Source organism: Paenibacillus sp. P4_E11, assembly GCF_056401635.1.
The window spans coordinates 1-91,108 of record NZ_JBFUIX010000013.1 but is presented as its reverse complement, the minus strand read 5'-3'; the positions used below and the strand labels follow the sequence as shown (position 1 = coordinate 91,108).

General features: G+C 51.3%; 83 protein-coding genes, 1 pseudogene and 1 other annotated feature. Of the genes and pseudogenes, 27 read left to right on the top strand and 57 right to left on the bottom strand.

The features are described 5' to 3' along the window. Window positions 1-319: 319 nt before the first annotated feature. The 7 genes from AC1DWB_RS08165 to AC1DWB_RS08135 all read right to left on the bottom strand — a co-directional run bounded on the left by AC1DWB_RS08165 (window position 320) and on the right by AC1DWB_RS08135 (window position 10,478). Window positions 320-715, bottom strand: a complete 396-nt coding sequence (locus AC1DWB_RS08165; protein ID WP_477540543.1) for an FxsA family protein — start codon at window positions 713-715, stop codon at window positions 320-322. Window positions 716-982: 267 nt separating this feature from the next. Further along, window positions 983-2,737, bottom strand: coding sequence for a pyruvate kinase (gene pyk / locus AC1DWB_RS08160; RefSeq protein ID WP_477540542.1), 1,755 nt, complete (start codon window positions 2,735-2,737; stop codon window positions 983-985). A gap of 143 nt (window positions 2,738-2,880) precedes the next feature. Beyond that, window positions 2,881-3,855, bottom strand: coding sequence for an acetyl-CoA carboxylase carboxyltransferase subunit alpha (locus AC1DWB_RS08155; protein WP_477540541.1), 975 nt, complete (start codon window positions 3,853-3,855; stop codon window positions 2,881-2,883). Continuing rightward, the gene (gene accD, locus AC1DWB_RS08150) at window positions 3,848-4,723 is read right to left on the bottom strand and encodes an acetyl-CoA carboxylase, carboxyltransferase subunit beta (RefSeq protein WP_477540540.1); all 876 of its coding nucleotides are present in this window, start codon (window positions 4,721-4,723) and stop codon (window positions 3,848-3,850) included. The genes AC1DWB_RS08155 and accD overlap by 8 nt, the downstream gene beginning before the upstream one ends. Window positions 4,724-4,771: 48 nt before the next feature. Then, on the bottom strand, window positions 4,772-4,960 hold the full coding sequence (locus tag AC1DWB_RS08145) for a glutamate decarboxylase (RefSeq protein ID WP_477540539.1): 189 nt from the start codon (window positions 4,958-4,960) through the stop codon (window positions 4,772-4,774). A gap of 248 nt (window positions 4,961-5,208) precedes the next feature. Further along, a complete protein-coding gene (locus AC1DWB_RS08140) occupies window positions 5,209-5,712 on the bottom strand; it encodes a phosphatidylglycerophosphatase A family protein (RefSeq protein ID WP_477540538.1) in 504 nt (167 codons plus the stop codon). Window positions 5,713-6,377: 665 nt separating this feature from the next. Further along, entirely contained in the window at window positions 6,378-10,478 is a 4,101-nt protein-coding gene (locus AC1DWB_RS08135; RefSeq protein ID WP_477540537.1) for a DNA polymerase III subunit alpha, read from the bottom strand. A 92-nt stretch (window positions 10,479-10,570) separates the two neighbouring features. On the opposite strand from AC1DWB_RS08135, the gene AC1DWB_RS08130 reads away from it, so the two are divergent. Beyond that, window positions 10,571-10,897 carry a YtpI family protein gene (locus AC1DWB_RS08130; RefSeq protein WP_477540536.1) on the top strand — a complete coding sequence of 109 codons (327 nt, stop codon included), beginning with the start codon at window positions 10,571-10,573 and terminating at the stop codon, window positions 10,895-10,897. Window positions 10,898-10,907: 10 nt separating this feature from the next. Here AC1DWB_RS08130 and AC1DWB_RS08125 read toward each other — a convergent pair whose 3' ends face one another. Next, a complete protein-coding gene (locus AC1DWB_RS08125; RefSeq protein WP_477540535.1) occupies window positions 10,908-12,239 on the bottom strand; it encodes a DRTGG domain-containing protein in 1,332 nt (443 codons plus the stop codon). A 258-nt stretch (window positions 12,240-12,497) separates the two neighbouring features. Here AC1DWB_RS08125 and AC1DWB_RS08120 point away from each other — a divergent pair, with 258 nt between their 5' ends. Further along, window positions 12,498-12,869: a LytTR family DNA-binding domain-containing protein gene (locus AC1DWB_RS08120; RefSeq protein WP_477540534.1), complete on the top strand. Its 372-nt coding sequence runs from the start codon at window positions 12,498-12,500 to the stop codon at window positions 12,867-12,869. A 116-nt stretch (window positions 12,870-12,985) separates the two neighbouring features. Continuing rightward, the gene (locus tag AC1DWB_RS08115) at window positions 12,986-13,228 is read left to right on the top strand and encodes a hypothetical protein (protein WP_477540533.1); all 243 of its coding nucleotides are present in this window, start codon (window positions 12,986-12,988) and stop codon (window positions 13,226-13,228) included. 265 nt (window positions 13,229-13,493) lie between these two features. On the opposite strand, the gene AC1DWB_RS08110 is transcribed toward AC1DWB_RS08115, so the two are convergent. Further along, complete coding sequence (locus tag AC1DWB_RS08110; protein WP_477540532.1) at window positions 13,494-13,772, bottom strand: hypothetical protein; 279 nt, start codon at window positions 13,770-13,772, stop codon at window positions 13,494-13,496. Window positions 13,773-13,987: 215 nt separating this feature from the next. On the opposite strand from AC1DWB_RS08110, the gene AC1DWB_RS08105 reads away from it, so the two are divergent. The 4 genes from AC1DWB_RS08105 to AC1DWB_RS08090 are packed head-to-tail and all read left to right on the top strand — an operon-like array spanning window position 13,988 to window position 19,029. Then, a complete protein-coding gene (locus tag AC1DWB_RS08105) occupies window positions 13,988-15,358 on the top strand; it encodes a YheC/YheD family endospore coat-associated protein (RefSeq protein WP_477540531.1) in 1,371 nt (456 codons plus the stop codon). A 9-nt stretch (window positions 15,359-15,367) separates the two neighbouring features. Further along, window positions 15,368-16,492: a YheC/YheD family endospore coat-associated protein gene (locus AC1DWB_RS08100; protein ID WP_477540530.1), complete on the top strand. Its 1,125-nt coding sequence runs from the start codon at window positions 15,368-15,370 to the stop codon at window positions 16,490-16,492. After that, window positions 16,489-17,856, top strand: coding sequence for a YheC/YheD family endospore coat-associated protein (locus AC1DWB_RS08095; RefSeq protein WP_477540529.1), 1,368 nt, complete (start codon window positions 16,489-16,491; stop codon window positions 17,854-17,856). The genes AC1DWB_RS08100 and AC1DWB_RS08095 overlap by 4 nt, the downstream gene beginning before the upstream one ends. Beyond that, window positions 17,857-19,029, top strand: a complete 1,173-nt coding sequence (locus AC1DWB_RS08090) for a YheC/YheD family endospore coat-associated protein (protein ID WP_477540528.1) — start codon at window positions 17,857-17,859, stop codon at window positions 19,027-19,029. Window positions 19,030-19,130: 101 nt separating this feature from the next. Here AC1DWB_RS08090 and AC1DWB_RS08085 read toward each other — a convergent pair whose 3' ends face one another. From AC1DWB_RS08085 to AC1DWB_RS08065, 5 genes are all read right to left on the bottom strand, one after another. Further along, window positions 19,131-20,039 (bottom strand): ATP-dependent DNA ligase, encoded by a 909-nt coding sequence (locus AC1DWB_RS08085; protein WP_477540552.1) that lies wholly within the window; start codon window positions 20,037-20,039, stop codon window positions 19,131-19,133. Window positions 20,040-20,159: 120 nt separating this feature from the next. Further along, entirely contained in the window at window positions 20,160-20,579 is a 420-nt protein-coding gene (locus tag AC1DWB_RS08080) for a VOC family protein (RefSeq protein ID WP_477540527.1), read from the bottom strand. Window positions 20,580-20,692: 113 nt separating this feature from the next. Further along, on the bottom strand, window positions 20,693-22,063 hold the full coding sequence (locus AC1DWB_RS08075; protein ID WP_477540526.1) for an ABC transporter permease: 1,371 nt from the start codon (window positions 22,061-22,063) through the stop codon (window positions 20,693-20,695). Next, window positions 22,060-22,770, bottom strand: coding sequence for an ABC transporter ATP-binding protein (locus AC1DWB_RS08070; protein WP_477540525.1), 711 nt, complete (start codon window positions 22,768-22,770; stop codon window positions 22,060-22,062). Before AC1DWB_RS08070 ends, AC1DWB_RS08075 begins: the two co-directional genes overlap by 4 nt. 108 nt (window positions 22,771-22,878) lie before the next feature. Continuing rightward, the gene (locus AC1DWB_RS08065; RefSeq protein WP_477540524.1) at window positions 22,879-23,595 is read right to left on the bottom strand and encodes a helix-turn-helix domain-containing protein; all 717 of its coding nucleotides are present in this window, start codon (window positions 23,593-23,595) and stop codon (window positions 22,879-22,881) included. Between the two features lie 221 nt (window positions 23,596-23,816). Between AC1DWB_RS08065 and AC1DWB_RS08060 the strand changes: the two genes are divergently transcribed. The 3 genes from AC1DWB_RS08060 to AC1DWB_RS08050 all read left to right on the top strand — a co-directional run bounded on the left by AC1DWB_RS08060 (window position 23,817) and on the right by AC1DWB_RS08050 (window position 26,072). Continuing rightward, window positions 23,817-24,587, top strand: coding sequence for a phytanoyl-CoA dioxygenase family protein (locus AC1DWB_RS08060; protein WP_477540523.1), 771 nt, complete (start codon window positions 23,817-23,819; stop codon window positions 24,585-24,587). Window positions 24,588-24,704: 117 nt separating this feature from the next. Continuing rightward, complete coding sequence (locus AC1DWB_RS08055) at window positions 24,705-25,133, top strand: NfeD family protein (protein ID WP_477540522.1); 429 nt, start codon at window positions 24,705-24,707, stop codon at window positions 25,131-25,133. Between the two features lie 12 nt (window positions 25,134-25,145). Then, complete coding sequence (locus tag AC1DWB_RS08050; RefSeq protein ID WP_477540551.1) at window positions 25,146-26,072, top strand: SPFH domain-containing protein; 927 nt, start codon at window positions 25,146-25,148, stop codon at window positions 26,070-26,072. Window positions 26,073-26,457: 385 nt separating this feature from the next. Here the strand turns inward: AC1DWB_RS08050 and AC1DWB_RS08045 are convergent, their stop codons facing one another. Together AC1DWB_RS08045 and AC1DWB_RS08040 are read right to left on the bottom strand one after the other, a co-directional pair. Further along, window positions 26,458-26,982 carry an ADP-heptose synthase gene (locus AC1DWB_RS08045; protein ID WP_477540521.1) on the bottom strand — a complete coding sequence of 175 codons (525 nt, stop codon included), beginning with the start codon at window positions 26,980-26,982 and terminating at the stop codon, window positions 26,458-26,460. After that, window positions 26,983-27,651 (bottom strand): HAD family hydrolase, encoded by a 669-nt coding sequence (locus tag AC1DWB_RS08040; RefSeq protein WP_477540520.1) that lies wholly within the window; start codon window positions 27,649-27,651, stop codon window positions 26,983-26,985. 210 nt (window positions 27,652-27,861) lie between these two features. On the opposite strand from AC1DWB_RS08040, the gene AC1DWB_RS08035 reads away from it, so the two are divergent. The 5 genes from AC1DWB_RS08035 (at window position 27,862) to AC1DWB_RS08015 (ending at window position 31,909) form a co-directional block, all read left to right on the top strand. Then, the gene (locus tag AC1DWB_RS08035; protein WP_477540519.1) at window positions 27,862-28,719 is read left to right on the top strand and encodes a MurR/RpiR family transcriptional regulator; all 858 of its coding nucleotides are present in this window, start codon (window positions 27,862-27,864) and stop codon (window positions 28,717-28,719) included. 6 nt (window positions 28,720-28,725) lie between these two features. After that, complete coding sequence (gene nagB / locus AC1DWB_RS08030) at window positions 28,726-29,454, top strand: glucosamine-6-phosphate deaminase (protein ID WP_477540518.1); 729 nt, start codon at window positions 28,726-28,728, stop codon at window positions 29,452-29,454. Then, on the top strand, window positions 29,451-30,626 hold the full coding sequence (gene nagA / locus AC1DWB_RS08025; RefSeq protein WP_477540517.1) for an N-acetylglucosamine-6-phosphate deacetylase: 1,176 nt from the start codon (window positions 29,451-29,453) through the stop codon (window positions 30,624-30,626). Before nagB ends, nagA begins: the two co-directional genes overlap by 4 nt. A 144-nt stretch (window positions 30,627-30,770) precedes the next feature. Next, a complete protein-coding gene (locus AC1DWB_RS08020; protein WP_477540516.1) occupies window positions 30,771-31,310 on the top strand; it encodes a hypothetical protein in 540 nt (179 codons plus the stop codon). A gap of 47 nt (window positions 31,311-31,357) precedes the next feature. Next, window positions 31,358-31,909, top strand: a complete 552-nt coding sequence (locus AC1DWB_RS08015; protein ID WP_477540515.1) for an MOSC domain-containing protein — start codon at window positions 31,358-31,360, stop codon at window positions 31,907-31,909. 33 nt (window positions 31,910-31,942) lie between these two features. On the opposite strand, the gene AC1DWB_RS08010 is transcribed toward AC1DWB_RS08015, so the two are convergent. Next, entirely contained in the window at window positions 31,943-32,716 is a 774-nt protein-coding gene (locus tag AC1DWB_RS08010) for a DUF975 family protein (protein ID WP_477540514.1), read from the bottom strand. 236 nt (window positions 32,717-32,952) lie between these two features. On the opposite strand from AC1DWB_RS08010, the gene AC1DWB_RS08005 reads away from it, so the two are divergent. From AC1DWB_RS08005 to ileS, 3 genes are all read left to right on the top strand, one after another. Next, the gene (locus AC1DWB_RS08005; protein WP_477540513.1) at window positions 32,953-34,395 is read left to right on the top strand and encodes an amidase family protein; all 1,443 of its coding nucleotides are present in this window, start codon (window positions 32,953-32,955) and stop codon (window positions 34,393-34,395) included. 14 nt (window positions 34,396-34,409) lie between these two features. Next, the gene (locus AC1DWB_RS08000; protein WP_477540512.1) at window positions 34,410-35,510 is read left to right on the top strand and encodes a P-loop NTPase family protein; all 1,101 of its coding nucleotides are present in this window, start codon (window positions 34,410-34,412) and stop codon (window positions 35,508-35,510) included. A 223-nt stretch (window positions 35,511-35,733) separates the two neighbouring features. Continuing rightward, window positions 35,734-36,020, top strand: a binding site (T-box leader). Between the two features lie 56 nt (window positions 36,021-36,076). Continuing rightward, window positions 36,077-39,193, top strand: coding sequence for an isoleucine--tRNA ligase (gene ileS / locus AC1DWB_RS07995; RefSeq protein WP_477540511.1), 3,117 nt, complete (start codon window positions 36,077-36,079; stop codon window positions 39,191-39,193). 59 nt (window positions 39,194-39,252) lie between these two features. On the opposite strand, the gene AC1DWB_RS07990 is transcribed toward ileS, so the two are convergent. The 4 genes from AC1DWB_RS07990 to AC1DWB_RS07975 all read right to left on the bottom strand — a co-directional run bounded on the left by AC1DWB_RS07990 (window position 39,253) and on the right by AC1DWB_RS07975 (window position 43,454). Then, window positions 39,253-40,497, bottom strand: coding sequence for a Gfo/Idh/MocA family protein (locus tag AC1DWB_RS07990; RefSeq protein WP_477540510.1), 1,245 nt, complete (start codon window positions 40,495-40,497; stop codon window positions 39,253-39,255). Window positions 40,498-41,151: 654 nt separating this feature from the next. Next, window positions 41,152-42,273, bottom strand: a complete 1,122-nt coding sequence (locus AC1DWB_RS07985; protein WP_477540509.1) for a PAS domain-containing sensor histidine kinase — start codon at window positions 42,271-42,273, stop codon at window positions 41,152-41,154. Beyond that, window positions 42,266-42,919 carry a response regulator transcription factor gene (locus tag AC1DWB_RS07980; RefSeq protein ID WP_477540508.1) on the bottom strand — a complete coding sequence of 218 codons (654 nt, stop codon included), beginning with the start codon at window positions 42,917-42,919 and terminating at the stop codon, window positions 42,266-42,268. The genes AC1DWB_RS07985 and AC1DWB_RS07980 overlap by 8 nt, the downstream gene beginning before the upstream one ends. A gap of 97 nt (window positions 42,920-43,016) precedes the next feature. Continuing rightward, complete coding sequence (locus AC1DWB_RS07975) at window positions 43,017-43,454, bottom strand: GAF domain-containing protein (protein ID WP_477540507.1); 438 nt, start codon at window positions 43,452-43,454, stop codon at window positions 43,017-43,019. A gap of 256 nt (window positions 43,455-43,710) precedes the next feature. On the opposite strand from AC1DWB_RS07975, the gene AC1DWB_RS07970 reads away from it, so the two are divergent. After that, window positions 43,711-44,472, top strand: coding sequence for a Crp/Fnr family transcriptional regulator (locus AC1DWB_RS07970; RefSeq protein ID WP_477540506.1), 762 nt, complete (start codon window positions 43,711-43,713; stop codon window positions 44,470-44,472). Between the two features lie 14 nt (window positions 44,473-44,486). Here the strand turns inward: AC1DWB_RS07970 and AC1DWB_RS07965 are convergent, their stop codons facing one another. The 10 genes from AC1DWB_RS07965 to AC1DWB_RS07920 are packed head-to-tail and all read right to left on the bottom strand — an operon-like array spanning window position 44,487 to window position 53,474. Beyond that, window positions 44,487-45,755 carry a molybdopterin molybdotransferase MoeA gene (locus AC1DWB_RS07965; RefSeq protein WP_477540505.1) on the bottom strand — a complete coding sequence of 423 codons (1,269 nt, stop codon included), beginning with the start codon at window positions 45,753-45,755 and terminating at the stop codon, window positions 44,487-44,489. 1 nt (window position 45,756) lies between these two features. After that, window positions 45,757-46,761, bottom strand: coding sequence for a GTP 3',8-cyclase MoaA (gene moaA, locus AC1DWB_RS07960; protein ID WP_477540550.1), 1,005 nt, complete (start codon window positions 46,759-46,761; stop codon window positions 45,757-45,759). 51 nt (window positions 46,762-46,812) lie between these two features. Beyond that, complete coding sequence (locus tag AC1DWB_RS07955; RefSeq protein ID WP_477540504.1) at window positions 46,813-47,106, bottom strand: hypothetical protein; 294 nt, start codon at window positions 47,104-47,106, stop codon at window positions 46,813-46,815. Then, window positions 47,106-47,453: a hypothetical protein gene (locus AC1DWB_RS07950; protein ID WP_477540503.1), complete on the bottom strand. Its 348-nt coding sequence runs from the start codon at window positions 47,451-47,453 to the stop codon at window positions 47,106-47,108. Before AC1DWB_RS07950 ends, AC1DWB_RS07955 begins: the two co-directional genes overlap by 1 nt. Then, on the bottom strand, window positions 47,454-48,968 hold the full coding sequence (locus AC1DWB_RS07945) for a nitrate/nitrite transporter (RefSeq protein WP_477540502.1): 1,515 nt from the start codon (window positions 48,966-48,968) through the stop codon (window positions 47,454-47,456). It lies immediately after the preceding gene. Beyond that, a complete protein-coding gene (locus tag AC1DWB_RS07940; protein WP_477540501.1) occupies window positions 48,958-49,152 on the bottom strand; it encodes a hypothetical protein in 195 nt (64 codons plus the stop codon). Before AC1DWB_RS07940 ends, AC1DWB_RS07945 begins: the two co-directional genes overlap by 11 nt. Continuing rightward, a complete protein-coding gene (locus AC1DWB_RS07935; RefSeq protein ID WP_477540500.1) occupies window positions 49,142-49,669 on the bottom strand; it encodes a Rieske 2Fe-2S domain-containing protein in 528 nt (175 codons plus the stop codon). Before AC1DWB_RS07935 ends, AC1DWB_RS07940 begins: the two co-directional genes overlap by 11 nt. A gap of 40 nt (window positions 49,670-49,709) precedes the next feature. Then, entirely contained in the window at window positions 49,710-50,273 is a 564-nt protein-coding gene (locus AC1DWB_RS07930; protein ID WP_477540499.1) for a 4Fe-4S dicluster domain-containing protein, read from the bottom strand. Next, window positions 50,270-52,447 (bottom strand): molybdopterin oxidoreductase family protein, encoded by a 2,178-nt coding sequence (locus AC1DWB_RS07925; RefSeq protein WP_477540498.1) that lies wholly within the window; start codon window positions 52,445-52,447, stop codon window positions 50,270-50,272. Before AC1DWB_RS07925 ends, AC1DWB_RS07930 begins: the two co-directional genes overlap by 4 nt. Beyond that, a complete protein-coding gene (locus tag AC1DWB_RS07920) occupies window positions 52,434-53,474 on the bottom strand; it encodes a hypothetical protein (RefSeq protein ID WP_477540497.1) in 1,041 nt (346 codons plus the stop codon). Before AC1DWB_RS07920 ends, AC1DWB_RS07925 begins: the two co-directional genes overlap by 14 nt. Before the next feature lie 237 nt (window positions 53,475-53,711). Here AC1DWB_RS07920 and AC1DWB_RS07915 point away from each other — a divergent pair. After that, window positions 53,712-54,298: pseudogene (locus tag AC1DWB_RS07915) on the top strand (Crp/Fnr family transcriptional regulator). Between the two features lie 104 nt (window positions 54,299-54,402). On the opposite strand, the gene ric reads toward AC1DWB_RS07915, so the two are convergent. From ric to AC1DWB_RS07895, 4 genes are all read right to left on the bottom strand, one after another. Then, window positions 54,403-55,047, bottom strand: coding sequence for an iron-sulfur cluster repair di-iron protein (gene ric, locus AC1DWB_RS07910; protein ID WP_477540549.1), 645 nt, complete (start codon window positions 55,045-55,047; stop codon window positions 54,403-54,405). 11 nt (window positions 55,048-55,058) lie between these two features. Further along, window positions 55,059-56,702, bottom strand: a complete 1,644-nt coding sequence (locus tag AC1DWB_RS07905) for an extracellular solute-binding protein (RefSeq protein ID WP_477540496.1) — start codon at window positions 56,700-56,702, stop codon at window positions 55,059-55,061. A 146-nt stretch (window positions 56,703-56,848) separates the two neighbouring features. Continuing rightward, a complete protein-coding gene (locus AC1DWB_RS07900) occupies window positions 56,849-58,423 on the bottom strand; it encodes a response regulator (RefSeq protein WP_477540495.1) in 1,575 nt (524 codons plus the stop codon). Beyond that, window positions 58,420-60,237, bottom strand: a complete 1,818-nt coding sequence (locus AC1DWB_RS07895; RefSeq protein ID WP_477540494.1) for a cache domain-containing sensor histidine kinase — start codon at window positions 60,235-60,237, stop codon at window positions 58,420-58,422. The genes AC1DWB_RS07900 and AC1DWB_RS07895 overlap by 4 nt, the downstream gene beginning before the upstream one ends. Before the next feature lie 273 nt (window positions 60,238-60,510). Here AC1DWB_RS07895 and AC1DWB_RS07890 point away from each other — a divergent pair, with 273 nt between their 5' ends. Genes AC1DWB_RS07890 through AC1DWB_RS07870 form a run of 5 tightly spaced genes read left to right on the top strand, consistent with a single transcriptional unit; the run spans window position 60,511 to window position 64,548 of the window. Next, window positions 60,511-61,041, top strand: a complete 531-nt coding sequence (locus AC1DWB_RS07890; RefSeq protein ID WP_477540493.1) for a DUF2179 domain-containing protein — start codon at window positions 60,511-60,513, stop codon at window positions 61,039-61,041. Window positions 61,042-61,071: 30 nt separating this feature from the next. After that, the gene (locus AC1DWB_RS07885; protein WP_477540492.1) at window positions 61,072-62,262 is read left to right on the top strand and encodes an ABC transporter ATP-binding protein; all 1,191 of its coding nucleotides are present in this window, start codon (window positions 61,072-61,074) and stop codon (window positions 62,260-62,262) included. Beyond that, window positions 62,259-62,933 carry an ABC transporter permease gene (locus tag AC1DWB_RS07880; protein ID WP_477540491.1) on the top strand — a complete coding sequence of 225 codons (675 nt, stop codon included), beginning with the start codon at window positions 62,259-62,261 and terminating at the stop codon, window positions 62,931-62,933. The genes AC1DWB_RS07885 and AC1DWB_RS07880 overlap by 4 nt, the downstream gene beginning before the upstream one ends. A gap of 54 nt (window positions 62,934-62,987) precedes the next feature. Next, window positions 62,988-63,899 carry a glycine betaine ABC transporter substrate-binding protein gene (locus AC1DWB_RS07875; RefSeq protein ID WP_477540548.1) on the top strand — a complete coding sequence of 304 codons (912 nt, stop codon included), beginning with the start codon at window positions 62,988-62,990 and terminating at the stop codon, window positions 63,897-63,899. A gap of 13 nt (window positions 63,900-63,912) precedes the next feature. Further along, a complete protein-coding gene (locus AC1DWB_RS07870) occupies window positions 63,913-64,548 on the top strand; it encodes an ABC transporter permease (protein WP_477540490.1) in 636 nt (211 codons plus the stop codon). A 120-nt stretch (window positions 64,549-64,668) separates the two neighbouring features. On the opposite strand, the gene AC1DWB_RS07865 is transcribed toward AC1DWB_RS07870, so the two are convergent. The 10 genes from AC1DWB_RS07865 to AC1DWB_RS07820 all read right to left on the bottom strand — a co-directional run bounded on the left by AC1DWB_RS07865 (window position 64,669) and on the right by AC1DWB_RS07820 (window position 76,367). Beyond that, window positions 64,669-65,382, bottom strand: coding sequence for a PIG-L deacetylase family protein (locus AC1DWB_RS07865; protein ID WP_477540489.1), 714 nt, complete (start codon window positions 65,380-65,382; stop codon window positions 64,669-64,671). A gap of 30 nt (window positions 65,383-65,412) precedes the next feature. Beyond that, window positions 65,413-66,363 carry a GNAT family N-acetyltransferase gene (locus AC1DWB_RS07860; RefSeq protein ID WP_477540488.1) on the bottom strand — a complete coding sequence of 317 codons (951 nt, stop codon included), beginning with the start codon at window positions 66,361-66,363 and terminating at the stop codon, window positions 65,413-65,415. Window positions 66,364-66,479: 116 nt separating this feature from the next. Further along, window positions 66,480-67,670 (bottom strand): anhydro-N-acetylmuramic acid kinase, encoded by a 1,191-nt coding sequence (locus tag AC1DWB_RS07855; RefSeq protein WP_477540487.1) that lies wholly within the window; start codon window positions 67,668-67,670, stop codon window positions 66,480-66,482. Between the two features lie 2 nt (window positions 67,671-67,672). After that, window positions 67,673-69,373, bottom strand: a complete 1,701-nt coding sequence (gene nagZ, locus AC1DWB_RS07850) for a beta-N-acetylhexosaminidase (protein ID WP_477540486.1) — start codon at window positions 69,371-69,373, stop codon at window positions 67,673-67,675. Continuing rightward, a complete protein-coding gene (locus AC1DWB_RS07845; protein ID WP_477540485.1) occupies window positions 69,370-70,578 on the bottom strand; it encodes an exo-beta-N-acetylmuramidase NamZ family protein in 1,209 nt (402 codons plus the stop codon). Before AC1DWB_RS07845 ends, nagZ begins: the two co-directional genes overlap by 4 nt. A 527-nt stretch (window positions 70,579-71,105) precedes the next feature. Continuing rightward, window positions 71,106-71,846: a DUF2189 domain-containing protein gene (locus AC1DWB_RS07840; RefSeq protein ID WP_477540484.1), complete on the bottom strand. Its 741-nt coding sequence runs from the start codon at window positions 71,844-71,846 to the stop codon at window positions 71,106-71,108. 51 nt (window positions 71,847-71,897) lie between these two features. Further along, window positions 71,898-73,007, bottom strand: coding sequence for an ABC transporter ATP-binding protein (locus tag AC1DWB_RS07835; RefSeq protein ID WP_477540483.1), 1,110 nt, complete (start codon window positions 73,005-73,007; stop codon window positions 71,898-71,900). 23 nt (window positions 73,008-73,030) lie between these two features. Continuing rightward, window positions 73,031-73,774, bottom strand: coding sequence for a carbohydrate ABC transporter permease (locus tag AC1DWB_RS07830; RefSeq protein ID WP_477540547.1), 744 nt, complete (start codon window positions 73,772-73,774; stop codon window positions 73,031-73,033). A 103-nt stretch (window positions 73,775-73,877) separates the two neighbouring features. After that, window positions 73,878-74,795 (bottom strand): carbohydrate ABC transporter permease, encoded by a 918-nt coding sequence (locus AC1DWB_RS07825; RefSeq protein ID WP_477540482.1) that lies wholly within the window; start codon window positions 74,793-74,795, stop codon window positions 73,878-73,880. A gap of 192 nt (window positions 74,796-74,987) precedes the next feature. Beyond that, a complete protein-coding gene (locus AC1DWB_RS07820; RefSeq protein WP_477540481.1) occupies window positions 74,988-76,367 on the bottom strand; it encodes an ABC transporter substrate-binding protein in 1,380 nt (459 codons plus the stop codon). 313 nt (window positions 76,368-76,680) lie between these two features. On the opposite strand from AC1DWB_RS07820, the gene AC1DWB_RS07815 reads away from it, so the two are divergent. After that, entirely contained in the window at window positions 76,681-77,625 is a 945-nt protein-coding gene (locus tag AC1DWB_RS07815) for a BadF/BadG/BcrA/BcrD ATPase family protein (RefSeq protein ID WP_477540480.1), read from the top strand. A gap of 34 nt (window positions 77,626-77,659) precedes the next feature. After that, on the top strand, window positions 77,660-78,565 hold the full coding sequence (gene murQ, locus AC1DWB_RS07810) for an N-acetylmuramic acid 6-phosphate etherase (protein ID WP_477540479.1): 906 nt from the start codon (window positions 77,660-77,662) through the stop codon (window positions 78,563-78,565). Window positions 78,566-78,846: 281 nt separating this feature from the next. Here murQ and AC1DWB_RS07805 read toward each other — a convergent pair whose 3' ends face one another. From AC1DWB_RS07805 to AC1DWB_RS07750, 12 genes are all read right to left on the bottom strand, one after another. After that, a complete protein-coding gene (locus AC1DWB_RS07805; protein WP_477540478.1) occupies window positions 78,847-79,797 on the bottom strand; it encodes an aldo/keto reductase in 951 nt (316 codons plus the stop codon). Further along, the gene (locus tag AC1DWB_RS07800) at window positions 79,791-80,591 is read right to left on the bottom strand and encodes an SDR family NAD(P)-dependent oxidoreductase (protein WP_477540477.1); all 801 of its coding nucleotides are present in this window, start codon (window positions 80,589-80,591) and stop codon (window positions 79,791-79,793) included. Before AC1DWB_RS07800 ends, AC1DWB_RS07805 begins: the two co-directional genes overlap by 7 nt. 614 nt (window positions 80,592-81,205) lie before the next feature. Then, window positions 81,206-82,870 carry a DUF4091 domain-containing protein gene (locus AC1DWB_RS07795; RefSeq protein WP_477540476.1) on the bottom strand — a complete coding sequence of 555 codons (1,665 nt, stop codon included), beginning with the start codon at window positions 82,868-82,870 and terminating at the stop codon, window positions 81,206-81,208. A 102-nt stretch (window positions 82,871-82,972) separates the two neighbouring features. After that, entirely contained in the window at window positions 82,973-83,773 is an 801-nt protein-coding gene (locus AC1DWB_RS07790) for an alpha/beta hydrolase (protein ID WP_477540475.1), read from the bottom strand. 224 nt (window positions 83,774-83,997) lie between these two features. Further along, on the bottom strand, window positions 83,998-84,567 hold the full coding sequence (locus tag AC1DWB_RS07785; RefSeq protein ID WP_477540474.1) for a manganese catalase family protein: 570 nt from the start codon (window positions 84,565-84,567) through the stop codon (window positions 83,998-84,000). 30 nt (window positions 84,568-84,597) lie between these two features. Beyond that, complete coding sequence (locus AC1DWB_RS07780) at window positions 84,598-84,867, bottom strand: spore coat protein CotJB (protein WP_477540473.1); 270 nt, start codon at window positions 84,865-84,867, stop codon at window positions 84,598-84,600. 23 nt (window positions 84,868-84,890) lie between these two features. Next, entirely contained in the window at window positions 84,891-85,139 is a 249-nt protein-coding gene (locus tag AC1DWB_RS07775; RefSeq protein ID WP_477540546.1) for a spore coat associated protein CotJA, read from the bottom strand. A 306-nt stretch (window positions 85,140-85,445) separates the two neighbouring features. Continuing rightward, window positions 85,446-86,498: a sporulation integral membrane protein YtvI gene (ytvI, locus tag AC1DWB_RS07770; RefSeq protein WP_477540472.1), complete on the bottom strand. Its 1,053-nt coding sequence runs from the start codon at window positions 86,496-86,498 to the stop codon at window positions 85,446-85,448. 9 nt (window positions 86,499-86,507) lie between these two features. Beyond that, entirely contained in the window at window positions 86,508-87,815 is a 1,308-nt protein-coding gene (locus AC1DWB_RS07765; protein ID WP_477540545.1) for a hemolysin family protein, read from the bottom strand. A 66-nt stretch (window positions 87,816-87,881) separates the two neighbouring features. Then, window positions 87,882-88,976 (bottom strand): radical SAM/CxCxxxxC motif protein YfkAB, encoded by a 1,095-nt coding sequence (gene yfkAB, locus AC1DWB_RS07760; protein ID WP_477540544.1) that lies wholly within the window; start codon window positions 88,974-88,976, stop codon window positions 87,882-87,884. 118 nt (window positions 88,977-89,094) lie between these two features. After that, on the bottom strand, window positions 89,095-90,189 hold the full coding sequence (locus tag AC1DWB_RS07755; RefSeq protein ID WP_477540471.1) for an HD-GYP domain-containing protein: 1,095 nt from the start codon (window positions 90,187-90,189) through the stop codon (window positions 89,095-89,097). 23 nt (window positions 90,190-90,212) lie between these two features. After that, entirely contained in the window at window positions 90,213-91,022 is an 810-nt protein-coding gene (locus AC1DWB_RS07750; protein WP_477540470.1) for an undecaprenyl-diphosphate phosphatase, read from the bottom strand. Window positions 91,023-91,108: the final 86 nt, after the last annotated feature.

Below are 91,108 nucleotides of genomic sequence, written 5' to 3'. Positions count from 1 at the left end.
CCATCTGGATTGTTGCTCCATAATCGGCTACCCCTTCCAAGGTTAATTTGGAGGCTGTCGATTAACTGTGAACAAGAGGAGTGGAAAGTGAAAAAGAGGACCCCAGCGAGTTTTGGCTTGAACCTCCATACCACTTAATCCCTTATACAATCAGGGAGGTTCAAACAAGATGTTTGAGCTCTTGGGGCCCCCACAAAGTAATCGGCGTTATCTTCAGAGCTAGACTTCACTTTGTGGGGTAAAGCGTAGGGGTCCTTTTTCACTTGGAACGGCCGTTTTTGTTTCTATCAACAGTTAATCGACAGCCTCATTTGTCGGCTTATCGCCTGTACAAGGTGAACGAGCCTCCCTTGGCAAGCTTGCGTCGCACCCACACCTCTAGCCCGTGGCGGAACAACGGGCGCGTGAAGGGGAACACGAGCAGCAACCCTAGCACATCGGACAGAAATCCCGGTGCCATCATCATTAAGCCTCCAGCAAATATGCAGACCCCATCCATAATAGCGTGTGTCGGAACTTGACCCGATGAGAGCTGCTGCTGTGCATTGATCCATACCTTCATGCCTTCCCGCTTGGCCAGATACGCGCCAACAAATCCCGATACCAGTAATAGGGCGAATGTCTCCCAACCACCGATCAACTTGCCAACTGTAAACAAACCCCAGATCTCCAGGGCGGGGACAACGATGAACAAGATCATTAGCAAACGGATCATACTTGTCACTCCCTTTACTCAGGCTTCCTGCCTCCATTGTACAAGGAAAGTCGTACAACAACAAATTACCCCACAAAGTGAGGTAGGCCTTCGGAGCTTAATCTTATTACTTTGCGGGGACCCCGGACTCTTACCCCACAAAGTGAAGCGGGCCTTCGAAGCTTATTCCTATTACTTTGCGGGGACCCCGGGTTTAATACAAATCAAAGTCCCTTATGCATCCGCAATCGGGAGGCATAAGGGACTTTGATTCCAACGCAGGACGGCTTATAGCACTTTAGCTTGTCCCGTATAAATAACACCAATCTCCGCGTAAACAGTCACTTCCATGCCGTCATGCATCAGATTGAGCGCATCGTTCACCCCAACGATAACCGGTATTCCTAGGCTGAGTCCAACGACTGCCGCATGGGACGTAATCCCGCCGATTTCCGTGATGACAGCAGAGGCTTGCTCGAAGGCCGAAATTCCAGCTTTGTCCGTCATTGTAGTAACGAGAATAGCTCCTGGAACCATCTTGGCGACAGCTTCCTCAGCAGTCCGGGCAACGACTACTTTCCCCGTAGCGGACTGACTGCCGATCCCTTGTCCTTTGGCGATCATCTCGCCGACATGATGTACCTTCATTAAGTTCGTGGAACCCGAACGACCTACTGGCACGCCAGCTGTAATAATGACCAGATCACCAAGACGGACTAACCCAGCCTTCATCGAATGGTCGACTGCCAGTTGGAACATCTCGTCCGTATTGCGCGCTTCTTCGCCCTTGATCGGCACGACGCCCCAGATCAAGCATAGACGGCGCATCACTTGGTCGTTCGGCGTGACCGCCAGAATCGGCGACTTCGGCCGATACTTGGATACCATCCGTGCTGTATAGCCGCTTTCTGTAGGGGTAATGATCGCTTTCGCTTCCAAGTCGAGCGCTGAGTTGGCTACAGATTGGCTGATCGCTTCTGTAATGGTGCGCTGTTGAGCCGAGCTCTGCTTCACGAACATCTCGCGATATTCAAGCGATTGCTCTGCTCGTTCGGCAATGCGCGACATGGTAAGCACCGATTCGATCGGGTACTTACCCGCAGCAGTCTCGCCAGACAGCATAATCGCGTCCGTACCGTCGAAGATCGCATTCGCTACATCACTTGCCTCAGCACGCGTAGGACGTGGGTTACGCTGCATCGAATCGAGCATCTGTGTAGCGGTGATGACTGGTTTGCCGACGTAGTTGCCTTTGCGAATCATGTTTTTCTGAACGAGCGGTACTTCTTCGGCTGGAATTTCTACGCCCAAGTCGCCGCGCGCAACCATCAATCCATCGGACACCTCAAGAATTTCATCCAGGTTAGCGACACCTTCCTGGTTCTCAATCTTGGAGATGATCTGAATGTGCTGCGCATTGTAGCGCTCCAGCAAATGGCGAATTTCCAACACATCGCTTRCTTTACGTACGAAGGAAGCGGCGATGAAATCGACACCCTGCTCAATCCCGAAGACGATGTCGTTCGCATCCTTCTCCGTAATGCCAGGCAGCGAGATGCTTACGCCTGGTACGTTAACACCCTTCTTGCTCTTGATCGTCCCGCCGTTCACGATACGGCACTCGATCTCGCCTCCGCGAATGTCTACTACCGTCAGTCCGATCAAGCCATCATCGATCAGGACCGTGGAGCCGATATGCAAATCGTTCGGCAAGTCCTTGTATGTGACGGATAGCCGCTTGTCGTCCCCGATGATCTCTTCCGTTGTCAGAACCAGATGCTCGTCCTGAACAAGCTCGTAAGAATCAGCTTGAAGCTTGCCTGTGCGAATCTCTGGACCTTTCGTATCCAGCAATATTGCAACTGTACGGCCCAGCTCCTGGCACGCTTGACGAATGTTGCGGATTCGATTGCCGTGTTCCTCGAAATCCCCATGAGAAAAATTCAACCGGGCTACATTCATGCCAGCGGTAATCAATTGTTTCAGCATAGGAAGCGATTCACTGGATGGCCCGATTGTACAAACGATTTTGGTTTTGCGCATGATTATGATTTCCTCCTAAGTAAACCCCACAAAGTGAAGTGGGGCGTTGTAGCTTATTCCTGTTACTTTGCGGGGGCCCCCGGATTATTACCCCACAAACAATTCCACACAAAGTGAAGTGGGGCGTTGTAGATTATTCCGAATTAGCGTTGTTCGACTAGTTCTTGAAGGAACGAGATTCTGCCCATCGCTCTAAACTTCTGGTACCGATCATCGCGTAGTTGCTGTTCGTTCATGGTCAGAAGCTGTTCCAGATGACGCCAGATCGCTTCCTTGATCACGACATACTGCTCTTCGCGATTCCGATGCGCGCCGCCCTTCGGCTCCTTGATAATCTCATCAATTACTTTGAGACCCATCAAATCGTCTGCGGTAATCCGCATCGCTTCGGCAGCTTTCAGTGACAGCGTGGCATCCTTGAACAGAATGGTCGCCGCCCCTTCCGGAGTTATCGCCGAATAGACGGAATGCTCCATCATGAGCACCCGATTGCCGACGCCGAGCGCAAGTGCACCTCCGCTGCCGCCTTCGCCGATGACGATACAGATGATCGGAACGCCGAAGCCAGCCATCTCCATCAAGCTGCGGGCAACCGCTTCTCCGGGACCGCGTTCTTCCGCTTCCTTACCGGGGTGAGCCCCCTTCGTATCCAGAAACGTAATGATCGGACGTTTGAATTTGTTCGCCTGTTGCATGAGGCGAAGTGCTTTGCGGAATCCTTCCGGATGCGGACTGCCGAAGTTGCGAGCGATGTTGTCCTTCGTGTCGATCCCCTTCTGATGGCCGACCACGGTGACTGGAATGCCGTTCAGCTTGGCAATCCCCGCAACGATAGCCAGATCGTCGCCATAGACGCGATCTCCATGAAGCTCGATGAAATCGGTAAAGACGCTCTGGATGTAATCCAGCGTCTTAGGCCGCATCGGGTGACGGGCAATCTGCAGCTTTTGCGAAGCGGTCATGCTGCCGTACATTTCATCTTCTAGCTTAGAATAACGCTCTTCGAGCTTGGCAATCTCGTCCGAGAAGTCGATCTGCTTCTCCACGCCGAACCGGCGCAGCTCTTCAATCTTAGCTTTCAGCTCCGCCAGCGGACGTTCAAAAGGCATCTCAGCCATGTACGCTTGCTCCCTTCGTCCCACCTACCGTATGCAAATCGATCAGCTTTGCTAAAGTGGCTTTCAATTCCTTGCGATGAACGACTTTATCCAACTGCCCATGCTCCAGGTTGAATTCTGCGGTTTGGAAATAATCCGGAAGCTTCTGACGGATCGTCTGCTCGACTACCATTCGTCCGGCAAACCCGAAACGAGCACCTGGCTCAGATAGTATGATGTCCCCTAACATAGCAAAACTGGCCGTTACGCCACCATATGTAGGATCGGTAATAACGGAGATATACAAACCTCCGCTTTCATGAAAACGTGAAATAGCTGCGCTTGTCTTCGCCATTTGCATCAGACTGAGAATACTTTCCTGCATTCTTGCCCCACCTGAGGTGGAGAAAATAAGCAGCGGATACCCTTTTTGAATGGCCGCTTCTATCGCTCTCGTAATCTTCTCACCTACAACCGAACCTAGCGTTCCCTGGAAGAAATCAAATGTAATGACGGCTATCACAACCGGAAAGCCGCCAATCGTTCCTTCACCCGTTATAACGGCATCTCGAAGCCCTGTCGATTCCATCGAGCGAGCAAGTTTATCTGCATAGCCCTCGAAACCGAGCGGGTCCTCGGACACCATGTCGCTGTCGTACTCAAATATCCGTCCGTCATCCAATGTATAATCGATCCGTTCCATCACACTCAGATGGTGATGATAACCGCACTCTGTGCATACCTTGAAGTTCTTCTCGAGCTCCTTGCTATACTGAATCTTGCTGCACTTCGGGCATTTGCTCATGATGCCTTCGGGAATTTCCCGCTTCGTTTTTTCCGAGGGGATGGTTGCGTACTTCTTTTTCTTCTGAAAAATATCCTTTAACACTGCTACACCTCACCAATCCGTTGTCAGACTGCGCGGTTGAACCGTGAATCATCCGTGTAAAATCGCATTCAGCACTTCTTGCACTTCTTCCAGCTCGCCTTCAGGGACCAATATCTCGAACTGATGTTTCGACAGGCTGATCGGACGCAATTGAACCAGAAAACCCTCTTCCGTCAGCTTATGCTTTATACGCTCTGCGATCTTGGCAGTAGGAGCAATATAAATTACGGTCCACATGGCTATTGTTAAACCTCCCTGACACGCCACTCAAGCCGGTACATTGTTCTAATGATAGCATAACTAACGTTTTTCCCGCAAGAAAGCGGTTGGGACACACCAGGACTTGACAGGTCATTGAGCCACACGCCACAGCACATACACCAAATTGAAGCAATAAATCGTCCGTTCTGATAAGCTGGGCAGGAGCCCGGTTTATACGCCGTTTCCGACTACTTGCGCCAAAAGGCTCCTTTATCCCAGAGGCATTATTCATTCGGGGGTTTCTCCATGAGGTATTCCATCACGTTTTTGTTCTGGTGGGCAATGCGTGCAGAAGCTGCTGCAGCAAGCCCCGCAACCAGGTCGTCCAAAAAAACATGAATGTTCGTATCGTGGTTGTTCAACTCACGAATGATGCCCATCTTTTTCTTATCCAAGTAACCGAAGCTTGTCAGCCCGATCATTCCGTACACATGGACAATACCGAGTGCTAACGTCTCGTCGACGCCGAATAGCGGCTCATCATGCTCCATGATCGCCTGCAACGGCTGCGGCAGCAGCTTGCGTTCGGCCAAATCATCCAAGGCGATACCCGTATATAAAGTAAACTGCACCTCTCTTTTGTTCAAGACCGCCAATACACTTTCCGCACATTCTTCCTTTGTTAAAGTGTCGTTATAAGGCAGTTGCAGCGTCAACACGATTTCCGCGATATCATTGAGGGTGACGCCGCGTTTGGCGAGCATTTGCAGGGCCAGTTGATTCGACATGTGCATTCCTCCTAAGCCATTTGAACTCCATGCGGGAAGCTGGAGCTATACGCGATGCTATGTGCTGCTCGTTGTTGATGTAAGCACATGCTTCACGGCCCGGGTCGTGTTTTGTCAGATGATGTGACAACCCGTGGTTTTACAAATGTATGCGGGAGGTATGGCAAATGTTCCTCGGTTCACTAACATACAAATAGGGGGAATTAGCGTGATTGGTTAAGTAATATCGTAATAATCGGTGATATTTAATCAAATTTTTGATAAACAAGCGGAATTTGAATGTTTTTCGCCAAATATGAATCTCATCTTGAATGCGTACCATGAAAAACACTATAGAAGAACCGTCTAATTCCGCTCGGAGTCTCTCCACTTTGCTACATAAGATCGGGTTCAAAAAGTAATAACGGAACTTTTGAGGCTCTCGATTAACTGTGGACAAGAGGAGTGGAAAGTGAAAAAGAGGACCCTGTCGAGTTTAGCTTGAACCTCCCACCGCTGAATCCCTTATACAATCAGGGAGGTTCAAACAAGATGTTTGAAACCTGGGCCCCCACAAAGTAACTACAGTGCTTGGCTTCTCTTTGCGGGGATGACTAAGGGTCCTTTCACTTGGAAAGGCCGTCTTAGCTTCTATCAACAGTTAATCGACAGCCTCTAAATCGTTGCTATTTCACCCGCGCAGTGCCATGACCCATGATCGCTTCTATCGCCTGAATGAGCGGAGGTGACGGCTTGATACGGTATTGTTCACCCAGAGCGCGCAGCTTCTGCTCTCGCTCGTAAAACAGCACTACCGGCATGAAGCCGTCATGCTGCTGCAACACGCCTTGCAGGCGTGTTAGCTGCTCGGCCGTCTCGTGGCCAGCTGTGATCTTGACGTACAGCCGCTGCGCCTTCGCAGCAGGCCCGCTCGCGGGCGCACTCGCGCTGCCGCGCTGCGGCGCACCGCCACCGCTCGCGGGCGCGTTCGCGCCGCCGCCACTCGCGGGCGCGTTCGCGCTGCCGCGCTGCGGCGCGCCRCCGCYGCTCGCGGGCGCGTTCGCGTTGCCGCGCTGCGGCGCACCGCCGCCGCTAGCGGGCGCACTCGCGTTGCCGCGTTGCGGTACGCCGCCGCCGCTAGCGGGCGCACTCGCGCTGCCGCGTTGTGGCGCACCGCCGCCGCTCGCGGGCGCACTCGCGTTGCCGCGCTGCGGCGCACCGCCGCTGCTCGCGGGCGCGTTCGCGCTGCCGCGCTGCGGCCCTCGCCGCTGCGCCGCAACGAGCTGCGCCAGATCCAGCGCATCGAGCGGGAACAGCGCATCGACGAGCAGCTTGATGTCTTCGTCCTGGTGCTGCAGCTTCGCCTTGACGTACACGGCCGCTCCCTTGTTCAAGCGAGACGCGTATTTGCCCCATACTTCAGGGAACAGCACCGCTTCCACACGGGCAATCCGGTTCTCCAGCTCGATGAAGCCCATCGCTTTGCCCTTCCGGGTCATAATCGCCTTGGGGCTGGATACAACCATTCCTGCAACCCACACCTCTTGATTGTCCGGATATTCCGACAACTCGTGCAGTTGGTGAGAGTCCAGATCGCTAATACGCTCCTCGTACGTATCGAGCGGGTGTCCAGACAAATACAAGCCAAGCAGCTCACGCTCAAGGTCCAACTGCTGCGTCTGCGAATACGGACGCACATCAGGGTACTCGATCGTCCAATTCACTTCTTCGGTGAAACCGAACAAGTGAAGCTGCAAGTCCTCCCGTTCCTTCTTCCACTTCTGCGCAGCTTCCACCGATTCATCGAGAATCGCAATCAATTGAGCGCGATGACCAGGAAGTGAGTCGGTCGCCCCGCCTTGAATAAGCGATTCGAGCACCCGTTTGTTGCAAGCTCGCAGATCGATACGTCGACAGAAGTCGAGCAAGTTCTCATAAGGCCTCTCCTGCCGCTCCTTCATGATCGTTTCCATCGCTTGAATACCTACGTTCTTGATCGCCGCCAGTCCGAAGCGAATGCCATAGCCTTGACCGCCATGTTGGCTTACCGCGACTTCACAATGAACTTGCTCACTCACAACATCCCCTTGAGCCTCACCGTCACTTCCCGCCGCAGCTATCAAGTCCTCGTTGCCTATGGTTGCTCCTTCGCCCTGCTCGTCAGCCGTTCCTTTACGCCCTACAGGTGTAAACTGTATTCCACTCTCGTTCACGTCAGGCGGCAGTACGTGGATTCCCATTCGGCGGCATTCATCGGCATACTCGGCAACTTTCCGATGGTTGCCCATGACCGAAGCAAGCATCGAGGCCATAAATTCCACCGGGTAGTGGACTTTCAAGTACGCTGTCTGGAAAGCAAGAACACCGTAGGCTGTCGCGTGCGCTCGAGGGAAGCCGTAATCGGCAAAACGAACGATCATATCGTACACCTTATTGGCTTCGTCCTCCGTATACCCTTGCCGCGTGCTCCCCTTAACAAAATGCGCACGCTCTTCGTCCAGCACCTCTTTCTTCTTTTTACTGACCGCCTTACGGAGCAGATCGGCTTCACCCAGACTGAATCCGGCCATCTTCGAAGCAATCTGCATGATTTGCTCCTGATAGACGATAATGCCATACGTATCGCGCAAGATCGGCTTCAATGACTCGTGCGGGTACTCCACTTCCATTAAGCCGTGTTTGCTCTTAATATAATTGGGGATGAATTCCATCGGACCCGGCCGATAGAGCGCCACGACGGATATAATATCCTCGAATTGGCTTGGCTTCAAGTCCTTGAGGACCCGTCTCATGCCTGCCGATTCCAGTTGAAATATACCGGTCGTATCTCCACGGCTAAGCAACTCGTATGTCTTCGGATCGGAATCCGGAATTCGGCTGAAATCCAGGAGCACCCCATGCCGTTCTTCCACCCACTTCAATGTCCGCTCGATGATTGACAAGTAGCGCAGCCCGAGGAAATCCATCTTGAGCAGTCCAACCGCTTCCAGATGCTCCATCGAATATTGCGTGAGCGCTACCTTCTCCGTCCCTTCCTGCAGCGGGACATAGTCGGTTAACGGCTCACGTGAAATGACAACACCCGCCGCATGCGTCGAAGCGTGTCGAGGCATCCCTTCCACCTTCATCGCCATTTCGATCAATTCCGCTGTGCTTCGCTGTTTCTCGCACAACTCCTTCAGCTCAGGAGTCGACTTGAGCGCTTCATCAATCGTCATACCGAGATAAGCGGGAATGAGCTTGGCCGCTTTGTCGACTTCACCATACGGCAAGTTCAAGACACGTCCTACATCACGAACGGCAGCCTTAGCGGCCATCGTCCCGAATGTAATGATCTGTGCGACATGCTCGTGGCCGTATTTGCGAACGACATATTCGATCACTTCATCACGCCGCTCATCGCTGAAATCGATATCGATATCCGGCATCGACACCCTCTCCGGGTTCAGGAATCGTTCGAACAGCAAGCCGTATTTGATCGGGTCAACGTCCGTAATACGAAGGACATAGGCGACCAGACTGCCTGCCGACGATCCTCTTCCTGGTCCAGTAACAATACCATGCTCGTGGGCATACCGAATGAAATCCCATACGATCAGGAAATAGTCAGAGAATCCCATATTCCCGATGACGCCAAGCTCATAGTGAAGCCGTTCCTCCAGGAGTTGGCGATACGCGGAACGACCTGTGCCCCCTTCACTCTCGCGATCAACCTCACCATACGCTGCGCCAACCTCTCGATCATTCGCACCCTCCAGCCCGTCATGACCGCCCTCGCTCGCTCCGCCTGCCACGCTCGATTGCTCGTGTTGGCCGCCGCTTGCTACACCATTCCACTCCGGCTTGTCCGCGTAACGGGCCTTCAGGCCGTCTATGCATAACGACTTCAAGTATGCTGCTGCTTGACCCTCATACGTCTCGGGTATAGGCCGGTATTGCGGCAGAATGGAGCGGCCGAACTCAAGCTGAAGCTCGCACTTCTCGGCGATCCGAACTGTGTTGGCCAGCGCTTCCGTCACATAAGGGAACAGCTTGGCCATTTCCTCCGGACTTTTCAAGTACAGCTGATCGGTCTGGAATTTCAAGCGTCCCGAATCTTCCAATGTCTTACCCGTACCGATGCAGATCAGTACATCCTGTACGACATGGTCCGCCGGTTTCACATAATGCACGTCATTCGTGGCCGCCAACGGGATCCCAGTGTCACGGCTCAGCTCGATCATCGCTTGCAGCACTTTTTTCTGCTCCAGCAATCCGTGATCTTGCAGCTCCAGGTAGTAGTCGTCTCCGAATATTCGGCGGTACCGTTCGGCAGCCAGTCGCGCCTCTTCCTTGCGATCATGCAGAAGATGCTGCGATATTTCACCGCCCAGACAAGAACTGAGGCATATGAGGCCATCCGAATAGCGCTCCAGCTGTTCCATGTCCGTTCTCGGTTTATAATAAAACCCTTCCAAGTGAGCATCCGAACAGAGCCGCATCAAATTGCGGTAACCTGCTTCATTCTTGGCTAACAGGATCAGATGATAGGTGGGGTTGTCCTGCCTCGACACCTTGTTCAGCCTTGAGCCGGACGTCATGTACACTTCGCATCCGATAATCGGCTTGATTCCATTAGCGAGACAAGCTCGATAGAATGGGATTGCGCCGTACATCACGCCATGATCGGTCAGAGCAAGAGCCGACATGCCCTGTTCCGCAGCTTGGGCAGCCAAGTCCTCGATGCGAGCTGCCCCATCCAGCAAACTATATTCACTATGCACATGCAAATGCACGAACCCGCTCATCCCGTTCTCCCCTTCTATCCAAGCATGATCATTGATTTTCCTTGTAAAAATCGCTAAAGTAGAAGCAGTCCATGTAGAAGGAGCTACTCACTATGTTTCTGCAAATTGTGCAAACGGCCTTAGTCGCCGTCATCGTATTAACTCTGTTCGGTTCCGTCTATTACAGCTTTAAATATAGAGGCCAGACGAGCCCCAGGCTACGCGGCTTATATGCTGCTAAGATGAATATGTGCATGGGAATTATGCTTCTTGCTATCGCACTTGTCCAAATGCTGCTGTTCAGCGGCTCGAGCATCCGGGTTGTCATCGGTGTCGTTCTAATGCTGATTGGACTGTTCAACCTATTCGCCGGCATTCGCAACAATAGCTATTATGACCGGATGACTGAACCTGGCAGCGAACCGACCCCCACAAAGTGAAGTGAATCCCCTAATCAATAACCTGGGCAGCCATCATCGCCTTGCATACAAGCGAGCCGTTGTGGTAGATCTCCACATCGGCTTTGCCGAATTTCCGACTCAGCTCGATCAGTCGCGGACGCACCTCGATCTTGCTCTCCAGCTGCAAGGGCCGCAGGAAGTAAGCCGAGAAATTTTCCAGCACATAGTCGCTCTTCTTCTGCGCTTTGAGCGCCCGATAGGCACATTGGGTCATTAGCGTCGTCAGTACACCCTCCGACACTGTGCCGAGATGACTCGTCATCTGCGGCGTAATAACCCCCTTGTAGAGCAGCTGTCCCGACTCTTCCCTATGCTCCTCGAACCCCATCAGAATGAGGTCCTCGAACGTTTCTCCGATCTGTGGCTGCTTCTGAATGTACTGCAGTGCTTTCAGAACGTCCTGTCTGTTAATTACAGCGATCAGCTTGCCTTTGTTATCCACAACAGGCAAGAGCTCGATACCTTCCCACACCATCATATGAGCGGCTGATGTAACGGACGTATGCAGATTCACGGTCAACGGATTGCGCGTCATCACCTTGTCGAGCGTCTGTTCCTTCGGAACACCGATAAAATCCTTGGACGCCACCATCCCGATAACCCGGTTCCACTCGTCCACTACAGCGAACCGGCTGTGCCCGGTTTCTTCGAGCAGTTTCTCCCAATCCTTCACGGTACTGCTGCTCTTCAAAGCTCGCGGTGCACCTGTTGTTTCAATAATATCTTCCACAAGCGTAATCTTCTTCTTAATCAGCCGATCATAGATCGCTCGGTTAATGAGCGAAGCTACAGTAAACGTGTCATAGCTGGACGAAATAATAGGCAGCTGCAGCTCGTCGGCCAACCGCTTGATCTCCTCACTCGTGTCGAAGCCCCCCGTTATAAGAACGGCCGCTTCATGCTCCAACGCGTACCGGTGCACTTGGAACCGATTGCCAACGATCAGAAGATTGCCCGCCTCGATATATCGGGCCATCGCTTCCACTTCCATCGCGCCGATGACGAATTTATTCAACGATTTATCGAGACCCAGCGCCCCACCTAGCACTTGTCCATCCACGATATTGACGACTTCGGCGTATGTAAGCTTATCGATGTTGTTCCTGAGCTTGCGCTCGACCCGAATCGTCCCAATCCGCTCACGGGTACTAACATAACCTTGATTCTCGGCTTCCTTGATGGCCCGATACGCTGTACCTTCGCTGACGTCCATTTCTTTAGCGATTTTCCGAACGGATATTTTGGTTCCTAGCTTCAGTCCAGCAATGTATTGAAGCAACTGTTCGTGCTTCGTAACCGCTTCGTGAAGGATTTCATCCATATATTCCACCCCAATTAGGTTGATCTGTATCCTATCTGTTACATTTATTATAGTTAGTTGTAGAAATAAGCACAAATGTTCTTCATGCGAAGGACCTATAACCTTATGAAATTTTTAACAGAAGAGCTTTTCATTTGCTATGCATTGTAGTACCATTAATTTAATATCTTATGGAACAACTCTCATTAATTTCCATTCATAAATCTCATCGATGTTGCGCATACCCGGCAATCTACAAGTCATTTTGGAGTGAATCGGATGAAATTTCCCGTAACACGCGATCTCGTACACGATCTTGACATAATCATGCTGGATGCTGATGATGTTCTGTACATGGAAGTGGAAGAACGCACCGTCGTATTCCATACAGCCGAGGACAAATTTTATTTGTTGGACACGTTGTCTGAGCTGGCTAAGCGAATGGGCAGTCTCGGGTTCCACAAGCTGGACCGCATCAATCTGGTCAACATGAACAAGATCAAGCATTTTGACGACAAGCTTTGCAAAGTGTTTTTCGACGAGAACGAGAACGAGCATACCAAGAGTACGACCGTTTCTTTCACGAATAAAAATATGATTCTCAACCATTTCCGCCCAATAAAATCTGATAATCATATCATAGACTTGTAGATTTGTACACCAAAATTCAGGAGACCGAAAGTATATATACACCAACCCAACAGTCCTTTATTCTGGAAACAGTTCTAATAAAAAGGATTTCCTTCTCAACTGGAGGTTAACAGCAGATGAACTATAGATGCATCTCTCCTCAATTGAAATCAAGTTGCTACAATTGCAAATACTATAAGGTCAGCGACGATATGTTGAACGGTTTATGTTTCCTTCACGGCCGTGAGCACGGAAAAGCCGCAATCGGAATCGGAACATGCAATGAGTTCGCGATCAAGGGCCCAGCCTCGTCCGATTTCGCTTGGCAGCAAGTCATCAAATCTGGCGGAATGGCGTCAGCAAACGGTAATGAGCTGTAGGTCTACGATTAAACAACCATAATAAGACCGCTCGGAACTGAATCCGAGCGGTTTTTTTGTGTCTTCTTATAGAAACAGCCTCCATGGGAGGCTGTCGATTCATTGTGGTTAAAGGAGTGGAAAGTGAGTAGTGAACCCCGGCGAGTTTTGGCTTGAACCTCATACCGCTAAATCCCTTATACAATCCAAGGAGGTTCAAACAAGATGTTTGAGCTTAGGGGGTTTTTTTTCACTTGGAACGGCCGTCTCCGCCTCCCTCAAAGACTTACTTCCTATTGTGACCGGAACCCAATTGCCGTTCTATCCACTGCTGCCGCCGCACTCTTGCCACTTGTCGCACTTGCCGCAATTCTTTCTCCTGCACCTCATCTACCCCAATAATCCGGTGCAAATGCGCCGCAACCACGACTAACGCGAATACGATCCATAAGATCCCGAATACAGTAGGCAAGGTTAAGCTGCCTCCGATCGAAAGCCGCGGTATCGCGTAAATGAGCATACCTAGCGCCAAACTCAAATAAATGACGTTCTTCCATGTTTTCATCGCGTTCCCTCCAACTCGTACATGTTGTTTTATCTTATGCGGCTGGAAGGCACGATATGCTTGTCTGGCTGATATGCTGCACGAGGATAGATCAGGCCTAAAACTAAGGTGAAAATGCCAATCACCACAAGATATATGTCCTCATATGATGAAGTAGTTATTTTATTAAACTTAGCAAGTGAACAACCAGATTGCGCTTATGAAGGAGACCAATCATGGCTGGTACGAAAATCACCATACAAGTACAAAGCTCGGGCACCTTGATCAGCGATCACTCAATTATGCTGAGCGAACACCTGGTCAAACAGTACAAAATCCCCACGAACGCCAGTACGACCTTATGTTTCGGCGCATCTCAAACGCCCGTTACGGTCATTCCCGTCCAGCATATCGACGGCATTCGCATAGCAGAATCATTAGCTTCCAAACTTGGCCTGCACCACAATTCCCATCTGGGATTCCAGTACAAATCGGCCAGTCGCACGATAACGATCGGACCACTAATCGGGGTAATGATCAGCCGCGTCTATCCCTCTACTCACGATCGGCTCTTCGGTTCAGTTACGTCATTCTGCAAAGAGTTGGTTGAAGCTTGCCACGCGTACGGAGCCTTTGTATTCTTCTTCACCACGTCGGACATCACGGCAAGCCACCAGCATCTGGAAGGTTGGACGCATTCCGGCCGCTGGCGCAAGTCGGACTTCCCGATTCCCGACGTCATCTACAATCGTCTCACATCCCGGAAATTAGAGAACAAACCGAGCGTTCAGCATTTTATGAAAGAAGTAAAATCCAGATTCGGCACCGCCATCTTCAATGAAAAGTATTTGAACAAAACCGAAGTATTCGACGCTCTGCGCCACAAACCCGAACTGATCAAATATTTACCCGAATCGCACCTGTTCAAAAATTACACGATGCTGAGGTCGATGTCGGCCAAATATCCCGTCGTGTACCTGAAGCCTGTAACAGGCAGCCTGGGCAAAGGCATTATACGCATTATTCGAGCCAACAACCAGTCCTACATGTGTCACTTGACCAGCATGACTGGCACGACAAAGCAATCGTTCACCAGTCTCGGTGCCGTCTTCTCCACGATCTCCGGTAAGTTGAAGCAGCGCAGGTATCAAATTCAGCAAGGACTGCAGCTCATCGAGATTGACGGGAGGCCAGTAGACTTCCGCGCATTGGTGCAACGGGGCAGCACCGGGGAGTGGGCCATCACCTCCATTGTTGGACGCACAGCGGGCAACAACCACTTCGTGTCGAATTTAGCCCGGGGCGGTACGTTAAGCAAGGTGCGTGAAGCATTGGAGAAGTCCACATTAAGCTCCGGCATGCTGAAGACCGTGTCGGCACAACTGCGGAAGGCTGCGCTCGATATTGCAGGAGGCATTGAAGAGCAGATCAAGGGCCATTTCGGAGAGCTTGGCCTAGACTTGGCTGTCGATACGAACGGGAAAGTTTGGTTGCTTGAAGCCAACTCCAAACCGTCCAAAAACGATGGAACGCCGCTCACCGATGGGGTGATACGGCCTTCCGTCAAATCAACGATTCATTACGCCCGCTTCTTGACGGGCTTCTGAGGTACACCTATGAACAACATCAGGGAACAACTAGCTTATGTCGGAATTATGGTTTGTGAAAAACCGCTGAGTTCCCCTTTTGCGAATCAGCAATTCTACAGCCGATTATGCCGAATCGGACTTAAGCTCGGCATCGTCGTGTTCGTTTTTTTCCCAGAATCGCTGAGACTTGAAGAAACGAGCGTCGAAGGATACACCTACTCCTCCGAGCAAGGAGGATGGAGGGCCGGGAAATTCCCGCTGCCCCAGGTTATTTACGACCGATGTTTTTTTCATAACAAGCTGAACTACAAGCAATACAGGGATTGCATTCAACGCTTGAAGCAGCGTCCGGAAATTCTCCTTCTTGGGTACGGGCTAAAAGGGAAATGGCAGGTACATCAAATGTTGATGTGTCATATGTCCTTGCGCGAATTTTTGCCGGACACGAAGCGTCTTGCTAGCTGGAGCGGACTTAGAGACGACTTATTCCGGCGGGGAGAGCTGTTTCTTAAGCCCGAAGCAGGCTCACAAGGTAAGGGTGTTCTGCGTGTGACGCTTACAGAGGGCTGTTATCGCGTAAGCGGAAGAAACAGGCGCAACGACATAATTGGGCGAACGTTCACCTCCGAACGAAGCTTTCATGAATGGTTAACAGCCTTCACAGCAGGCCGACCTTATTTGATCCAGCCTTATCTGCAGCTAAATGCCCGGAACGGTGACCCGTTCGATGTACGATGTCTGGTGCAGAAAAACCGAAAAGGCATTTGGACTGTAACCGGGACGGCCGTACGCCGCGGACAACACGGAAGTGTGACATCCAATTTGCACGGAGGCGGCGTCGCGGAAGATCTGATCCCTTTCTTAAGTCTTGAGTTCGGAGAAGAGCGAGCCGAACAGATTCACTGTACATTACAAGACATCGCCACACAAATTCCTGAAATATTGGAGCAACATCACGGAAGATTAGCAGAGCTAGGCATCGATCTGGGTATTGATGTTCATGGAAATGTCTGGATCATAGAAGCCAACTCCAAACCGGGCCGTTCGGCGTTCAGTCGATTAACCGACCCAACCGCGAGAATCGCTTCGGTCCGCAATCCAATTCTTTACGCCCGCTATCTTCTGGACACAACTAGGAGGGTCCTTTCATGAGTTTAGTGTTTTGCTCTATTCAATTTGCACAACGGTCTGACCGGGTTGTCCATATGTCTACGACGCTTATGAAGGCACTTCAGCTCACAAGCACGAACTCGCTCACTCTGAAGCTTGGTAGTAAATCGGTTTCCGTTACTTTGAAATCCATGAAGAAGCCTGGTAAACATATGATGCTTCCCCTCCTAGTCAGACAACAATTGATGGTGCCAAGAAGCGGGAATGTCATGGTTATGACTAATGACCATAAGGAGGTCCAGATTGGTCCTCTCATCGGGATTATGACGAATGCATCAAGCCCCAGCGTCGTTCAGCCGTTTGGGGGGCGTTCTGCGATGCTGAAACAATATATCCGGCCAGGAAGTCGTCAATCTTACTACTTCGCTTTCATGCCGAGTGACATCAACTGGCAGGAGGAAACGATTCTCGGCTATTTTCCCACTACAGACGGTTGGTTGCGCAAAACCGTGCCGCTGCCGGACTCCATCTACAATCGGCTTGGCAACCGGAGGCTCGACCGCTCGATGTCGATGGACCATCTGAAGGATCGTTTCGTACGGCGTGGCATTGAGATATTCAACTGGAGCTTTTTCGATAAGTCTGATGTGTATAAGCTGATAGAAGGCGATCAGGAAGCTAACAAGCACGTCCCGGAAGCATTCAACAACCCTTCCCCCGACAAGATCAAGGAAATGCTGGAAAAGCACCGCTTCGTCTATTTGAAGCCAACCGACGGCAGTTTGGGTATCGGCATCTACAGGCTGACTTACCACCCGAAGCGGGGGTACTTCGCCCGGTTTCGTCGGCAAGGTAAAAACGTCTTGTTCCGCTTCGGCAATATTTCCGGACTGTTTCGGCTCATCAGCGCGCACAGCCGCATGCGTAATTACGTCGTCCAGCAAGGCATCCGGTTAATCGAGCTGGAGAGCTGCCCGATCGATTTTCGCTTTCACCTGCACAAGAATGGGAACAACCAGTGGGTCGTGGCTGGCATTGGCGCCAAGAAAGCCGGGAAAGGCAGCGTGACGACCCATGTGAAGAACGGGGGGATGATTATGACTCCCGAGCATGTGCTGGACCGGGTATTCGGAGCGAGAGCCGAGACAATGCTTAAGGAAGCGAATGAAGTGGCCATCAAGCTGGCAGAAGCGATTGAGCGCAACAGCCCGCATAAGCTTGGAGAGCTCGGACTCGATATAGGCATCGACCAGCAGGAACGTATCTGGATGTTCGAGGCGAATTCCAAGCCGGGCCGTTCCATCTTCAAGCATCCGCTGCTTAAATCTCAAKGGAATTCCTCTCTGCAGTATATATTCGAACACCTGACCTACCTGGGTAATTTCCGGGCGAGGAGGGAGAATTAAGTGGAGATATCCGCGCAGCAGACTCTGCAGCGCCCCATCTTAGCCATCTTAACCATGGATGACGAAGTAGAGCAGTTCCGGGGCAATCGCAACAACTTCATTGATCTGATCCGCACCGGTTACGAGATGGGCGTGTCGGTGTGCGTCATCACGGTGAAGGACTTGAAGCCGAGAAACAAACGGATGATCGGTCATATATACAATGTGGAGACGAATACGTGGTCTCAGCAATGGATCGCAACCCCCCATGTAATCTACAACCGGATTCCGAATCGTCAGGATGAAGCTAGGCCCGAAGTGCAGCTAACGCTTCAGGCGTGTCTGAAAAATCCGCATATCCGGCTATTCAACCCGATGTTTTTCAACAAATGGACGCTGTTCGAGTGGCTGAACAATGCTAGAACGACCGCCAAATATATTCCGATTACCCGAAAAATGACGAACTGTGCCGAGCTCGAGACCGTGCTTAAAACATACCCAACTGTATACCTGAAGCCCATTCGCGGTAAGGCAGGCAAAGGCATTATGAAGCTACAGCGGGCTTATTTGCGGCAACTTCGCAAACCCGAGTTCCGATTAAGCGTACAGGAAACAAAAGGCAGCCTTATCATTAAATCCACTACCTTATCGCAATTGTGGAACAAAGTTCAGGAGCAAATGGAAGACGACGAAGAGTATATTATTCAACAGGGCATTACGCTGTCCCGCTATAAGCGCAGACCGTTCGACCTCCGCGTGCTCGTACAGAAAAATGCTAAAGGAGAGTGGGATCTAACCGGAATCGGAGCCCGGCTCGCCGGGAAGCTCAGCATTACGACGCACGTACCGCGCGGTGGCTCGATCGATGATCCGGAGAAGCTTCTCGCCTCCGGCTTCGGCATCGAAGGAGCAAGGAAAATATTAGTCCGTACGAAGAAGGCGTCGCTTGCCATCGCAAGACAGATCGAGAAAAAGTCCGGGCACCTGCTCGGCGAAATGTCCATGGATCTGGGCATTGATACAGGAGGGAATATTTGGTTTTTCGAAGCCAACTCCAAGCCAATGAAGTTCGACGAGCCGCCCATCCGCAAAAAATCTCTCGAGCGGATCATCCATTATTCCTTGCATCTGATTCGCTTGAAGCATGCCAAAACATCGGCAACTACATCTAATACAACAGCGACTGTCTTTTAAGAATGAGTATTACGCGACAATTACAGTTCAGGCTCAGGCAATAGCAGTTAGCGTGGATTATCCGCGCTATTGCTGTTGCAGTGGTATGTGCCCTCAACCTATTAGCCTCGCCAAATGCACGCTTCCGGCTGTTTCTCCCATAGAAATTGTACGAATTCGGTTCGCTTCAGTTGATGGGAATCCGTCCGGTCACGGTACCGGATTCGACAGCAGATTCGCGGTTCCAGCCACTGTGTACCGCGCTCCATCTGCTTGTGAAGAAATGTGGCCCCCTGCAGAAACTGTTGCTTGTCCGCCTCTTGCAGCCCGCTCGAAACTACGGCAATCGGCTTGTTCGGCACGGTGCGAAAGTTCAACCCGAGCACGAGCTCGAACGGATCGATCCGATAGCCGAGCACGATCACATCAATCGTCCGGACATGCTTAACCTTCAACCAATTGTCACTTACCGCTCCCATACTGTAGATGGAATTCTTGCGTTTGGCTACAATTCCCTCCATGTCCCGCTCTCGCGTCAACTGGGAGAGAGCTTTACCTTGTCCCGCTACATACATCGTTGGCATCAAGAGCGAGGTTGGCGCAAGCAAGTCGCCCAATCGTTTCTTGCGTTCCAGAAGCGGCTCGTTCAAAACTACACGTTCCTCGACATACAGGACGTCGAAGGCTACGAACGTGGCTGGATGCGAACGTACCGCGTTGTTAATTTTCATTCCTTGACTAATGCGCAACCGGTATGTGAAATCGTCGAACACCGGCTTGTCCTCACGTAAGACGATACCTTCGCAATCCAGGATGGCCGAGTGCGCTCGGATGGCTGAGGTCATCTCTCTTAACTCAGGGAAGTTGTCTGTCACTCGCTGACCACTGCGGGTGAGCACTTCGATACGCTCTCCCTGCTTATGCAGCAATATGCGCCATCCGTCCCATTTGGGCTCGAAAATATACGCCTCATCATCGAACGCTTCTTCTCCCCAGCTAGCTTGCATCGGCTTGATTGGCGTAAACAACATCTCGCTCACCCCCACCTCCCATTATTTCTAAATGCCTGTCCTGATACACAACAAGGATATAGAATCTTTCTCCTAGAAGAAAAGTTCCATATCCTTGTCCTATTCTAACCTCTATATATGTTATTGTTCACTCTCATAGTTGAGCTGCCACTGAATGCCTAGCTTATCCGTTAAATTACCATAGCATTTACTCCAGAACGTTTCCTGAAGCTCCATACCGATTTTGCCGCCTTCTTTCAGCTTATGGAACAACGACTTCACTTCATCGATGTCATTGCTGACTATGGATAGGCTGACATTGTTGCCTTCAACGAAAGGCATACCTGGGAAAACATCCGAGAACATAACCGTGCTTCCACTAATGTTAAGGCGTGCGTGCATGACCAGTTGCTTGGCTTCTTCTGGAAGAGAGTACTGCGGGTCAGGTGGCACATCTCCGAACGTCATGAAATTTTGTCTCTCTACTCCAAAAACCGTCTCGTAATACTCCACTGCTTCCCTACAATTTCCGTTAAAATTCAGATAGACCTGAACAGCCATTACTTCACTCCTTATTGGATAATGTTGTGTTCCCAAAACTATTATACCTTACAGATCATGAAATCAAAATAGGACAGGCAATGAACTTAACATAACCTTAACAACTCTTCAGCTTATACGTCGCGTCGGAGCGCCTTGAGCACATCGACCTGTGTCGCTCGCTTGGCAGGACGCAATCCGGATACCATCGCGACGAGCAAGCTGATCGCGACACAGATAAGCGTCAGCATGGGCGGGATGTCACTGAAGATTAATCCCTCGGGCGGCTTCTCCTTCAACAATCCCGAGATTACAGCCGGGAGCGATAAGTTGACCGCGAAGCTGATCGCATAGGACACAACCGTGCCAATGAACGCGCCTAGCACGCCAATATACGTGCTCTCAATCAGAAATACGCTCTTGATCGTGGACGGATGTGCACCGATTGCCTTCATAATCCCGATGTCCTGCGAGCGTTCAGTGACCGCCATCGTCATCGTGTTGTAAATACCGATTGAAGCGATTAAGACCGCAATCGTTCCGACCAGCAGCAGACCGATCTTCATGATGGTGAACATGACGTTGACCTGCTCCAATTCGTTCACAATCGAGTGAGAGGCGAACTTCTTATCGTTCATTTGCTTGACGATCTCCTTGACATTCTCTGCGTCCTTGGCAAATACGTGCACGTCATTATACTCGCGCGGCGCGGAGAGCGAAGGGGGTACTGGTCCTTTCGAGGCATCCGCATCTTTCGGGTTCATTAGCCCTTGCGGTGTTTGGGTGAAGTCTTCGATTTGCTTCAGCATGCCTTCCGAGATATAGACTTTTTGATCCTTATTCCATTCGCGCGTTGGCGCTTTCGTGATCCCTACGACGGTCACTTGAATCGTTTTCTTCTGCTCGACTTTATTCACGAATTGCTTGACTTCCATATCTAATGTCTTGTTGAGAACCGGCACTTTATCTTTCTTAACCGCCGCTGCAGCTTTGCCGTCCGTTGGTTCATCCCCTTCCTCGGATGTCTTATCGCCAGGAACACGAAGTGTCTCAGCGAAGTTGTACCCGACGATCACCTCATTGTCCGCTTGCGGCAATCGACCTTCCGACAGCTCGAACCCGGCTTTGACCTCTGAGGGCATATGTGTGACGAGCGTCTGGCTAACCGTTGACAAATTACCGAGTTGGAACGTCGGTCCTTGTCCGACGAATTGGCGGCGGGTAACGGCCTTGACGTTAGGAATGGCTTCCAGGAAGGAAATGTCCTCAATTTTCAATGCATGGTAATTGTTTTTGTCATCTTTTTTCCCGTACACATTAATATCCGTCATCAGCCGGCCTTCCGTTATTTGTTCAACTACACTCTTCTGCAAGCCGAAACCTACCGAAGCCAGCACCATCAAGAACGAGCAACCCATAGCGGTAGCCAGAACCGTCATGAATACGCGGGAGCGATTTTTCTTCATATTTTGCCGAACAAACCGGAATTTATCTTTCAGCTTCATTGGAATGCCCCCTTGCCCATCGCGCTAAGCGACTCGACCATACGTCCGTCCTGAAGCGCCAGGGTGCGGTGCCCGATAGAAGCGACCTGATCGTCATGCGTAATAATAAGGAACGTGATGCCGTTCTCCCGATTCAACTGCCGAATGAAGGCGAGCAGAGACTGCTCGTTCTCGCTGTCCAAGCTGCCTGTAGGCTCGTCCGCCAATATGATGGGAGGATTCACGATAAGCGCCCTGGCTATGCTTACCCGTTGCTGCTGACCGCCTGACAGTTCACCCGGATAGTGTCCGCCAAATTCCTCAAGACCGACCCGCTTCAGCATCTCAGCCGTTCTACGCTTGCGGTCCTTCTCATCAATTCCCTTGAACACGAGCGGAAGCTCTACATTCTCAGCAGCGGTCATACTCGGAATCAGCTGGAAGCTCTGAAAGATAAATCCGAACTTCTCCAATCGGAAATCCGCCCATTCTCCTTCATTCAGCTTCGTCACGTTGCGGCCATCCACGATGATGTTTCCGGCTGTCGCTCTTATATAGCCACTGATCAGGTTCAGCAACGTGGATTTGCCGGAACCGCTTCGGCCGACAACCGTCACAATCTCCCCCTGCTTCACATGCAGATTAATTTGCTGCAGCACCGGAACGATACGCTCCTTGCCTTTTTTGCCTATACGAAATTCATGATGTAAATCCGAAACGGTAATCATAAGGCCCTCCAATAGTAGTTGGTTGCACTGTTCGGTGCGTTTGACTCTTATGACTATACAGCCTGAATCTTAATTAAGATGTAATAAACTCTTAACAACTTCTTAAGGTTACACCCGATATTGTCTGCGATACACGGAAGGATTGATCTGCTGCTGCCGAGTAAATATCCGACTGAAGTAGAACGCATTGCGATATCCGCATTGATCGGCGATCGCTTCCAGCGTCTCATCCGTATCGATCAGAAGCAGTCTGGCCTTCGCCAGCCGTACCGTAGTGGCGTACTCGACTGGCGACACCCCGAAGAATGCTTGGAATCGCTTCGACAACTGAGACAGACTAATGCCGAGACGCTTGGCCAACGTCTGCATCGACATATCCGGTCCACACGCCATCTGTTCGATATAAGCAGCCGCTTGCGGCATAAGCGTATCGCTCTTGCCCTTCCGCTGCTGAGCCGCTTGCTTCTTCTCCCGATTGATCAGAAATAGTAAATCCCCAATCAGGTGTTCCACCTCTTCTTTCGTGCTCTCATTCCGACCCTCAGCATTCACCTTTTGCAGATAGGAGAACGAAGATTGAAGACGTCCCGCATCGCGAATCCGCACTTTCCCTGGTTGCCACGTCCCTTCGGCCGACAGCTCCATGAAATGAAACGTTATGGGCTCAAGCGCCCTTCGCATCAAGACGCTGCCTGGCGGACAGATGACCAGCTCCCCGAATTCCGCTGTGTCTTCCACAAGCTCATGTTCTCCCTCCAATCGGAACCAGAACTTGCCAGACTGCGCCGCTAGAATGACCCATCCTTCGTAGACATCTTGTTCCATTGTGAAGTGTCCTGTTGAACCATTGTAGCTATACCTCAGAATTTGGACCGGACGAAGCATATTTCATTCACTCCCGCAATCTTTTGAATATAGAAAAAAAGTATATGTAAAATTATAAACCAGTGCATGGAATTAGTAAATCAACACGTGTAATATAGGGTTCATAAGACGAGGCAAACAAATTATATAGGCAAAAAACGAGATGGAAGGGGCACATTAGGATGGGGCAAGCATTGAATATTTTGAGCCGAGAGCAAATCCAGCAGTATAACGAACAGGGGTACTTGGTGTTGCGAAACGTATTCACGCCAGAAGACGCCAAGGTATGGCAAGTCGAATGTGATCGACTGCTTACTCTTGCGCCTTATACGAATCCATATAACGTTCGTGTCGCTCATCGATCCTACGGGAATGGAGAAAGCAAGGTCGAGAAGTTTGATCCGGTTCACGATATTTCCTCCGTTATGGCCAACTTGGTAGCGGATGAACGATTGTTGGCGCCATTGCGGGATCTGTACTTGGACGAACCTGTGTTGTTCAAAGACAAGTTAATCTTCAAGCTGCCAGGCGCGAACGGCTACAGTATGCATCAGGACGCCTCGTGGTGGCAAGGGTTCCCGATCGAAGGGCTCATCTCGGTCATGGTAGCCATCGACGGCGCCACTAAGGCGAATGGAGGCTTGGAGCTGTTCCCGGGTTATCACGATCGACTCCGCTCTACTCCGGGGGAGCTTAGGAATATGAATCTGGAGGAGATTGCCGGAATTGACCCTGCTACCGGAGAAATCGTGGAAACGAACCCCGGCGACATCATCTTGTTCCACTCCTTCACACCGCATCAGAGTGGCCCGAACTTGTCGGATCACAGCCGCAAGCAGCTGTTCCTGACCTACTCGCCATCTAAGAACGGTGCCTTGTACAAGGCTCACTACCAGCATTACCAGCGTTATGCGCTTGCAGGCAAAGATATATCCAGCTACCACTTCTTATAAGTTCTGATTGGAATTGAAAGACCCGGCCGATACTTCTAATCGGTCGGGTCTTATTCGTGATATATTACCCCGCCTTCGGACATAGGTTATTGTAAAGCGCACGAAAGGGGGAGGCATATGGCCACTTGGATCATCTGGCTTGTCATAGCCGGGATTCTCGTTGTTGTTGAGATGCTGACGTTAACCTTTTATTTGTTATGGCTGGCGGTAGGTGCGGCTGTAGCGTGCTTGTTGTCCCTGCTGTTTCCCGATCTGCTGGTCGTTCAGATCGTATCGGGAGCATTAGTTTCCCTATTGCTCACGATCTTCACCAAGCCATTGACAAGATGGATGCACACCGGAACCGAATATCAGGAGCCTAACCAACAATTGGTTGGCAAGGAAGGGGTTGTGTTGGAGGCGATATTACCTGGGAAGCCTGGCATCGTCAGAATTGGCAGCGAGACATGGAGCGCTAGTGCGGCGGAAGCACTAGAGGCCGGACAATTCGTCACGGTCATCCGACGCGGAACTACCATACTGGAAGTTGAGAATCGAGGAGGCTGAGTGCTTGTGGGCATGTTTGTAGCAATTGTAATTCTTGTACTTATCGTTGTGGCGATTGCCCTGTCGATCAAAATCGTTCCACAACAGCGAGTCGGCGTGGTTGAGCGGCTGGGCAAATTCAATCGGTTGCTCACACCGGGCGTAAATATTCTTATCCCCGTCATCGACCATGTGCGTGTCTATCATGACCTGCGTATTCAACAGGCGAATGTTCCACCGCAAACCGTCATTACGAAGGACAATGTTCAGGTGCACATCGACACGATTATTTTCTACCAGATCATCGCACCTGACTTGGCTACATACGGCATATCCGACTATGTGTACGGTGTCCGCAATATCACGACCGCTACGCTTCGGCAAATTATCGGGAAGCTGGAGCTGGACGAAACGTTGTCTGGACGTGAGAAAATATCTTCCGAAATTCGGCTCGCACTCGATGAAGCGACAGAGAAATGGGGGGTACGCATCGAGCGCGTTGAGGTGCTCGACATTAAGCCCCCGACCGATATACAAGATGCGATGGATAAGCAGATGAAGGCCGAACGTACCAAACGTGCCGTCGTTCTGGAAGCAGAAGCAGCCAAGCAGGATATGATTCTGCGATCTGAAGGCGACAAGCAGAGCAAGATTCTGCGAGCCGAAGGCGATAAGGAAGCCCGCATCCGACAAGCGGAAGGGCATAGACAGGCGCAAGAGCTGGAGTCACTTGGGCAAGCCAAGGCGATTCAGACCGTGGCGGAAGCCGAGAAGACGCGGATCGAGATGCTGCGGGAAGCCGGGCTGGATGAGAATGTGCTGGCATACCGGTCGTTCGAAGCGCTTAGCGAAATTGCCAAAGGGCCAGCGAACAAAGTGTTCCTGCCGACGAGAGCACTGGAAACGCTCGGTACGATCGGCGCAATCGGCGAGATGTTCCGTGCGAAGCAGGCGGAGTAAGGCGGAGTRAGGCGGAGTAAGGCGGAGTAAGGCGGAGTAAGGCGGAGTAAGGCGGAGTAAGGCGGAGTAAGGCGGAGTACATCCATTAACGAAGAGGACCAGGCCAATTGGTATTGGCCTGGTCCTCTTCGCTTCTTAGTTCCTTCACCTACTATGAGTCTATACGACGGATTTGCTTTCGTGAATATTTATTCATAGGGTGATGGAGGGAAAGGGAATGGCGCGTAAAGTTTACGGCCGCCTTTGAAATCAAATTGTACCATAAGATAAATTAAAAACAATTTGAATTTCAACAGCGGTGGAGTGCAATCCCTTTCCCGCAATAACCGCAGCAATGAATAAATATTCACGGATTTGCTTTTCGTCGTCGGACAGACTCTTAGCCCTACAGCTTGCCCCAATCTTCCATCGAAATGTCCGAATCCAGCGCGAACTCGAAGTCGTCTACATCGAACACCTGCACAGGAATGTCGGAATTGATCACCTTGTCCATGAATTCCAGTTGATCCGTAAGCAGCGGTATTTTCTCACGAATGGATGTAAGCAGCAACTCCGTCTCGATCGGATCGAACAGCTCGCCATATTGAGCGCTATCGACCGCATACATAACGGCTAAGCTGACTTGGTCATTCGCAAGCAGGCTCGGACTCATTCGCCACGGTGCAAGTAGAGCACGCTCCAGCTTGATCTTGTTAAAGGGCGTCTCGAAGAAGGCGATCAACTCACCGATCTTGCCCTTCACATGGGCATCGTCCTCTGGCTCAGTCATGACGGGATCGCCGTTGTCGCGCATTTCATACAGCTCTAGTATCGTAGAATAAGGGATGACATACTCAACCGGAATGCTAGGAACCATCAGCTCGCCATAAGTAGCGAGCATAACCGCTTCAACAACGAATCTTCGTTTCATCTACTCCACCCACTCCAACAATTGCGGGAATGAAGTTATGATCATCTCCGCCCCATCCAATTCGCCTGGCTTTCCGAATTCTGCATATTTGCAGCCGACAACAGGAAGCCCATTCTCGCGTCCAGCTTCCACATCGGAAGAACGATCGCCCACCATCCAGGCGGATGCAACCCCGTGTTTATCAAGCAACAACCGCACGAGATCCACCTTGGAGCGCGTATCGTATTGTCCCGCACTGTACAGATCCGTGAACAACGGCGCTAGGCCTAACTTGGCGATAACCTCGCGCACATACCCTTCCAGACCGTTACTCGCCACGAACAGCTTCACGCCGCGCGCGTGGAGAGCGCTGAGCGTCTCTTGAACGCCAGGATAGAGCGCCCCGACTCCCTGCTCCAGCATCGCCGTCTGGTGCTTCAATAGCAGTTCGTCCGCCCGACTGCGAACTTCTGGCGTTGCATCCGGCAACACCCGCTGCCAGATATGCTCTAGCAACATGCCAAGACTGCTCAAGATCCGCTCGGCTGGCGGTGTTTCCCCGTCATAAGAGCCTTCCGCACGCATCTCTTTGAAGGCGGCTTCGTAAGCGGGCAGCAGCAGTGTCTCCGTCTGGAACAACGTCCCGTCCAGATCGAATAGCATCGCTTCCGGGCAAATCCGTTTCTTCATCTATAATCACTCCATTTCTATACCACTAACAATACAAATCAAATTTAATACAACCATGAATCAGGTTGGAAGTCAATGGTTAAACTCATGCAATCGACTCCAAGCAATATTTACAAATAAACGCTGGCAGTGTAAATAATTTTCGTGTAAAATAGAGTTATCATTAAAATTATTTACAAATACACAACAATTATGATCAGGGGTGATCCGATGTCCGACATCCTTCGCGCCATTCAGGCCAAGATGGATGGCTTGAACCCCAAAGAGTTGGGCTTGGCCGAGTTCATTGCCGAACATCCGCAACAGGTTGTACACATGGGCATCACCGAGCTTGCCGAAGGATCGCGCACAAGTACGGCTACGATCTCCCGCTTCTGCAAAGCGTTCCACCCCGGCGGCTTCACCGGACTGAAGATGCAGCTCGCGACTGAGCTGGCTCAGCAGCCTGCAGCTGAGTCGTACCAAGACATCGTCGCCGGCAACACACTGGAGAGCATCGTCGCGGCCATGGAGGCGAACCATCTCCGTTCGATCTCCGACACTACCCGCATGCTCGACCTGAAGCAGCTGAGACGAACGCTAGATACGCTCCGACAAGCCGGACAGATCGACATCTATGGCGTCGCGACATCAGGCTTGGTGGCGGAAGATTTCTATCAGAAGTTAATACGGATTGGCAAGCGAGCACGGACGTTCTCCGACCCGCATATGCAGATCACCTCTGCTTCCAATCTGACGGAAGGCGACGTTGCATTCGCGATCTCTTATTCCGGCGAGACACCCGAGACGATCGACGCTCTGCGCTGCGCCAAGGAGAACGGAGCTATCGCCGTGTCGCTTACGAAGTACGGCCCGAATACATTATCTGGACTAGCCGACATCCCCCTCTACATTTCTTCCTTAGAAGAAGGAATGCGGCGAGGTGACATGGCTTCCAGAATGGCTCAACTGCACGTCATTGACATTCTGTTCATGGGCCTGGTCAGCGAGTCGTTCGACGAATATGTGCCTAAGCTGGAGCAGTCTTATCAAATGGTTCGCAAATACCGCAAAGAAAGAGGAAGATAACCGACCATGAATATTCTTAAATTCGAATCCCAAGAACAATTGAACGAGGCTGGTGCTGGCATTATCGCCGGTCTGGTACAGACGAACCCTAAGGCTGTGCTTGGTCTCGCTACAGGCGGAACGCCGGTAGGTATATACAAGGACCTGGTAGAAACGCATCGTCAAGGTATGGTCAGCTTCAAATCCGTCACTACCTTTAACTTGGACGAGTATGTCGGACTGCCCGAAGATCATCCAGAAAGCTACCACGCTTACATGCAGCAGCAATTATTCGCGCATATCGATGCGAATCCGGCGAGAATATTCATTCCAGACGGCAATGCCCCTGACCTGGAACAGGAATGTATTCGTTATAACTCCTTACTGGACGATGCGCAACAGATCGACCTGCAGCTACTCGGCCTTGGCCACAACGGCCATATCGGCTTCAACGAGCCGGATCACTCGCTCATGAGCGGCACGCATATCGTGAAGCTGAAGGAAGAGACACGCTCCGCCAATGCCCGCTTCTTCGACTCCATCGATCAAGTACCTACTCATGCCCTGACGATGGGAGTCGGCACCATCTTGAAGGCGAAGATGATCCTGCTCGTTGTCCGTGGAGCGGACAAGGCGGAGATCGTTCACCGCGCCCTGACCGGCCCTATCACTACAGAGTGTCCTGCTTCGCTGCTGCAGACTCATCCGCACGTTGTCGTGCTGCTGGATTCCGAATCTGGGAGGTTATTCGAATGAAACCGACACGTATTGTAAATGCAATGATCGTCACAGAAGAAGGTATTATTCAGAATGGAACGATTGTGTTTGCAGAAGGCCGTCTGGCTTCGATCACCGCTGCTGGCGACAACAACGGTACACCGTTTGTCGGCGACACGATCGATGCCAAAGGCAGCTGGGCACTGCCAGGTTTCGTTGACGTCCATGTGCATGGCGGCTTCGGTGGCGATTTCATGGACGCCAGCGCGGAATCCATGGATACGATCACTCGTTTCCACGGCGGACATGGCACAACTTCGATCGTTGCTACGACATTGACTGGGCCGAAGGAGCAACTCGACAAGGTGCTGGACGTCGTCCATAACTATCAATCCAAGCCAATGCCTTATGCACAAGTCGTCGGGGTTCATCTAGAAGGTCCATTCATTAACATTAAGTGGAAGGGCGCGCAAAATCCCGACTACATCGTTCCTCCACAAAAAGCATGGTTGGAACAATGGAACTCGGCCTACCCTGGGTTAATCAAGCAGCTGTCACTCGCCCCCGAGACGGAAGGCGCGCTGGAGCTGATTACTTGGCTGCGGCAACACGGTATTAACGCTGCAGCTGCCCACACCGACGCCACCTACGATCAAGTGATTGCAGCGGTTGACGCAGGGCTCAACCAAGCCGTGCACACATATAACGCGATGACCGCCCTGCACCATCGTAATCCTGGCACGGTCGGCGCCGTCTTATCGGATGACCGAATCTGCGCCGAGATTATCGCCGACTGTGTACACGTACATCCAGCCTGCATTCGCATTCTGACGAAGGCGAAGACAGACAACAACTTGATGCTCATAACCGATGCTATGTCTGCCGCCGGACTCGAAGACGGCAGCTACGAGCTAGGCGGCTTGGGCGTGAACGTGAACAATGGCGTCGCCACATTGAAGGAAGGCAACAGCCTCGCCGGCAGCACATTGACGATGATCAGCGCTCTGCGTAACGTTGTCGAGAAGGTCGGTTTGACTGTCCCGCAAGCAAGTCAGCTAGCCAGTGGCAATCCCGCTCGTCAACTCGGGATATTCGGTCAGACCGGCAGTCTGGAAGTCGGCAAACAAGCGGACGTTGTACTCGTTTCGCCTGAGCTGCAGCTAGAGCGCGTCTGGGCAAAAGGCAATGAAATTCCGATTTTTCAGAACTAATTGAAATCGATAACGAAATAGCAGGTTGGCCCCTAGGGTCAGCCTGCTTTCTCTTTTTATAAGTTTCTGAATACGAATACTAATTTTTCACGAAGTGGTTTACAATAAAGCATAATTCAATAATGATACGGAGGACGATGCCCAATGGCTCGAACAGTCACACACGTTCCTTACGGATATGTACCGGAGAAAGAAACGATTCGAGGGTCGCTGCTCGTTTACGATGCTTTCGATGCATCTTATTCGGAGGCGGACCTACTGAAAGTGACTCGCTGGGCGGAGGAGCATGATCTGGCCCGAGTCATACTGTATCCGCTTCACGAGCAAACCCTGAGAAGGATGGAGAGCAAGTCCTCTGGGCTGGCCGAGCCTTATCACGTTCGATTGAAGCGGTTGGAGGAGCTGTGCGAACAGCTTACATCCATTGACATTCCTGTCGAGATCGACGAATGGGAGCGGAAGCGGAAGAAATATACACCCGTAGAAACCGCACTCGAATTCCTAACCGATAAGTACAAAGGCCCCCATTTTCTTGGACTGTCCGGCGTAATGGCGAACCGATTCGCCACATACAAAAGTTATGAGCATTGGATTCGTCAGATCAGATTGCTAATCTGGGCGGAAGAACCGTTCCACGCTCATCCCCTGCTTGTGAAATACGAGAACCGATGGGATACGATATAGTTTGCAGCAATGCAGGTTTTTAAATCCGAGTAAAGGGGAGGATGGGAATGGTTCTGAACAATGGGGTGGTAACCGTCGTGAGCCGCAGTGGCACACATGCGTTCAGCAAACCAAACGTCAGCAGCATCCAGCTGCTCACAGGTCTCGGCGTGGAAGGGGATGCACATGCAGGTACGACGGTGAAGCATCGATCCCGAGTCGCGCAAGACCCCACACAGCCGAACCTTCGCCAAGTGCATCTCATTCATGCCGAGCTGCATGAACAACTTCAGGCTACCGGATTCCAAGTATCCGCTGGACAGATGGGCGAGAACGTCACGACGCGTGGTGTCGACCTGCTCGGGCTACCGACCGGCGCACGGCTCTACCTCGGCGACTCCGCCGTTGTCGAGGTGACCGGCCTACGAAATCCGTGCGCCCAGCTCGATCAGTTCCAGCCCGGCCTGATGGCCGCGGTGCTCGGTCGCGATGAACACGGCGAGCTCATTCGCAAGGCCGGCATCATGGGCATCGTGCTCGCTGGCGGCGAGGTGCGGCCGGGCGACCCGATCCGCGTCGAGCTGCCGTCGGAGCCGTACCGGAAGCTGGAGCGGGTGTGAGGGGACTTTCAGCCCCCTGCTCTCACGTTCTTTTTATACCAGTTCCGGCAAACCCAGCTCCGACCGGCTAGTGATTCCTTCATCCAGCGCTTCTTGCCGCAGAGCCAAGTACAGTTCAGCCTTGGTGGCGTTGTAATAAGGCAAGACGAATAACGTCCCTACGACCAGTGCGATCGTACCTAGTAAGAACCAGCCGAAGAAGGAGAGATCCAGTACGAAGATGCGCCACTTGTGTCCTCTGGTCATCTGGTTGCTCAACTGTACAGCGCGTTTCGTTCCAATTACGGGATTATCCGCAACGATATAGGGCACCAAGCTGTAGGCGTAGCCTTTTACAATACCGGGCACAAACAGCAGCAGGAACCACAGGAAGTTAAGAAAGCCGCTCCATAGCATCGCTTTGACAATCATGACATAGCGACCTTTGCCGAAGGAGTACCCCATATGATTCATGTTGACTTCGTCTTGTGCAGCCTGAACAAAATACTTACGGACCCCAACTTCTAACGGCGCGCTCAGAAAAATACGGAACGCGATTCCGGCCAAAACAGCGATTATAATGACTACAATAACGATAATCATGATGACGATAAACGCACTGTCCACTTCGTTGCCATTTCCAAAGGGTAGGCGAGTCCACATGCCCCCTCCAGCGTTGCCGTCGGTTCCATTGAAACCGTTGTTCAGCGAGCAGCTTGGAAGCCCTCCGGTTATTACTGCAAGTAGCAAACTGACCAGAAAAGCTTTCCAGTAAGACTTGCTCAATACTTGTTTGGCGCGGTCTTTCAACTCTCTACGAGTCCACATATCGAATGTCCGATCCCCTTTCACGGGTTGAGATATTTTCCAGATCCTATACTATCACACAATCATACGACGGCGTGTAATGATTTATTCGATTATCTCAATGAATTGCGTAAATGAGCCTCCAATTGTACCTCAAACAAATAAACTCAACTTTTCCCTACCCACTCCCGTTCAGCTCTGATAAGTTGGTACTAGACGTATCGACCGATGCAGAATAACAATCAGGAGTGATTGAAATGAGTTTCATAGTAGAAGAAACAACGATTCGAAGCATACAATCTGCGTTCGAATCTGGGACGTTAACATCCCGCGGCCTAACGCTGATGTACTTGGAGCGGATCGCGAAGTACGATAAGGCTGGGTTCGGACTGAATGCCGTGCTGGAGCTGAACCCAGATGCGCTCTACATCGCCGAGCGATGCGATCAGGAAAGAGCTGCGGGCCTTGCCCGGGGGCCTATGCACGGCGTACCGATCCTGCTGAAAGACAACATCAACACGTCGGATAACATGCATACGAGTGCAGGAACGCTGGCGCTAGCCGATTCATTCGCACCCGATGACGCCTTTCTGGTCAAGCAGCTGCGAGAAGCAGGTGCGGTCATTCTCGGCAAAGCGAACATGACCGAGCTCGCGAACTTCATGACGAGCGGCATGCCCAACGGGTACAGCTCCCGAGGCGGCCAGGTGCTAAATCCATATGGCCCCGGCAACTTCCCCGCGGGTGGCTCCAGCTCAGGCTCTGCCGTCGCTGTAGCGGCTAACCTATGCGCAGCCGCAGTCGGCACCGAGACGTCCGGGTCCATCCTGAACCCGGCCTGCCGCAACAGCCTAGTCGGCATCAAGCCGACGCTTGGGCTGATCAGCCGATCGGGCATTGTCCCGATCAGCTACAGCCAGGACACGGCAGGGCCGCTGGCGCGCACGGTGGAAGATGCAGCTATTCTGCTGCAAGCGATGGCCGTATCGGCCGATCCGGCGGATGCATCCACCCTGCTCGCACCAGACAGGTCGCAGCTCGACTATTCGTCCCACCTCGACAAGGATGGGCTGCATGGTGCCCGCATCGGTATCAATCGCGGATACATCGATGATTTCACCCAAGAGGAGAAGGAAATAATCGATCAAGTCATCCACCGCATGAAGGAAGCGGGAGCCGTTATTATCGATCAGACGAATCTCCCCCATATCGGCCATAATTCCTCTGTGCTAATGCACGAGTTCAAATCCGCATTCAACCGATATTTGGCATCGCTCGGTCCGCACGCACCCGTAAAGACGTTGCATGAGCTGATCGCCTTCAATAACCGCCATCACTCGCAAACACAGAAATACGGGCAAAAACTGCTGCTGAAAGCAGAGCACGAAACGTCCGGTACGCTTACGGAAGCCCGGTATATCCAGGATCGGCTACGCGACTTGAAGGCTTCCCGGGAAGACGGCATCGATCGGTTGTTCCAGGAGCATCAGCTCGACGCGCTATTCTGCCCAGGCGTTACCGATTCAGCTGCTATTTCCGGCTATCCGTCCATTATCGTACCAGCCGGATGTCTGGAGAACGGTATGCCGTTTGGCGTCGCCTTTACCGGTACAGCCTACAGCGAGCCGCAGCTTCTGCGAATCGCCTACGCTTTTGAACAGAATGTGGGCACTCGAGTATATCCTCAGCTATCGGAATAAGGAGGTGTGTACGAGTGTTAATACTGCTAGAAGGACTGCCTGCAACAGGGAAGTCGACCAATTCGCGTTTCCTGCTCACCCAGTTGGAGCGCAACGGACGCCGAGTCCGATGGATTCATGAGATGGCTAGGCCTCATCCGGTGTTATTTTTCCAGGAAGCTTGTCTGACTCACGAGGAGTATGACGCTTTCATCCATATGTATCCAGAAGCTAAGTCTCCTCTTGCTTCTATGGCTATCGTTCGGGAACATACAGTCGGGATCGACCTGCTTCAGGTGGAGTGGGATTATGGGCTCACAATCAGTGCGGAAGCACTGGCGGAATTGAAGCGATATGATGTATGGTCGTTTTCATTGGAACGGTACAAGGAAGTTGCGCTGGAGAAGTGGCGGTATTTCGCGTATCAGATGAAGCAGGACCCCGAGCTGGTTGTCATTCTGGATAGTGCCCTAATCCAATTTCAGCTGTTCTGCTTTCAATTGGTTAACGCATCTGTGCAAGAACTGGATGTTTTTGTACAGCAGCTGTTCCAACTCCTATCACCTCTGAATCCAACTCTGCTGTACTTGTACCGGGAACAGACGGAACAGTCCATCGACCACCTCATCCGATGCCGCGGGGAGTCATTTGTCGAACGCATCTGGAACCGGGACAAGCATCAGCCCTACTACCAGACTCGCCCACAGCAGCCTGAGAGCTACAAGCAGTTTCTGCGGGATTACGGGACCATAGCGTTGGACCTTTATCAACACGCCCCTTGCGACAAGAAAGCAATTGAGCTCTCGGCTGGCGATTGGCCTGTATATGAACGTGAGATGCTAGCGATGTTTGATCTGGAACGTGTTCCCGATCCTGCGGCTGTGACCACCAACGGGACGTACTCAAACCTCGCAACCGGGCTGTGGCTGGAGTTTCACACCAATCATGCTGGACAGCTAGTTCTGACGGATCCTGGCAGGAAAATGAGAACCCTGATTCCCCGTGCCGAGAGGGAGTTCTATGTGGGAGATCTTCCGGTTATTGTGCGATGGGAATCCGAGGATCGAGTGGTAATGACAGGGGAACAGATTAACTTACAGTGGACAACGACGGGGATGGTTTATAATCGATGTTAAAATCAGGCGTTCATTTGCTGCTACAGCTCCATCCTGAAATTTGTAACACAACTGTAATGTTATTTTGATCTTGTCTTAACAATTATAGGCTATTCTATAGAAGACCCCCTTTTTAAAATATAAACCTTAAGACCCACGGCCCGTTGCTGTGGGTCTCTTTCTGTCTACAGATGACCTTCTGGCGCCAACTTGACAAAAACATGCTCAGCATGTTATAACACATGTAAATTCGATGACGAGAACGAGTACGCTCCGGGTTCTGTTCCCCAGAGAGCCGGCAATTGCTGAAAGCCGGCGAACAGATCGCAGCCGAACATCCTCTCCGAGAAGGGAAGCCGAACGTCGCATAGAATACCACCGTCGTGACAAGTAAGCTTATTCGGACTTCCACCGTTACCAGGAACGCGTATGCATGTACGTTGATGGAGTGCTGCGAGCTTGATGCCTGAAGGACTGGCAGGTGGGACGCAGAATTAGGGTGGTAACGCGAGTAACAAACTCGTCCCTTAGGGGGCGGGTTTTTTTGATGCCTTCTAATGGTTTTCAAGAAAAAAGGAGTGGTCCATATGACGGGAAAAGTAGATGTAAAAGAAAAAGCCAGAGCCCGCGAGCTGCGCGTGCTTGATTATTGGAAACAAAACGATACGTTCCAGGAATCGATCCGACGTCGTGAAGGCAGCCCTGCATTCGTATTCTATGAAGGACCTCCAACCGCGAACGGCGTGCCGCACATCGGCCATGCGCTGGGACGGGTTATCAAGGATTTCATGGGCCGCTACAAGACGATGGCTGGCTATAAGGTCATCCGCAAAGCAGGCTGGGATACGCACGGCCTCCCGGTTGAGCTTGGGGTAGAGAAGCAACTCGGCATCTCCGGCAAAGGCGACATTGAGAAGTACGGCGTGGAGAAGTTCGTGAAGAAATGCAAGGAAAGTGTATTCGAATACGAGAAACAATGGCGCGAACTGACCGAAGCCATCGGATATTGGACCGATCTCGACAACCCGTACATTACGCTGACGAACGACTACATTGAGAGCGTGTGGAACATCCTCTCCACCATTCACGGCAAAGGGTTGCTCTATCGCGGCCATCGGGTCAGCCCCTACTGTCCTTGCTGTCAAACGACGCTAAGTTCCCATGAAGTGGCGCAAGGCTATGAGGATGTGAAGGATCTAAGCGCGACGGTGGCCTTCCCGTTGAACGATGCGGCTGGCAAGGCAAGCGGAGAAGCGATTCTGGCGTGGACGACTACACCATGGACGCTGCCTGCGAACGTAGCGCTCGCAGTCAACCGCGACCTGAGCTACTCCCGTGTGAGACAAGACGGCCGCGTGTATATCGTAGCTTCCAATCTCGTTGAGTCTGTCATGAAGGGCGACTACGAGGTCGTATCCACTCTGACCGGAGCCGAGCTTGTTGGCCGATCCTATGAACCTCCGTTCCAGTACGCTACCATCGAACGCGGACATATCGTCATCGATGGTGATTTTGTCAGCGACTCCAGCGGGACCGGGATTGTTCATATCGCCCCTGCTCATGGGGAAGATGACTATAAGGTAGCCAAACAGAACAATATCAGCATGCTTCAGGTCGTGGACAGTTCTGGACGCTATACCGAGGTTGTCACCGACTTGGCAGGTCGCTTCGTCAAAGACTGTGACGTCGATATCGTCAAGTTGCTGGCCGAGAAGAAGATTTTGTTCGCCAAGGAGAAATACGAGCACAGCTATCCATTCTGTTGGCGCTGCAAATCTCCCCTGCTGTACTATGCGACCGAAAGCTGGTTCATCCAGACGACTGCTGTCAAGGACCAGCTGATCGCCAACAACAATAGCGTCGACTGGTACCCAGGGCATCTGCGGGAAGGTCGGTTCGGCAAGTTCCTCGAAGATCTGATCGATTGGAATATTAGCCGGAATCGTTACTGGGGAACTCCACTGAATGTATGGGTTTGCGACGATTGTAACAAGGAGTATGCGCCAGGTAGCTATAAGGATTTGCAGCAGCGGGCCATCGGAGGCCTTGGAGACGACCTGGAGCTGCATAAGCCGTACATCGACGACGTCAAGCTCACCTGCCCACATTGCTCGGGAACGATGACCCGCACATCGGAAGTCATTGACGTATGGTTCGACAGTGGATCGATGCCGTTCGCGCAATATCACTATCCGTTCGAGAATGAAGCTCGGTTCCAGGAGCAATACCCGGCAGACATGATCGTGGAAGGCATTGATCAGACGCGCGGATGGTTCTATAGCTTGCTGGCCGTCTCCACGCTGTACAACGGGAAAGCTCCTTACAAATCCGTCATGGCAACCGGCCACGTCCTCGATGAGAACGGTCAGAAGATGTCCAAGAGTAAGGGTAACGTCATCGATCCGTGGGAGATCATTAACGAATACGGCACAGATGCATTCCGCTGGGCTTTGCTGACGGACAGCGCACCTTGGAACAGCAAGCGCTTCTCCAAGCAAATCGTGTCCGAGGCGAAGTCGAAGCTGATCGATACGATTCACAACACGCACGCCTTCTATGCGCTCTATGCTGGTATTGACGGCTATAAGCCGAATGAGCATGCACAGCTGCCGAAGACGAATCAATTGGACCGTTGGATTATCTCTCGCATGAACAGCATGATTCAAGAGGTGAACAAAGGACTGGAAGCGAACGATTTCCTGAATCCGTCGAAGCGGATCGAAGCGTTCGTTGATGAGCTTAGCAATTGGTATGTACGCCGATCACGCGACCGCTTCTGGGAAACTGGCATGACAGCTAATAAAGTCGCTGCCTACCAGACGCTGCGCGAAGTCATGCTCGGCCTTAGCCGCATTCTGGCTCCATTCACGCCGTTCATCGCGGAGGACGTGTACCGTAATATGGGTGGCGAGCAAGACAGCGTACATCTCGACCGTTACCCGGTCGCCGACGAATCCGCGATTGATCTTGTGCTCGAAGCCGAGATGGAGACCGTGCGCCAGATCGTCGAGCTAGCCCGGAACGTGCGCAACGAGACTAGCATTAAGACCCGGCAGCCGTTGTCTGAGCTGATGGTCTCCCTGGATCGGTCGCTTGACATGCAGCGCTATGAGGCGATTATTAAGGACGAGATCAATGTCAAAGAAATCCGCGTCGTAACCAATGACAGTCAACTCGTCGAATTCTCGTTCAAATTAAATTTGAAGATCGGCGGTAAGAAATACGGCAAGCAGGTCAGTTCCATACAGAACGGACTCCAGCAGCTAGATGCCGGGCAAGCACAACAAGTGGTAGCACAAGGATTCGTTGACCTTGCGATTGCCTCCGAAGAAGGTGGCGAAGTTCTGCGCATCCCTGTCGAAGAACTGCTCGTAGAGAAGCGGTCCAAGGCTGGATTCGCATCGGCGACTGGCTATCAGATGACCGTGGCAATCAACACCGACATTACCCCCGAGCTCGCCCAGGAAGGTCTTGTACGAGAGCTGATCCGTGCCGTGCAGGATACTCGCAAGAAGCTTGATCTGGCGATCGAGAAGCGCATTCATCTCTTGTTGGATGCTGACGAGGTATTGCAGATGGCCGTGCAGCAATTCGAATCTATACTCCGCGATAACGTGCTGCTGCTTGATCTTACGTTCGGTAAGCAAGCTGGCATGGAGTATGTGAGTATCGAGCAGATGTCGGTCGGGATACACATCAGCTAGACAAAAAAAGAGCTTTCCCACGTCACAGACAGGGAAAGCTCTTTTTCTCTATATTCGATTTATAAGGCAAACTGCTTTGGATCGATAGTATCCAACGAATACCGACCTACAGGGGCGGGCTCACGGCTGATCCACTTCCCCTTGGTGAAATCAGGGATAGCGACCGGCATGCTTCCGAGTGCAACTGACTCCTCTGACAATACCGTTACTGCCATCCATACTGCAGTATCATAGACGTCGATCGGCGTTTGTGTCTGATTCATGATGCTCTCTGTGAAGGCACGGAGAACCAAATAATCCATTCCCCCATGTCCGCCGCGGACACCCATGTCCAAATATTGCTTCCAGATCGGATGCTCATATTGCTCGCGGTAGTCATCGAACGACTCCCACTTATGCGCTGGACTTCTGCCTTCGATATGGATCGAGTTGTTGTCTTCCATCCACAACCCCTTCGTCCCTTGCACCCTGCCCGCTCTCGAATACGGACGGGGCAGCGTCGTGTCGTGGATGATCGAGATCGTTTCTCCACCCGCACACTTGATCATAGTAGTCACAATATCGCCTTGTGCCCAGTCTAGCTTGGCCTTTGGATCGTGCTCGCCGAATTTGTCGGTCGCCCATTGCTTGATGCCGCGCGCTTTCGACGACATCGAGGTTAACGTCACGAGACGGTTGCCGCGATTGATCTCCAGCGTCTTCGACACCGGCCCGAGGCCATGAATCGGATACACCTCTCCGTTGCGGTGCAGGTAATTCAGGTAGCGATTATGCTTATTGACGTCCCCCATCGCCACTTCGTCGCGCAGGTCGTGCTCGTAGCCGCATTGGGCATGGATCAACTCGCCGAACAAACCTTGCTTCACGATATTCATGACCGCAAGCTCATCGCGGCCGTAGCAGCAATTTTCTAACAGCATGCAAGGCATTCCAGTTTGCTCGGAAGTTCTAACCAGCTCCCAGCATTCTTCCAAGGACGCCGCTCCCCCAACTTCAATGCCTGCATACTTCCCTGCTCGCATAGCAGCGATGGCGATCTCGGCATGAGTAACCCAGGTCGTAGCAATAACTACACCCTGAATGTCTGTACGAGCGAGCAGTTGCTTGTAGTCTACGTATCCCTCAGCTTGTGAACGTCCCGACTTGCTAGTTATATCTAGCCCCATCTGCAGGCGCTCCTCATATAGATCACATATCGCCGTTACTTCTACATCCTCCATAGTCAACAGAAGCTGTAATAAACCACTTCCGCGACCGCCCAGCCCGATAACACCCAACTTTGTTGTTGCTTGTTGCTGCCCCATTTGCCATCCTACCTTTCCTATTAGTCTCTAATTCGCACACATTCAATCATATACGAAGTCAATCGATCATTCAATGCTCAAAATAGTAAAATCGGATAGTGCCGACGTCGCTTCGTCAAAAAAGCCCTTGGTGGCCCATCACATTCGATTTCTGTGTTGACAAAAATAGATACAAATTGTATCTTAATAGTGAATAGCATCATTAGACATATAGTCTATACMAACATCCATAAAAACAGGCTATTTCTGACTTCCTCACGATATAATTAGATACATATCGTATCTGTTGAGGTTTTAACCTTACAACATGTAGCATAACTCTTCAACCGGCACATGACAAATTGTTTTGCCACCTGCCTCCACTGGCTCCTTATGGACTGAAGTCCGGAGAGTCTTACGGTTAAAAATAGGAGTTGATTGTTTGTTTTGTTCACAAACCCTGATAAAACCAATTGGCACATTGTGTATGGAGATAAAAGCTACTTGATCCTGTTTGACGAGAAAAAGGCGCGAGAATTATTCAAAAATCTAAGCAAATGTATCAATGGACTGGAATTGATCCCTATGCCGATTCATAAAACTCAATTGAAAGACAAAAGCCGTTAACACCCACTTGGGTACGCAACGGCTCTTCTTGGTCATCCCTTTTATTTATTAAGCTTGATCCAGCTTCAAGGGTACAATAAGAGTAACGGATGTCCCTTGCCCCTGCACCGAACGGATATCGAACTGTCCGCCTACCCCCCTTGCTCTCTCTTCCATACTGAACAGCCCGACTCCTTTTGTACCGACACCATGGGAAAAACCATTTCCCTCATCCTCGATACAAACTTCTACATGTGTTATCGCGTCCCGCACCGTAACGCTTGCCTCTGACACATCTGCATACTTGGCGATGTTGGTCAAAGCCTCCTGCATAACTCGATAAATGGTCGTCTCCTCTTGAACGCCTAGCCGCCTTCGCAAATCGCATTTCAGGTTAACCCGTATGCCGTAATGTTGCGAAAAGTTCTCTATATAAGTACGGATGGCAGGCACTACGCCCAAATCGTCCAAAACGGAAGGGCGAAGCTCCCAAGCCAACTCCCGAACATCTTCAATAATATGCGATACGTCCTGCCGCAACGCATGTATCTCGACTGCATCCTCGCCTGCATCTGCCATCATCCGATCCAATCGAATGATCAAGGAATACAAGCTTTGTCCGATCCCGTCATGCAATTCGCGGGAAAACCGCCTGCGCTCTTCTTCCTGAATCCGCATCACTTGAGCCATCATGAGCTGCAGTTGTTCTTCCACCTGTTTCAGTTTCGTTACTTCATTGCGAATCGCCAAGTATTGGTAAGGTCGTCCGTCCTCGCCGACAAATGGTACGATAGTCGTGTTGACCCAGTAATACGACCCGTCCTTCGCCCTGTTCTTGATTTCGCCGCGCCACACTTGACCGGAAGAGATGGTTTTCCATAAGTTCTGCATGAACGGTTTACCATGGTAGCCCGAATTGATAATCCGGTGGTCCCGCCCGATAAGCTCGGCCTGATTATATTGAGAAATCTCGCAAAATTTGTCGTTCACATATTGAATCGATCCCAGCCTGTCCGTCATGGCCACAATCGAGGATTCATCCAATGCAAATTTCACATCGGCCAACTGCTTGAGCGATCGTTTAAGATCTTCTCGAATCTGCGAATCTGCTATATGCACTTCAAGCTGCGTCAACAGAACACTTACATTTTGGCCGATCGCTTCCGGAAACTGCTTATCCTGATTATTCAAAGTGAAGCAGTCCTTTCTTTAGAGCGAATTTGATTAAGTCAGGTCTTGTTTTCAGACCGAGCTTTTCCATCAAATTGCTTTTATGGGATTCGACCGTTTTGACGCTGATCACCAATTGTTCGGCGATTTCTTTATTGGAGTACCCTTGGGCTACCTTGGCCAAAATTTCTTTCTCCCGATCCGATAGCGATTCGTAAGTGCCCGCATTCTCCCCGTGCTTCAACTTATCCATGTATTCGCTCATCAGCCGTTTCGTTGCCGTCGGATACAAATAAGCATTGCCTATGGCAACGGAACGAATCGCGAGCAACAATTCTTCGTGCGGAGCGCTTTTCAAGATATACCCGGATGCGCCGACGTGAATCGCCCGGAACAAGTATTCTTCGTCATCATGCATAGTGAGGATCAGAATCGACGTATCAGGCAACTGCTTCTTCAATTCAGCAGTTGCGGTGAGCCCATCCTTGCCGTTCGGCATGCTCAGATCCATCAATACGACATTCGGCTGCAGCTCGATCGCCTTGGCAATCGCTTCATTGCCATCCGCCGCTTCTCCTACCACTTCCATATTATGCTTGCCGTCAAGCAGCATGATGAGCCCCGACCTGACTACAGCATGATCATCAACGACCAGAACCCGAACCATCCTCTTCCTCCTCCATTTCTTCACTCTCTGCATGCCTTCATCATACAAATAAAAATGAATCCCATCAACAAGGGATTCATCACGGAAGGCACATAAATTATGGATGTTGTGTAATGTTAGGAGCGACATGTTCGCACGCTTGAGTAACTTGAACGATAACTTCTTGCGGGTATACACGCTCCGCTCGGCTGCCGACCAGCAGTACGCCGCGAATTCCGCCCGGGGCGGGAACAGGAACAGCGATGGCTGCTCGCAAGTTTTCCGCTAACATAATGGAGTATTCCGGACTGACTTGTCCGTAGCCCGGCACCGAGGAGTCAACAACAATCGGACGCCCCAACCGAATAGCCATCCCGGCCAACCCGCGTCCCATACGCAGGCTGATTTGCCTATAGCGCTCATTGTCGTTGCCGGAAGCATACGCCCACCTTATCCGGTGTTCACGGTCATCTATCAACGCAAGGGCGGAAAAGTCGCTGGAAGTCGAGAGGCGCAGCTGATCCAGCTCGTCTAATATCGCTTTCTCGTTTCCCATTCTACGCTTCCCCCTATCCTCTTGAATCAATTTCTTCTTCTTTATTTTAGTCTTTCTCCGGCAATGTGCAATTAGGGAACTCCCTGAAAAACCGATCAGGGAATAACCTGATTTTCAGCCTGGATCCCTATAATAGTGATTTTCCTCACAGTAAATTAGGGGAATCTCAAATCCAAAGATCAGTGGATTCCCCGATAACAATATGCAGATGCTAACGTTATGATAGGTACATAGAGAGCGAAGGAGAGTGGCGCGAATGGCCATGAACTGCCCGGTGCAAACGAATACGACAACGAGAGGAACGCAATTTGTTCATTTCGAAAGCGGAATAGCGGACTTTTTCTCCGCAGATCATCTGGATAAATTGCAAAGCATCATGAACACGAAGAAAATGGATGCAGGTACGTATTTGTTCCACGAAGGCGATACGACCGGGAAACTTTATCTCGTTTGCTCAGGTCGGGTGAAGCTGCGGAAGTCGACTGAGGAAGGGAAAGATTTCGTACTATCTGTTTTGCGAAATGGAGACTTGCTCGGCGAGATTGGCGGGTATTCCAATATGACGCACAGCTTCAGCGCTGAAGTGATCGAAAGCGGGGAAATCGGCATCATCACATGGAAGGACATGGAGGCTCTTCTTGTTCGGCACGCCGATTTTGCCCTTCAATTCATGAATTGGATGGGACTGATGCACCGCATTACCCAATCCAAATTTCGCGATCTGCTGTTGTTCGGCAAACCCGGTGCGTTGGCTTCGACGTTAATCCGTCTGAGCAACACGTATGGCGTTCTGTGCAAGGACGGGATCCGATTGGATATTAAGCTCACGAACACGGATATGGCCGATATGATCGGAACAAGCCGGGAAAGCGTGAATCGGATGTTGAGCGCCATGAAGGACGAAGGCTCGATCGACATCGTGAACGGAAAAATGATTATTCGCCGTTTGGACGATCTGCGCCGGATGTGCAACTGTCCTACTTGCCCCGCTTGTCCGAAGGAAATTTGCCGAATCTGACCAGGATCCATTCCTCATTCCGCAGCTCCGAGTTTAATGATTTTAACCAATTCTCCTGCATACAAACCCCGGCCTCCCGGAGGGATGACGATTAAGCAATCGGAATCTTTGATCGAACGCATTACGCTCGACTGATCGGGTCCTGCCTGCTTCACATATACCTTGCCGTCTTCGACATAACTTCTCCCCCGAACAAACCTGTGGTAGGCGTTGACTTTCGTAAAATCCTCGCCTAAATACGCGGTTGCTTCCGGAGGGAGAACATTGTGTTTCCCTTGCATGCCCCCTATAACTGGACGCACGAACAACTCAAACCCTACAAAGCAGGCTCCCGGATTCCCCGATAGCGAGAAAAGAAATTTATCCTTCCACACGCCAACTGTCGTTGGGCTTCCCGGCCGCATCGTCACCTTGTTAAACAACATCGTGCCTTCCCAGGCGCCGAACAGATCGACCATAATATCATAATCGCCTACAGAGACCCCGCCCGTAGTGATGACGAAATCCGCATTGGAGAAGGCTTGGGTTATGGTCTCCATGGCCTGATTCACATCGTCAGGTATGAAATCTGCTTGTACAGGGATTCCGCCTGCATCCCGAATCAGGGCAGCCAACATAGGCGCATTGCTGTTCCTGATTTTGCCGGGTTCCAAAGGCACGTGATGGCTCAGCAACTCTGAACCGGTTGCGAGTACAGCTACCCTCGGACGTTTAAACACACGGACCGTTCCAACTCCTAGTGCAGCTAACAGAGCAATCTCACCTGCATGAATCTTCCTTCCCCTATCAAGCACCAGCTCGCCTTTAGCCAGTTCGAATCCGACTGGAGTCACGTTATGACCCGCCATGATTTGTTTTTGGATGGAAATAAACGTTTTTCCATACTGTTGAAAGGTTTCCGTCATTTCGAGCATGATAACCGCATCCGCTCCGTCTGGCACCATAGCCCCCGTCATAATCCTCGATGCCGTGCATCTTGATATTTCCTTCGTAGGCGTTGAGCCGCAAGGGATACTCTCGATTACTTCGAGGATAACCGGACCTTGAGAAGATGCTCCGCATGTCGATTCCGATTGTATAGCGAACCCATCCATCCCAGAACGGCGAAAATGCGGCATGTTGTCCGATGCGAATAGAGTTGCCGCCAATCTTCTGCCATAAGCTTCTTCCAACTGTACATCTTCCGTGTCTCCGAGCCGAATATGATTTAGAATAATCTTCTGCGCCTCGTCAGTCTGAATCGCTTTACGGTGAAAGCGATTAGTAGCAGGTGTGCGTTCCATACTAACCTCCAATTTGCGACATCGTTCTGGAAGTAGGCTGATGGGTCTGTTTCTCCCCGATCAGCGCTTTTGCCATTTCATGATTTTGCGGCTTCAGGTTCAAAGCTTGATAGAACAGCTCACGCATCGCTTCATCGTCTCCGATCCGCTTTCGTACATTAAATTCATCCGACCAGTATAAGCAAGGCTTAATATTGCCGTCAGCCGTCAGGCGAAGCCTGTTGCACGTTTCACAGAAATGGTCGCTCACGGGATGGATCAGTCCGAAGCTTCCTTGGCCTCCCTCAATACGGTAGTTTTGGGAAGGGCCGTTTCCATAGATCGAATCCGAAGGATGAACCTTCCACCCCATTTCGTTGCAACGGTCCATAACAGCGGTTAATGGCAAATATGAGGTTTTCCAACTCCTGTCTTGATGGCCGATCGGCATATACTCAATAAATCGTATATGAAGCGGGCGTTCGATCGACATCCGCAAAAAATGTTCGATTTCATCATCGTTGACTCCTTTCATTAGAACCACATTGATTTTGATCGGTTCTAAGCCCAAATCGATGCATGTTTCAATACTATCAAGGACACGCCGCACATCTCCGCCGCGCGTGATGAAACTAAATCTGTCCGCACGCAGCGAATCCAGGCTAATATTGACGCGAGTCAATCCTGCCGCTTTCAGTCTCGCAGCTCTGTGAGCGAGGAATATGCCGTTTGTGGTCAAGGCGATATCTTCTATCCCCGGAACCGAAGCGATCATGGCTACTAACGTTTCAAGCTCCTTTCGAACTAGCGGCTCTCCCCCGGTCAGCCTTACTTTTCTCACGCCCATTCCTGCCAATACTCGGACAACCTCGGTTATTTCCTCATACGTTAACAAGTTCTCGTCCGGTTCGAATTCCATGCCCTCGGGAGGCATGCAGTATACGCATCGCAAATTGCATCGATCCGTAACGGATATTCGCAAGTAATCGTGAACCCTGCCGAATGTGTCGATCAACGGTCTGATCATCCTCATCCCTCATCCCTCCTTCCGCATCATTTCGCGTACAGCCCTTGGTCCTTATATGTGTTTTTCAAATTGTACTTGATAGCGCAAGCTGGCTTTACGATCATGTGAAATAAAACAGTGTCCCGCTTGGCCGCTTTCCAGCATCGTATGCGAATCGTCAAAAAGGGGAATGGAAAGGAACTGCGCAGCATTGAAATAAATTTGCATGTACGCTTGGTCTTCCGTCACTGCGGCCATGTACAGAGTATAATACGTTGGCTTTGTCTGTTCTTCGCCCGAAAGATCTTCAATCCATACCTGGATCCGGCTTCCCTCATACTTGGACAAACGATTTTCCCATTTCATTAGGATACCTCGGCTCTAACTTGATTGTTGCCGCAATGACTGCATTCCGCATGTTGTTTCACATCGATCTGGATTCGGTATCCTTGCAGCCAATTCCAGAATGGGGGCGACGCATGATCTTCAAGGTAGGCCAGAATGTCCTCTTCCCTCTCCCAAACACCCGAACCCATAACCTCTACTAGGACGAAATCCAGATTGTCTTCCTGTTTTGGTTCCAAGCTCCAGTTCGCCAATTCCGAAAACAAGCTATTCAGCTGCTCATCGATTGTTCGGGCAAATGAATGTGCTGATGTGTCCGATTCGCATTCACGAATGAAGATTAGATCGATGAAAAACTCCGACTTCATTCAATTCACATCCTTTGGCTGTCGAAATGGTGTCATATCGCTAAACATGGCGGCAAAAAATTTAATGTCCCCCGACTCATTTCGAATCGCATTGATCGTAAGCCATTCCAGATAAACGTCTCCATTCTTACGGCGATTCCATATTTCTCCCTGCCAACTGCCTGTTGATCGGATCGTATCCCACATGTTCAAGTAAAATCCGGCATCTTGACGTCCTGATTTGAGCATACTCGGCTTTTGTCCTATGGCCTCTTCCGCCGTGTACCCGGTCACCTCCGTGAAGTGGACGTTGACCGTCTGAATAACGCCCAACGGATTGGTAACCATAATTCCTTGCGATGTATTCTCTACAATACTGGAGGACAAGCTTAATTTCTCCTGATAGAACAGCCAAATCACCAGGATCAAGCTGGCCAGAGCAATCTGTGACAGCGCCATAAAGCCGATGGCGTAATGACCCGTCAAACTAAAGAGCAGCGACAAAATTAATGGCGGGAAAAATCCACCAAGCCCTCCCATGGCCGATATAAGTCCATTCGCGATCCCCGCTTGCTTCGTGAAATACAATGGAACGAGCTTGAATATCGTGCCGTTGCCGGTTCCCGCACATAACGCGATCGTCAAACAACCGATGGTATACAGCCCAATGGAAGGGGCGAACGATAACAGCACAGCCGATAACGTCAATCCGGCGAATACGAACATCAAGATTTTGAAAGGATTCCAACGGTCGCCCATCCAGCCGCCCACGGGTCTCATAATCGTAGCCAGCACGATAAAACCGGCTGTACGAAGTCCGGCATCGACTTTCGTCAATTGAAAATGGGATACGAGAAAGTTCGGCAAATACACCGTAAACGCGACAAATGAACCGAACGTAATAAAATAAAACAAGCACAGCAGCCATAGTTTTTCGTTGCGGTATACCCCTTTGATCTGTTCCGTCAACGAAGTCGTTACCTTGGGCTCATGACGGTCGCCGAACGCAAAATTTAATATCAGAAGTATGCCCAGCAGCACCATATACAGCAGTACGGTTGTTTGCCAGCCGAAATAGCTTGCTGCTACTGGCGCGGTAAAGGCGGTTAACGCCGTCCCCAGATTGCCAATCCCGTAAATTCCGTTGACAAATCCATGCCGTTCCTTGGGATAATACTTCGGCAAGGAAGTAACCCCTACGGAAAACACGGCGCCCCCGATTCCTAGAAACACGCCTCCGATAATAAGATCCTGGAAGGAATCGGCCATGCTAACCCAATATACCGGTGCGAAGAGGATCGCGAAACTGATCGAAAAGAGCTTTCGCGCGCCGTAGCGGTTCGTCCAATAGCCAACAGGAACGCGCAAGATGGAACCAAACAAGATCGGCACGGCGGTAACCCACGCCAATTCCCCGGACGTAAGCTTGATCTCTTCCTTAATGAACGGCATTAAGGAAGAGAGGATGACCCACACCATGAACCCCAGTATGAGACTAACGGTTTGCAGCGGTAATTGAAGTTTCTTATGATCCATTACGTCTCACTTCCTTCCTGTAGATGAATAAGGCAATCGGAAACAGAATAACATTTAGCGCTGCAAACCCAATAACGAGCTTATAGTTTTGATAATAATAGTGGTTGACCACATACTGCGTGCAGATGATGTTGAACAGGAGCACGACGCTTAGCAGTATGACTCCTCTGTAACTACGCTTCATACCGTTTCACTCCCGTTGCAAAAATAGTCGATCCTTCAACGGCCAGCACAATTTCAGGCAGCGGTCTTCTTGGCGGTCCGGCAGTCGGAGCACCCGATTTGGGGTCAAAGAAGCCATGGTGACACGGACAAACCATCTTCCCCTCTTCGCCGCTCCAGAATACGGGGCATTTCAAATGGGTGCACGCATTTTGATACGCTTTGAACTCATTGTCGCCCAACCGGATCAATAGCGCCGAATCGTGCTCACCCGGATAGGCAAACTCAATCGCTTTCCCCACCTGCAAGGATTGAACATCGGCGATTTTCTTCCTGGGATGGCTCTTCTGTCCATTACCTATCAACTCTTTGGCCGCCAATGCTCCCCACGGCAGGGTGGAAACGGCAAACACTCCCGCCGCGCCTACCATCGTCTTCATGAACCCGCGCCGGTCCAGGCTTCGTTCATTGGTTTTATGAATGTTGTGCGTGTAATTATCTTCGCTGTAAGGAACGTTATTGTTCTTATCTTTATCCATGTGCACACCTCACTCTCTTAATTCGGGTTCGAGTCCCGCTTCAGAACAGCTTCTGCTTGCCCTGCAATATGCCAGGGAGACTAATTTTCACATTCGTTTCGCCTTCCAATGGATCGAATGGTTGATGGCTGGAAAGCCATTTGCCCAAACGGTGCTGTTCCCGCTTCTCGGCCAATTCATCCTCATTGATCCACTGCAACGTATTGGTCGGGCAAACGGATGCGCACATGGGCGGGATGCCCTCCTTCGTACGGTCGTAACACAGATCGCACTTATACATCAGGTTTTGTTCTTCGTCGAACTTGGGAATGCCATAAGGACAAGCAATCGTACAGTTCTGACAACCGATGCATTTCTCTACGAGGGCGGATAACACTGCTCCTTCTTCTGTAATCTGAATCGCTTGGGCCGGGCAACTTCTGGCGCAAGCAGGGTTGACGCAGTGCAGGCACATAAGCGGGATCGTTTGCCGGTTCACAAGAGGATTGACCTCATAGACGTAATTGCGGTTCCGCTCTTCATGACCGCCGCACTGTGTGCAAGCCGCGAGACAGCTGCGGCAGCCGATGCAGTTGTCCATTTCGATATAAAGGATTTTTTTCATTGTGCTGCCCCCTTCCCGCTGCTCGCCAGCTTCTCGATCTGTGCTGCGCAAACTTTAAACTCCGGCATTTTCGAAATCGGATCCAAGGCGTGAATGGTCAGCAGGTTGATCGACAGCTCATGTCCGAAATGATAAGGGACGAATACAGTATCTTTGCGTATCGCTTCGATGATCTTCACTTTATAAAAAGTTTCGCCGCGCCGGGTGTACAAACGAACGGTTTCATCGTGTTCGACGCCGTACAGCTTCGCCGTTTCCGGATGAACTTCGACGTACGGCTCCGGGCACATATCCCGCAAAAACGGAATCCGTCGCGTCTGGTTACCGGATAAATAGTGATAGACGACCCTGCCGGTTGTCAGCCTGAGCGGATATTGGTCACAAGGCTCCTCCGCAGCCGGTCGATAAGGAAGCGCGCAAATCTTCGCCTTTCCGTCAGGATGATAAAACTTTTTATCCAGGAACATATAAGGTGTTCCAGAGTCTTGTTCATCTCTGCAAGGCCAGAATACGCCGTCTTGCTTCTCGATCTTCTCCCACGTAGCCCCGTAGTAGTCGGCATATCCGCCTTTGGAGGCCAGCCTCAATTCATCCGAGACTTCCCTTGCCGTAGTCAGATGACGGAAATATTGGCCGCGTCCGAGACGTTCGGCAAGCTCTACCTGGATTAACCAATCCGGCTTCGACTCACCAAGCGGTTCCTGGGCTTTATTGATCTTGATGATTCTGCCCTCCAGATTGGTCACCGTTCCTTCGTCCTCCGACCAAGTGACGGAAGGAAGCACGACATCGGCAAATTCGGCCGATTCCGATAAAAACATGTCGGCGCAAACCATGAAGTCCAAATTTTTCAATGCCGCTCGGACATAGTTTAGATTGGGCGCAGAAACCGCTGGATTGGAACATAGCAGGTATAAGCCGCGTATCGTCTGATCGGTCATCAATTCGAACATCTCATAGGCCGAGACGCCAGGCTGCGGCATCTCTTCAGGCGTGATTCCCCATACGCTGCAAACTTCCTGCACATGCTTCGGATTCGTAATCTTGCGGTAACCCGGCAGCGCATCCGCTTTCTGTCCGTGTTCGCGGCCGCCTTGGCCGTTTCCTTGACCTGTGAACGTAGCTACTCCGGATTTGGGCCGACCGATCTTCCCTGTAACCAGGCACATATTCGTGTACGCGGATACGTTATCGGTCCCTTTTTGCTGCTGCTCGATCCCGCGTGCGAACAAGACGATCGCATTCGGCGCTTTTCCGTATATTTCCGCCGCTCGAATCAACTTTTCCGGAGCCACTCCCGTAATTTCACTCGTATATTCCGGGGTAAACAGCTTCACGATCTCCATCGTTTCTTCGAAGCCGTTCGTATAATTGGCTATAAACTGTTCATCCGCGCAGCCGTTCTGAATTAGCAGATTCACCATGCAGTTCGCCAAGGCCAGGTCGGTTCCCGGCTTGAGATCCAGATGAACGTCAGCCCGTCTCGCGATCGGGGTTTCTCTCGGATCCGCCACAATCAGGTATCCCCCGCGATTCTGCACCTCCCATACCCGGAACATCGAGGTTGGGTGGCATTCGGCCGTATTGCTTCCGGCAATGAATAAGCAATCCGTCTCATGGATGTCCGTCCAAGGAAGCGTCGATCCGCGATCCACCCCAAGGCTGCGAAGAAATCCGGCCGCGGCGCTAGACATGCAGAATCTTCCGTTGTAATCGATGTATCGGGTTTGCAAGGCAACGCGGGCAAATTTCCCGGTCAAATAACACTTTTCGTTCGTCATGGAAACACCACTGAACACGGATAACGAATCTTTGCCGTATTTGTTCTGCAGCTCTTTAAACTTCCGAACTATCAGGTCGTAAGCTTCATCCCAGGAGGCTTCCCGGAACCCTTCCTTCGTCCCTTTCTTCGAAGCATCTTCCCGAATCAACGGGCGAAGCAGTCGATCGTCATGATTCGTTTGCTGGTAGGCGGTAACCCCTTTCGGACACATTTTGCCGAGCGTCACCGGCCAATCGTATCTCGGCTCCACGCCGATGATCGTGTTCGTATCCGTATTCACCCTCAAGTTCATGCCGCACTGCATGCCGCAGTAAGAACAATGGGTGGCGACCAGCTTTTCCTTCGGGTGATGCTTGTTCGCGATATCTTTATAAAATTTATCCTTTTGCATTCTGATTGGCCTCCTTGACCTTGATTTGGTGGGTAGGAACACCCGCAAACCTGGACATGCGGTACTTCCTCCGACAAGCCAGGCACAGCTCAGCCAAGTGAAAGCCTTCCTCCATATTGAATTCAACGCCGTTCTGCTTCAGGACATCAATGACATCGTTCGCTTGCTCGGTTGACACAAATCCGGTCCCGCAAACTTGGCACGATTTCATTGCCTTTGTGCTGTAATGCTCCCTGTAATTTTTGGCGAGCACGCTCATCGGCCGGAACGGGATATGCGCCAGTTTGCCGAATGGAAGGTAGATTAACGTAATGATGACCGACCACTGGTGGATCAACGTAATGACCGGATGTCCCCAACCGTGCAAGAAGATGTTGACTGCTGTCAGCATCAACCCCGTAACGCTGATGAACAGAAGCATGTATAAGGGAAGAAAGTCGTATACGAACGTTTGCTCCGCTCTCGCCTGCATATGCTTGATTCTTCTGTACAGCGCCATGCAAACGCCGGCTATGACCATGAAGGCTGTTATGTTCAAGGCATTGTAGAATAAGAAGGCGATCCATCCGTCCGCTCGGACTCGCATGAGGTCGATGCCAAACCCTACGACTGTATAAAATCCGTTGTCTTCCATGGTGAAATACATCCATCCGAAGACGAGCGGAAACGTAACGAAGCAAGACAGAATGCAGCCCCAGCCTAGCAGCACGTGCTGCGTCCATCGGTATAACCCGCGATTCCATATAAATCGATAGGTGGCCAAATGCTCTACCGAGGTTTGCGGGGTGCTCTTGCGAAGCAATAATCGAAGCCCCTTCTTCATGATGATCTTAGTTGGCGGACGCTCCGCCCAGGCAATAAACCGGTAGAAGAAGCCTCCGATAAAAACGACCGTACCGACCATATACCCATACAAGGCCAAATCGATATGAGTAAAAAAGCGAGATCCCATGTACATCAGAATTATGAGAAAAACGACTGCAAAAAAAACCATTTTTGCAAATTTGGATGCAAACGCCCGGTCCATGTCTCATCCTCCGTAAAAATCAATTTTGATAGCCCAATTAAAACATGGTTGCTCTACACAAACTGTGACTTGCGTCACAAGTCTCGAGTTTTCCGATCCAATCCTCATTTTTGTTCAACAAAACTACCAAATTATGTGGATTGAACGCTTAAACACACACCTGTGAGAAACGTCACGTCTTTTCCTTCATCATTCTGTTACATTTTCTAATAAAGTGCTTCGAGAGGAAGATGATCGATGGAACCTGTCCATGCAAATATCCAAAATCTTTATCCTGCTCGTAATACAAGCTGCTTTTCGGAAATAAATCTCGCCCTATTGTGCAAAATCATGTATGAGTTCAATGTTCCGGCCGGGAGTCCTATTTTTTGGGAGGGTGACCGTGCCGATAAACTACACTACATCAAAAAGGGTCGTGCAAAGATCACCAAAACGACAAGCGAAGGGAAAGAGTTTGTCTTGTATCTGTTTCAGGATGGAGATTTATTGGGGCAATTCGATCCTTATCCGGATTCCATCCAAGGCTTCAATGCCCTAGCGATCGAAGATTGTACAATTGGTGTGATGCAGAAGAGCGATCTTGAAGTTATTCTCCGGCAGAATGGAAGCATGGCTCTTGATTTTATGAATTGGATGGGAATCATGCATCGCTTGACCCAGACCAAATTTCGCGATTTGATGCTGAACGGAAAACAAGTGGCTCAGAGAAATTAACGAATACGGAATTGGCTGTATTGTTCGGGGCGGCACGGGAGAGTGTGAATCGGATGCTAAGCGACATTTGCCATTGTGCACATTGTCCTAAGGAGATTTGCCGGATTTAACGATGAGAACGTGATGCCAATCGAAAACCAACCGCGAACGGATCGATTCACATACGCGAAGAGGCTGATCATATAAGATCAGCCTCTTCGCGAAACTCTGCCCGTTACGGATTAGCCGGCGTTTGATTGTTCACGCGCTGGAAAAGGATATTGTTCTCCAGATGGATATGCTGGAACAAATCCAACTCAAGCTCTTGCAGCTTTTGGAATGTGAGCGTATAAGTCCGACACGCGCTGGCCGGCAGTTCGTAATCGTCCGTCACGGCCCGCATCTCTTTCAGGAGATCACCGACGCCGCTGTGCTCAGCCTCAAGCTCCGCAATCGCACTCGCCGTTTTCTCTGCAAGGGGTAGAGACGGATTGTTTTCCAACTCCTTGATCAGCGGAAAAACAGTCTCCTCCTCTGCGATCAAGTGCTGCTCAAGCTCCGCCTTCATCAGTTGAAATAGCTTGTGAAGCTTGGCGAGCTCACTATGTTCCCGACCGTGTACCCGTAATATTTTGGTGACAAATTCACCCAGCAATGGAAGCTCACGTTGCAAATACATGTGATGGATATTGACGATGTGATCTATCAACCGATTCGAAGAAAGCTTGCGCCAATCCGTGTCGGGATCGACTCTACTGTTTGCTTCCTCATAGATCAAGTTTAGTTTTTCGATGAAAGTTTTTTCCTCGATGTTTTGCTGTCTGAGCGCTGCTGTCAGAGACCGACCTCCACCGCCGACTAGTGGTGAGCTGCTACCGATTAGCCCATCCCTTATTCGAACGTAATAGTAGTGCCCAGAGCCTTGGATATTTGCTCCGCATAAGATTTGAACAGCTCGCGTCCCTTGTACTTGGTCAACAGTTCTTCGCGATACGCCGTCCAGTTCGAGGCATCCTTCTCTTCGAACAACAGCTTGATCGTCAATTCTCTGCGCTTGCTGGAGTAATCGGCCAACACGAAGCCCGGAGGAGGAGCTACATTCGTCCCAATGGACGGCAACGTCTTATACGACTTCACCTTGGCGATAATTTCCCGGTCCCGGTCGGACAAGTTAGGGTTGATTTCGTTCATTCCGACTATTTCAGGCGTCGTGGCCGGGGTGAAGAATCCATAGATTTTCAGGAAATCCCCTTGGTCGGTTATATCTTTCTTGATCGCAGCGGGGTTCAATTGAATGTCTTTACCCTTGAGCGTGTAGTGAACCCCCTCCTTACCGTAGTGGGTCAGCAGATAACCTTCCTCGCTGGAAAGCCAGTCCAGAATTTCAACCGTACGTTCGATTTTATCCGGATTGTTCTTCGCCGTAGTGCTGTTGAACAAGAAGGCATCCGCCGCGATATATTCTGCGCTTATCCCTGTCTTGGCCGAGGGGTGGAACGGTCTCCAATCCGCTTTCGGATCAACAGCTTTCGTCTTATTCTGATAGCTGGTAGGAATGCCTTCCAGGGCAAAGCTAATATCCCAGGCATACACAATCCCGACTTTCCCCTGAGCACCCTTGTCCAAATCCTGCGATCCTTTGTTCAAGAACCAGTCTGGATCGAATACGCCCTCATCGGTCAAGCTGCGAACCTCGGTAATAACGTCTCCCAGCTTCGGATGCATCGTTTCGACTTCCAGCTTGTTGTTCACGATGGCGAAGCTAGGCAGGATACCGTATTTCTTGAAAGGAGGCATAGTGCTCGGAAGCGTCGTCCCATTCCCAGCCGCGGAAAACCCATATGTATCCTTCTTCCCGTTGCCATCCGGATCATCGTTTCTGAATTTCCTCATCACATTCAGCATCTCATCGTACGTTTCCGGGACTTTCAGACCCAGCTTATCCAGCCAATCTTTGCGAACATAATACGAATCCACCGGCTTGCGTACAAAAGGAACCAGGGATCTGGCGAATCGGTTATGCACCTGATAGCCCTTGACTTCCTTATCCGTCGTCCAATATTTGAAGTAGTTCGGCATTCGGGCTGGAGTGACGTAAGAGGTCATATCCGCGCCAATCCCATCCAATACGAGTTTCTGGGAATCGAGACCGGCAGACATGAAGAAATCTGGTGCGTCGCCGCTCGACAGCTTCAAATTCAACTGATCGTTGTAGTTCGCGGAAGACAAGTACTCCATCTTCAGCTCGACGTTGAACTTCTCCTCAATCGCTTTCTTGACGAAATCCTTATCCCCAGAAGGCAATGTAGCGTTCTGGGGCGCGATCACGTTCCATCGCAGCGATACTTTCTTCTTCTCCGGTTGTGCGGGAGTTGTCGCCGCCTTCGGCGTTGCTGATGATGTACCAGCAGGCTCCTTGCCGTTCTCTTTGCTGCTCGAACATCCGCTCAACACCAGGGAGACAGCCATTATCGCGGCAACACTTACTCCTCCGACTCTAGCCAATTTTTGCGGTAAACCTTTTCTTGTACTCACATTTCTAGCCCCCTCATAATCGTTCGTTTCTGCGGTACTCATCCATCGAAACGCTTACATTTCGACTATAAGTGATTTCTGAGGCCAAGAATATTACGGTAATATTCGATTGTGTGTGTTAATCTTCGATGACCCGTCACGTTTGCTCAGAATTGGTCCTTGTAGGCCGTAGGGGTGAAGCCTGTAATTTTTTTGAACGTTTTGCAAAAATGGCGATAATCCGTTATGCCAACCGCATGCGCAACCTCATAAATTTTCATCGGGGACCGGGCAAGTAAATTAGCTGCTCTCTGAATACGCATATGATTGACGTAATCGGAGAAATAGCGGCCTGTCTCCTGCTTGAACAATTGCCCGAAATAATTCGCATTCATCCCTAATCGCCTGGCAATATCCGATAACAGCAAATCCTCTGAATAATGTTCCTGAATGTAGCGGCAGGCATCCCGAATTTCCAATCTCGTGACTTTGGCATTGCCCGTTGACCAGAACGGCTGGGAGCTTGTCCATACTTGACTCCACCATGCCACATATTCAGGCCATCGCTCGATCAACGAACGATTCGAGATTCCTTCAGCGGAATAGAACAACGCCGTCTCAGACACGATCTGCTCCGCAAGTCGCAACAAATCTTCCGGGTGATACGGAGGGTCCTGCAACTTGGTCAGATGATCGATGACTTCACGAACATAGCCTTCGCCGCCACCCGAAGCCGACAAGCGCACCTTGCGGAGTAGCTCAGCGGCAGCCTCCGGTAATATCCGAGCGCAGGCAGACTGGACATCGGTCCTGAATATTCGATCGGTCCCATAGAAGTGGGCCGTCAACTCGTCCGTTCCTTGGAGTAGCTCAAGTACAAGTTCATGCACCGAGCCACATATGTGGCCCATGTAGGCAAAACAGGACAAGCCCGATTCACGCTCCACCTGATCGAGCCAGTGGCCCAACTGCTTCTGCAGCAGCTGCTCCAGCGATACGCCGGCCGTCTGCGCGGTGAGAATAAGCGCCATCTTGTTTACTCCGCAGGGGAATATGTCCACACCAGACTCCGCCCCATCCTCCGTAATACGCTTCATATAGGTACACAAAGCCCGCTGTCGCTCCGACGGCGCCTGCGTATCGTCAGCAGCCTCGTCGAACAGCTCCCACCCGATCCATACGACACAGCCTCGCTTCATCGTTTGCGGCAGCGACATCATCAACCTGCTCCTATGCTCGGAATTTGTCTCATTTGAGGAGGCATGCAGCAATTGCTCCAGCGTTTCCTTACGTTTCGTCCAATTGTATTCCGCCAACTGCGTACGCTCGAGCTCATTTCGGGCACTCTGCTCCAGGTCGGAGCGAATCGTGTGCGCGACCCGTTCGCACGTAGCCAGCACTTGTTCGGACGACAGCGCCACCTTCAGCAAATAATCGTTCGCTCCGATAAGCAGAGCTTGCTTGACATAGTCGAACTCATCATGTGCTGTCAGGAATACGATCTTCATCTTCGGCCAGCGGGACCGGATAATCCCAGCCAGCTCCATCCCATCCATAACCGGCATCGTAATATCGATAAGCGCCAGATGAGGAGCATGTTGCTCAATCAGCTCAAGCGCTTGAACGCCATGGCAGGCGGCGCCGACGAATTGGAATCCAGCCTCCTCCCAAGGGATACGTTCCGCATACCTTTCCCGAACGAGCGGCTCATCGTCTGCCAATATGACTTTGATCGGAATCATAATGTTGGCTGCGCCTCCTCTCTTCCATGACGATCTATCTCCCGATACGGCAATTGGACCGTAATGACTGTACCTTCACCAAGCACGCTGTCAATACTCAATCCATAACGGTCGCCGAAATGCAACCCAATGCGCTCCTTGATGTTCCGGATGCCCAGATTGTTCAAGCCTTGCGTCCGCGCTTGAGCTTGCTCTGTCCCGGTATCCGCTGAATTCTGTGCCTTGTGACCAAGCAGCTGTTGAATTAAGATTGGATCCATGCCTGGCCCCGTGTCTGACACTTCAATCGTGTAGATGTGGTCGGACTTTCTCTTAGCCACAATGACAATATGATTGCGCTCCTCGCCCTGATTCATTCCATAGAAGATCGCGTTCTCCACCAAGGTCAGAATCGTCAGCTTAGGAATCCACTGATCCTCRCATTCCTCGAACATGATCGGGTCCACATCGAATATATCGCCGAACCTAAGCTTCATCAGCTCTACGTAGCACATCACATTGCTCAGCTCGTCCTTGACCATGACCAGCTCGTCCACTTTATCCATCGTAAATTTCAATACACTGACCATGGATCGGATCAAGGGCCCAATCTCATTGGCCCGTTCGTTCTCGCTTAGACAAAATATCGTATTGAGCGTGTTGTACAGAAAATGAGGATTGATCTGAGACTGCAACACCTTCAGCTCGTGGTATCGCTTCTGCCCTTCCATCTGCCGAAGATCCTCGAACAAGTGGCCAATGCGCTCCATCATCTGATTGAAGCTGACGGCGATAAACATGAATTCATCACTGCGTTCCGAATCGATTCGCGTATTCAGATCCCCGTTCGCTCCTCTGTTCATCTGCTTGACGATGTGCAGCACCGGCTTGCGGATATAAGTCGCCAGCCAGTAAGCGGCTGCAACCGAGAAGATCACCCATAAGCCCACGATCCATAACGTGTTCGTTCGCACCATCTTCAGCAGGGGGTAGGCATCCGATTCATTCATGACCGCAACGATCGTCCAATTCCAGAAATGGCTGTCGCTGCGCAATATTTTGTACGTCTCCGTCCCCTTCTTGTAGGTCTGGAGCCGCTTGTCCGAGTTCGTGAAGGCATTCAGATCTTGGACCAGACTGCGTGCCTTCAGCTCAACATCGAATGGAAACGAAGGGACATTGGCCGAGATGAAGCCGCCCCCCTTCGAGAACAAGTAAACACTTGTGCCGACCGGCCCGGATGGCAAGCTCAAGTCCCTAGTCAGCGCGTCCAAGTTCAAATCCGCGGCAACCGTATACATTTCACTGGAGCCAGGTTTCTGAAATGAACGTGCTACGGTCACAGTCATCTTGGAGAACCGGGATTCATAAGGCTCGCTGCGCCAAAATCCAAATTTGGCCGTCTGCGTATAAATGTTGAGCATTTGCTCCGGATCTGAGAAATATTTGATCGTATCGGGTGCAGAGGCGCTAAGCTTGCCACCTTCAAGTAAATAGAGGGCATTGATCCGATTCGAGTGAATCGCATACGTACGTTCCAACCATACCCGATATTGCTCCAACGTTAAGGAACCGATCATCTGCGGACTCGTCAGGAACACAAGCTGAGTCTCGATGTTATCCAGATGGACGCGCAGCACTTGCTCGGCAGAATTGATCGATTCCTGAAGCGTCTTCTCCTGCACCTGCTTCATCATCGACACAAGTCCGCTATACGCACTACCACCGAGTAACGCCAAAACCGTGGTGACGGAGAGGAAGGAAAGCAGGAATACTTTGAAGCCAATGCTGTTCCAGATCGTAGTCGAGCGTGTAGTTGAATGGACTTTCCCCATGACCTCAATCGACCTCTCTAAATAGCTTCACGACAATCAAGAACGATTCGTTGTCTGGCACATGATCAACCCCCGCGCAAAATGGTTGATAATGAGTAATAATTGGGCTTTCAAATGTTTCTTAATCACGGGCAGCGAATAGGAGTTCTTGGTCATTGTACAGATTCCTTTCTCGTTCGATGAATAATAGCTTCTTACTTACCAGATTATAAGGAAATGACAGCTTTTACAAGAGTGGCACGAACAGCTTGCAGAAAGGATACATGCCTCTGTATGAACGGAATCGAGACTATCGTCTTCATCGTACTTATGAACATCGTCTACGTCTCCCTCTTCACTATCCGCATCATCCTGGTTATGAAAGCCAGACGGCTGCTCGCTTCGTTCATCAGCATGTTCGAGGTGTTCGTCTACTTGATGGGACTTACCATCGTCCTGAACAACATTGACAAGCCGCTGAATTTGGCCGCCTACTGCATCGGTTGGGGTGCCGGGGTGTGGCTCGGGATCAAGATCGAGGAATGGCTTGCGCTCGGATATGTCACGCTGCAGATTGTCGTCGATTCAGGGTCATCCGCATTGCCAGTCCTGCTCAGGGAACGAGGCTTCGGGGTGACAAGTTGGATGGCTGACGGTCGCGATGGGGCACGGATCGTGATGGAGGTACTGGCTAAGCGAAGTTTGGAGAAACAGCTCATGAGACTTATTCAAGAAAACGCTCCGAAAGCATTTGTCATCTCGTATGAGCCGCGAACGTTCCGCGGCGGGTTTTGGACGAAGCGGCTGAACATTTCCAACAAATAACTAATCCCTTACAAAGTGTGGTAGTGACCTATGATTCGATTTGAAAATGTGAATAAAACTTACGATGACGGCTTTGTAGCCTTAAAATCCATCAACTTGGAGTTCAAGGAAGGCGGATTAAACGTCCTGATCGGACCTAGTGGCTGCGGAAAATCAACACTCATGAAGCATATCAACCGACTGAACAATCCGACGGCGGGAACCATTTATATTCGTGACAAGGATATCTCACAAGTCGATCCGATTCAACTCCGAAGAAGCATTGGCTACGTGATCCAGAATGTCGGCTTGTTCCCGCATATGAACATAGCGAAGAACGTTGCCGTCGTGCTGCGGCTTCTTGGTTGGGACAAGGACAAGATCGACCATAGGGTGGACGAACTGCTGCGCATGGTCAACCTGGAGCCGGAGACGTATCGCAATCGGTTTCCCTCCGAGCTGAGCGGCGGCCAACAGCAGCGTATCGGCGTCATTCGGGCGCTTGCTGCCGAGCCGGACATTATATTGCTAGATGAACCATTCAGCGCGCTCGATCCGATCAGCCGGGAACAATTACAGGATGAGCTGGTGCGTCTCCAGCAAGATTTGAAGAAGACAGTCGTGTTCGTTACCCATGACATGGACGAAGCGATTAAGATCGCCGACACGATTGTTCTGATGAAAGATGGCGAAGTGGTCCAGCAGGGCAGTCCAGAGCATATTCTGCGACATCCGGCTAACGAATTTGTCAAAGATTTCATCGGGAAGAAGCGGTTGCAGGCAGTCGACACTGTTTCAACCGATCTCACGGTCGATGATGTTATGGCCGAAAATCCGGTAACGGCTTCTCCGGGACGGGGGATGGCAGAGGCGATCAAAATCATGGAGAAACGCCGCGTCGATTCCTTGATCATTGTCGGCAAACACAACGAACTTCTTGGGCATGTCACCATATTTCAAGTCCTGAACCGGTACAAGGATGAGAATTTGAAGCTGGGCGACGTGGTGAAGCCATTCGTACACACAGCGGAGTCCGGTTCTTCCTTGGCTCTCGCACTAGCTGTACTGACTGAACACCGCTTGCCCTATGTGCCTGTCGTCAAAGATGGACGTTTTATCGGGCTAATCACGAAAGGGAGTGTCGTTCGTCATCTGGCAGATGTGTACAATCCCGAAGAGATGAGTCTGGAACAACTGACAATGCTGGAAGAGCAACGATCGGACGGGGGTGAGCCATCATGACCAGCTGGCTGACCGAATACGTCGCATTCGTCCACAGCCGGCAATCCGACATTAGCATCGCGTTGAGAGATCACATCCTGATCTCCCTAACCGCCGTCGTGCTCGGAGCCATCGTCGCTATCCCGATCGGCATGGCGCTTGCCGGCAATCATAAAGGCTGGTTGAACAGCTTGGTGTTCGCCGTTGCCAACGTTCTGCAGACGATACCCAGTCTAGCTCTGCTCGCTATTCTTATTCCGGTGCTTGGTATCGGCCGTATACCTGCGATCTTCGCCTTGTTCCTGTATTCACTCATGCCGATCATGCGCAATACGTACGCCGGCTTCCAGACAGTCGATCCTAACGTGCTTGAAGCGGCGCGAGGAATGGGCTACAGTCCAGCTCAGAGACTGTTCCGCATTCAGCTGCCGCTTGCCTTCCCATACATCATGTCTGGTATTCGGGTCACGACCGTCTACATTATCAGTTGGGCTACACTAGCCACACTAATTGGTGCCGGTGGACTGGGGCAATTAATATTTTCCGGGCTGGGAGTCAATCGCAAAGAGCTTATTATTACAGGTGCCATCCTAGCTGTCCTGCTCGCCCTGGCGGCCGATTATGTACTGGGGCTTGCCGAGCGATGGGTTACGACGAGAACTAGAACAGCACCTGTTGCGAATGCAAAGTGAGGGGATTGGATCATGACACCTAGACCTGATTCAAGATGTGGACATCGTCAGCGAATGAAAAAAGGGTCGTTTGCTGTAAGAATGGGCAAAGTGCTGCTTGCAGTATTGACCCTCACTCTATTGGCGGTCGAATCCGGCTGCGGCACTGACAATACGATCCGGATCGGCACACAGACGTTCTCAGAACCTAAGATAATTGCCAATATGTATAAACTGCTCATCGAGGATCGTACCACTCTGAAGGTGAAAGTTCTCCCTGATCTGGCCTCAAGCACTGTGGTGCTGGATGCCATGAAAAAGAACGACACCCAGATGGCGACCCTTTATTCGGGGATGATCTTCGACAATTATTTCCCACTGGAGCTGACCAAAGACCGTCGCAAAGTGCTGGAGCAGGCCCAACTAGGGTTCGACCGCTATTATGGGTTACGATGGTTCGATCCGTACGGATTCGAGAATACTTATGCGTTTACCGTCCGTCAGGAACTGGCCGCTGAGAACAACTGGCAGAACATTTCGGATGTAGCACCGAAAGCGGGTTCCATGCGGCTCGGCGTGGATACGACCTGGCTGGAAAGACAACCGGACGGATACCCAGCATTCCAGCAGGTGTACGGGATTACGTTCGGCAAGACATTCCCGATGGAAGTTGCGCTCGTCTACAACGCTGTAGCCAGCAACAAAATGGACATTGTGCTGGCCTATTCCACGGACGCAAGACTGAAGGAATACAAGCTCAAGACACTCGTCGACGACAAGCAGTTTTTCCCACCCTACGACGCCTCCCCCGTCATCCGCAAGGACGTGCTGGAACGTCATCCAGAGCTGAATGAGATCATTCCATTGTTGATCGGTCATATTAACGCCGAAACGATGATCGGGCTTAATTACGAGGTCGATGTGAACAAGCGCAATGAGAAGAAAGTGGCGGAACAATATTTGCGAGATATCGGACTGCTGCATTAAAGGGGGCTCTTGAATGGAACGGTTCGTTCGCTATGTAGGAGAAAACTGGACGGATCTGCTTGTCCTTACGTATCAGCATTTGCTTATGGTGCTGCTCGGCTTAGCTCTTGCCTTGGTCGTAGGCATGCCACTTGGCGTTCTCGCGTCCAGGAGCAAGCGATGGGCCGGATTCATCCTAACGGCAGCCAATATGATTCAAGTATTCCCAAGCCTGGCCCTGCTCGTCCTGCTGATGATCGTATTCGGACTAGGTTTCACGACGGTCGTCATCGGGTTGTTCCTCTACTCGTTGCTCCCCGTAATCCGTAACACGTATGTTGGGCTCACTCAAGTAGACCCCACACTGATGCAGGCAGGCAAAGGAATCGGCATGAGCCCGCTGCAGATTATGACCCAAGTGCAGTTGCCGCTCGCGCTGCCGTTCATCGTGACGGGTATCCGGATTGCCGCTGTCATCGCCATAGGCGTGGCAACGATTGCTCCTCTCGTTGGGGGCGACGGGCTTGGCCGTGAAATCTATTCGGGCATTAACATGGACAATTCCGCACGTCTGTACGCAGGAGCCATACCGGCTGCCTTGCTGGCACTGTTGGCCGATGTAACGCTGGGGCGGGTGCAACGATTAACGGAGGGACGCTCCCGATCGTAGGCAAATGATTTGCCTGAATCAATTAAGTGCCTGAACCAAAAACAAGCTGCCGTTTCGCCCCCCGTACTGGGGAGAGAATCGGCAGCTTGTTTGGTTCAAAGACTTGTGAATAATAGTTAATTAAACATCGAACATTTGCAGCCGCTTATTCAGTGAGCCGCGTGGCACACCGAACGCTTCTGCGCGCTTCATGTGAACGGGAGCGCCGCGAACGATCTTCAGCGCACTGTAGTATTCGATATACGGCCAGCCTGTCTCGCCGCGGGCGAACGCATATTGGCTAAGCGCCTTAAGCCAAGTTTCGTACGCTTCATCCGGGATGTCAATCGACACTTGCGGTTCGAAATCATCTGCATCTTCCCAGTTGTCGGTGAAGTACATTTTGCGGGCAAAATGGTTCGGAAGCGGACGCTCGATGTTCTTGAGCGCAGCGTAGAATTGGGCATCCTGCACGATGTAGTGTGTACGGGAGTGGTCCATATGCATGCTATTCTTCCAGTGGGTGATCAAGATGTCCGGCTTCACTTCGCGGATGACGTCCGCCACCTGGTACTTGATCTCATCGTTTAGCGGCAGCTCGGCGTCCTTGTAATCGAAGAACTTCACGTCCGCTCCGATGATGTCGGCGAACTTGTGCGCTTCCTCGATCTTCTGCTTCGCATACTCGGCCGGGGTCAGTCGTTGATGCCCCTTCTCTCCCGGAGTCAAGTGAAGCAGTGTTACCTTGTGCCCTTCCTGGACATACTTGGCCATAGTAGCGCCGGCACATAGCTCCATATCGCCAGCATGGGCCCCGATTGCAAGGATGTGGGATTTCTTCTGTTCTGTGCTCATGATGTTCGTCTCCTTGTAAGCAATATAGGATTAGCTCAACTTCATAACATGGAAGTTCCGGGTGATCGAGAAGCCTGCTTTCTTATACAGGTATCCGGCTGGTGTCGTCTCCCCCGTCCACAGGAACCAAGCCCCATGCAGCCCTTGCGCACGCATCAAGGTGAGACAGTCGTACAGCAATATTTTGCCCAAGCCTTTGCCTTGCTGCCCCGGATCGACCCCGAACGGTCCGAACCGTTCCTTCACGCCCTCATATCCACCGTGCAGGCAGAAGCCGACGAGCTTGCCGGCGTCATCGCGAGCAAGAAGAATGCTTGACAGCGGCAAGCCTTGCAACACGCCTTCGCGAATGGCTCTGCCCCAATCCGTGTTGAACACATTTGTCGCGAACTGGATGACTTCATATAAATCACCGTCTTGAGCGGTACCGAATGTGTACCCTTCTTCGATGCGTTGACGCTTCAAGCTCGCGACGTCCTCCGGTGCTTCATAATCAACTAGCGAATAGTCCATCGCGATGGGCGAGTACAGCCGGGCAAAGCCTTGGCTCTGCAAGAACGCGTAACCAGCCGGATAGTTCTTCTCGTCAATTCCCGGCACGATATAGTTCGGCGCGTAGGACGAGAAGAAGATGTTGCTGCGCCCTTGCGATCGCAAGAAGGCGACAGCTGCTTGCATCAGTTGTGTTGCCACGCCTTGGCGGCGCTGTTCCGGTGCGACGAAGAAGAATGGAATCCAGCCGTTATCCGGCTCTAGCTCCGTGCCGTGCATCGGTAGCAGTCGGCGGACCGCATAGACGCAGCCGACTACGCGGCCATCTTCGTCTGCCGCGACACGCAGCCCTTGCGGGTCGAAGTTAGCGTCAAGCAGCACGAGATTGCGGAAGCGGTTCGACGTCACTGGGTCTTTCGTCAGGCAGCGATTCCACAGTTCAACGAGCTGCCGCTCATCGCCCGATTGGTAAGTACGATACGTAAGCATAACGGTTCAACTCCTAATTTACCCCACAAAGTGATGCAGGGCCTTCGTAGTTTATTCCTATTACTTTGCGGGGACCCCGGACTATTACCCCACCAAAGTGACGCGGGGTCTCCGATTTAGAAAGGAAATGCTAACTTCCCCATGATGGTTGGTCTCTCAGCCCCCGTTGCAGAGGGCAGGTTGTTCGGAATGCCATGTATAAGATTATTGGCAAATATAGCGAATGCAACAGCTTCCTTAGCATCGCCGGAGATGCCAAGCGCATCCGAGGTCAAGATCCGCTGCTCAGGCAACAGGTCTGCGATCATCCGCAGCAGCGTCTTGTTGTGGGCGCCGCCGCCGGAGACGTACACTTCTTCAATCGCCATGAGCGGCAGCACGAAGTCGCGATAGCTCTGGGCGATTGAGTGGGCGGTGAAGGCGGTGAACGTCGCGACGATGTCGGCGTCGCTCAAGCCCTTGGCCTGCATGCGCGACATCCAGTCGAGCGCATACGCCTTGCCGAACAGCTCCCGGCCAGTCGACTTCGCTGGCTTGCGGGCGAAGTACGGATGGCTCATCATCTGTTCGACAAAGCTGGCATCGGCCACACCACGTGCGGCCCATTCGCCTCCAGCGTCATAGCTCATCTCACCGCCGGACAGCGTATAGACGGCTTGGTCGATGAGCATATTGCCCGGGCCGGTGTCGAAGGCGACGACCTGCTCAGGTAATCCGCCGGCCGGGATGGCCGCGCAGTTGCCGATGCCGCCGATGTTCTGGGCGACGCGGCCGCGTGACCCATCGCGGAACAGGATGAAGTCGCCGTAAGGCACGAGCGGCGCACCTTGTCCGCCGACCGCCATATCGGCGGTACGGTAATCGCCCACGACCGGCTTGCCGGTCGCATTGGCGATTACCGAGATGTCGCCGATCTGCAGCGTAGAGCGTACCAGGGTGGGATCGTTCGGATCGTCTTCCGGGATATGCCACACAGTTTGCCCATGCGAGCTGACGAGATCGATGTCGTCCATCGTCAGGCCCGCATCTGCAACCGCCTGGTGAACAGCATCAGCCAGCACGTGAGCCATGCGGAAGTTCATGCCGCACACCTGCGCCACATCAGAATGCTCGATGCTGCACAGTTCTTTGATCTTCTCGCGAAGCTCGTTGTCGTAAGCGGTAGAGGTGAAGTGGACTAGCTCCACCTTCGAATCAAGTCCGCTGCCTTCAATGCGGACGATCGCCGCATCGACACCGTCCAGCGAAGTACCGGACATCAAGCCAACAACGAGTCGACTCGGTTTATTCAATAGTGAGATCATCATGTTCAGGATTCGCCTCCCCATCCAGCAGAATACAGATCGCCAATCGAGACCGGCAGCTTCCCTACTGCCGGAATGAGGCCCAGCATATGCTTCGCTGCGGATTGCAGCGCAAGCGGCCGCGATTCGTACACGGCTATATACGCCGGTACATCCGGGAATTGCAGCAGGTCATACGGATTGCGCAGCGCCACGACGATCGGTCGCTTGCCAAGCGCCATCACTCGGCGCACAAGCTCGCCCTGCGCCGGATAGAACGCGGCGTTGTACGAGCCGATGACGATCTGCTCGTAACCGCGCGCGAGCTCGACGAGCTCGTCCACCCGCTCCGCGAGCTCCGCCAGCGCGACGACGCGCTCGTCGACGGCGGCGCCTTGCGCCCGCAGCGCGCGACCGAGCGTGGTCGGCGCGGCGTACGCCTCGTCGACCTGTGAAACCGCCGCTGGCTGCACGCCGAGCACGAGCGTCGGTTTGCCTGCCGCTAGCGGCAGCAGGCCCGCCTCCGCGCGCACGCGCGTGACGCTGGCCTCGCTCAGCGCGCGCGCCGTCTCGGTGTGCGCGCTGCTGCCGACGCGGGCGAACGCCTCGCCTGCCGTCGGCGCCGCAGCGCTGGCCGCGACCGCCGCGGCTGTGACGCCGCGCCGACGCTTCAGCGCGAGCAGCCGGCGCACGGACGCGTCGAGCCGCGCCTCGCTGATGCGGCCGTTCGCTACCGCGTTGACAAGCGCCTCGACGACCGCGTATTGCAGGTCGTGACGGTGGCTCAGCAGCACCGTATCTGCGCCCGCTTCGACCGCCATGACCGCAGCGTTTACCGTTCCATAGTGAACGGCGATAGCGTTCATCTCCATGCAATCCGTCATAATGACGCCTTCATACCCTAATTCTTCACGAAGCAGTCCCGTCAAGACACGGCGGGACAATGTAGCAGGAAGCTTATCCGGCTCGAACGCCGGGAAATAAATGTGCGACGACATAATCGAGTCGACGCCTGCTTCAATCGCCCGCCGGAATGGCGGCAGCTCCACATCGTAGATCCGCTCGCGATCATGATGGATCGTCGGCAGATCGAGGTGCGAGTCCACATCCGTATCGCCATGACCGGGGAAATGCTTCGCCACAGCCATAACTTGCGCGTCCTGTAGACCGCGAATCGCCTGCACACCCATGTCGCCTACCCGCTGCGAAGATTCGCCGAAAGAACGAACGCCGATCACCGGGTTATTGGCATTGTTGTTCACGTCAAGATCTGGAGCGAAGTTCAAGTTAATACCAAGCGCATGAAGCTCTTGGCCAGTCACGTTCGCCGCTTGATAAGCGGCATCTGGCAATCCGCCTGCGGCGATAGCCATATTACCTGGCATAAGCGCAACGCCTTCAGTCAAGCGGGCGACCATGCCTCCTTCCTGGTCGATCGAGATCCATAGGGGCTCACCACCCGCAGCGAGCGCCGCTTGCTGCAGCTTCGCGTTCATCTCGGCTACCTGCTTGTTGTCGCGGACGTTCCGCGCGAACAAAATAACACCGCCAATCGCATGTTCCTGTATGAGCCGTAAGATATCCTCAGTCGGTTCAAGACCATCGAATCCGCACTGCAGCAGCTGTCCGATCTTCTGCCGCAGCGTCCACTTGGACAGATCGGGCATATCCTGCTCGACTCGACTCGTTCCACTCGTTCCTAGATCCAACACATCATTCGACGTCATCGATTCTCCGCCTTTCTTCGGTCATCTTCGTAGATCAAGTAAGGCGCGCGTTCCTGCTTCCACGCTTCTGCTTCCTTCGCCCAGCTTGCCACAATGTGTTGCAAGCCAGCCTCCTCTTGAATCGTCGTTCGGACCAAGTCGCTGCCGGTCAAGTAATCGATGAAGTTTTTGCGGCCTTCCTTGAAGGGTGGAATCCATTCGAACGAATCACCGTACAGCCGAATGATCGTATGCAGCAAGATGAGCCCGGACTCCAGTGACTTGTATGCCGCCTTATCCGTCACAAACGTATGCACACCCCCGCACAATGAGCCCTGATGCTTCGAGAACATCGGGGTGAACGTAACCGGATGGAACTGGACGCCTGGCAGTCCTAGGCGATTCATCTCACGACTTAATTCGACGCCGTCAACCCAAGGAGCGCCAATCTGCTCGAACGGCTTCGTCGTTCCCCGACCTTCGGACAGATTCGTCCCTTCGAATAAACAGTTGCCTGTGTACACCCGGACCGTATCCATGGTTGGCATATTCGGCGAAGGCATGAGCCATGGCAGCCCCGTATCCGGGTACTCCATCCCGCGGTTCCAGCCCTCTAGCGGTACAACTCGCAGATCACACTTCGACTCCAACTGGTCGTTCATGTAACCCGCGATCTCTCCGATCGTAAGCCCCGTGCGGAACGGAACCGTCCAGCCGCCAACCATCGATTCGAAACCTGGAACGAGCAGCCCGCCCTCGGCAATGATACCTCCCAATGGGTTAGGCCGATCCAGAACGACAAACGTCTTGCCTGCCTCAGCGCAAGCTTCCATCATATACAGCATCGTTGTCATATACGTGTAGAAGCGCACGCCCAGATCCTGAATATCAAATAAGACCGCATCGATATGCTCAAGCATAGCCGCAGTCGGTTTTTTCGTTTTGCCGTACAAGCTGTAGACGGGGATACCTAGATTCGGATCAATCTCGTCCTCGAACAAGACACCAGCCTGCCGCTCTCCGCGTATGCCATGTTCACAAGCATACAAGGCGGACAGCTTAACCGAGGTCAGCCCGGCGCATACATCCACGGTAGAGCGATATTGGCTGTTGATACCCGTAGGATTGGTCAAGAGCCCGATTCTGGCACCTGCTAGATTACGTTCCGCCCACTGTGGCAGTTGATCCGCACCTGTTAAGACCTGTAACTCCTGTTCTCTCCTCATCCCTTAACACTCCCCATTCTTGAAAAGTAAGCTTAAAGCCAAAGCGAAGTTCACAGATCAGTTCTTTGGCTTAAGTGTTCCGTTTGGCGCGTGTAGGGAGTGAACAGAAGGTTCCACCCGCTGTTGAAATCGATTCCTTTGATCAAAAGATTCTAGTCGTTAGGGATCGATTTCAAAGGCGGACGCTTCGCTTCTCCACTCTCCTGCTCACTCCCTTTTTGTTCTTCTTTCCTTCAATTTTCATTTAACGAAAATATTGAGGCTGTCGATTAATTGTGAACAATAGAGTGGAAAGTGAAAAAGAGGACCCCGGCGAGTTTTGGCTTGAACCTCCATACCGCTAAATCCCTTATACAATCAAGGGAGGTTCAAACAAGATGTTTGAGCAAAAGGGGGGCTTTTTCACTTGGAACGGCTGTTTCCACCTCAATCAACAGATAATCGACAGGTTCGTTATTCCAACTCCCGATCTAAGTAAAACAGCCGGAGAACTTGAACGCTCCAGCTGTCGTTGACTTATATGCATCTCACCGCAATACTGCAAGCGGTCGCTCCGCGCCCATGCTGGAGGCGAGCTCATCTTCTCGTTTCGGATCGGTTCGCTTCTCCTTGCCTGAACCGCTGTCGGCATCTTTCTCCCGAATGAGATTAGCCGTGAGCATGTTCAGGTAAATCCCGACCATACCTACATACAATCCGGCGAAGCCGACAATCGTGATACCCAGAATAACAGTCAGACACACCATCTGAATGAAAGCCCCGACCGTATACATCGGGTTGGCGATGAACAGCTTGAAGCTGCGACCGATTGCCGCGAACACCCCAATACGCTCCTGTACTACGAGAGGCAACGTATATACTTGAGACACAAGTACCATCGCAATGAAGTAGGTTTGGAACACAGCCAGCGCGAAATAGGCCGTTCCGCTTCTACCACCATAGTACCACCACGAAGCGATTAAGATGAGTACGAATACCGCCATAATGGCCCCGAATACGACCGAAGCTCCATAAAATTGAAGCGTGCCCTTCCACATCGTTCGCAGCTTTCCTTTGCCGCCATCCAACATTCGGTGGGAAGCGTACAGCACACCCGTACATAACGGCACATATAACAATACAGCGAACAGCGCCGCAAGCCCGTACGGCAGGAAGAAGACGAATGGAAGCAGCACAAGCGAAGATACGATGCTGAACAAAGCGACCGGGACGATTTCCCGATACACTTGAACTCCCGATTGCGTAACGATTTGACTTAGCTTTTTCATCCCATTCTCCCTCCTCGGCTACAGACGAGCTCAACCGTGCTGTTGCTCGTCTTAAGAAATGTCAATGCGATTCTCAGTCTTAGGATCGAAGAAGACCAGCTTGCTGCGGTCGATTATGAACGTCTTCACTTGACCCAGACGCGCCTCTGTCTCCGGATTCACACGAGCCGTTACCATCCGATTGCCGATCCGGAAGTATACTAAGTTTTCCGCACCCAAGTTCTCGATGACTTGTACTTGCGCTTGCAGGGTATGGTCCTTCGACACCGTATGAGCAAAATCTTCCCCATAAATATGCTCCGGACGAATCCCCATCACGACTTCCTTGCCTTCATACGCCTTCAATCCGGCGATCATAGCATCGGTTAATTCGAAGGTAGCTCCCTCGACGACGACCTTGCCACCTTCAATACGCGCATCTATGAAGTTCATCGCAGGCGATCCAATGAATCCGGCAACGAACATATTGTTCGGTTTGTTATATAGTTCAGTAGGTGACGCGATCTGTTGGATCGTGCCTTTATTCATCACTACGATACGTTCGCCGAGCGTCATAGCTTCCACTTGGTCATGCGTGACATAGATAATTGTTGCGCCTAATCGCTTGTGCAGCTCAGCCAACTCGACACGCATCTGAATACGCAGCTTCGCATCCAAGTTGGACAACGGCTCATCGAACAGGAACACTTGCGGATCGCGCACGATCGCGCGGCCTACAGCCACACGTTGACGCTGACCCCCGGACAATTCGCGAGGCTTGCGATCCAGCATATCCTCCAGACCGAGAATAGCTGCAGCATTATTGACCTTCTGCTCGATCTCCTCCTTCGGACGCTTCAAGTTCTTCAATCCGAACGACAAGTTCTCCTTGATGCTCATATGCGGATACAGGGCGTAATCCTGGAACACCATTGCAATGTCGCGATCCTTCGGATGCATATCGTTGACCACTCGGTCCCCAATCATAATGTCACCGCTCGATTGCCGCTCCAGCCCTGCCATCATGCGCAGAGACGTCGACTTGCCGCAGCCGGAAGGACCTACGAATACGACGAACTCTTTATCATTAATAACGAAGTCCGAGCCTGTCACCGCAGTGAAATTCCCTCGTTTCGGATCCACATACTCTTTGATAACGTTTTTGAACTCCACTCTAGCCATTTATGGGACCTCCTTAATCCTATTTATCCTTTAACAGCGCCAACCGTAATGCCTTGGAGGAAATATTTTTGCAACGAGAAGAACAAGATGAACATCGGCAACGCACCGATTGTAGCCCCGGCCATAATCGCACCGAAGTCCGTCGCTTCCGCAAAGCGGAAACTGGCGAGACCGACTTGAATCGTCCGCATGCTATTGCTGCTCGTAACGAGTAAGGGCCAGAAGAAATCGTTCCAGTTCGCCACGAAGGTAAAGATCGCAAGCACCGCCAACCCTGGCTTAGCCATCGGCAGAATGATTTTCCAGAATATCCCGAACTCACTGCAAGCATCAATCCTAGCTGCATGTATAAGGGAAGTCGGTAATGAGGACATGTACTGCTTCATCAAGAATATGTTACCCACGCTAGCAATACCCGGCAAGATAATCGCCGTATACGTATTCCCCAGATCGAACATGTTGATCATCAGCACGTACAGAGGAATAAGTGTCACTTGCGCCGGAATCATCATCGTACTGAGCAATACCCAGAAGATCGAGCTGCGACCCGGGAATTTCAACTTGGCGAACGCATACCCTGCCAATGAAGCAAAGAATACATTCGTAACGGTCAAGATGGAAGAGACCAGCAAGGAGTTGAACAGCCAGCGCAACGCCAACGTCTTACCGAAAAACCGTTCATAGGGAGCCAAGGACCATATATCAGGCCACCATTGCGGTTGGAAAGATGCAGATGCTTTGGAATCCTGGAAGGAACCGATAATCATCCAATAGAGCGGAACGATCGATATCAGGACCCACAGGAGGAGCACCGCTGCGGAAATACTAATTAATACGATTTTTGATTTCGATTGCAACGTGCACACCACCCTAATATTCGATATCGGAGGAGAAGAATTTGAACTGGATGACGGAAACGATAATGATCATGGCCGCCAAAACAAACGATTGTGCGGAAGCCAGTCCGAAGTCAGAGAACTGGAACGCAGTCTGATAGATGAGATAAGCAATTGTTGTTGTTGCAAAGTTCGGTCCACCCTGCGTCATCATGTACACACTAATGAATACCTGGAACGAAGTAATGACACCGGTCACTGTCAAGTACAGGGTAGTCGGCTTCAGCAGGGGCCACGTAATCTTGCTGAACTTAGCCCAGCCGCTCGCATGGTCAATATCTGCTGCTTCATACAGCGACTTGGGAATGCCGCCCATTGCTGCTAAGTATAGGATTATGCCGGCTCCATGTGCCCCCAGATAGCTCATCAGCATCAGAGAGAACAAAGCCGTGCTGGATTGACCTAACCAGACGGAAGGATCGATTCCGAAGAAGCCGATCACTTTGTTCAGCAAGCCCGCAGGTGTCGGATCGAAGATCGCCAGCCATACGACGGAGATCGTTACACCAGAGGCGACTGCAGGCAAATATAAAGCTGCCTTGAAGAACGTCTGCCATGTGTTTTTCATTTGAAAGATGAAGAAGGAAAGCACGAACGTAATAATAATGTTGATCGGCACGGTTCCGATCGTGAAGAGCACTGTATTTTTAATAGATTTCCAGAACACTTCATCCTTCATCATGTAGGAGTAGTTGTCCAGGCCAATCCATTTTGAATTCAATACATTATACTTCTGAAAACTCATGATGAACGCCGAGATAACTGGGTAAAGCGTAAATACGATGAACAATAATATAGGAATCGAAATAAACAGATACGCCCATCCGTAATCCTTCCAAAATCGGGCGAAGGAAGAAGCGGCCGGTTTGGGCCGAGTTAAACGATTATCCACCAAAGGTTCCTCCATTCTCGCAAAGATAGACGGGATCGCCACCCTCTCGGGCAGCACCGTCCAGCGTTCAAACGTGTTCAAACAAATCAACAAGATCTTCACTCGAAAAAAGAAGGCCCAATATATACTTTCATATTGAGCACTCCTCATTTCTTATTTCTTCTTTAACGCTATTCTATCTAACCCCGGGGGTTATTTCAACATTTGCGCGCCTTTGGATTTCAGTTCGTCCGCTGCAGCTTCAGGTGTCTTCTCACCAGCTACCAACGCTTGGAACACAGGCTTCACAACTTGCTCGCGGTACTGTTTCAGCTTAGCTGCTTTGTCTATATCGATGCTTAGCGATACATTTGGAGAAATGTTGTTGCGCATATTGGTAGATGCTACCACGTTCTCAGGTTTGGCCATGCTTTTACCTTCGAACAGTTTCGCTTGCGACTTGCGAACGAATGGCAAAGCCAATTCATTAGCGGAGTTACCACCTTTGGCACCAGTCAGAGCTTCCATGACGAGGAAGGTGTTCTTAGCGTGTTGCGCGCCTTTGTCATTTTTCTGACGGAACATCACATAGCCTTCGCCGTTTCCAAGTGTCTTGCCGTAGCCTTGTATGGAATCACCATGAGGAACTGGCAGTTGGACGTACTCAATCTTCTCGCCTTTCACCTTGCCAGCGTCGATATCTTTATTGCGGTTGGCGATCATAATATCGTAGTAAGGGATCGCTTTACTGATAATCGCAGTTTGACCGGCATAGAACATATCCGAGCGTTTCGCTGGTGTCAGAGCTGCTGTTTCTTTCGGCATGTAGCCATCTTTTCTAAGGGTGTCGATAAACTTCACTGTGTCGAGAATCTTGGCATCGTTCCAGATGAAGTTCCCTTTCTCATCCACGGAATCAACCAGACCGTTCGCACGGCTCAACATATCGATGAAGTCAATCGATGTTCCATCCGTTGTAATCGCATATTGCTGTGTGCCATCAGGTAATTTCTTGTTCAGCTTCTTGGCTGCGTCGAGGAATTCCGTCCAAGTCCAGCCCTTCTCCTGAATTTTCTTATAATCAATGCCTGCTTCAGTCAGGATGCGCTTGTTGCCGCCCCAACCCCATAGCGATTGGTATAACGGGAATCCGTATTGTTTGCCGTTCAGCTGCATCGTTTCCAGCGTACCAGGCATGAAGTCTTCTTTAATCTGAGGAGTCATGTAAGTATCAATTGGAAGAGCAAGACCCGTATTCACGTATTGACCGGTCAATGCGCTGAAATAAAGATCTGGCGGATCTCCAGCATTCAGGGCAACGTCGAACTTCTTAGGACCCTCTGCCCAAGACATCACTTCATATTCAACCTTGATATGCGGGTATTGCTTGTTGAAATCTGCTACCAAGTCTTTAATATCAACTTCATAAGTACCATGAACCGGATAAGTCCATACCTTAACCGTGTCAGGTGTAGTATCGACCTTCGTAGTATCCCCGCCTGCTTGTGGTGTTTCTGCCTTCTTGCCACATGCTGCAGTTACGGCTACGAGCACGAGGACCATGAACAGGGCAAGCCATTTGTTCATCTTCATTCTTCTGTTCCCCCTTAATAATTTTTTTGCCTTCTTTATGCCTTCAGTTTGCTTGGAAACCCGATAAATTATTCGCAATATTGGAAATACTACGTATAACCTCTCTATGCGTTCCAGGCTACCTGAGCGTACAAAGCAATCCCTAGTACGATTTATGAAAATGACATGGGACCGCTTTCACTTCTGCTATTATATCGCTTTCGAAATTTTATTTCAACATTTTTTTATATTCACTAAATATTGTTTTACAACAACAAAGGATTCCCTTATACTCGAGAATAGAAAATGATGTCGAGAGGCAGGTGAACATGACATGCATATTGTTGTTGGAATCGATGGTGGCGGTACAAAAACAGAAGCGATCGCGCTTGATGCTGAACGCAATCTGCTGCTCCGTCTCACCGGAGAATCCACGAATCCTCATGCGGTAACATTTCCGATTGCGTTGCATAACTTGGGGGCCTTATTGGATGCCCTGCGCGCATCTCCGGAACTCATAAATGCACAGTGGGAAGCACTCGTATTAGGATTGTCCGGCATTAATACCGAAGAAGAACAACAAGCAGTCTACCGGTATTTGCAGCAGTACCAGGATGAACGAGGGATTCACTTCCACTGCTCGTTGCAGAACGATGCGCAAATCGCGCTTATGGCTACGCTTCAACGTGAGGAAGGCATCATCGCTATATCCGGCACAGGCTCGATCGTATATGGACTGACCCCGACAGCCGAACGATACCGTGCGGGAGGATGGGGGCAAACTCTCGGCGATGAAGGCAGCGGTTACGACCTCGGACTTCGCACATTGAAGACTATTACTCGCAGCTATGACGGGATCCTCCCTCCTACAACCATGACCGAACTCTTGTTGAAGCAATATGCGTTCACCACGGTTATGGACCTGAGATCATATGTATACAAGGACTCTATTCACAAGAGCGATATTGCAAAGTTCGCAGAAATTGCTGTGCGTGCCTGCGAGGACGGAGATTCTGCCGCGATCAGCGCCGTGACTCAAGCTGCACGCGATTTGGCCGTGGCGGCGATCGCCGTCATCGGTAAGCATCGTTGGTTTGCTTCCTGCGATTTGGTCACGACTGGCTCTATATTCAAGCACAGCCCTACTTATACTAGGATATTCCGAGACACGGTATACGCTGAATTCCCAGAAATAAAGTTTCACGAATCCGTACACCCGCCCGCATACGGCGCTGCACTGCTTGCACATAAACATTGTGGAACTGCTCCGCATAACTAGACTATAACAAACTCTTCAAAGGAGTCTGATGGAATTGAACAATTTATTGAACGACCTCACAACCGAACAAGTCAATCCGCGGACGCGGAATATCGATTGTCTGACAACTGAAGAAATTGTCCGACTGATTAATGAAGAAGACCAGCAAATTGCAGTGAAAATCAGGGAGCTTACTCCGGTTATTGCTGAAGCTGTCGACCTCATCCTGCAGTCTTTCCGCAGCGGTGGCCGTCTGATCTATATTGGTGCTGGTACCAGCGGTAGACTCGGCATTCTGGATGCGAGCGAATGCCCACCTACTTATGGAACCGATCCTTCCATGGTGCAAGGCATCATCGCAGGTGGCGATCGCGCGATTAAGGATCCAGTCGAGGGCGCCGAGGACAGTCCAGCAACGGGTGCCGGCGACATCGACGCTGCGTCGGTTGGCCCTCATGATACGGTCGTGGGTATAGCAGCAAGTGGCCGGACGCCTTATGTACTGGGCGCTATGCGAAGGGCTCGCGAACTTGGCGCCACCGTTATCGGCTTGTGCAATAACTATGGCACGCCGATGCGTGAAGAGGCCGACCTGTTGATCGAAGCGGTCGTTGGCCCTGAGGTTGTGCTCGGCTCGACCCGGATGAAAGCCGGTACCGCGCAGAAGCTCATCTTGAACATCCTGACTACATCGTCCATGATCCGCATGGGCAAAGTGTACGACAATCTGATGGTTGACCTCAATCCATCGAACGGTAAGCTCGTTCACCGCGCCAAGCGGATTATCAGTCTCGCCACGCAGGCAAGCGAGGCTGCGATCGAGCAAGCGTATGAGCAGTCCAACGGTCGCGTGAAGACAGCGATCGTCATGCTGCTCGCCGCTGTTGATCGACCGACTGCCGATCAATTGCTGGAGCAATCGAACGGCTTCGTACGCGAAGCAGTCAAGCTGGCCAAGTAAGCGTAAAGCAACCCCACAAAGTGACGCTTGATCTTCGAACCTAGAATATGCGACGATCATCCTTGCAGGAAAGGGAACGTGGTTCCCTTATTTTGGGCTCAGGTCAAGAAATTCTACATGAAACGGAACGTCATTCCCTTATCGGGGTCATTCGGGGTCAGTGAGGACCAAAATAGGGAAATGACGTTCCGTCTTGTTCTTAATCAATTCACTGAATTATTACTAAAAAAGCCTTCCCATCTCCCCCTCACGATGAGGGGAAGATAGGAAGGCTTTTGTTGTTATTTCCACAGAAAAGGCGTGATCAGTTCCTGCGGCAAGCTCTGGAATTCCGTGTCGATTCGAGCACGGGCTCGTTCAGACAAGGCTGGACCTTGAATCAGCTCCACATTCTCAGCCAATTGCTCAGTTCGTTCGGCTCCAATGACCAGACAGTGAACGCCCTCCATGTCCCGGACGTAGGATATCGCCAATTGTGCCACGCTCAACTGTTCTTCTGACGCAATGTCTCGTAATTTTCTGAGCTCGGTCGGTGCAGAAGACTGAATAATAGGCGGAAGCCCCTCACCGGTATGAAAGAACAACCCTTGCAAAAACACACTTCGCACGATTACGATTTTCCCTTGTTCAAGGAATTTATCCATAGCCCCACACGACACGGCACGTCTGTCCCAAATATTCATCGGGAGCTGAATCACTTCGTATACATCGTCGTCTAGCCATTGTGCACAGGATGCATAATCTTGGTCAGGATACGCACCTAAGGACAACCCTGCTCGACCGATGAGTCCTTCCTGCCTTAATCGTTTGAGCACATCCGTAACCCGACTGCCGTATACACTTAACACTCGCGGGTCGTGGATCATCAGCGCAGGAAGTCGGTTTATTTGCAGCCGCTGCACAATCATCTCCACTCTTTCCCGGATTTGGCTTTCAAGCGCTGCGTCATTGTCCAGGTTAAGTTCTGTCTTGACCTTGGAGACGATGAACGGGGCTTCCGGCTGTTGGGCAAAATATCGTCCGAGCTTCAGCTCAGCATCGCCGTACTCCAGTGCTGTATCGAAGCTATTGATCCCGTACGCGCAGCAACGATCCAATAGTTCTCGATCATTTACAGCATTCGTGCTGTTAGCTATGCCGTATCCTGACATGCCCATCTGCGCCGTCCCGAGCATCAACTTGGACAGCTTGATTCCTAGAACATCACTATACGGTACTTGTGTGGTTACCAATTGCTCCACCCTCCGTCCAAGACCAGATTGTGACCCGTCATGTATTTGGAAGCATCGGAGGCCAAGTATATGATGGCCCCCTTAATGTCTGTATCGTCCGCCATGCGGCCAAGCGGGGTGCGCTCCAAATAATTATGCAGGAACGTTTGCGCTTGAATTTCTTTGTCCGTCCCGACCGGATTGTACCCACCAGGACTGATGCAATTCACCCTGATATTGAATTTGCCGTAATAGTTGGACAGCCACTTGGTCATTCCGACCATGCCCCATTTCGCGTACGTGTACTCAATCCCGCTCGTCATTCCGGTATCCCCATACACGGGAAAGTGCGGCCCCAGAATACCCTGGATCGAGGAAATGTTGATGATATTACCGCCTCCCCGCGTGCGCATGCTAGCTACTACCGCCTTGGACATGAGCATAAGCCCTAGACCGTTAACCTGTTGAGCAGCAAGCCAGCCTTCGGCTGTCGTCTTCTCTATGTCGTTCAGCCCCGTCCGGGATACCGAATTGTTCACTAGGATGTCGATTCCACCGTACTCCGCTTCCACCTCCTGAACGAAGCTAGTGATGCTGGCCTCGTCGGACAAATCGAGCTTCATTCCGTGAGCCGCATAGCCCTTGGTACGCAATACCTGCGCTTCTTCTTCACACCGCTCCGCATTGCGGGAAGCGATCAATACCGTGGCTCCCGCCTCGCACAACGCTTCGGATATATGAGCGCCGTACAAGCCTGACCCTCCCGTCACAACAGCAACCTTGCCATCCAATTGGAACATCTTCATCACGTTCATCACAAACGCCACCTTTTCTGTACAGCCTGGTTACTTGCAGAGCAGGAATCTTATCATGTATCAAAATATATATTATGGTCATACCATAATATATATTTTAGTGGAAGTTTCATTCGTGTGTCAATGCTTATTTGCTTCGCGTGCCTGCTAACGAGACTGTCGTTTGGATTCGTAGTTGAAGCTGAAACGGCCGTTCCGTTTTCGCACCGTAAGCCGTGCTGGAATTGCTACAACGCGGAAATTGGCCTTAGAGTGAGGTAGAGAGCTCTTCCTCTGGCTGTAAGGCCGATTTCCGGCCTTGGAGCGAGGCAGAGGGCCCTTCCTCTAGCTGTAAGGCCGATTTCCGGCCTTGGAGAGGTAGTGGGCTTTTCCTTAGGCTCTAAGGCCTATCTCGAAGCTGTCAATTCATCATGAGAACAGGAGTGGAAGGTGAAAAGAGGACCCCGGCGAGTTTTGGCTTGAACCTCCATACCGCTAAATCCCTTATACTATCAAGGAGGTTCAAACAAGATGTTTGAGCTAAAGGGGTCCTTTTCACTTGGAACGGCCGTTATGAATCGACAGCCTCGCAACCCCAGTTCAAACGAAAGAGGCGCCCAAAGGCGCCCCTCATCTTACGAACTCTGCTGCTCGATCAACGCGTTGATCTGCTCGCGCTTGGCAAGCAGCCATTGCGCATCACGCGGATATTCCTTGAACGTAATGGGCTGATCCAGCCCTTCTTCGATCAAATGCAGCACTTGCTCGCGGCCGATCAAGCTCTCCAGCTTTTGCAATGCGCGCAAGTCCTGTAGCGCTTCATAGAACACCTCGAACCTCAGTGAATCGATTGGTCCTTCCGGACCTGGATACACGACGAACGGGTCTCCTGCGGGAAAAGCATGTCCGGCATCCGTCACCCGGTACGGATCGATCGGATAACGCGAATATTGCGAATAGTAGAAGTTGTATCCCCAATGCAAGAAGCCGACGATATTGAACTTGTACAGCTGGATACCGAGAATCCGGTTACGCTCGGACGGCATGCACAGAAATCGATTGGATACGTCCTTATACTGCGAGCAGCAATAGTACGTCCACAAGTCAGGCACCTCATGCTCCAGAAAATGCTCGATATGATTGCTGGCCGGAATCGGTTTCTTCACCAGCCCGCGCTCGTAAAATTCATAAGACGATAGCGCATCCATCATCGGGAACTCGCCCACGAACTGACGGAGCCAGCTACTTGCGCTTTCATAAGTAGGAATATGCTGCTCTCCCGGCTCATCCGATACGTGGAAGTAGCTACGCTCCTCCAACCCGTTTTCCCGGATAAAGCCCACTAGTTGCGGAAGGAACTGAGCGAGAAAGCTCTTGTAAGTATCCCCCGTAGCATCTGTGTCCCATCCGAAGATTCGCTCTTCCTTCCCATCCACTTGAGCTACAATCTTAGGCGCATGCTTAGCCCCCCACTGTGTGAACAGATGAGAGAACTCCAAATATTGGACACCCAGCTCGTTGCACATCTGCACCCAACGCTTCAATCGGTCGAAGCCGAAGCTATACTTGTCAACACCTTCCACCGTGACATCAATGAGCTGAACGGTCGGACGTTCGCCGCCAATTTGTGTATCAAGAGGAGGGGTGAACAAAGGGGTCAGAATCATATTAATGCCATGCGACACCGCGGTGCGTAGGAACTCACGGATAATCCCCCAGTGCCGATCGCTGAATACTTCCACTCCATAATACGTAGCAAGACAGTCCGAGTGGAACCATTCCGTATGAATGAGCTTCTGTTCCGGGAGTTGTGCTGCGACGACCTTCAGTGAGAACGTCTCTTCGCTAAGTGGCTCGCCTTCATGACTCTCGAATTGGATCGTGATCGGATAAGTGCCCGGTACCACACTGCCATCCAGCTTCACCGTAACCCATACTGAACGCCATTGTTCCGGAAGAGCAGTCAGGCCGTCCGACTCACTGATCGGATAGAGCGGGTCCGGGTACAAGCCAGGCGTAATACGAAGCAGATGTTCATCACGATTATGATGGTACATCGGCATTTCTGCGACTACCAGCCCGACTGTACGGAGCGTCACCTTGGAAGAGATGGCGGATACAACACGGGTACGGAGCATCTTCAGTATTTGACCAGCGCGGTAAGCGATCTGGAATGAATACGTTTCATTGGACAGAGCAGTACCTTTCAACAGAGAGGCATCGCGAATCTCTTCATCGGCGAATACTTTGGCAAGCGAACTTAGTGTGCGTGTTTCTAAGGTGGCACCAGGCGTAGTCAAAAGGAACAATCCTCCTCAGTATCGAATAATCACACTCATCTTAACACAACGAAACGACCCTATCCATACAATTTCGAAGCAAAACGCAAGAAAATGATCCCTTTAACGCAATTCCCACGATGCTACATACTGTTCTAGATCAGCCAATGCTTTGCGCTGAAGCGGTGATTGCAGCCCATAGAAGAAGCCATGCTCCGCTCCCTCATAGTAAATAACCTGTGATCCCACACCTTGTTCTATAATCTGCTCGCTCATGCGATAGACAGCTTCATGCGGGAAATACTGCTCCTTCTCCACGATCATGAACAGGAAATCCGGACAGTCGGGCCTCACATAATAGTTTGGCGACGCTTTGGTAAACTGATCACTTGGCTCCTCGTAGCTGACCCCGACCAATTTCTCGATACTTTCACGAATGGACTTGTTCATATCTGCCCACCGTTCCAGTGTGCCTGGACCGTTGATCGAGACGCAGGCGTCCGGTGCCCGCCATTCACCTGTCAACTGAACAGCCCTCTCGGCTTCTAGCTGACTCGGATGCATGAGCGCTAGCAGTGATGCCAGATGCGCGCCGGCAGAACTTCCGATCACAATGATGCGGGATATATCCGCACCTTGTTCTCCCAAGAAGCGAAGGAATCGATCATAGCCTTGTATCGCATCGGTCAATTGCTCCTTCCACTTTACATGGGGAACGAGACGGTAGCCTACGCTTGCGCACCAATACCCCAGCGCTGCGAAATGCTCCAGGTGATGGTGAAATTGATCACGCGAGCCTGCGCTCCACCCTCCACCGTGTACATAGAAAAGTGCAGTATTACATACCGCACCAGTTGGACTAGCAACATCAATGGCTCGCTTTAGAAGTAGTGGGTTGTCCAAGTAAATCGTTTGTATGTTCATTGAGAATCCTCCGATATGGTCACTGCTTACGCTGCAACCGACTGAATTTGATAAATCTATAATCAACATACACGATACAAGAATCGCCTTATCCGCACAACATTTTTTTCACTTACAGTATTACGAAAAAAAACCACTGCACATCGCTTCCGGAGCCGTTTCGGCCAACTCCTTGAGCTTGTTGCAATGGGCGTGTGTGTGCGTGTGACAGACCTAATAGCGGGCTAATACACTTTCTTTTGACTTCGATCTTCCTTCAACATCTCCACAGCTTCCCGGAATCGCAAGGAATGAACGATCTCGCGCTCGCGAAGAAACTTCAACCCATCCTGCAGATCAACATCATCGGTCATATCGATGAGCCATTGGTAAGTCGCCCTCGCCTTCTCCTCGGCCGCTATATCTTCATATAAGTCGGCGATCGGATCGCCCTTCGCTTGTATGTAAGCGGCCGTCCAGGGGACGCCGCCCGCATTGTTGTAGAACAGCGCGCTATCATGGCTGACATAATGGGCGCCCAGTCCGGCTGCTTCGAGTTGTTCAACCGAAGCGTCCTTCGTGAGCTTGTAGATCATCGTAGCGATCATCTCCAAGTGGGCGAATTCCTCTGTGCCGATATCTGTTAAGAGGCCGATCACCCTGTCCGGTATCGTATACCGCTGATTCAAGTACCGCAGCGCCGCAGCCAGCTCTCCGTCCGCCCCGCCATACTGCTCAGCGAGAAACTTAGCCATGCGGGGATCGCACTTGCTCACTTTTACCGGATACTGCAGCTTTTTTTCATAAATCCACATTGCCTGTACCTCCCTTCAGCTCAGGTTAAGTTACACTTGCCATGGCCAGGGCGAATTTTTCCAATCCCATGGAAATCGGCTGTAGCTATGACCAAACTGTAGCAGCGGCCCATATTTGTTCTCATATTCATTGGCCAAGTGTTGTCTGTGCTGAGCAAACTGATTGAATTGCTCAACGGCTGGCGCATCTCCCGGGTGCGTATCCAGGAAGAGAGTCAGCTCCACCAGTACGAAATCGGCCGCCTGCAGCTTGTGCAGCAGCTCGTAAAAGCTAGCGTCTACTTTCGATTCGCTGTTCATCGGTTCAAGTGCTCCTTCCCAGGCTATTCATTTGCCTTCGCCTTCATAATCGGTTTGGTCAACGATTGGCCACGCCTGCTGGTGTATGGGCTGTATAAGTACGGCCACAGTGTACCTAGCCTAAGTGCTTCTTCAGGTCTGAACTGCGGCAAGTTGGACGGTTGATAAGGAATGAATAATTGGGGCGGCGTACTGTAGGTTTTGACCCTAATCGGGGGGCATGGATCAAAAGGACCTACAAATGGGAAATATTGCCGGGTCTGGTTACTCATGATTTGGTGACTTATTTTTTGGTTGTTCATCATATGGCTGCCCATCACTTGACTGTTCATCATATGACTGCCCATCACTTGGTTGTTCATCACTTGGTTGTTCATCATTGGGTTAATCATGCTTGGATCACTCATCGTCGGTTTAGCTMCTCTCCTTATTTCTAGAGTAACTTGCTGTAGGGAGCACACTTTGAGGCACTCTATAACATCTTATAAGCGATTATATCCAGATATTCCGCCCGAAGGCTGCGCCCAACAAAAAAAGAAGGCGCCCCAAGGAGCTCCTTCTTCTCTTCATCAACCATTCTATTCCAGTTTAATTTTGAACTGCATGAGGCCGACCTTGCGCATCGCTTGATAAATAATAATAATAATGGGGCCGAAGAACAGGCCAATGACACCAAAAAGCTTAAATCCGACATACAAGCCAATCAAAGCCGCCAATGCACTGATTCCCACTGCATCCCCCAACACCTTCGGCTCGACAATCCGTCTTATGATCGTGATGAAGACGAACAGAATGAGCAGCCCGAAACCTAGGAAGGCATTACCTGTAAGGAAGCTGTACAACGCCCACGGCACAAGGGCCGAACCTACCCCCAGAATCGGTAGGATGTCGACTACCACGATAAGCAGCGAGATGGCAAGAGGGTAATCAACCTTCAGGATGAGTAAGCCGGTCATGGCTATAATGTAGGTCATAGCGCTCAAGATGAGCTGCGCACGCAGAAATCCGAATACCGATCCACGCAGGTTCTGCAACACTTCATCCACTTTACCTTGCGACTTGTCCTCGAACATCGACAAGAAAGAGCGCTTTAGTTGCGGCATGCTGAAGCTGAATAGGAACAAGGCGACCAGAAAGACGATGAAGAAGATGAAGAAATTCGGAATAAACTTGGCAAAACCGATAAAATAACCGGAAATGCCTTTCATGATGCCGTTCAACGACTCTGTTAACGCCTTCATGCCGGATTCAATCGCACCCTGCGCCTTCTCTGCCATATCGCTTGGCAAGGAATTGTAGAACAGCTGCGTACGTTCGGTCGCGTCCTCAATGTAACGACTCGCTTCGCTAAAGTAGCGCGGTGCTTGCCCCCAGAAGTCGACGAGTTGGTCGACCATCTGAACACCGAGCAAATAAGCCAGACCGAACAGTACTAGTGTGAACAGCGTACACACAACAACCGATGCTGCGATCCGGCTCATCCGGAATAACTTCATCATCGGGACAATGACAGGCTCCAGGAACAAGGCAGCCACAATCGCGAGTAGAAAGGGAGAACCTACTGTGAACAGTCCATACAAAGCGCCCAGCCCAAGCGCTATCATAATTATCGTCTTTGCTGACAATCGCACCACTCCCTCTTATGGTTTGGAAGTTTCCGAACTGGCGGACGCCTGATCTTCCTTGCGGTATATATGCACCCGCATAATGCGCAGACGATCGACCTCTGCCACCTCAAATATATAAGCGCCCGCTGACACTTTATGTCCTTTGGCCGGCATGCCTTCCAACTGCTTGAACAACCAACCGCCGATCGAATCGACCTCGTCATCCTCCAGGGTTAAATGCAGCATGTCACTTACTTCCTCTAGCAGGACACGTCCCTCAACAGAAGTAATGTGTCCCTTGACCTCAACACTCGGACGAATCTCATCGAATTCATCATGCAGATCCCCGACGATCTCTTCCAATATCTCTTCGGTCGTAAGCAATCCGGCTGTTCCTCCGTACTCGTCAATGACGATGGCCAAGTGCGATTGCCGCTTCTGCATAAGGCGTAGAACGTGATTGACTTCCATCGATTCCGGTACGGTCAAGATTGGACGAAGAAACGTCTCCAGCCGATGTTCCTCGTTCGAATCCGCCGTGAGCAGGTCGGTGATATGTACGAACCCCATAATCCGATCTTTATCCTGCATGGCGACCGGATAGCGGGTGTGCTTGGTCGCATACACAAGCTTCATGTTCTCTTCCCAAGAATGGTCGGTGAACAAGCAGTCCATATCTATACGGGGCAGCATAACCTCTCGTGCCAATCGCTCGGAAAATTCGAAGATATTGTCGAAGAGCACCATCTCTTCCTTATCGATATGCCCGCTCTTCGCGCTCTGATTCATCAGGATCCGAATCTCTTCTTCCGTATGCGCCGCATCATGTTCAGTTGCTGGTTCCACCCCGATAAGTCGCAATAGACGGTTCGCAGTACCGTTCAATACCACAATGACTGGCATGAATATTTTATAGAAGACCATGAGCGGAGCAGACAACCATATCGCAGTCGATTCCGAACGCTGAATGGCTAATGATTTGGGTGCCAACTCCCCCAGCACGATGTGCAGGAAGGTGATGATGGCGAAGGCCGTCGCGAATGAAATCGTATGGGTCAGCACAGCGTCCTCAATGCCGAACTTACCGAGCAGCGGCTCTACGATAAGGCTCGACAGCGCTTCTTCACCCACCCAGCCAAGACCAAGGGAAGCCAGCGTAATACCGAGCTGGGTAGCCGATAAATAAGCGTCCAGCTTCTTCGATACCTTCAATGCGTACCTGGCTTTCTTATTGCCTTCATTGACCAACTGCGTAAGACGTGTCTGCCGTACCTTCACCAGTGCGAACTCCGCCGCTACGAAAAAACCGTTCAGCAGAACGAGCACGAGTACGAGCAGCATGTTCCAAAAAATTTGATTCCAATGAAAAATGGGGTCTTCCACTGTGTGTTTACTCCTTCTCAGTCATTAGCCTACTAGCGACTGACGCTGCTTGAAATCCACTTCCCGGTAATAGGTGTCAGCCACAAGCAGGTTAGGTCCGCAGCATGCTACAGAAGGACAATGACAGTTCACCATCAAGTTCAATGGATGACGCAGCCACCGTTCGAAGATGCTGTTGAAAGGTTCTGTCTTCATATTGCCAAGTGCGGATAAGTCGGAGAAGTCTGTCACATGCACATCGCCTGTGAACAGGCTCACATTCAGCCTGTTGCGTCCATCAGGATCGTTACGCATCGTTACATTCGGCGCCTCCTGCAGCTTCCTGACCAGACGCCGATCTTCTTCCCTATCGCTGCAAGCGAAGAATGGAAGAGTCCCGAACAACATCCACAGCTGCGGATTCCGCGCGTCCAGCAGCCGATCAATCGCAGTGCGCGTCTGATCCAGCGACAGCACTGGCAGCGCCGAAGCGAATGCGCTCGGATACATCGGATGCACCTCATGGCGTACGCAGCCCATCTGTTCAATCAACTTGTGAATATCCGGAAGCTTGTCATAAGTACGATAATTGATCATCGACTCCGCGCTGACGAACATGCCGCCGCGGCTAAGCGCGATCGTATTCTCAACCATCCGTTCATACAGCTTGACTGCCGTATCTCGGGCAACTGGATGAGCTGTATTGGTAAATCCTACGCTGTGAAAGTCGTCTGCATTCAAATAATTGAATGAAATGTGCAGCACATCGAGATAAGGCGCCATCAGCTCGTAACGGGACAGATCTAACGTGACGTTGGAATTCAGTTGGGTGCGGACCCCACGATCCCGGGCATACTTGAGCAGCGGTACGATATACTCCTTCACTGTCTTCTCCAGGTAGACTGGCTCTCCGCCGGTGATGCTGATCGTTTCCAGCGTCTCGATCTCATCCAGCCGTTGCAGGATGTCGGTTAGCGGAATGCGCGCCCCTTCTGTCATTGTCAGAGCGTCACCTACGGCACAGTGCTCGCAGCGCATGTTACACAAATTCGTCATTGTCATCTCTACGCTGGTCAAGACGTGTCGGCCATATCGCTGCAGCGAGCGGATCGGATCCCAAGGATCGTTCATGGGAGACATTGGGGCAAGTCCGACTGTATTGCGAATAGGGGTGTTCAATGTAGTATTCACCTGAATTTCTATATTTCAATTCATGAAAAATCATGTTGATCTTTTCATTGTAAACAAAAACCGCCCATCAATCAAACGGATGAACGGCAGTGATCACAAGGTTAAGTCTTTTGGACAAATCGATTTCGTAAGGCTGCGTTAGCTCTCTGCCGTCCGGATCATAGAGAATACGTACGACAGGGCGATGGGACGCTCCACTGTTCAGATCGACCACAGCCCCTGCTTCTCCCGAACTGAGCTTAACTTGCAACCCTAAGGGATACAGCGCTACCCGATCTCGGAACAACTCCACCTTAGTTGTATCGTAGAGCGTTCCTGTCCCGGCGAACAACTGCTCCATTGCTTGGTGCGGCAGTAAGGCAGCTTCACGGTACACACGATAAGAGGTCATCGCATCGAATGAATCGAGAATACCAATCCACTGGGCATAATCGTGAATGCGAGCACCGGATAACCCTCTCGGGTACCCGCTTCCGTCCACCCGCTCATGGTGCTGCAAGGCGCAATGCGCGGATAGTAGCGGGATATTCGGCTCATCCTTGAGCAGACGGAAGCCGATATCCGTATGGTTGCGCATGACCGCCGCTTCATCTGCACCCAGCGGACCTTGCTTATCCAGCAGAGCTAACGGAATCTTAGTCTTGCCGATGTCATGCAACATCGCCCCCAAGCCAAGTGCAGTAAGCTCTTCCTGATCGAATCCTTGCGCCATACCGACCAGTAGCGCATAGATGCATACATCCAGTGAGTGCTTGTACAAATAATGATCCGTCAGGCTCATCTCCGTCAAGAAGATCATCGCCGAAGCATTATGCCGTAGATCCTCGACTACCATCGACACGACCTGCTTGAACGCTTTACCGAAGAATGGCGCATTGATCGCTTTCCTTGGAGCCGATTCCATCATCAGCTTGCGAAATTGCGAGCGAATTTCCGTCATCGCCCTGTGACGTGTCTCTTCCGAGATTACGTCGGTTATGAGGATATCGTCTGTACGCGGATCGATCACATATAGTCTGGACACAGCATGATGCTCCAGCTTGCGTATGATTGGGCTTGTTAATTCCACGTGCTCCGCTAATAATACGAGACCTTCCTCGTTATATATTTTCCTGCCCAGTCTCATACCGGGCTTGCATAGCTCTATCGGAACCAGTCTCATGCTAACCCCACATTTCCTGCATATTAAAACCCAACAGTCACCATATACAAGAGCACGATAGCCGCCAGGACAAACCGATAATAGGCAAAATAGGTCAATTTCAGCTTCCCGACCAGCTTAATGAACGTTACAACGGCCAAGAGCGCGACAACGAAAGAGACGATAAAACCGGTAGCGAAAAATCCAATATCTGCTGACGTGAATTGATCGAAGCTCTTCAACAGCTCATACCCAGTGGCTGCACACATAACAGGAATAGCGATCAGGAACGTGAAATCGGCAGCCGCAGCTCGACTTGCACCAGAGAGCATCCCTCCAGCGATCGTCGCACCTGAGCGTGAGAAACCAGGCCATAACGACAAGCATTGGGCAATCCCGATGAAAAATACTTGACGATAAGTCAGTTGGTCCATATCCGTCGCCGTCACCTTAGGCTGCTGTTTCTCCGCGATAATCATGAAGATCCCGCCTACTACCAATCCTATGACAACCGTCTCCGGCGAAAACAATAGTTTGATCTGATGACGCAGGATAAAAGCAAGACCAAGTGCCGGAACGATAGCAATGGCAATGTGGATCAAATTAATTCGTTTCGGTTTGGCTAACGCTTCCTTGTCCTTCATCCCGAACAGACGGAGCACACGACGCCAATAAATAATCGCTACAGCCAGAATAGCCCCTAGCTGAATTACGATTTCGAACGTATCGGCTTTGTCTCCCTCGAAGCCAAGCAAGTGTCCAGCTAGAATCATATGTCCGGTAGAAGATACCGGCAGAAATTCGGTAAGTCCTTCAATAACTCCAATTACGAATGCAATCCACAAATCAAACATGATATCCTCCTTCATTTCTCAAGCACAATGTCTCTATTCTAACGTTTGTCCGGTGGAGATGACAATAGTTCATCTTAGGATTAAGG

Bases quoted from the DNA above. Each gene is read 5' to 3' on its own strand.
- AC1DWB_RS07890 (WP_477540493.1), top strand. From the start codon at position 60,511: ATGAACGGAATCGAGACTATCGTCTTCATCGTACTTATGAACATCGTC.
- AC1DWB_RS08130 (WP_477540536.1), top strand. From the start codon at position 10,571: ATGTTTCTGCAAATTGTGCAAACGGCCTTAGTCGCCGTCATCGTATTA.
- AC1DWB_RS07800 (WP_477540477.1), bottom strand. From the start codon at position 80,591: ATGAACGTGATGAAGATGTTCCAATTGGATGGCAAGGTTGCTGTTGTG.
- AC1DWB_RS07845 (WP_477540485.1), bottom strand. From the start codon at position 70,578: ATGAGGAGAGAACAGGAGTTACAGGTCTTAACAGGTGCGGATCAACTG.
- AC1DWB_RS08010 (WP_477540514.1), bottom strand. From the start codon at position 32,716: ATGTGGACTCGTAGAGAGTTGAAAGACCGCGCCAAACAAGTATTGAGC.
- AC1DWB_RS07930 (WP_477540499.1), bottom strand. From the start codon at position 50,273: ATGAAAAAAATCCTTTATATCGAAATGGACAACTGCATCGGCTGCCGC.
- AC1DWB_RS07955 (WP_477540504.1), bottom strand. From the start codon at position 47,106: ATGAAATGGGAAAATCGTTTGTCCAAGTATGAGGGAAGCCGGATCCAG.
- AC1DWB_RS07830 (WP_477540547.1), bottom strand. From the start codon at position 73,774: ATGATTATCGGTTCCTTCCAGGATTCCAAAGCATCTGCATCTTTCCAA.
- moaA (WP_477540550.1), bottom strand. From the start codon at position 46,761: ATGATCAGACCGTTGATCGACACATTCGGCAGGGTTCACGATTACTTG.
- AC1DWB_RS08165 (WP_477540543.1), bottom strand. From the start codon at position 715: ATGATCCGTTTGCTAATGATCTTGTTCATCGTTGTCCCCGCCCTGGAG.
- AC1DWB_RS07920 (WP_477540497.1), bottom strand. From the start codon at position 53,474: ATGGACCGGGCGTTTGCATCCAAATTTGCAAAAATGGTTTTTTTTGCA.
- AC1DWB_RS08120 (WP_477540534.1), top strand. From the start codon at position 12,498: ATGAAATTTCCCGTAACACGCGATCTCGTACACGATCTTGACATAATC.
- AC1DWB_RS07925 (WP_477540498.1), bottom strand. From the start codon at position 52,447: ATGCAAAAGGATAAATTTTATAAAGATATCGCGAACAAGCATCACCCG.
- AC1DWB_RS08040 (WP_477540520.1), bottom strand. From the start codon at position 27,651: ATGAAGAAACGGATTTGCCCGGAAGCGATGCTATTCGATCTGGACGGG.
- AC1DWB_RS07755 (WP_477540471.1), bottom strand. From the start codon at position 90,189: ATGAGACTGGTTCCGATAGAGCTATGCAAGCCCGGTATGAGACTGGGC.
- AC1DWB_RS07860 (WP_477540488.1), bottom strand. From the start codon at position 66,363: ATGCTTACGTATCGTACTTACCAATCGGGCGATGAGCGGCAGCTCGTT.
- AC1DWB_RS08020 (WP_477540516.1), top strand. From the start codon at position 30,771: ATGGCTCGAACAGTCACACACGTTCCTTACGGATATGTACCGGAGAAA.
- AC1DWB_RS08015 (WP_477540515.1), top strand. From the start codon at position 31,358: ATGGTTCTGAACAATGGGGTGGTAACCGTCGTGAGCCGCAGTGGCACA.
- AC1DWB_RS07870 (WP_477540490.1), top strand. From the start codon at position 63,913: ATGGAACGGTTCGTTCGCTATGTAGGAGAAAACTGGACGGATCTGCTT.
- AC1DWB_RS07980 (WP_477540508.1), bottom strand. From the start codon at position 42,919: ATGGTTCGGGTTCTGGTCGTTGATGATCATGCTGTAGTCAGGTCGGGG.
- AC1DWB_RS07945 (WP_477540502.1), bottom strand. From the start codon at position 48,968: ATGGATCATAAGAAACTTCAATTACCGCTGCAAACCGTTAGTCTCATA.
- AC1DWB_RS07975 (WP_477540507.1), bottom strand. From the start codon at position 43,454: ATGGGAAACGAGAAAGCGATATTAGACGAGCTGGATCAGCTGCGCCTC.
- AC1DWB_RS07950 (WP_477540503.1), bottom strand. From the start codon at position 47,453: ATGAAGTCGGAGTTTTTCATCGATCTAATCTTCATTCGTGAATGCGAA.
- AC1DWB_RS07875 (WP_477540548.1), top strand. From the start codon at position 62,988: ATGAAAAAAGGGTCGTTTGCTGTAAGAATGGGCAAAGTGCTGCTTGCA.
- AC1DWB_RS08155 (WP_477540541.1), bottom strand. From the start codon at position 3,855: ATGGCTGAGATGCCTTTTGAACGTCCGCTGGCGGAGCTGAAAGCTAAG.
- nagA (WP_477540517.1), top strand. From the start codon at position 29,451: ATGAAACCGACACGTATTGTAAATGCAATGATCGTCACAGAAGAAGGT.
- AC1DWB_RS08100 (WP_477540530.1), top strand. From the start codon at position 15,368: ATGAACAACATCAGGGAACAACTAGCTTATGTCGGAATTATGGTTTGT.
- AC1DWB_RS07900 (WP_477540495.1), bottom strand. From the start codon at position 58,423: ATGATTCCGATCAAAGTCATATTGGCAGACGATGAGCCGCTCGTTCGG.
- AC1DWB_RS08065 (WP_477540524.1), bottom strand. From the start codon at position 23,595: ATGGAACAAGATGTCTACGAAGGATGGGTCATTCTAGCGGCGCAGTCT.
- AC1DWB_RS07785 (WP_477540474.1), bottom strand. From the start codon at position 84,567: ATGTGGATTTATGAAAAAAAGCTGCAGTATCCGGTAAAAGTGAGCAAG.
- AC1DWB_RS08075 (WP_477540526.1), bottom strand. From the start codon at position 22,063: ATGAAGCTGAAAGATAAATTCCGGTTTGTTCGGCAAAATATGAAGAAA.
- AC1DWB_RS08140 (WP_477540538.1), bottom strand. From the start codon at position 5,712: ATGTCGAATCAACTGGCCCTGCAAATGCTCGCCAAACGCGGCGTCACC.
- AC1DWB_RS07965 (WP_477540505.1), bottom strand. From the start codon at position 45,755: ATGGAACGCACACCTGCTACTAATCGCTTTCACCGTAAAGCGATTCAG.
- AC1DWB_RS07765 (WP_477540545.1), bottom strand. From the start codon at position 87,815: ATGCTGCTCGTACTCGTGCTCGTTCTGCTGAACGGTTTTTTCGTAGCG.
- nagB (WP_477540518.1), top strand. From the start codon at position 28,726: ATGAATATTCTTAAATTCGAATCCCAAGAACAATTGAACGAGGCTGGT.
- AC1DWB_RS08085 (WP_477540552.1), bottom strand. From the start codon at position 20,039: ATGTTGTTTACGCCAATCAAGCCGATGCAAGCTAGCTGGGGAGAAGAA.
- nagZ (WP_477540486.1), bottom strand. From the start codon at position 69,373: ATGACGTCGAATGATGTGTTGGATCTAGGAACGAGTGGAACGAGTCGA.
- ileS (WP_477540511.1), top strand. From the start codon at position 36,077: ATGACGGGAAAAGTAGATGTAAAAGAAAAAGCCAGAGCCCGCGAGCTG.
- AC1DWB_RS07935 (WP_477540500.1), bottom strand. From the start codon at position 49,669: ATGGATAAAGATAAGAACAATAACGTTCCTTACAGCGAAGATAATTAC.
- AC1DWB_RS07780 (WP_477540473.1), bottom strand. From the start codon at position 84,867: ATGAACAGCGAATCGAAAGTAGACGCTAGCTTTTACGAGCTGCTGCAC.
- AC1DWB_RS08005 (WP_477540513.1), top strand. From the start codon at position 32,953: ATGAGTTTCATAGTAGAAGAAACAACGATTCGAAGCATACAATCTGCG.
- AC1DWB_RS08070 (WP_477540525.1), bottom strand. From the start codon at position 22,770: ATGATTACCGTTTCGGATTTACATCATGAATTTCGTATAGGCAAAAAA.
- AC1DWB_RS07970 (WP_477540506.1), top strand. From the start codon at position 43,711: ATGGCCATGAACTGCCCGGTGCAAACGAATACGACAACGAGAGGAACG.
- AC1DWB_RS08115 (WP_477540533.1), top strand. From the start codon at position 12,986: ATGAACTATAGATGCATCTCTCCTCAATTGAAATCAAGTTGCTACAAT.
- AC1DWB_RS08125 (WP_477540535.1), bottom strand. From the start codon at position 12,239: ATGGATGAAATCCTTCACGAAGCGGTTACGAAGCACGAACAGTTGCTT.
- AC1DWB_RS08145 (WP_477540539.1), bottom strand. From the start codon at position 4,960: ATGTGGACCGTAATTTATATTGCTCCTACTGCCAAGATCGCAGAGCGT.
- AC1DWB_RS07880 (WP_477540491.1), top strand. From the start codon at position 62,259: ATGACCAGCTGGCTGACCGAATACGTCGCATTCGTCCACAGCCGGCAA.
- AC1DWB_RS08035 (WP_477540519.1), top strand. From the start codon at position 27,862: ATGTCCGACATCCTTCGCGCCATTCAGGCCAAGATGGATGGCTTGAAC.
- AC1DWB_RS08080 (WP_477540527.1), bottom strand. From the start codon at position 20,579: ATGGCTGTTCAGGTCTATCTGAATTTTAACGGAAATTGTAGGGAAGCA.
- AC1DWB_RS07815 (WP_477540480.1), top strand. From the start codon at position 76,681: ATGCATATTGTTGTTGGAATCGATGGTGGCGGTACAAAAACAGAAGCG.
- AC1DWB_RS07790 (WP_477540475.1), bottom strand. From the start codon at position 83,773: ATGAACATACAAACGATTTACTTGGACAACCCACTACTTCTAAAGCGA.
- AC1DWB_RS07750 (WP_477540470.1), bottom strand. From the start codon at position 91,022: ATGTTTGATTTGTGGATTGCATTCGTAATTGGAGTTATTGAAGGACTT.
- yfkAB (WP_477540544.1), bottom strand. From the start codon at position 88,976: ATGTCTCCCATGAACGATCCTTGGGATCCGATCCGCTCGCTGCAGCGA.
- AC1DWB_RS08050 (WP_477540551.1), top strand. From the start codon at position 25,146: ATGTTTGTAGCAATTGTAATTCTTGTACTTATCGTTGTGGCGATTGCC.
- AC1DWB_RS07990 (WP_477540510.1), bottom strand. From the start codon at position 40,497: ATGGGGCAGCAACAAGCAACAACAAAGTTGGGTGTTATCGGGCTGGGC.
- AC1DWB_RS07855 (WP_477540487.1), bottom strand. From the start codon at position 67,670: ATGATGATCTCACTATTGAATAAACCGAGTCGACTCGTTGTTGGCTTG.
- AC1DWB_RS08055 (WP_477540522.1), top strand. From the start codon at position 24,705: ATGGCCACTTGGATCATCTGGCTTGTCATAGCCGGGATTCTCGTTGTT.
- AC1DWB_RS08060 (WP_477540523.1), top strand. From the start codon at position 23,817: ATGGGGCAAGCATTGAATATTTTGAGCCGAGAGCAAATCCAGCAGTAT.
- AC1DWB_RS07940 (WP_477540501.1), bottom strand. From the start codon at position 49,152: ATGAAGCGTAGTTACAGAGGAGTCATACTGCTAAGCGTCGTGCTCCTG.
- AC1DWB_RS07820 (WP_477540481.1), bottom strand. From the start codon at position 76,367: ATGAAGATGAACAAATGGCTTGCCCTGTTCATGGTCCTCGTGCTCGTA.
- AC1DWB_RS08110 (WP_477540532.1), bottom strand. From the start codon at position 13,772: ATGAAAACATGGAAGAACGTCATTTATTTGAGTTTGGCGCTAGGTATG.
- AC1DWB_RS07885 (WP_477540492.1), top strand. From the start codon at position 61,072: ATGATTCGATTTGAAAATGTGAATAAAACTTACGATGACGGCTTTGTA.
- AC1DWB_RS07840 (WP_477540484.1), bottom strand. From the start codon at position 71,846: ATGAAAAAGCTAAGTCAAATCGTTACGCAATCGGGAGTTCAAGTGTAT.
- AC1DWB_RS07775 (WP_477540546.1), bottom strand. From the start codon at position 85,139: ATGAGTAACCAGACCCGGCAATATTTCCCATTTGTAGGTCCTTTTGAT.
- AC1DWB_RS07835 (WP_477540483.1), bottom strand. From the start codon at position 73,007: ATGGCTAGAGTGGAGTTCAAAAACGTTATCAAAGAGTATGTGGATCCG.
- AC1DWB_RS08045 (WP_477540521.1), bottom strand. From the start codon at position 26,982: ATGAAACGAAGATTCGTTGTTGAAGCGGTTATGCTCGCTACTTATGGC.
- AC1DWB_RS08105 (WP_477540531.1), top strand. From the start codon at position 13,988: ATGGCTGGTACGAAAATCACCATACAAGTACAAAGCTCGGGCACCTTG.
- AC1DWB_RS07865 (WP_477540489.1), bottom strand. From the start codon at position 65,382: ATGAGCACAGAACAGAAGAAATCCCACATCCTTGCAATCGGGGCCCAT.